General features: G+C 66.6%; 114 protein-coding genes and 3 tRNA genes (2 of these 117 cut by a window edge). 84 read left to right on the top strand and 33 right to left on the bottom strand.

Annotation, left to right across the window (positions count from 1 at the left end):
- The 13 genes from ACW178_RS11790 to ACW178_RS11730 all read left to right on the top strand — a co-directional run.
- Positions 1 to 1,205, top strand: partial view of a beta-helix domain-containing protein gene (locus ACW178_RS11790; protein WP_492024591.1) — the 3' portion only. Its footprint begins 313 nt before the window's first position; the window shows 1,205 of its 1,518 coding nt (coding positions 314-1,518); its start codon lies off the left edge, out of view; it ends in the stop codon at positions 1,203 to 1,205.
- Between the two features lie 78 nt (positions 1,206 to 1,283).
- Positions 1,284 to 3,950, top strand: coding sequence for a TonB-dependent receptor domain-containing protein (locus ACW178_RS11785; protein WP_287105445.1), 2,667 nt, complete (start codon positions 1,284 to 1,286; stop codon positions 3,948 to 3,950).
- A 189-nt stretch (positions 3,951 to 4,139) separates the two neighbouring features.
- Positions 4,140 to 4,991, top strand: coding sequence for a type II secretion system protein N (locus ACW178_RS11780; protein WP_492024590.1), 852 nt, complete (start codon positions 4,140 to 4,142; stop codon positions 4,989 to 4,991).
- Positions 4,988 to 7,141 (top strand): type II secretion system secretin GspD, encoded by a 2,154-nt coding sequence (gene gspD, locus ACW178_RS11775; RefSeq protein ID WP_054766048.1) that lies wholly within the window; start codon positions 4,988 to 4,990, stop codon positions 7,139 to 7,141. Before ACW178_RS11780 ends, gspD begins: the two co-directional genes overlap by 4 nt.
- A gap of 4 nt (positions 7,142 to 7,145) precedes the next feature.
- Entirely contained in the window at positions 7,146 to 8,642 is a 1,497-nt protein-coding gene (gspE, locus tag ACW178_RS11770; protein ID WP_492024589.1) for a type II secretion system ATPase GspE, read from the top strand.
- The gene (gene gspF, locus ACW178_RS11765; RefSeq protein WP_287106337.1) at positions 8,642 to 9,859 is read left to right on the top strand and encodes a type II secretion system inner membrane protein GspF; all 1,218 of its coding nucleotides are present in this window, start codon (positions 8,642 to 8,644) and stop codon (positions 9,857 to 9,859) included. Before gspE ends, gspF begins: the two co-directional genes overlap by 1 nt.
- 13 nt (positions 9,860 to 9,872) lie before the next feature.
- Positions 9,873 to 10,322, top strand: a complete 450-nt coding sequence (gene gspG, locus ACW178_RS11760) for a type II secretion system major pseudopilin GspG (RefSeq protein ID WP_287106339.1) — start codon at positions 9,873 to 9,875, stop codon at positions 10,320 to 10,322.
- Between the two features lie 76 nt (positions 10,323 to 10,398).
- On the top strand, positions 10,399 to 10,791 hold the full coding sequence (locus ACW178_RS11755; protein ID WP_233455792.1) for a GspH/FimT family pseudopilin: 393 nt from the start codon (positions 10,399 to 10,401) through the stop codon (positions 10,789 to 10,791).
- On the top strand, positions 10,784 to 11,164 hold the full coding sequence (gene gspI / locus ACW178_RS11750; RefSeq protein WP_183217090.1) for a type II secretion system minor pseudopilin GspI: 381 nt from the start codon (positions 10,784 to 10,786) through the stop codon (positions 11,162 to 11,164). The genes ACW178_RS11755 and gspI overlap by 8 nt, the downstream gene beginning before the upstream one ends.
- Entirely contained in the window at positions 11,161 to 11,769 is a 609-nt protein-coding gene (gene gspJ / locus ACW178_RS11745) for a type II secretion system minor pseudopilin GspJ (RefSeq protein WP_492024588.1), read from the top strand. The genes gspI and gspJ overlap by 4 nt, the downstream gene beginning before the upstream one ends.
- Positions 11,770 to 11,795: 26 nt before the next feature.
- Positions 11,796 to 12,752: a type II secretion system minor pseudopilin GspK gene (gspK, locus tag ACW178_RS11740; protein WP_263596074.1), complete on the top strand. Its 957-nt coding sequence runs from the start codon at positions 11,796 to 11,798 to the stop codon at positions 12,750 to 12,752.
- The gene (gene gspL / locus ACW178_RS11735) at positions 12,749 to 13,858 is read left to right on the top strand and encodes a type II secretion system protein GspL (RefSeq protein ID WP_287106344.1); all 1,110 of its coding nucleotides are present in this window, start codon (positions 12,749 to 12,751) and stop codon (positions 13,856 to 13,858) included. The genes gspK and gspL overlap by 4 nt, the downstream gene beginning before the upstream one ends.
- Positions 13,855 to 14,328 (top strand): type II secretion system protein M, encoded by a 474-nt coding sequence (locus ACW178_RS11730; RefSeq protein WP_182714991.1) that lies wholly within the window; start codon positions 13,855 to 13,857, stop codon positions 14,326 to 14,328. The genes gspL and ACW178_RS11730 overlap by 4 nt, the downstream gene beginning before the upstream one ends.
- 26 nt (positions 14,329 to 14,354) lie before the next feature.
- On the opposite strand, the gene ACW178_RS11725 is transcribed toward ACW178_RS11730, so the two are convergent.
- A complete protein-coding gene (locus tag ACW178_RS11725) occupies positions 14,355 to 15,353 on the bottom strand; it encodes an SMP-30/gluconolactonase/LRE family protein (protein WP_287106346.1) in 999 nt (332 codons plus the stop codon).
- 282 nt (positions 15,354 to 15,635) lie between these two features.
- On the opposite strand from ACW178_RS11725, the gene ACW178_RS11720 reads away from it, so the two are divergent.
- On the top strand, positions 15,636 to 16,946 hold the full coding sequence (locus ACW178_RS11720) for a tyrosine-type recombinase/integrase (RefSeq protein ID WP_492024587.1): 1,311 nt from the start codon (positions 15,636 to 15,638) through the stop codon (positions 16,944 to 16,946).
- Here ACW178_RS11720 and ACW178_RS11715 read toward each other — a convergent pair.
- The 3 genes from ACW178_RS11715 to ACW178_RS11705 all read right to left on the bottom strand — a co-directional run bounded on the left by ACW178_RS11715 (position 16,879) and on the right by ACW178_RS11705 (position 19,033).
- Positions 16,879 to 18,044 (bottom strand): IS3 family transposase gene (locus ACW178_RS11715; protein ID WP_191559183.1). Its coding sequence is split into 2 segments (ribosomal slippage): positions 16,879 to 17,786 and positions 17,786 to 18,044, totalling 1,167 coding nucleotides; the frame shifts between segments, so codons are not numbered across the junction. The two genes, ACW178_RS11720 and ACW178_RS11715, sit on opposite strands and share 68 nt — an antisense overlap.
- 404 nt (positions 18,045 to 18,448) lie before the next feature.
- A tRNA-Thr gene (locus ACW178_RS11710) sits at positions 18,449 to 18,524 on the bottom strand.
- A gap of 71 nt (positions 18,525 to 18,595) precedes the next feature.
- Entirely contained in the window at positions 18,596 to 19,033 is a 438-nt protein-coding gene (locus tag ACW178_RS11705; RefSeq protein WP_228184339.1) for an HIT family protein, read from the bottom strand.
- Between the two features lie 110 nt (positions 19,034 to 19,143).
- Here ACW178_RS11705 and ACW178_RS11700 point away from each other — a divergent pair, with 110 nt between their 5' ends.
- Entirely contained in the window at positions 19,144 to 19,500 is a 357-nt protein-coding gene (locus tag ACW178_RS11700) for a phage holin family protein (RefSeq protein WP_183217244.1), read from the top strand.
- Positions 19,501 to 19,521: 21 nt separating this feature from the next.
- Here the strand turns inward: ACW178_RS11700 and ACW178_RS11695 are convergent, their stop codons facing one another.
- Complete coding sequence (locus ACW178_RS11695; RefSeq protein ID WP_287104631.1) at positions 19,522 to 20,610, bottom strand: ABC transporter ATP-binding protein; 1,089 nt, start codon at positions 20,608 to 20,610, stop codon at positions 19,522 to 19,524.
- A 177-nt stretch (positions 20,611 to 20,787) separates the two neighbouring features.
- Here ACW178_RS11695 and ACW178_RS11690 point away from each other — a divergent pair, with 177 nt between their 5' ends.
- Positions 20,788 to 23,409, top strand: coding sequence for a TonB-dependent receptor domain-containing protein (locus ACW178_RS11690; RefSeq protein WP_492024586.1), 2,622 nt, complete (start codon positions 20,788 to 20,790; stop codon positions 23,407 to 23,409).
- 65 nt (positions 23,410 to 23,474) lie between these two features.
- Positions 23,475 to 23,822: an ArsC family reductase gene (locus ACW178_RS11685; RefSeq protein ID WP_287104627.1), complete on the top strand. Its 348-nt coding sequence runs from the start codon at positions 23,475 to 23,477 to the stop codon at positions 23,820 to 23,822.
- Here the strand turns inward: ACW178_RS11685 and ACW178_RS11680 are convergent.
- A complete protein-coding gene (locus ACW178_RS11680) occupies positions 23,815 to 24,636 on the bottom strand; it encodes an endonuclease/exonuclease/phosphatase family protein (protein WP_287104625.1) in 822 nt (273 codons plus the stop codon). The two genes, ACW178_RS11685 and ACW178_RS11680, sit on opposite strands and share 8 nt — an antisense overlap.
- Before the next feature lie 13 nt (positions 24,637 to 24,649).
- Entirely contained in the window at positions 24,650 to 24,889 is a 240-nt protein-coding gene (locus ACW178_RS11675; RefSeq protein ID WP_054766033.1) for a DUF2188 domain-containing protein, read from the bottom strand.
- Between the two features lie 185 nt (positions 24,890 to 25,074).
- Between ACW178_RS11675 and ACW178_RS11670 the strand changes: the two genes are divergently transcribed.
- The 9 genes from ACW178_RS11670 (at position 25,075) to ACW178_RS11630 (ending at position 32,543) form a co-directional block, all read left to right on the top strand.
- On the top strand, positions 25,075 to 25,470 hold the full coding sequence (locus ACW178_RS11670; RefSeq protein ID WP_054766032.1) for a DUF6249 domain-containing protein: 396 nt from the start codon (positions 25,075 to 25,077) through the stop codon (positions 25,468 to 25,470).
- Positions 25,471 to 25,491: 21 nt separating this feature from the next.
- Positions 25,492 to 26,046: an RNA polymerase sigma factor gene (locus ACW178_RS11665; RefSeq protein ID WP_152950553.1), complete on the top strand. Its 555-nt coding sequence runs from the start codon at positions 25,492 to 25,494 to the stop codon at positions 26,044 to 26,046.
- The gene (locus ACW178_RS11660; RefSeq protein WP_054766030.1) at positions 26,036 to 26,437 is read left to right on the top strand and encodes a hypothetical protein; all 402 of its coding nucleotides are present in this window, start codon (positions 26,036 to 26,038) and stop codon (positions 26,435 to 26,437) included. Before ACW178_RS11665 ends, ACW178_RS11660 begins: the two co-directional genes overlap by 11 nt.
- 57 nt (positions 26,438 to 26,494) lie before the next feature.
- Positions 26,495 to 27,331 carry a 3-methyl-2-oxobutanoate hydroxymethyltransferase gene (panB, locus tag ACW178_RS11655; protein ID WP_287104621.1) on the top strand — a complete coding sequence of 279 codons (837 nt, stop codon included), beginning with the start codon at positions 26,495 to 26,497 and terminating at the stop codon, positions 27,329 to 27,331.
- 79 nt (positions 27,332 to 27,410) lie between these two features.
- Complete coding sequence (locus tag ACW178_RS11650; protein WP_287104620.1) at positions 27,411 to 28,145, top strand: tetratricopeptide repeat protein; 735 nt, start codon at positions 27,411 to 27,413, stop codon at positions 28,143 to 28,145.
- Between the two features lie 23 nt (positions 28,146 to 28,168).
- Positions 28,169 to 29,548: a PQQ-binding-like beta-propeller repeat protein gene (locus ACW178_RS11645; RefSeq protein ID WP_444571949.1), complete on the top strand. Its 1,380-nt coding sequence runs from the start codon at positions 28,169 to 28,171 to the stop codon at positions 29,546 to 29,548.
- A gap of 31 nt (positions 29,549 to 29,579) precedes the next feature.
- Positions 29,580 to 31,199, top strand: a complete 1,620-nt coding sequence (gene der / locus ACW178_RS11640; protein ID WP_054766026.1) for a ribosome biogenesis GTPase Der — start codon at positions 29,580 to 29,582, stop codon at positions 31,197 to 31,199.
- A gap of 4 nt (positions 31,200 to 31,203) precedes the next feature.
- Complete coding sequence (locus ACW178_RS11635) at positions 31,204 to 31,695, top strand: NUDIX hydrolase (RefSeq protein WP_191558463.1); 492 nt, start codon at positions 31,204 to 31,206, stop codon at positions 31,693 to 31,695.
- A 221-nt stretch (positions 31,696 to 31,916) separates the two neighbouring features.
- On the top strand, positions 31,917 to 32,543 hold the full coding sequence (locus ACW178_RS11630) for a methyltransferase family protein (protein WP_183217118.1): 627 nt from the start codon (positions 31,917 to 31,919) through the stop codon (positions 32,541 to 32,543).
- A 35-nt stretch (positions 32,544 to 32,578) separates the two neighbouring features.
- On the opposite strand, the gene ACW178_RS11625 is transcribed toward ACW178_RS11630, so the two are convergent.
- The 11 genes from ACW178_RS11625 to rpsF form a co-directional block, all read right to left on the bottom strand.
- Positions 32,579 to 33,331: an SDR family NAD(P)-dependent oxidoreductase gene (locus ACW178_RS11625; RefSeq protein ID WP_191558462.1), complete on the bottom strand. Its 753-nt coding sequence runs from the start codon at positions 33,329 to 33,331 to the stop codon at positions 32,579 to 32,581.
- Positions 33,332 to 33,419: 88 nt separating this feature from the next.
- Positions 33,420 to 33,734, bottom strand: coding sequence for a hypothetical protein (locus ACW178_RS11620; RefSeq protein ID WP_191558461.1), 315 nt, complete (start codon positions 33,732 to 33,734; stop codon positions 33,420 to 33,422).
- Positions 33,735 to 33,744: 10 nt separating this feature from the next.
- Positions 33,745 to 35,250 carry an amidophosphoribosyltransferase gene (gene purF / locus ACW178_RS11615; protein WP_191558460.1) on the bottom strand — a complete coding sequence of 502 codons (1,506 nt, stop codon included), beginning with the start codon at positions 35,248 to 35,250 and terminating at the stop codon, positions 33,745 to 33,747.
- A 27-nt stretch (positions 35,251 to 35,277) separates the two neighbouring features.
- On the bottom strand, positions 35,278 to 35,874 hold the full coding sequence (locus tag ACW178_RS11610) for a CvpA family protein (protein ID WP_054766020.1): 597 nt from the start codon (positions 35,872 to 35,874) through the stop codon (positions 35,278 to 35,280).
- Positions 35,875 to 35,902: 28 nt separating this feature from the next.
- A complete protein-coding gene (gene radA, locus ACW178_RS11605) occupies positions 35,903 to 37,282 on the bottom strand; it encodes a DNA repair protein RadA (protein WP_182715072.1) in 1,380 nt (459 codons plus the stop codon).
- 93 nt (positions 37,283 to 37,375) lie between these two features.
- Positions 37,376 to 38,407: an alanine racemase gene (alr, locus tag ACW178_RS11600; protein ID WP_287104953.1), complete on the bottom strand. Its 1,032-nt coding sequence runs from the start codon at positions 38,405 to 38,407 to the stop codon at positions 37,376 to 37,378.
- Positions 38,408 to 38,446: 39 nt separating this feature from the next.
- Positions 38,447 to 39,937 (bottom strand): replicative DNA helicase, encoded by a 1,491-nt coding sequence (locus ACW178_RS11595; protein WP_054766017.1) that lies wholly within the window; start codon positions 39,935 to 39,937, stop codon positions 38,447 to 38,449.
- Between the two features lie 202 nt (positions 39,938 to 40,139).
- Entirely contained in the window at positions 40,140 to 42,590 is a 2,451-nt protein-coding gene (locus tag ACW178_RS11590) for a TonB-dependent receptor plug domain-containing protein (protein WP_191554098.1), read from the bottom strand.
- A 594-nt stretch (positions 42,591 to 43,184) separates the two neighbouring features.
- The gene (gene rplI, locus ACW178_RS11585; RefSeq protein ID WP_054766015.1) at positions 43,185 to 43,769 is read right to left on the bottom strand and encodes a 50S ribosomal protein L9; all 585 of its coding nucleotides are present in this window, start codon (positions 43,767 to 43,769) and stop codon (positions 43,185 to 43,187) included.
- Position 43,770: 1 nt separating this feature from the next.
- Positions 43,771 to 44,049: a 30S ribosomal protein S18 gene (gene rpsR / locus ACW178_RS11580; protein WP_054766014.1), complete on the bottom strand. Its 279-nt coding sequence runs from the start codon at positions 44,047 to 44,049 to the stop codon at positions 43,771 to 43,773.
- Between the two features lie 12 nt (positions 44,050 to 44,061).
- The gene (rpsF, locus tag ACW178_RS11575) at positions 44,062 to 44,451 is read right to left on the bottom strand and encodes a 30S ribosomal protein S6 (protein WP_054766976.1); all 390 of its coding nucleotides are present in this window, start codon (positions 44,449 to 44,451) and stop codon (positions 44,062 to 44,064) included.
- 285 nt (positions 44,452 to 44,736) lie between these two features.
- Here rpsF and ACW178_RS11570 point away from each other — a divergent pair, with 285 nt between their 5' ends.
- The 3 genes from ACW178_RS11570 (at position 44,737) to ACW178_RS11560 (ending at position 48,756) form a co-directional block, all read left to right on the top strand.
- On the top strand, positions 44,737 to 46,329 hold the full coding sequence (locus tag ACW178_RS11570) for a carboxyl transferase domain-containing protein (RefSeq protein WP_287105696.1): 1,593 nt from the start codon (positions 44,737 to 44,739) through the stop codon (positions 46,327 to 46,329).
- A 49-nt stretch (positions 46,330 to 46,378) separates the two neighbouring features.
- Positions 46,379 to 47,278 (top strand): enoyl-CoA hydratase-related protein, encoded by a 900-nt coding sequence (locus tag ACW178_RS11565; RefSeq protein WP_492024585.1) that lies wholly within the window; start codon positions 46,379 to 46,381, stop codon positions 47,276 to 47,278.
- A 74-nt stretch (positions 47,279 to 47,352) separates the two neighbouring features.
- Positions 47,353 to 48,756: a Do family serine endopeptidase gene (locus ACW178_RS11560; RefSeq protein ID WP_492024584.1), complete on the top strand. Its 1,404-nt coding sequence runs from the start codon at positions 47,353 to 47,355 to the stop codon at positions 48,754 to 48,756.
- A gap of 501 nt (positions 48,757 to 49,257) precedes the next feature.
- On the opposite strand, the gene ACW178_RS11555 is transcribed toward ACW178_RS11560, so the two are convergent.
- Entirely contained in the window at positions 49,258 to 49,680 is a 423-nt protein-coding gene (locus ACW178_RS11555; RefSeq protein ID WP_287105237.1) for a VOC family protein, read from the bottom strand.
- 70 nt (positions 49,681 to 49,750) lie between these two features.
- Here ACW178_RS11555 and ACW178_RS11550 point away from each other — a divergent pair, with 70 nt between their 5' ends.
- From ACW178_RS11550 to ACW178_RS11540, 3 genes are all read left to right on the top strand, one after another.
- Positions 49,751 to 51,079, top strand: a complete 1,329-nt coding sequence (locus ACW178_RS11550; RefSeq protein WP_287105236.1) for a replication-associated recombination protein A — start codon at positions 49,751 to 49,753, stop codon at positions 51,077 to 51,079.
- 16 nt (positions 51,080 to 51,095) lie between these two features.
- The gene (locus tag ACW178_RS11545; RefSeq protein ID WP_287105235.1) at positions 51,096 to 51,821 is read left to right on the top strand and encodes an RluA family pseudouridine synthase; all 726 of its coding nucleotides are present in this window, start codon (positions 51,096 to 51,098) and stop codon (positions 51,819 to 51,821) included.
- 76 nt (positions 51,822 to 51,897) lie between these two features.
- Entirely contained in the window at positions 51,898 to 52,386 is a 489-nt protein-coding gene (locus tag ACW178_RS11540) for a CC0125/CC1285 family lipoprotein (protein WP_054766006.1), read from the top strand.
- A gap of 13 nt (positions 52,387 to 52,399) precedes the next feature.
- On the opposite strand, the gene ACW178_RS11535 is transcribed toward ACW178_RS11540, so the two are convergent.
- The gene (locus tag ACW178_RS11535) at positions 52,400 to 53,593 is read right to left on the bottom strand and encodes a hypothetical protein (protein WP_287105233.1); all 1,194 of its coding nucleotides are present in this window, start codon (positions 53,591 to 53,593) and stop codon (positions 52,400 to 52,402) included.
- Between the two features lie 139 nt (positions 53,594 to 53,732).
- Here ACW178_RS11535 and crcB point away from each other — a divergent pair, with 139 nt between their 5' ends.
- The 5 genes from crcB (at position 53,733) to ACW178_RS11510 (ending at position 56,744) form a co-directional block, all read left to right on the top strand.
- Positions 53,733 to 54,128, top strand: a complete 396-nt coding sequence (gene crcB, locus ACW178_RS11530) for a fluoride efflux transporter CrcB (RefSeq protein ID WP_287105231.1) — start codon at positions 53,733 to 53,735, stop codon at positions 54,126 to 54,128.
- A complete protein-coding gene (locus ACW178_RS11525; RefSeq protein WP_054766003.1) occupies positions 54,125 to 55,147 on the top strand; it encodes an RluA family pseudouridine synthase in 1,023 nt (340 codons plus the stop codon). Before crcB ends, ACW178_RS11525 begins: the two co-directional genes overlap by 4 nt.
- The gene (locus ACW178_RS11520) at positions 55,144 to 55,908 is read left to right on the top strand and encodes an ATP12 family chaperone protein (RefSeq protein WP_287105230.1); all 765 of its coding nucleotides are present in this window, start codon (positions 55,144 to 55,146) and stop codon (positions 55,906 to 55,908) included. The genes ACW178_RS11525 and ACW178_RS11520 overlap by 4 nt, the downstream gene beginning before the upstream one ends.
- An 81-nt stretch (positions 55,909 to 55,989) precedes the next feature.
- The gene (locus tag ACW178_RS11515) at positions 55,990 to 56,439 is read left to right on the top strand and encodes a hypothetical protein (protein WP_287105229.1); all 450 of its coding nucleotides are present in this window, start codon (positions 55,990 to 55,992) and stop codon (positions 56,437 to 56,439) included.
- A complete protein-coding gene (locus ACW178_RS11510) occupies positions 56,436 to 56,744 on the top strand; it encodes a transcriptional regulator (RefSeq protein WP_054766000.1) in 309 nt (102 codons plus the stop codon). The genes ACW178_RS11515 and ACW178_RS11510 overlap by 4 nt, the downstream gene beginning before the upstream one ends.
- On the opposite strand, the gene ACW178_RS11505 is transcribed toward ACW178_RS11510, so the two are convergent.
- Complete coding sequence (locus ACW178_RS11505; RefSeq protein ID WP_191558456.1) at positions 56,730 to 57,500, bottom strand: pseudouridine synthase; 771 nt, start codon at positions 57,498 to 57,500, stop codon at positions 56,730 to 56,732. The genes ACW178_RS11510 and ACW178_RS11505 overlap by 15 nt on opposite strands.
- Before the next feature lie 421 nt (positions 57,501 to 57,921).
- Between ACW178_RS11505 and ACW178_RS11500 the strand changes: the two genes are divergently transcribed.
- Positions 57,922 to 58,323: a hypothetical protein gene (locus ACW178_RS11500; RefSeq protein ID WP_007445689.1), complete on the top strand. Its 402-nt coding sequence runs from the start codon at positions 57,922 to 57,924 to the stop codon at positions 58,321 to 58,323.
- Here the strand turns inward: ACW178_RS11500 and ACW178_RS11495 are convergent, their stop codons facing one another.
- Positions 58,324 to 58,977, bottom strand: coding sequence for a DUF938 domain-containing protein (locus ACW178_RS11495; protein WP_287105228.1), 654 nt, complete (start codon positions 58,975 to 58,977; stop codon positions 58,324 to 58,326).
- A gap of 132 nt (positions 58,978 to 59,109) precedes the next feature.
- Here ACW178_RS11495 and ACW178_RS11490 point away from each other — a divergent pair, with 132 nt between their 5' ends.
- The 5 genes from ACW178_RS11490 to nusG all read left to right on the top strand — a co-directional run bounded on the left by ACW178_RS11490 (position 59,110) and on the right by nusG (position 61,805).
- Positions 59,110 to 59,244: a hypothetical protein gene (locus tag ACW178_RS11490; protein WP_255478917.1), complete on the top strand. Its 135-nt coding sequence runs from the start codon at positions 59,110 to 59,112 to the stop codon at positions 59,242 to 59,244.
- 95 nt (positions 59,245 to 59,339) lie between these two features.
- On the top strand, positions 59,340 to 60,674 hold the full coding sequence (locus ACW178_RS11485) for a hemolysin family protein (protein WP_191554085.1): 1,335 nt from the start codon (positions 59,340 to 59,342) through the stop codon (positions 60,672 to 60,674).
- 96 nt (positions 60,675 to 60,770) lie between these two features.
- Positions 60,771 to 60,846: transfer RNA gene (locus ACW178_RS11480), tRNA-Trp, on the top strand.
- 70 nt (positions 60,847 to 60,916) lie between these two features.
- Positions 60,917 to 61,216 (top strand): preprotein translocase subunit SecE, encoded by a 300-nt coding sequence (gene secE, locus ACW178_RS11475; RefSeq protein WP_152950536.1) that lies wholly within the window; start codon positions 60,917 to 60,919, stop codon positions 61,214 to 61,216.
- Positions 61,217 to 61,229: 13 nt separating this feature from the next.
- Positions 61,230 to 61,805 carry a transcription termination/antitermination protein NusG gene (nusG, locus tag ACW178_RS11470; protein ID WP_054765997.1) on the top strand — a complete coding sequence of 192 codons (576 nt, stop codon included), beginning with the start codon at positions 61,230 to 61,232 and terminating at the stop codon, positions 61,803 to 61,805.
- Between the two features lie 76 nt (positions 61,806 to 61,881).
- On the opposite strand, the gene ACW178_RS11465 is transcribed toward nusG, so the two are convergent.
- Positions 61,882 to 62,751 carry an AbiTii domain-containing protein gene (locus ACW178_RS11465; RefSeq protein ID WP_191554084.1) on the bottom strand — a complete coding sequence of 290 codons (870 nt, stop codon included), beginning with the start codon at positions 62,749 to 62,751 and terminating at the stop codon, positions 61,882 to 61,884.
- Positions 62,752 to 63,027: a hypothetical protein gene (locus ACW178_RS11460; protein WP_191554083.1), complete on the bottom strand. Its 276-nt coding sequence runs from the start codon at positions 63,025 to 63,027 to the stop codon at positions 62,752 to 62,754. It abuts the gene before it with no gap.
- Positions 63,028 to 63,225: 198 nt separating this feature from the next.
- On the opposite strand from ACW178_RS11460, the gene rplK reads away from it, so the two are divergent.
- From rplK to ACW178_RS11445, 3 genes are all read left to right on the top strand, one after another.
- Positions 63,226 to 63,657 carry a 50S ribosomal protein L11 gene (rplK, locus tag ACW178_RS11455; RefSeq protein WP_054765996.1) on the top strand — a complete coding sequence of 144 codons (432 nt, stop codon included), beginning with the start codon at positions 63,226 to 63,228 and terminating at the stop codon, positions 63,655 to 63,657.
- 4 nt (positions 63,658 to 63,661) lie between these two features.
- The gene (gene rplA / locus ACW178_RS11450; protein ID WP_054765995.1) at positions 63,662 to 64,351 is read left to right on the top strand and encodes a 50S ribosomal protein L1; all 690 of its coding nucleotides are present in this window, start codon (positions 63,662 to 63,664) and stop codon (positions 64,349 to 64,351) included.
- Between the two features lie 117 nt (positions 64,352 to 64,468).
- A complete protein-coding gene (locus ACW178_RS11445) occupies positions 64,469 to 64,996 on the top strand; it encodes a DUF2059 domain-containing protein (protein WP_191554082.1) in 528 nt (175 codons plus the stop codon).
- Between the two features lie 78 nt (positions 64,997 to 65,074).
- Here the strand turns inward: ACW178_RS11445 and ACW178_RS11440 are convergent, their stop codons facing one another.
- Entirely contained in the window at positions 65,075 to 65,683 is a 609-nt protein-coding gene (locus ACW178_RS11440; RefSeq protein WP_182714528.1) for an NAD(P)-dependent oxidoreductase, read from the bottom strand.
- Between the two features lie 52 nt (positions 65,684 to 65,735).
- Here ACW178_RS11440 and ACW178_RS11435 point away from each other — a divergent pair, with 52 nt between their 5' ends.
- The 5 genes from ACW178_RS11435 (at position 65,736) to rplL (ending at position 69,212) form a co-directional block, all read left to right on the top strand.
- Positions 65,736 to 66,146 (top strand): winged helix-turn-helix transcriptional regulator, encoded by a 411-nt coding sequence (locus ACW178_RS11435; RefSeq protein ID WP_191559022.1) that lies wholly within the window; start codon positions 65,736 to 65,738, stop codon positions 66,144 to 66,146.
- An 89-nt stretch (positions 66,147 to 66,235) separates the two neighbouring features.
- Positions 66,236 to 67,321, top strand: coding sequence for an AI-2E family transporter (locus ACW178_RS11430; RefSeq protein WP_287104261.1), 1,086 nt, complete (start codon positions 66,236 to 66,238; stop codon positions 67,319 to 67,321).
- A 161-nt stretch (positions 67,322 to 67,482) separates the two neighbouring features.
- Positions 67,483 to 67,944: an NUDIX hydrolase gene (locus tag ACW178_RS11425; RefSeq protein WP_054765991.1), complete on the top strand. Its 462-nt coding sequence runs from the start codon at positions 67,483 to 67,485 to the stop codon at positions 67,942 to 67,944.
- Positions 67,945 to 68,247: 303 nt separating this feature from the next.
- Positions 68,248 to 68,763, top strand: a complete 516-nt coding sequence (rplJ, locus tag ACW178_RS11420; RefSeq protein ID WP_492024583.1) for a 50S ribosomal protein L10 — start codon at positions 68,248 to 68,250, stop codon at positions 68,761 to 68,763.
- A 62-nt stretch (positions 68,764 to 68,825) separates the two neighbouring features.
- Entirely contained in the window at positions 68,826 to 69,212 is a 387-nt protein-coding gene (rplL, locus tag ACW178_RS11415) for a 50S ribosomal protein L7/L12 (RefSeq protein ID WP_152950534.1), read from the top strand.
- A 104-nt stretch (positions 69,213 to 69,316) separates the two neighbouring features.
- Here rplL and ACW178_RS11410 read toward each other — a convergent pair whose 3' ends face one another.
- On the bottom strand, positions 69,317 to 70,231 hold the full coding sequence (locus ACW178_RS11410; protein ID WP_492024582.1) for a CE1 family esterase: 915 nt from the start codon (positions 70,229 to 70,231) through the stop codon (positions 69,317 to 69,319).
- A 124-nt stretch (positions 70,232 to 70,355) separates the two neighbouring features.
- Between ACW178_RS11410 and ACW178_RS11405 the strand changes: the two genes are divergently transcribed.
- Positions 70,356 to 71,036, top strand: coding sequence for a type 1 glutamine amidotransferase domain-containing protein (locus ACW178_RS11405; protein ID WP_287104320.1), 681 nt, complete (start codon positions 70,356 to 70,358; stop codon positions 71,034 to 71,036).
- Between the two features lie 21 nt (positions 71,037 to 71,057).
- Here ACW178_RS11405 and ACW178_RS11400 read toward each other — a convergent pair whose 3' ends face one another.
- Positions 71,058 to 71,900, bottom strand: coding sequence for an alpha/beta fold hydrolase (locus tag ACW178_RS11400; protein ID WP_287104322.1), 843 nt, complete (start codon positions 71,898 to 71,900; stop codon positions 71,058 to 71,060).
- 371 nt (positions 71,901 to 72,271) lie between these two features.
- On the opposite strand from ACW178_RS11400, the gene rpoB reads away from it, so the two are divergent.
- Both rpoB and rpoC read left to right on the top strand, forming a co-directional pair.
- Positions 72,272 to 76,387 (top strand): DNA-directed RNA polymerase subunit beta, encoded by a 4,116-nt coding sequence (gene rpoB, locus ACW178_RS11395; RefSeq protein ID WP_287104323.1) that lies wholly within the window; start codon positions 72,272 to 72,274, stop codon positions 76,385 to 76,387.
- Between the two features lie 149 nt (positions 76,388 to 76,536).
- On the top strand, positions 76,537 to 80,733 hold the full coding sequence (gene rpoC, locus ACW178_RS11390; RefSeq protein WP_182714532.1) for a DNA-directed RNA polymerase subunit beta': 4,197 nt from the start codon (positions 76,537 to 76,539) through the stop codon (positions 80,731 to 80,733).
- A gap of 69 nt (positions 80,734 to 80,802) precedes the next feature.
- Here rpoC and ACW178_RS11385 read toward each other — a convergent pair whose 3' ends face one another.
- The gene (locus tag ACW178_RS11385; RefSeq protein ID WP_492024581.1) at positions 80,803 to 81,627 is read right to left on the bottom strand and encodes a hypothetical protein; all 825 of its coding nucleotides are present in this window, start codon (positions 81,625 to 81,627) and stop codon (positions 80,803 to 80,805) included.
- Positions 81,624 to 81,869 carry a hypothetical protein gene (locus tag ACW178_RS11380; protein WP_492024580.1) on the bottom strand — a complete coding sequence of 82 codons (246 nt, stop codon included), beginning with the start codon at positions 81,867 to 81,869 and terminating at the stop codon, positions 81,624 to 81,626. The genes ACW178_RS11385 and ACW178_RS11380 overlap by 4 nt, the downstream gene beginning before the upstream one ends.
- Positions 81,870 to 82,789: 920 nt before the next feature.
- On the opposite strand from ACW178_RS11380, the gene rpsL reads away from it, so the two are divergent.
- From rpsL to ACW178_RS11285, 19 genes are all read left to right on the top strand, one after another.
- On the top strand, positions 82,790 to 83,164 hold the full coding sequence (rpsL, locus tag ACW178_RS11375; RefSeq protein ID WP_008260482.1) for a 30S ribosomal protein S12: 375 nt from the start codon (positions 82,790 to 82,792) through the stop codon (positions 83,162 to 83,164).
- Positions 83,165 to 83,245: 81 nt separating this feature from the next.
- A complete protein-coding gene (gene rpsG, locus ACW178_RS11370; protein WP_054765982.1) occupies positions 83,246 to 83,719 on the top strand; it encodes a 30S ribosomal protein S7 in 474 nt (157 codons plus the stop codon).
- A gap of 149 nt (positions 83,720 to 83,868) precedes the next feature.
- Positions 83,869 to 85,947 carry an elongation factor G gene (fusA, locus tag ACW178_RS11365; RefSeq protein ID WP_152950525.1) on the top strand — a complete coding sequence of 693 codons (2,079 nt, stop codon included), beginning with the start codon at positions 83,869 to 83,871 and terminating at the stop codon, positions 85,945 to 85,947.
- A 106-nt stretch (positions 85,948 to 86,053) separates the two neighbouring features.
- Positions 86,054 to 87,244 carry an elongation factor Tu gene (gene tuf, locus ACW178_RS11360; RefSeq protein ID WP_183214793.1) on the top strand — a complete coding sequence of 397 codons (1,191 nt, stop codon included), beginning with the start codon at positions 86,054 to 86,056 and terminating at the stop codon, positions 87,242 to 87,244.
- 243 nt (positions 87,245 to 87,487) lie between these two features.
- A protein-coding gene (locus tag ACW178_RS11355; RefSeq protein ID WP_191559183.1) for an IS3 family transposase occupies positions 87,488 to 88,653 on the top strand; the annotation gives its coding sequence in 2 pieces (ribosomal slippage) (positions 87,488 to 87,746 and positions 87,746 to 88,653; 1,167 coding nt in all).
- Between the two features lie 55 nt (positions 88,654 to 88,708).
- Positions 88,709 to 88,894 carry a DinB family protein gene (locus ACW178_RS11350; RefSeq protein WP_492024579.1) on the top strand — a complete coding sequence of 62 codons (186 nt, stop codon included), beginning with the start codon at positions 88,709 to 88,711 and terminating at the stop codon, positions 88,892 to 88,894.
- A gap of 162 nt (positions 88,895 to 89,056) precedes the next feature.
- A complete protein-coding gene (gene hemA, locus ACW178_RS11345; RefSeq protein ID WP_492024578.1) occupies positions 89,057 to 90,283 on the top strand; it encodes a 5-aminolevulinate synthase in 1,227 nt (408 codons plus the stop codon).
- The gene (locus ACW178_RS11340; RefSeq protein WP_287104076.1) at positions 90,280 to 90,483 is read left to right on the top strand and encodes a DUF6898 family protein; all 204 of its coding nucleotides are present in this window, start codon (positions 90,280 to 90,282) and stop codon (positions 90,481 to 90,483) included. The genes hemA and ACW178_RS11340 overlap by 4 nt, the downstream gene beginning before the upstream one ends.
- A 32-nt stretch (positions 90,484 to 90,515) precedes the next feature.
- Complete coding sequence (locus ACW178_RS11335; RefSeq protein WP_054765976.1) at positions 90,516 to 91,079, top strand: GNAT family N-acetyltransferase; 564 nt, start codon at positions 90,516 to 90,518, stop codon at positions 91,077 to 91,079.
- A 33-nt stretch (positions 91,080 to 91,112) separates the two neighbouring features.
- Positions 91,113 to 92,396, top strand: coding sequence for a serine hydroxymethyltransferase (glyA, locus tag ACW178_RS11330; RefSeq protein WP_191554074.1), 1,284 nt, complete (start codon positions 91,113 to 91,115; stop codon positions 92,394 to 92,396).
- Positions 92,397 to 92,404: 8 nt separating this feature from the next.
- The gene (gene nrdR / locus ACW178_RS11325; RefSeq protein ID WP_191558567.1) at positions 92,405 to 92,875 is read left to right on the top strand and encodes a transcriptional regulator NrdR; all 471 of its coding nucleotides are present in this window, start codon (positions 92,405 to 92,407) and stop codon (positions 92,873 to 92,875) included.
- Entirely contained in the window at positions 92,875 to 93,495 is a 621-nt protein-coding gene (locus ACW178_RS11320) for a RibD family protein (protein ID WP_191558566.1), read from the top strand. Before nrdR ends, ACW178_RS11320 begins: the two co-directional genes overlap by 1 nt.
- A gap of 120 nt (positions 93,496 to 93,615) precedes the next feature.
- Positions 93,616 to 94,206, top strand: a complete 591-nt coding sequence (locus ACW178_RS11315) for a riboflavin synthase (protein ID WP_054765972.1) — start codon at positions 93,616 to 93,618, stop codon at positions 94,204 to 94,206.
- Positions 94,206 to 95,354: a 3,4-dihydroxy-2-butanone-4-phosphate synthase gene (gene ribB / locus ACW178_RS11310; RefSeq protein ID WP_224762204.1), complete on the top strand. Its 1,149-nt coding sequence runs from the start codon at positions 94,206 to 94,208 to the stop codon at positions 95,352 to 95,354. Before ACW178_RS11315 ends, ribB begins: the two co-directional genes overlap by 1 nt.
- Positions 95,351 to 95,812: a 6,7-dimethyl-8-ribityllumazine synthase gene (gene ribH, locus ACW178_RS11305; RefSeq protein ID WP_191558565.1), complete on the top strand. Its 462-nt coding sequence runs from the start codon at positions 95,351 to 95,353 to the stop codon at positions 95,810 to 95,812. The genes ribB and ribH overlap by 4 nt, the downstream gene beginning before the upstream one ends.
- Positions 95,809 to 96,333 (top strand): transcription antitermination factor NusB, encoded by a 525-nt coding sequence (gene nusB / locus ACW178_RS11300; protein WP_054765970.1) that lies wholly within the window; start codon positions 95,809 to 95,811, stop codon positions 96,331 to 96,333. Before ribH ends, nusB begins: the two co-directional genes overlap by 4 nt.
- Positions 96,333 to 97,322 carry a thiamine-phosphate kinase gene (gene thiL, locus ACW178_RS11295; protein WP_191554072.1) on the top strand — a complete coding sequence of 330 codons (990 nt, stop codon included), beginning with the start codon at positions 96,333 to 96,335 and terminating at the stop codon, positions 97,320 to 97,322. Before nusB ends, thiL begins: the two co-directional genes overlap by 1 nt.
- Positions 97,323 to 97,367: 45 nt before the next feature.
- On the top strand, positions 97,368 to 97,799 hold the full coding sequence (locus ACW178_RS11290) for a hypothetical protein (RefSeq protein WP_054765968.1): 432 nt from the start codon (positions 97,368 to 97,370) through the stop codon (positions 97,797 to 97,799).
- A 177-nt stretch (positions 97,800 to 97,976) separates the two neighbouring features.
- On the top strand, positions 97,977 to 100,124 hold the full coding sequence (locus tag ACW178_RS11285; RefSeq protein WP_287106154.1) for a sodium-translocating pyrophosphatase: 2,148 nt from the start codon (positions 97,977 to 97,979) through the stop codon (positions 100,122 to 100,124).
- A gap of 61 nt (positions 100,125 to 100,185) precedes the next feature.
- Here ACW178_RS11285 and ACW178_RS11280 read toward each other — a convergent pair whose 3' ends face one another.
- Complete coding sequence (locus tag ACW178_RS11280; protein WP_054765966.1) at positions 100,186 to 100,665, bottom strand: outer membrane protein assembly factor BamE; 480 nt, start codon at positions 100,663 to 100,665, stop codon at positions 100,186 to 100,188.
- A gap of 91 nt (positions 100,666 to 100,756) precedes the next feature.
- On the opposite strand from ACW178_RS11280, the gene ACW178_RS11275 reads away from it, so the two are divergent.
- The 8 genes from ACW178_RS11275 (at position 100,757) to nhaA (ending at position 106,379) form a co-directional block, all read left to right on the top strand.
- A complete protein-coding gene (locus ACW178_RS11275) occupies positions 100,757 to 101,281 on the top strand; it encodes a ubiquinol-cytochrome C chaperone family protein (protein WP_287106156.1) in 525 nt (174 codons plus the stop codon).
- A gap of 4 nt (positions 101,282 to 101,285) precedes the next feature.
- On the top strand, positions 101,286 to 101,804 hold the full coding sequence (locus ACW178_RS11270; RefSeq protein ID WP_082382706.1) for a YceD family protein: 519 nt from the start codon (positions 101,286 to 101,288) through the stop codon (positions 101,802 to 101,804).
- Between the two features lie 138 nt (positions 101,805 to 101,942).
- Positions 101,943 to 102,986 (top strand): phosphate acyltransferase PlsX, encoded by a 1,044-nt coding sequence (gene plsX, locus ACW178_RS11265; protein ID WP_492025056.1) that lies wholly within the window; start codon positions 101,943 to 101,945, stop codon positions 102,984 to 102,986.
- Positions 102,983 to 103,960, top strand: a complete 978-nt coding sequence (locus tag ACW178_RS11260) for a beta-ketoacyl-ACP synthase III (protein WP_287106159.1) — start codon at positions 102,983 to 102,985, stop codon at positions 103,958 to 103,960. The genes plsX and ACW178_RS11260 overlap by 4 nt, the downstream gene beginning before the upstream one ends.
- 77 nt (positions 103,961 to 104,037) lie before the next feature.
- On the top strand, positions 104,038 to 104,343 hold the full coding sequence (locus ACW178_RS11255) for an integration host factor subunit alpha (RefSeq protein ID WP_054766969.1): 306 nt from the start codon (positions 104,038 to 104,040) through the stop codon (positions 104,341 to 104,343).
- A 5-nt stretch (positions 104,344 to 104,348) separates the two neighbouring features.
- On the top strand, positions 104,349 to 104,768 hold the full coding sequence (locus ACW178_RS11250) for a MerR family transcriptional regulator (protein WP_054765961.1): 420 nt from the start codon (positions 104,349 to 104,351) through the stop codon (positions 104,766 to 104,768).
- Between the two features lie 59 nt (positions 104,769 to 104,827).
- Positions 104,828 to 104,904: transfer RNA gene (locus tag ACW178_RS11245), tRNA-Pro, on the top strand.
- A 242-nt stretch (positions 104,905 to 105,146) separates the two neighbouring features.
- Complete coding sequence (nhaA, locus tag ACW178_RS11240) at positions 105,147 to 106,379, top strand: Na+/H+ antiporter NhaA (protein ID WP_492024577.1); 1,233 nt, start codon at positions 105,147 to 105,149, stop codon at positions 106,377 to 106,379.
- Between the two features lie 35 nt (positions 106,380 to 106,414).
- On the opposite strand, the gene ACW178_RS11235 is transcribed toward nhaA, so the two are convergent.
- On the bottom strand, positions 106,415 to 106,609 hold the full coding sequence (locus ACW178_RS11235) for a DUF2842 domain-containing protein (protein ID WP_054765959.1): 195 nt from the start codon (positions 106,607 to 106,609) through the stop codon (positions 106,415 to 106,417).
- Positions 106,609 to 106,863, bottom strand: coding sequence for a transglycosylase (locus ACW178_RS11230; protein WP_224764328.1), 255 nt, complete (start codon positions 106,861 to 106,863; stop codon positions 106,609 to 106,611). The genes ACW178_RS11235 and ACW178_RS11230 overlap by 1 nt, the downstream gene beginning before the upstream one ends.
- Before the next feature lie 146 nt (positions 106,864 to 107,009).
- Here ACW178_RS11230 and ACW178_RS11225 point away from each other — a divergent pair, with 146 nt between their 5' ends.
- A complete protein-coding gene (locus ACW178_RS11225) occupies positions 107,010 to 108,110 on the top strand; it encodes a COX15/CtaA family protein (protein ID WP_287106164.1) in 1,101 nt (366 codons plus the stop codon).
- Here the strand turns inward: ACW178_RS11225 and ACW178_RS11220 are convergent.
- Positions 108,079 to 109,479 (bottom strand): alkaline phosphatase PhoX, encoded by a 1,401-nt coding sequence (locus ACW178_RS11220; protein ID WP_287106165.1) that lies wholly within the window; start codon positions 109,477 to 109,479, stop codon positions 108,079 to 108,081. The genes ACW178_RS11225 and ACW178_RS11220 overlap by 32 nt on opposite strands.
- A 257-nt stretch (positions 109,480 to 109,736) precedes the next feature.
- On the opposite strand from ACW178_RS11220, the gene rplM reads away from it, so the two are divergent.
- Together rplM and rpsI are read left to right on the top strand one after the other, a co-directional pair.
- Positions 109,737 to 110,213, top strand: coding sequence for a 50S ribosomal protein L13 (gene rplM, locus ACW178_RS11215; RefSeq protein ID WP_054765955.1), 477 nt, complete (start codon positions 109,737 to 109,739; stop codon positions 110,211 to 110,213).
- A gap of 2 nt (positions 110,214 to 110,215) precedes the next feature.
- On the top strand, positions 110,216 to 110,399 hold the beginning of the coding sequence (gene rpsI, locus ACW178_RS11210; protein ID WP_054765954.1) for a 30S ribosomal protein S9. Its footprint extends 308 nt past the window's final position; the window shows 184 of its 492 coding nt (coding positions 1-184); it begins with the start codon at positions 110,216 to 110,218; its stop codon lies off the right edge, out of view.

The following is a 110,399-nucleotide window of genomic DNA, read 5'->3' as shown; positions in this document are numbered from 1 at the left end:
GCGGCATCGATCCCGCCTCGACCACGGGCACGCAGGGCATCCTGACCATCGAACCGGGCGTCAAGATCTTCGCCTCCAGCGGCGGTGACTACCTGCTGGTCAACCGCGGCTCACAAATCTACGCCGAGGGCACCTCCACCAAGCCGATCATCTTCACCAGCCGCCAGGACGTCGAGGGCACGGCCACGGCGACCTCGCAAGGTCAGTGGGGCGGCATCGTCCTCGCCGGTCGCGCACCCCAGGCCAACTGCCAGCTGACCGCGCCGGTCACCTGCACCGGCCAGGTCGAGGGCACCAACGCCTTCTACGGCGGCAATACGGCGACCGACAACTCGGGCCGTCTGCGTTATGTGCAGATCAAATATTCCGGCTTTGAAATCTCGACCGGCAACGAGCTGCAGGCCCTGACCCTGGCCGGCGTCGGCTCCGGCACGGTTCTGGAGTACATCCAGTCCTACAACAGCTCCGACGACGGCATCGAGATCTTCGGCGGCAACGCCAATCTGAAGCACATCGTCATCAACGGCGCTGACGACGACGGTCTGGACACCGACACCGGCTGGCGCGGCGGCGCCCAGTTCGGCATCGTGACCCAGCGGGCCCCGAACTCCACCAGCCGCTCCGCCGGTTTCGAGTTCTCGTCGGCTCCGTCCTCGACGCCTTATGCTTCGCGCTATCTGTCGCAGCCGAAGATCGCCAACTGGACCCTGGTCGGCCGTAACGCCCCGACCGACGCCCACACGGTCATGCACTTCGACACCGGCACCAACCCGACCCTGATCAACATCGTCGCCACCTCGACGACGGGCTCGGTCGCCGGCTGCTTCGACATCGCGGACGCCGACACCCAGACGAGCTTCGACGGGGGCACGACGCCTTCGCTGCGCTCCATCTACATGTCCTGCTCGATCTCCTACCGTCCGGCCAACGTCGCCCGTTCGACGGCGGTGTTCACCAACGCCCGCAACACCAATGTGACGGCGGCGGGAACGTCGACCCTGACGGCCCCGGCTTCCGGCACGACCATCGCCAACCAGAACCTGGCCTTCATCAACGGCGCCAATGAGAACGCCGTGACGGCGATCGATCCGAAGACGGTCTACAGCTTCTTCGACAGCGTGAACTACATCGGCGCTGTGCGGAACGCCCAGGACACCTGGTGGCAGGGTTGGACCTGCGGCCTGACGGCCGGCTCTCCCTGCTGATCCCGACGGCGCCGGCGGCGGCCTTTGAAAGGTCGCCGCCGGTTCTTCGCGTTTCCTGACCCCTTCAAGGCGCAGACCATGAACAGACTTTCTCTGACCCTGAGCGGGGTCCTTCTCGCCACCAGCGCGCTGATTGCGCCCGGCCTGGCGTTCGCCCAAGCCGCACCTGAAACCGCCCCGACGGCCCAGAATCCGGCCCAGACCTCGGCGGAACAAGTCGATCAAGAGCCCGCCGAAGTCGGCGAGATCGTCGTCCTGGGGCGCTATATCCCCGAGCCAAACCGCGAAAGCTCTGAAGTCGCCGCCTTCCTGACCTCGGAAGACCTGGAGCGCACCGGCGACAGCAACGCCGCCGCCGCCCTGACCCGCGTCACCGGCCTGTCGATCGTCGAGGGCCGGTTCATCTACGTCCGCGGCCTGGGCGAGCGCTATTCGTCGGCCCTGCTGAACGGTTCGCCACTGCCCAGCCCCGAGCCTCTGCAACGGGTCGTGCCCCTGGACCTGTTTCCCTCCAGCATCCTGGACGGCGTGACGGTTCAGAAGACCTATTCGCCCAACTTTCCCGGCGAATTCGGCGGCGGCGTGATCGATCTGCACACGATCGACGCCCCGAACGAACCCTTCTTCAACATGAAGCTGTCGCTGGGCGGCAACACGGAATCGACGGGCAAGGAAAGCCTGATCTACTACGGGTCGCGCACCGACTTCACCGGCTTCGACGACGACACCCGCGACGTGCCTGGCGCCATCCGCATCGCCTTCGACCAGGGCAAGCAGATCAACACCGCCAACTTCTCGGCCGCCCAGCTTCAGGCCATGGGGCAGTCGTTGGAGAACGCCCCGCTTCGGCTGTTGCAACGCGAGAAGACCCCGATCGACGGCGGCGTCGAGCTGGCCGGCGGGTTCTCGCAGGACACCGGCCTGGGGACGCTGGGCCTTATCGCGGTCGCCGGCTACGACAACAGCTGGCGCGCCCGTCGCGGCGTTCAGCAAGAGGGCCAGTTCCAGGGCGACGCCCTGGAGGTCTCCTCTTCCTATGACGTCGAATCGAACCAGAACGACATCCGGTTGAACATGCTCGGCGGCCTGTCGCTGAAGACGGTCGATCATGAGCTGAAGTGGACCAACCTGTACGTCCGCAACACCACCAAGGAAACCCGTTCGGCCGCCGGCCCGGACTTCGACGCGGGCGGAAGCGTCATCCGCAACGACTATACGGAATGGTTCGTGCGCCAGCTGTTCACGAGCCAGCTGGCTGGCGAACACCAGTTCATGGACGGCGCTTTGGAGATCGACTGGCGGGCCGCCTACGCCAAGACGTCGCGGGACGCGCCCTATGAGTCCCGCTTCCAATACGGCGTGGACGCCGCCGGCGACTACATCCACAACGTTCAGGGCAATCTGATCTCGTTCAGCGAACTGGACGACGACATCGTCTCGGGCGGCGTGGATGTGGCTTACACCCTGCCGTTGTCCTCGATCCGCGAGGCGATCATCAGCGCCGGCGTGGCCTCGTTCGACAACAATCGCGAAGCCACCCGTCACGATCTGCAGTTCGAAGCCGTCAACGGCCTGACCGACAGCCAGCGTCACGCGCGGGTCGATTATCTGTTCTCGGACTACAACATCAATCCGAACACGCTGCAGCTGCGCGAAATCGCCGGCAGCAACGGCGCCAGCGCCTATGACGCCGAGCTTCAGGTCAATGCGGCCTATGCGATGATCGATGCGGAAATCATCCCGCTGGTCCGCACGACGGTCGGCGTCCGTTTCGAGGACGGGCAGCAGAGCGTCACCCCGCGCGACGTTTTCGGCGGCGCCTCGACCTATAAGGCCACCGAAATCGAGGAGCAGTATTGGCTGCCCTCCTTCACGGCCACGTGGAACTTCGCTGAGGATCAGCAACTGCGGTTCGGCGCGTCCAAGACGATCGGTCGCCCGCAGTTCCGCGAACTGGCCCCCCAGGCCTATACCGATCCGGAAAGCGACCGCATCTTCATCGGCAACCCCTACCTGGTGGACACCGAACTGCTGAACCTGGACGCGCGATACGAATGGTACTTCGCCCGCCAGCAGTTCATCACCGCCGGCGTCTTCTACAAGGACATGGACAAGCCGGTTGAATCCGTCATCGTCGATGTCGGCAACCAGCGCCAGCAGTCCTTCCTGAACGCGCCCAAGGCGACCATCATGGGCGCCGAGGTCGAGGTGAAGAAGTATTTCGAGTTCCCCGACCAGCCCATGCCCTTCATCGCCAACAAGCGTTGGCTGGTCCAGGCCAACTACACCTACTCCGACTCTGAGGTGAAGGTGAGCTCGGGCGATACGGTGCTGACCCTGGGCGGCGCCGGTACGCCGGAACAGGCTTCCTTCTTCATTCAGGACGGCAGCCGTCTGCAAGGCCAGTCGGATCACGTCGCCAACCTGCAACTGGGTTGGGAAGACGATACGGCACGGTCGCAGGCGACGATCATCGTCAACTATGTCAGCGATCGCATCACCGCCCGCGGCGCCGGCATCGGTTCGAGCCGCGAACCGGACTTCATCCAGGAGCCGGGCGTCCTCCTCGACTTCGTGTATCGCAAGGACTTCACCGTCATGGACCGCGACATGGGCTTCGCCCTGGAACTGCGGAACCTGCTGGGAACCGACTTCGACGAGTACCAGGAGCGGGGCGCCAAGATCCGGGTCAACAACTATGACCTGGGTCAGAGCGCCTCGGTGAGCCTGACCGCGCGCTTCTGATCCGTCAGAACCGCAAGCCATCGACGGCCGGGAGGCGAACGCCTCCCGGCCGTTTCGATCTAAATGTCCGTACACAGTGGAACTGTCACGAGAAGTTATCCGCGTCTTCACACTTCGGTGAGGCCCGCATACGGACGATTGTTCTACACGCCATTCGCGGCCGTCGGGGGCCGGCACGGGCTTGGCGTCGTGATTGCTGACATCCGCAACCTCAGCCTCTCCGCCGCCCTGGACAGGGGGCGTCGTCTGCCGCTGCGCCGCCTCGTGGAACTCCTTCTGATCGCCCTGCTGCTGGTGCAGGCCGGCCGTCTGATCTGGCTGTTCGCCGCGCCCAGGCCCCAGGCTGAGGCGCCGGCCGCCGCCGCTGCGGCTAGGCCTGTCGACGTCAGCATACTGTCGCGGTTTGACGCCTTCTTCCGCACCGGAGGGCAGGGGGGCCTGGCCGGCGCCTCGGGCGCGGAGGCCAGTCAGATGCGTCTGTTCGGCGTCCGCGCGGGCGGCGTGGGCGGCGGCTCGGCCATCATAGGCCTGGCTGACGGGCGTCAGATTTCCGTCGGCGTCGGAGAGGAGGTCGAGCCCGGACTGGTGTTGCAGTCTGTCGCTCCCGACTTTGTGACCCTGGCGCGGGGCCAGTCCCTGACCCGGTTGGAGTTTACGGATGCGCCTGCCGGGGCCGCGTCGCCCCCGCCGCCGCCCTCGACCCCCCAGATCGTGACCCCGCCCGCCGCTTCCCCCGCCTCGAACGCGGCCGCAGCCGCAGTCGTCAATCCCCAACGCCTGATCGCTCAGGCCGCTTTGCGCCCAAGGCTGCAGGGGCTGGGCGTCAAAGGCCTGACCGTCTCGTCCGCCGGAGACGGGTCGGAGCTTCGCAGCGCGGGTCTTCAGGCGGGCGACGTCATTCTGTCGGTCAACGGCGTGGCCCTGAACAGCCCTCAAGCGGTCGGCGCCCTGAGAAGTCAGCTGGCCGACGCTTCCTCTGCCGAAATCCAGTATGAGCGCGGGGGGCAGACCCGCACCACCACCATAAGGACGCGACCATGACCGTCTCTCTGCGCCACCGGCTGATGCGCTCCGGCGTCGGGGCGCTGGCCCTGGTTCTGGCTTTTCAGGCGCCGGTCGCGGCCTCGCCGGTCCTGGCCCAGGAGGCGCGCCAGACCCTGAACGTCCAGGGCGCCGACATTCGCGCCTTCATCCAGGACGTGGCCCGCACCACCGGCCGCACCTTCATCGTCGACCCGGCCGTGACCGGTACGGTGACGGTGACCAGCGAGCGTCCGCTGGGTCGGGCCCAACTGTTTGAAGTCTTTTTGTCCACGCTGCGGGCCAACGGCCTGGTGGTGACGCCGACCCAGTCAGGCGCCTATCGGATTAGTCCCGCCCAGGGCGCGGCCCAGGGACCGTCCACCGTCGGGGCCGAGCGGTTCTCGACCGAGGTCTTCCAACTGCGCAACATCGACGCGGCCTCGGCTGCGGAGACTATTCGGCCCCTGGTCGGGGCTCAGGGCCAGGTTCTGGCCAATCCGGGCGCCAACAGCGTGGTGGTGGCCGATTTCTCGGACAATCTGGCGCGCATCCGCTCGCTGATCGGCCGGATCGACGTGGATCGGTCCAGCTATGAGGTGGTCGCCCTGGAGAACGCCTCCGCGCGCGAGATCGCCGGGGTGCTGCAACAGGTGATGGCCGCGCCCGGGGGCGGGCAGGGCATGGTGACGGTCACGCCGGTCGAAAGCTCCAACTCCATCGTCCTGCGCGGCGACGGCCAGGCCCTGGCGCGGGTGCGCGGCCTGATCCATGACCTGGACGGCCGGTCGAGGGCGAACCAGGATGTGAACGTCGTTTTCCTGGAACACGCCAACGCCGAGCAGCTTCTGCCGGTGTTGCAACAGGTGGTGGGCCAGCCCGTGACGGCCTCCAACAGCACGAGCCAGGGCTTGCGCACCGCCGCGACCGGATCGACGACCAGCGCCTCCAGCGGCCTGTCGCGCGCCGCCGCCAGCTTGGGGAGCGGAGACGCCGAGGGCGGCGCCATCGGCTCGTCCTCCGTCACCGCCACCGGCCAGCGCGCCACCATCGCCCGCTTCCCCGGCGCCAACGCCCTGGTGATCTCCGGGCCGGCCGACATGCAGCGCACCTTGGCCGACGTCATCCGTCGCCTGGACGTGCGCCGCCAGCAGGTGCTGATCGAGGCCATTGTGGTCGAGCTGAGCGACAACGCCGTGCGCGAACTGGGCGTCCAGTGGCTGTACGGCGGGGAGAACGGCGTCGGCCTGACCAACTATACTGACAACGCCACCCCGTTGGTGAAAATGGCCGGCGGCGCCTATGCGGGGCAGCTGGACGAGGACGATCCTCTGCGCGAACAGCTGCAGACCCTGGCCCTGAACAGTCTGGTGGGCGCCAACGGCTTCGTCGGCGGCGGCGGGTTCGAGGTCGGAGACGGCCTGTTCGGCTTCATCATCAATGCGGCCAAGACCGACAAGGGCTCCAACCTGCTCCAGACCCCGTCCATCATGACGCTGGACAACGAAGAGGCCACCTTCCTGGTCGGACAGGAGGTGCCGATCACCACGGGCCAGACCCTGCTGGACGGAAACTCCAACCCCTTCACCACCACCGACCGCAAGGACATCGGGGTGCGGTTGACAGTCAAACCTCAGATCAACGCCGGGGGCTCCATCACCCTGACGCTGCGTCAGGAGGTGTCGGCCATCAATGGCGGCCTGACCAGCAGCACGACGGATTTGGTGTTCGACAAGCGCGAGCTGCAGACGACCCTTGTCGTCGATGACGGCGACATTGCGGTGGCCGGGGGGCTGCTGGACCAGAACGACATCATTCAGGCGGACAAGATCCCCGGTCTGGGCGACCTGCCGGGAGTCGGGGCCCTGTTCCGCTCGAACAGCCGTCAGCGCGGCCGAACCAATCTGATGGTGTTCCTGCGCCCCACCATCATCCGCACCCGCGAAGAGGCCCAAGGGTTGGCTGCCGACCGTTGGGGCTATATCCGCGACCAGCAGCAGGCGGTTCAGCCGGATCGCGAGCCCAGCCTGGACGCTCTGGTGCGGGACTATATGCGGACCCAGGCTCCGGCCGCCCCGGCGACGGGCGAGCCGATGGTGATCGCGCCCACCGGCGTGACCGCGCCTGTGGCCCCGGTCGAGGCCGCGCCCCTGCCGTCGGCGGGATATTGACGCCATGATCACCTTGGTCGGCCCAAGCCTGCCCTACGGCTTCGCCAAACGGCACGGCGTCCTGCTGCTGGACGCCGGCGATGTGGCGCGGGTGGGTCTGCGCGAGGGCGCCGACCCCAAGGGACTGATCGAGGCGCGGCGGGTGCTGGGTCGGCCGCTGGCGGTTGAGCCCCTGAGCCAGGCCGCCTTCGACCGGCAGCTGTCCGAGATCTATGCGGGCGATCATCTGGCGGCGGCGGACGGCGAGGATCTGGACATGCCTGCCGGTCTGGACAGTCTGATCGACGACATCCCGGCGGCCGCCGACCTCCTGGACACGGCCGACGACGCCCCGGTCATCCGGCTGATCAACGGAATCATCGCCGAGGCGGTGCGGACCGGCGCCTCGGACATCCATCTGGAGACCTATGAGAGCGCGCTTCTGGTGCGGATGCGGATCGACGGTTTGCTGCGCGAGGCCCTGAGCCTGAATCCGCGCATCGCGCCGCTTCTGGTCTCGCGGATCAAGGTCATGGCGCGGCTGGACATCGCCGAGAAGCGGGTGCCCCAGGACGGCCGCATTCCGTTGGCCCTGGGCGGCAAGACGCTGGACGTGCGGGTCTCGACCCTGCCGTCGCGCGGCGGCGAACGGGTGGTGATGCGGATTCTGGACAAGGATCAGGCGGGCCTGACCCTGGACCGCCTGGGCATGGCGCCCGACGCCCTGGCCGCCTTCCGCGCGGCCCTGGCCGAGCCGAACGGAATCATCCTGGTCACCGGGCCGACCGGTTCGGGCAAGACCACCAGCCTGTATGCGGGCCTGGCCCTGTTGAACGACCAGACGCGCAACATACTGACAGTCGAAGACCCGGTCGAATACGCCATCGACGGTGTCGGCCAGACCCAAGTCAACACCAAGGTCGGCATGACCTTCGCTGCGGGCCTGCGGGCCATTCTGCGCCAGGACCCGGACGTGGTCATGGTGGGCGAAATCCGCGACGTCGAAACCGCCGCCATCGCTGTCCAGGCCGCCCTGACCGGCCATCTGGTCCTGTCCACCGTCCACACCAACGACGCGGCGGGGGCGGTGACGCGTCTGCGCGACATGGGGGTGGAGCCCTTCCTCCTGGCCTCGACCCTGCGGCTGATCGTGGCCCAGCGGCTGGTGCGCCGTCTGTGCGAACACTGTCGCATCCCCGAGGTCGCCGACAAGAAGACCGCCAAGCTGATCGGCGCCAAGGCCGGGGTCACGGTTTGGCGCCCGCAGGGGTGCAGCCACTGCGGCGGCTCCGGCTATATCGGTCGGATCGGCCTTTATGAGGTGATGAAGGTCGGCAACCGCCTGCGTCGCCTGATCGCCGCTGAGGCGGACGAGGACGCTCTGGTCGCCGCCGCCTTCGATGGGGCGGGAACCCTGGGGCATCGGGCGCGGGCCCTGGTGCTTGAGGGTGTCACCTCGGTCGAGGAGGCGGTGCGCGTGGCTCGCCAGGAAACGGCGGCCGACCCGGCGGAGGCGGCCTGATGGCGGGCTTCGACTATGTCGCCGTCGATGCGGTCGGCCGAACCGTGTCCGGCGCCCTGACTGCGGCGGACGAGACGGCGGCGAGGGGACAGTTGAGCCGTCGCGGCCTGATGGCGTTGGAACTCACGCCGGCTCGTGTCGGGTCGCGGGGCGAACGGCCCCTACAGGGCGGCGCCGGCGTCCGTCTGGGGGCGAAGACCTTGGCCCTGACGACCCGGCAGCTGGCGACGCTGATTTCCGTCTCTCCGGTCGAGGAGGCGCTTCGGACGTTGGCCCTCCAGGCGGATCGGCCGGCCGTGCGTCGCGTGCTGGAAGGCGTTCATGCCGGGGTGATGGAGGGGCGGCGGTTGTCCGACGCCATGTCGGTGCAGGGCCGCGCCTTTCCGCCGCTCTACCGGGCCATGGTCTCGGCCGGCGAACAGTCCGGCGCACTGCAACCCATTCTGGAACGGCTGGCTGACGGGCTGGAACGCGACCAGCAGGTGCGGGGCAAGGTGATCACGGCGATCGTCTATCCCGCCGTCTTGGCGGTGGTAGCGTTGGGCGTCATCGCGGTGCTGATGACCTTTGTCGTGCCCAAGGTGGTCGATCAGTTCGAAAGCATGAACCAGACCCTGCCGCTGTTGACCCGGATGGTGATCGGCCTGTCGACGCTGATGCGGCACTGGGGCTGGCTGCTGATCCTGATCCTGGCGGCCCTGATCGGCGGGGGCGTGGCCGCGCGGCGCCATCCTGCAACCCGTCTGCGCATGGATGAGGCGATGTTGAGATTGCCCGTCATCGGCCGGCTGACGCGCGACCTGCACGGCGCGCGCATGGCGCGGACCTTGTCGACCATGATTCAGGCCGGCCTGCCCGTGCTGGAGGGGCTGACGATCACTGCTCGCACGGTGTCGAACCGGGCCCTGAGACGCGCGACGGAGACCATGGCCGAGGCCGTGCGCGAGGGCGGGGGCCTGTCGGCCGCCATGCGCCGCGCCGGCGTCTTTCCGCCGCTGCTGGTCTATATGACCGCTTCGGGCGAGAGCAGTGGCCGGCTGGAGCCCATGCTGGAGCGCGCCGCCGACTATCTGGAGCGAGAGTTCGCCACCTTCACCGCCGTGATGCTGAGCCTGCTGGAGCCGGCCATCATCGTCGTCATGGGCGGGGTGGTGGCCCTGATCGTCCTGTCGATCCTGCTGCCCATTCTTCAGATCAACACCCTGGCGATGGGGTGAGGAGCGTTTAGTGATGACTTCAGAAAATCAGAACAAGAGACGGAAACGTCAAGGTTTCACCCTGGTCGAGCTGATGGTGGTCATCGTCATCATCGGCCTGTTGGCGACGGTCGTGGCCATCAATGTCCTGCCCAGCCAGGACCGGGCCATGGTGGCCAAGGCCAAGGCGGACATCGCGGTTCTGGAACAGGCGATCGAAACCTATCGGCTCGACAATCTGAACTTCCCCACCGATCAGCAGGGGCTGCAGGCCCTGGTGTCGGCGCCGGTCGGCCTGGCCCAGCCGGAACGCTATCGCCAGGGCGGCTATGTGCGTCGTCTGCCCGAAGATCCTTGGGGCAATCCCTACCGCTACCGCCGCCAGAGCACGCACGGCCAGCCGTTCGACGTCTTCTCCCTGGGGGCGGACGGGAAGGAAGGGGGCGAGGGCAATGATGCGGACCTCGGCAACTGGCAGGGCTGACCGCGCTCAAGCAGCGCGCCGCCGTGCGGCGAGCGGTAGCGCCAAAAGAAAAGCCGGTTTCACCCTGGTCGAGCTGATGGTCACGATCGCGGTGATCGGGCTGGCGGCTGGGGCGGTGGTGCTCTCCATGCCCGATCCTCGACCGGCCGTCGGGGTGGAGGCCGAGCAGTTCGCCGCTCGGCTGGCGCGCGCCCGAGAGGAGGCCATCATGACCAACCGTCCGGTGGCGGTCGAGGCGGACGCATCCGGCTATCGGTTCGCGCAGTTCGACGGGACGGCCTGGACGCCGCTGAACGGCGTCTTCACGCCTCGAACCTGGGCGGAGGGCGTCGCGGCGCCCGCCGGCCCTGTTCGCATCGTCTTCGATCCCACGGGAATCGCCGATCCGGCGCAGGTTCGGCTGAGCCGTGACGAACAGGTCCGCACCATCTCGATCGACGGCGCGGGCGAGGTGTCGATCAATGGTTGAGGCCGTCCGATCGTCAGCGGCGGGCCGCGCCGGCTTCACCCTGATCGAGATGCTGGTGGCGTTGGCGGTCTTCGCTCTTGCGGCGATGGCCCTGTTGAATCTGTCGGGAGAGGCGACACGCTCGGCGGTCCGGCTGGAAGCCCGGACCCTGGGCGGGGTCGTCGCTGAAAACGTGGCGGCAGAGGCCATGCTGGCGTCCAGCCTGCCGACCGGTGAAACCTCAGGCCAGGTCGAGCTGGCGGGCCGCGTCTGGCGCTGGCGGCGGGTGGTGACGGGAACCGAGGTTCCCGGCCTGGGCCGGATCGACGTTCGCGTCTTCACCGACGAAGGCCAGGTCGCCGACCGGGTCCTGTTCCGCGCGGCTGCGGCATGAGGCGCGTGCGCCACAGGCTTGGGAGGCAGGGCGGCTTCACCCTGGTGGAGGTGCTGGTCGCCCTGGCGATCTTCGCCCTCCTGGCCGGGGCGGGCGCCCTGGTGCTGAGCCAGACGATCGACACCCGGTTCGCTCTGCGCGCCGAGACCGACCGGATCGGCGATCTTCAGCGCATGCGCGCCCTGTTGAAGGCCGACCTGGCCCAGGCTGCGCCGCGCCGCGTTCGCGCCCCGACCGGGCGGCCTCTGCCGCGCGCCCTGATGGGGCAGGAGCAGCCCGGCGATCCGATCCTGAGTCTGGTTCGGAACGGCTGGTCCAATCCCGGCCAGGCCCCGCGGGCGTCGTTGCAGCGGGTCGAATATCGGGTGGTGGAGGGGCGTCTGGAGCGGCGGGTCTTCCCCTATCTGGACGGCGCGCGCCCGGGACCGCCTCAAGTCCTCTGTCGCGGGGTCAAGGACGCCGCCGTGACCTTTATTCAGGACGGGTCGGAAGCCCAGGCCTTCATCACCTCCAGCGACCGACCGCTGCCCGATGCGGTTCGTATCGTCATGACCCTGGATGGGGTGGGACGGCTGGAGCAGCTTTTTCTGGTCGCATCGGCATGAGGCGGGGGCGGACGTCGCGCGAAGGGATGGCCCTGCTGACCGTCCTGCTGCTGGTGGCCGTCATGGCCGCCGTGGCGGTCGTCCTTCTGGACGACGTGCGCTTTTCCGTGCGCCGCACCACCAACGCCGACGTCCAGGCCCAGGCCCAGTGGTACGCCGCCGGGGCCGAGAGCCTGGCCCGTCGCCAGATCGCCGACCTGATCAAGGCCGATCCGCTGCGCACCCCTCTGGAGCCGCGCTGGAACGGCCGGGTGCTGAACTTCCCGATCGAAGAGGGGGCGATCCGCGCCGTCGTCACCGACGGTCAGGCCTGTTTCAACCTGAACTCGCTGGTCTATGGCCAGAGGGAAGATCTGTTCGCCCGGCCCGAGGGCGCGGCCCAGTTCATCGCCCTAGGGGCCGCCCTGGGGGTGTCGCGCGCCCGGATGGCCGCCGCCGCCGCCGCCCTGACCGACTGGATGGACGCCGATGCGGAGGCCGCGCCGGGCGGGGCCGAGGACGCGCGTTACGCCGGCCTCGCCACGCCCTACCGGACCGGCGGAATCATGCTGGCCGACGTCAGCGAGATGCGGGCGGTCGCCCACATCGACGCCGGTCTCTATGATCGGCTTCGACCCTATGTCTGCGCCCTGCCGACGGCCCAACCGGCCAAGTTGAACGTCAACACCTTGACGCCGGATCAGGCGCCGCTTCTGACCATGCTGACCGGGGGCGCGGTCGGGGTTCAGGGCGCGCGGGCCGCCATCGCCGCCCGACCGCGCCAGGGCTGGGCCTCTACGGACGCCTTCTGGGGGCAGCCGGCCCTGCAAACCTATTCGCCGGATGATCAGACCCGTGAGCAGGTGACGCTGGTCACGCGCTATTTCGATCTGACGGTCGACGTCGACTATGCGGGCGGTCGCGCCGTCCGAACCGCCTTGATCCACGCCGCGCCCGACGGCGCGGTGCGCACCGTCATTCGCCGCTGGACCCCTGAAGAATGAGCCAGACCCGTATCGTCATCATCCCGCCGGCCGCCTCCATGCCCGCGCCCTTCCTGACCTTCGACGAAGGCGGGCGGGTGTTGCAGCGCGGGTCGCTGTTGCTCGAAGACCCCCAGACGACGCCCGATGTCCGCACCGTCGCCGTGGCGCCGGGCGCTGATGTTCTGGTGCGCTGGCTGGATCTGCCGGTCGGCGGCGCGGCTCAGGTGCGGGCCGCTGCGCGCTGGGCCTTGAAGGACGAACTGGCCGGCGATCCCGAAAGAACGGTCGTGGCCGTGGCGCCGGCGGCGCGCGGCGAAGAGACCGCCCCACGACTGGTCGCCGCCGTCAGCGCGGGTCTATTGGAAGCCTGGATCGACTATCTGGCCGCCCTTGGGGTTCGGCCGGTCGCGGTCACGCCCGACTGTCTTCTTGCGCCGCCGCCGTCGGGCGATGAACTGGTCGCCGCCGCCTTCGGCGGGGATACGGCCCTGCGGGGTGAAGGCTTTGCGGCCACAGTGCAGTCCGATCTGGTGGCCCTGATCGCCGGCGATCGCCGCCTGGTGCGGATCGAGGACGCCGAGACCCTGGAGCGCTGGCTGGCCGCCGCCGCCGTCGCGCCGGCCGTCGATCTGCTGTCGGGCCAGGAACGCAAGCGCGAACCGGGCCGGGGCGACTGGCGTCTGGCGGCGACCTTGGCGGCGGCCCTGCTGGTCTCGCCCCTGATCCTGACCGCAGCGGGCGGCTTGCGCGATCAGGCCGCAGCGCGGGACGCCGAACGCCGGACCCTGGCCCTGATCGAGGCCCGGCTGCCGGAGGCGGCCGGCGCCCCCGATCCCGTTCAGGAGGCGCGTCGGCTGATCGACGTCGCGCCGCCGCCGGGCGGGCTGGCGGCGGTTTCGGCGGCCTTGTTCGCGGCGGTCGAACAGGTGGATGGGGCCGAACTGGACAGTCTCAGCGCCGGGCCCGGCAAGGGGGTGCGGGCGACGCTCAGCTATCCCGCCTTTTCGGATCTGGACGCGATCCGTGCGGCCCTGACCGCCTCTGGGCTGTCGATGACGGACCAGTCCACGGTCGAGGACGGCGGTCGGGTAGTCAGCGAAGTGATCATTGGAGGGATGCAATGAACGGCCTGATCGCTCAAGCCGCCGCCTGGTGGGACGGCCGCACCTTGCGCGAGCGGCGCATGCTGACCGTGATGGGCGTGGCGATCGCCGCCGTCCTGGCCTGGTTGCTGATCGTTCGGCCGCTGGCGAGTTGGCGCGATGAGGCCGCGCGGACGCGCGCGACGGCCGAGGCCGAACTGACGGCCATCGAGCGCGGGACGGGGAGCCTGGCCGTCGGCGAGGCGAAGGCAGGAGAGGTCGACGTCTCCGCCGCCGTCGCCGAGGTCGAGGCGGCGACCGGATTGACGCCCCAGATGGGGATGTCGGCCGAGGGGGGGCTGGGGTTCAGCCTGACCAATGTGTCGACCACCGCCGCCTTCGGCTGGCTGGCGGCCCTGCATGACCGGAAGGTCGAGGCGACGACCCTGAATGTGGTCGAGAACGCCGACGCCACGATCAGCCTGGAAGGGACGCTGACCGCCGCGCGGTGAACCCGCCGCGCCGTGAACCCGCCTCGTCAGCCGCGCGTCAGGGTCTCAAGCCGCAGCAGTCGGTCGCCGGCGGTGATGAACAGGGTGCGGCCGTCTTCTCCGAAGGTGCAGTTGGCCGCCGCGCCCGCCGTGTCGATCAGACCCAGGCTGCGGCCGTCCGGCGTCAGCACATGGACGCCGCCCGGACCGGTGGCGAACAGGCGTCCGTCCCGATCGACCGCCATCCCGTCCGGCAGGCCCGGCGCCGAAGGCCCCGCCAGGGCGGCGAAATCCTTGAACACCCGGCCGCCCCTGATCCCGCCCGCGCCGTCCAGCTCATAGGCCATCAGGACCGGTCGCGCCGGATCGGAGACCGAGACATAGAGGGTGCGCTGATCCGGGGACAGGGCGACGCCGTTGGGGAAGGTCAGATCATCGACCAGACGATGCACGTCGCCATCGGGATCGAGCCGGTAAACGCCGTTCTCCGCCATCTCCTTCAGCGGCGAACGGTCCATGTCCTTGAGACCATAGGGCGGGTCGGTGAAGAAGATCGCACCGTTCGACGCCTGGACCAGATCATTGGGGGAGTTGAACCGCGCGCCGCGGTAATGGGTCGCCAGCAAGGTCTTGACCTGGGTCGCCAAATCCACGCGGGCGATCGCCCGATTGCCGTGATCCGCCATCAAAATCGTCCCCGCCGGGCCGACGATCAGGCCGTTCGACCCCGGCTCGCGGAAGACCGACGGATCGGGCCCGTCATAGCCGGACGGCGCCATGAAGACCGAGAGACCTTCCATCCGCGACCAACGATGGATGCGGTTCTCCGGCACGTCGCTGAAGAGCAGATAGTCCCCGTCGGCAATCCAGACCGGGCCTTCGGACCAGGTGAAGCCCGACGCCAGACGCTCGAGCCGCGCATCCGGAGCGACCACCCCGTCTAAGGCTGGGTCCATACGGCGGACACCGCCCGCTGTCACGGCGAGGGAGGAGCAGCCCGCAGCGGCGAGACCGCCGACGAGCACCAGACGACGAGAAGCAGGCAAGACGCACTCCTGAAAAGAGCGGACACTGTAGCGATCCTCAGGTCCAAGGCCATCCGTCTTCAAAGAAGGGGAATGGTGCCGGTTGCAGGAATCGAACCCGCGACATCCAGTTTACAAATTTCCCACATGAAGTCTTTTCAGGACTTTGCAGTGCTGTTCAATCTAGCCGATAAGTCCAATCATGGCAAGGGCTTAGTTGTCTCTACGCGCTTCATTTGTTAGCATGAAGTTTCACTGATTTGTGCCCCCGGCGTGCCCCCAAATGAGCGGGATACTCATGCCATGCCGAGGCTGGTTTTAACGGATAAGGCGGTGGCTTCGGCGAGGGCCGAAGTCGGCCAGCGTCTGGAACTCTGGGATCTTCGGACCCCCGGACTCTGCCTCAGGATTTCCGGCCAGGGCGCCCGAACGTGGATATATCGATACAGAACGCCCGACGGCCGTCAGCCGCGGTACACCATCGGCAAGATGCCCTCGATCAGTCTGAAGGACGCCCGAGATCGGGCCATTGAGCTCGACAGGGATGTTGCGCTCGGCGGCGATCCTGCAACGGTGAGGCGTGCAGCTCGTGTTGAAGTCCACGATGCCATCCGGACGTTCGACGACCTTGCAGAAGCCTATTTCGCGGCGTGCGTCTCCGGGGAATGGAAACCGAAGGGCAAGCGCAAGAAGTCCCACGTGATCGCGGGTGAGAAGGATCGCCTTCGCCTTCATGTTCAGCCGGTTTTGGGAAAGCTTCCCTACGGCTCGGTGACACGCCCCGACGTCAAGGCACTCCTTCGAGGGATGATCGCCAAGGGGATCGGAGTGCAGACCAATCTCACACAGGCCATCATTCGTCAGATCTATAACTTCGCGATCAGCGACGACCTCGTCCTCGTCAATCCTGCGACGGGCTTCGCGCCGTTCGCCGATAGCGTCCCGAGATCGCGTATCTGGTCGGACGAGGAGCTGACGGCGCTCTGGCGCGCGCTCGACGACCCGACGGGTCTCATGGACGAGGAAGGTCGGCCCATCCATGTCAGCGAAGCCATGCGGATCGCGATCAAGCTTCTGACGATGCTCGGACAACGCCGCGCCGAGGTCGTTGGAATGGAGAGGCGTGAGCTCGACTTCGCCGCGAAGACCTGGCTGATCGATTCAAAGCGGATGAAAGGCAGCAGGGCCCACATGGTCCCATTGCCGGAGGCGGCTATTCCACTCATCCGTCGGGCGATCGAACTGGCGGATATCGACCGCAAGGAAGCATCCGCCTACGTATTTCCCACGGACCGGAAGGCCGACCGCGCCGTTCATCCCGAGAGCGTCACCCACGCCCTGACACGGCTCAAGGTCGGGCTTGGGATCAAGGGGCCGACGGTCCACGATCTTCGCCGGACGATGAGCACCAATATGACGAGCGAACGCTGCGGCGTGACGCCTTTCATTCGCTCGAAGGTTCTGGGGCACCTCGATGCCGGAGGAGGGGCGCAGGTGTCCTCGATCCACTACGACTTTGAGGCGCCCCCCTCTGGTCCCTCGATCATTATGAGAGTCCAGGGGGTTGATAGCCGATCTGCTTCGCCGACGGGAGCGGCCGTGCGGCGGAGCTGATCAAGTTGCGCAGCCGAACGGCCGCGGGGTTCAGGCGCACCGCCTCCGGGGTCAGTCCCCCGTGCGCCGAGTGCGGCCTGACGTGGTTGTAGTCGATGCGCCAGCGCTCGATGACGGCGCGGGCCTCGGCCAGGGTGGCGAAGACCTCCTCGTTCAGACACTCGTCGCGGAGCCTGCCGTTGAAGCTTTCGACGAAGCCATTCTGCTGCGGCTTGCCCGGCGCGATGTAATGCCAGGCCACGCCGGTGCGGTTGGTCCATTCCAGGATGGCCCGGCTGGTCATCTCGGTCCCGTTGTCGCTGACGATCATGGCCGGACGCCCGCGTCGGGCGATCAGCCGGTCCAACTCGCGCGCCATGCGTGAGCCGCCGATCGAGGTGTCGACCACCAGAGCCAGGGCCTCGCGCGTGAAGTCGTCCACGATGCACAGGATGCGGAAGCGTCGGCCCCACGACAGACTGTCGGCCACGAAGTCCAGCGACCAGCGCTGGTTTGGGCCGTCCGGCAGGGCCATGGGCGCACGGGTTCCGGTGGCCCGCTTGCGGCCCCGTCGCCGTCGCACCGCCAAGCCTTCCTCCCGATAGAGCCGGAACAGCCGCTTCTTGTTCATGCTGAGGCCCTCCCGTTGCAACAGAATGCCCAAGCGCCGGTAGCCGAACCGGCGGCGCTCAGCCGCCAGGCTGCGCAGGCGCTCGCGCACCTCCACATCGCCCTGTTCAGGCTCGCGACGCACCGTCTTCGGATCGATCTGAACCAGCCCGCAGGCGCGCTTCTGGGAGAAGCCGCGCTCCGCCATCAGACGAAGCACGGCCGCTCTGCGCGCTGCAGGCCCGATCAGTTTTTTCCCAGAAGATCCTTCAGCGCCGACACGTCCAGCATCGACTCCGCCAGCAGCTTCTTCAGCCGCCGGTTCTCGTCTTCCAGCGCCTTCAGCTTCGTGGCGTCCGACACGCTCATGCCGCTGTACTTCGCCTTCCACCGATAGAAGGTCTGCTCGCTGATCCCGTGCCTTCGGCATACCTCCGCCGTCGGGCTTCCGGCCTCCTGCTCGCGCAGCACGCCTATGATCTGCGCTTCGTTGAACCTGCTCTTCTTCACGTCCGTCTCCTTGATGAAACGGACTCTCACTCAAAACGAGGGATCAGGAAGGGGGCGCCTCAGTCCGGATATCGAAGTCCTGGGTTTGTGGTGGTTCGTGTCGCTCGTATGGCTCGCCGGCCGGGGCCACTCGCTTTCGCCAACGCCAAGCCCGGATGTCACTGCTAGGGTATTGCGCTAGGTAGAGGTGTCCGCGGGAGTCGTAGGCAAAGCAAAAACCGCATCGCTACAGAGCGTCGAAAGCCAGTTGTCCCGGCTACGGGCTAGGCTGTCGCCCCCCATTTGAATCACATGAACTGCTGTGAACAGCGTTGGAGTGATTGATAGTCAATAATGTTTTGTGCCCCCGGTGTGCCCCCGGAACTGTCTTCTGCAAATTTTGCAGCGCTAAGTCATTGAAAAGATGGTGCCGGTTGCAGGAATCGAACCCGCGACATCCAGTTTACAAAACTGGCGCTCTACCAACTGAGCTAAACCGGCCGCGTCCGTATGACGGAACTGCGCGCCTTATGCGGACGGATCGCGCCGGACGCAAGACGCCTCGCGCGGCATCAGTCCAGGGCGGCGGCGATCCTGTCCGCGAGAGGCTGAAGCGTCGCCGCATCGGCCATGGGGGCGTGACCGTGGCCCTTCATCGGTCGGTCCGCCCAGCGCGGGATGATGTGGAAATGCAGATGGAAGACTGTTTGGCCGCCGGCGTCGCCGTTGAACTGCATGATCGACAGGCCGTCTGGCGACAGCGCCTTTTCCACCGCGCGCGCCGTGCGTTGAAGCGCCGCCGTCATATGGGCCAAGACGTCGGGCTCGACCTCTAGCAGGTTCCGCGCCTGGGATTGTTTGGCGATGATCAGGACGTGGCCCTCCGACTGAGGAAAGACGTCCATGAAGGCCAGAACATGGTCGTCCTCCCAGACCTTCACCGAGGGCAGTTCGCCGCGAAGGATTTTGGCGAAGACATTGTCTGGATCATAGGCGCCGTGAAGGCTCATCTGCAGTCTCCGTGTCGGGTCGTTCCAGGAATCTAGCAGGCGCGACGGATCGAGGGGAGCCTTTTGCCGCGATCGCGCGTTATGGTGACGCTTCCAGCCCTGAGGACATCATGATCCGCTTCATCATTCAGGCCGTCGTCACCATGATCGGCCTTTGGCTGTCGGCCCAGGTGGTGCCCGGCGTCGCCTTCACCAACAACGGCTCTCTGATTGCGGCCGCCCTGATTCTGGGCCTGGTCAATGCGGTGGTGCGGCCTTTCATGGTGATCATCACCTTCCCCATCACCGTCGTGACCCTGGGCCTGTTTCTGCTGGTGGTGAACGCCGCCATGATCGGCCTGACCGCCATGTTCCTGGGCGGTTTCACCGTGAACGGCCTGTGGGCGGGGATCGGCGCCGCCATCGTGACGGGCGTGGTCAGCTGGATCGCCGGCGCCTTCATCGGCGACGAGGAAAAGCGCGGCTGAAGCCGCGCGGTCCAGCCTCAGTCACAGGCGGAGGAAGGCGCAACCCTCTGCGTCGAACAGATGGACGTCTGCGGGCGCCGCCGACAGGCTGACGGTTTCGCCGACCGTCAGACGGCGCTCGCCGGGCGTCTGGACCGTCAGGGTCTCGTCAGAGGCGGGATGTATCAGATGGGCCATGGTGACTGCGCCCAGGGTTTCGACGAACAGGACCTGGGCCGACAGGCTGTCGCGACCGCCGTTCAGGACGATATGTTCGGGCCGTATTCCCAGGGTGACGGCGGCGCCCGGCTGGGCGGTCGAGGCGTCCACCGCCGCCCGCACCCTTTCGCCTCCAGCCGTCTTGACGACTGCGCCTTCTTTCGAAGCCTCGACGATCTCGGCCTTCAGAAGGTTCATCTTCGGGCTGCCGATGAATCCGGCGACGAACAGACTGGCCGGATGCTGATAAAGCGCCATCGGCGCCCCGACCTGTTCGATCCGTCCCCCGTTCAAGACCACGATGCGGTCCGCCAGGGTCATGGCCTCGACCTGATCATGGGTGACGTAGATCATGGTCGTCTTAAGCTCGCCGTGCAGCCGCGCGAACTCGTAGCGCATCCGCACCCGCAGTGCGGCGTCCAGGTTGGAAAGGGGCTCGTCGAACAGAAACACCTGGGGCTCGCGCACAATGGCGCGGCCGATGGCGACGCGCTGCCGCTGGCCGCCGGACATGGCCTTGGGTTTGCGGTCCAGATAGTCGGTGATGCTCAGGGCCTCGGCCGCCGCGCGCACGCGCCGATCAATCTCGCCCTTGTCGGTCTTGGCCAGTTTCAGTCCGAAGGCCATGTTTTCATAGGCCGTCATGTGCGGATAAAGGGCGTAGGACTGAAAGACCATGGCCACGCCGCGATCCGAGGGCGACAGGTCGTTGACGCGGCGGCCGCCGATCCAGACGTCTCCCGTCGTCGCCTCTTCCAGCCCGGCGATGGTCCGAAGCAGGGTGGATTTGCCGCATCCGGACGGGCCGACGAAGACGACGAATTCGCCGTCCGCGATCTCCAGATCGACGCCCTTCAGCACCTCTACGGCGCCGAACGCCTTCTTCACGTCAATCAGACGGACGTCCGCCATGCTTCTTCCCTAGGTCGCTGCGTTTTGGCCCACCGTAACCGGTTACATGGCGGGATCAATGGGCGAGGTTTGGTTCGGCTGTCGTAGTGGCGCAAATCTGCAAAACTGCAAAATCGAGTCTTCACAAGCCGCGCGGTGTCGGTAAAACCCCCGGCTGGGACCACGGGGAAGACCGATATGACGAAGCGCAGACTCTGGATGGCGACCGCCGCCGCCGCCGGCTGGGCCGTCGCCGCCGCGGGCGCGGCCCAGGCGCAGCAGCCCGCTCAGGTGCAAGAGGTCGTGGTGACGGGATCGCGTCTGGCCGGGGGAGATCGGGTTGCGTCGGTGGAAACCGTGAACCGCACGGTGATCGCCGCCGCCGGAGTAGGCGATGCGGGTCAGCTCACCCGGCTCGTGACGGCCAATTCGGGTTCTGAGGCGCAGGTCGATCAGCTGAATCAGCCGCAAAGCTCGGGCACGGCGCAGTTCAATCTGCGAAACCTCGGCCTGGGTTCGACCCTGGTCCTGGTGGACGGCCAGCGTTGGACCTCCAGCGCCGTGGTCGCCACCGACGGTTCGGCCTTCGTGGACATCAACGCCCTCGTTCCCCTGATCGCCCTGGAGCGGATCGAGGTGGTCAAGGACGGCGCCTCGGCCGTCTATGGATCGGATGCGGTCGCCGGGGTCGTCAACTTCATCACCCGCACCGCGGTCGATCATCCGGAGTTGAGCGCCCGTTACGCCTCAGCCGACGGATCGGACGAAACCCTGGTCCAGGGGCTGGGCGGCTGGACGCTGCTGGGCGGCGATCTGACGGTCGCGGCGTCCCGCTTCCACCGTTCGGCCCTGAGCACGGATGAAAGGGATTTCGCCCAGGCGCAGACCTATGGCCGGGCCCCTTGGACCGCCGTGACCAGCTACGGCCAGCCCGGCTCCTATTACCGGCCCAGCCGCCGCGCCTATTCGCCCGATCCGAGCTGCGGCGACCCCGCCTTCCAATCCGCCTATCTTAACTCAGCGTCCGACGCCTTCTGCCGGCTGGACTATTCGGACTTCTTCGACCTGGCGCCGGAAGAGACGCGGACCCAGGTTTTCGCCGATTATCGACGCCCTGTGGGGGACATGCGCCTGTCCTTGCAGGCGGCGGGCTCGGCCAGTTCGACCACGGCGCGCCAGACGCCGTCCCTGCCCATTCTGGCGCGGTCCCTGAGCGTCCCGGCGTCCCATCCCGACAATCCGTTCGGAGAAGACGTCCTGTTTCGCGGTCGGCTTCTCGGCGCCGAGGCAGGGGCGTCGAAGGCTCAGTTCGACTATCGCACCTGGCGGGTCGCCGCAGGGCTGGACGGCGATTTCTCCGGCGGCTGGCGCTGGAGTCTGGCCGCCACGGCCAGCCGCCAGCACGTCGCCTATGACAAGCCGGACGTGATCGGCAGCGCCCTGCAGAACGCCTTGAACGGCCTGGGCGGTCCGGGGTGCGACCCGGCGACCGGGACGCCCGGCGTCGGCGCCTGCCGATATTTCAACCCGTTCGGAAGCGCCTATCTGGGGACCGGCGCGCCCAATAGCGCCGCCCTGATCGACAGTCTGATCGGCTCTGCGGGTCTGCGCGGCGCCGCCAGCCTGACGACCGCCGACGCCTCGACCTCGGGTCAGGCCCTGGGCTGGGACGGCGGCTCTCTCGATCTCGCCCTGGGGCTCCAGTATCGCCGCAGCGCTTTCCGCCACGACTGGAACGACCTCGTCAACCGCGGCGACCTGCTGACGGCCGGCTATTCGCCGGACTTCGACGGCGACCAGCAGGCTTTGGCCGCCTATGCCGAGGCGCGTCTGCATCTGGGAGACCGGATCGAGGCCCAACTGGCCGGCCGCTATGAAGCCTATGACGGGGAAGGCCGGTTCAATCCCAAGGCGGCCGTTCGCTGGGAGGTGGTGGACGCCCTCGCCCTGAGGGCGTCCTGGGGCCAGGGCTATCGGGCGCCCTCGGTCTACGCCCAGTCCGGCGCTCAGGCGGCGCAGCCTTCGGTGCTGGATCGCGGCGCCTTCGTCTTCGTCAACACCCTGACTTCCGGCGATCCGGAGCTGAAGCCTGAGAAGTCGGAAAGCCTGACCTTTGGCGCGCAGTGGCGTCCGCTGGACGGGCTGGAGCTGTCCCTCGACGCCTGGCGGTTCGACTATAGAGATCAGGTGGTCAAGGAATCGGCCCAGGCTGTGATCAACCAGGCGGCGGCCGATGATTTGGCGGGACGGACGGGTACGGACGCCCAGTCGCGTCTGACCCGGTCCGCGAGCGGGGCCCTGACCTTCGTTCAGCTCTATTTCATCAACGCCTCGTCGATCGAAACCGAGGGGGTGGATCTGTCGGCCCGCTACGGCCGCGATCTTTGGGGCGGACGGGCGTCGGCGGCGGCGGACTGGACCTATGTCGATCGCTACGACATCCGCCTGAATGCGAGCGCCGACGCCGTGTCCGGCGTGGGGTCCACCAATCTGACCAACATCGGTCGATCCTTGCCGCGCAATCGGGGAGAGTTGGTTCTGGACTGGCGCGACGGAAGGCAGGCTTTGACCGGCCTTGTTCATTATACGGCGGGCTACGCCAACGACCGCAGCGGGATCACCGACGCCTCGATCGCCAGCCAAACGACCATCGACCTGCTTTACACCCGCTCCGTCGGGACCGACATCGACCTGACGTTGGGCGCGGTCAATATCGCCGACAAGGCCCCGCCTCTGGCCCAGTTCGCCTTCGGATACGACCCCGTCGTGGCCGACCCACGTGGTCGGGTGATCAGTCTGGGCTTTACCAAGCGCTTCTGACTGCTTCCGACCCATCTGGCGCGGCCTTCTTTCCTCGGCTAAGGCGCGGGGTGAAGGAACTCGCCATGACCCCGACGCTTTACGGCATACCCAACTGCGACACTGTCAGAAAGGCGCGCGTCTGGCTGGAACAGCATGGCGTCGATTATGTTTTCCACGACTATAAGAAGGCGGGGATCGATCCCGTGCGCCTGGGCGGCTGGGTCGATGAACACGGCTGGGAGGCGGTGCTGAACCGCGCCGGCACGACCTTCAAGAAGCTGCCAGATTCCGACAAGGCGGGCCTGAACCGAGACAAGGCCGTCGCCCTGATGATCGCCCAGCCGTCGATGATCAAACGGCCCATCCTGGACCTGGGGGATCGGCGGCTGGTCGGGTTCAAGCCAGAGCTTTACGCCCAGGCCTTCAGTTGAAGGCGACGGTCGCGGCGACCCCGAAATGGTCTGACGGATATTCTCCGCCGGTGGGCTGAACCCCGAACAGATGGGCGGCGGCGGGGGTGAAGAAGGTCCGCTCCACGAAGATGTGGTCGATGACCCGGTTCGGGTGCCCCTTGGCCGGATTGAGGGTCGTCTCGGCCGCGCCGGCGGGCAGGGCGCTGGTGAAACGCGGGCCGGTCAGAGCCGCCAATCCCGGATCGTCCTGGGCGGCGTTGAAATCACCCATGACGATCAGCGGCGTCCCGTCCTGAGGCAGCCAGGACAGCAGATGACCGATCTGGCGGGCGCGCACGGCTCCGGCGTCCTGCTGCCAAGCCAGGTGGGTCACGACGACGTCGACGGGCCGGCCGCCGACGGACAGGCGCAGACGCAGGGCCGTGCGATAATCGTCCAGGGGCTCCAGCCGCACCGAATCGCGCGCCAGTACGGGCAGGCGAGTCAGAAGCGCGCTGCCGTAGCGGCGCCGCGCGCCTTCGGGATCGGTGGAGACGAAGGCGACCTGATAGCCGCCCAGTTCGCGCGCCAGGGTTTCGGCCTGATTTTCCAGCCCCTTGTCCGCGTCCTCCAGCACCTCCTGCAAGGCGATGACATCGGCGTTCTGAGCCCGGAGAGCCGCGATCAGAAGCGGCCGCCGCGCGGGCCAGTTCCCCATGTCGTGCCAGATGTTGAAGGTCGCCAAGGTCAAGGACGCGGTCGGCTCTGGAGCGGAGGACCGTCCGCCCAAGCCGCCGTCGGACGCGCAGGCGGCGAGCGGCGCGGCGGCGAGGAGGACGCGGCGTGAGATCAAGACCGTCTTCGCCTCAATCTTCGACATCGGTGACCGGCCGGTCGTGGCCGTCCGCCGTTTCAGTCACCCAGCGACCGTCGGCCGTTTCATATTCGATGGCGGCGTTCTCGTCCGGAACCTTCTGTTCCCGCGAGGCCTGGACGGCCGCGGCCTTGGCCGCCTCATGCGTGGGATAGGTTTCGGAATAGGTGTCGCCGACCCTATAGGCCCAGCCCCCGTCGTGTTCGACGATCCGGTAGACGACATGGGCCATGGGGCGCTCCTTAGAATGACAATGAAGACGACCCTAGCGGCCTCGGCCGGATGCGTCAGCCGCCTTCATGAGACAGCTTACCGATATTTCATCTGGGTTTCCGCATCCGTTTGCGCGGGCTGACGCCTCTTGTGATCAGAAGGCCGCCGCATCAGGCTGTCACAACGGATCAAAGAGAGTCTGTCATGGAACTGACACCCATCTTCATCGTCTTCATCGTCTTCGGCTCCATCGTCGCCGTGATCGTGGGCCCCTCCTATCTGAAAAGCCGCGAGCGCACCGAGATGCAGCTGACCGTCCGCCATGCTGTGGACAAGGGCCAGACGCTGCCGCCCGAACTGATCGACGCCATGACCAAGGACGTGCAGAAAAGCCTGCCGTCGCGGACCAAGGACATTCGCAAGGGCGTTCTGAGCCTGGCGGCCGGAGCAGGCTTGGCCGGTTTCGCGCTGATAATCGGTTCGGCGCACCGCGACTTTGGCTCAAACGGCCAAGAAGTCTTGCTCGGTCTGTCCTGCATCCCCGCCGCGATCGGGATCGCCTTCATCATCCTGGGCTTCTTCAACCCGAACAAGGCCTGACGTCGACCGGAGGGGGACGTCATGAGCAAGTCCTTACGCGATCTGCACGACGTGGAGCTGGCCGCCCAGGCGGCGGCCGGCGGACGGCGGGAATATGGCGAACTGGTCCGGCGGCACGGTTCGGCGGTTCGGGGGCTGCTGCGCCGCATGGGCGCGGCGCCGTCCCTGGCCGACGACGTCGCCCAGGACGCCTTTCTGCAAGGTTTTCAGCGCTGTTCGGAATTTCGGGGGCAGGGGACCTTTGCGGGCTGGATCAAGAAGATCGCCGCCCGCCTCTATCTGAAGCGCGTCGCCCGCGAAGCCCGCTATGTAGCCGAGGCTGAGGCCGATGAGGCGGCGCCGGCTCAGGATCAGGCCGGCTCCATGGATCTGGACGAGGCGCTGAGGACCCTCAGCGAAACGGAAAGGGTCTGCGTGTCCCTGTGCCACGGCGCGGGGATGTCTCACCCGGAGATTGCGGCAGCCATGAATTTGCCACTCGGCACGGTGAAGTCACATGTCAAACGTGGTCTGGATAAACTCCGCGCGCGGTTGCAGCCCGTGGCGGCGGACGGGAGGTCGCTCCATGTCGGCTGACGAATTCGATCCGATGATCGAGCGCCTGTTTTCGCGCACTCCGACCCTGGCGGATGAGGCGCTGTTCGTGGCCACCCTGCAGGCCCGGCTGGAGAAGCGGTCGCGCTGGCGCGGTCTGGCTCTGACGGCGGCCGGCTTGGTCGGCGGCGTCCTGGCCGTGCGGGAGGGCGTGAACTTCAACTTCAGCGGCGACCCCGACACGACCCTGACGCAGGGGGTGCGGACCGCCGCAGCCGCGGCCCAGGGCGCGGCCCAGACCGGCTTGGACAGCCTGGGACTTGGGTCGATCGACCTGATGGGCGGCTCAGGCATGCTGGCCTTCTGGATCGCGGCGGGCGCGGTGGCGGCCCTGCTGGCGGCGGGAGCTGTGAAGCTGTCGCAGGACGTCTGAGGGTGACTTGCGTCTTCGGCGCGCCTATCTGACGCCCCTCAGGTCAGGAGGCGCCCAATGTCCGTTCATGTTCAAGAAACCGTCAAACGGATTTCGGTCCCCGATATCGCGGGACGAAAGGGCGGCGAGCCGATCGTCTGCCTGACCGCCTATGACGCTCCGATGGCGGGGCTGCTCGACCCCCATTGCGACGTTCTTCTGGTCGGCGACAGCGTGGGGATGGCGGTGCACGGCCTGCCCAACACCGTCGGCGTCACCCTTGACATGATGATCCTGCACGGTCAGGCGGTGGTGCGTGGATCGCGCCGGGCCCTGGTGGTGGTCGACATGCCCTTCGGCTCCTATGAGGGGGGCAAGGAAGCGGCTTACGACAACTGCGTGCGGGTGATGAAGGAAACCGGCGCCCAGGCGGTCAAGCTGGAGACCAGCGTCGAACTGGCCGAAATCGTAGCCTTTCTGGTGAGGCGGGGCATTCCGGTCATGGGGCATGTCGGCCTGCGCCCTCAGGCGGTGCTGGCCGAGGGCGGTTTCCGAGCCAAGGGCCGTACAGACGTCGAGCGGGATCGGGTCCTGGAGGAAGCCAGGGCCACGGCCGAGGCCGGCGCCTTCTGCATCGTCATCGAGGGCGTCGCCGAATCGCTGGCGCGCGAGATCACCGAGGCCCTGGACGTTCCCACCATCGGCATCGGCGCCTCGGCCGCCTGCGACGGCCAGGTGCTGGTGGTCAACGACATGCTGGGCCTGTTCGACTGGGCGCCGAAGTTCGTGCGGAAATACGCCGATCTGCGCACCGAGATCGACCGCGCGGCCGCCGCTTTCGCCAATGATGTGAAAACCCGCCGTTTTCCTGCCGAAGTCGAGACCTACTTCTCGAAAAAGCCGGCTTCGCCGTAACGGACGACGTTGCGGGCGAGGGGCCGACCTTCTAGGGTCCGCGCCGGTTTGCTTTTTGCGATTTTGGGGCGACGTTTCCGTGGTTGATGTCTTCGAACAGGTCGAGGAGGAGCTTCGCTCCGACCGGTACAAGCGCCTGGCCCGCACCTGGCTGCCCGTCGTGGGCGCCGTTCTGGTGGTCGCCCTGGTCGCCGCCCTTGGCTGGTGGGGCTGGGACAGCCTGAACTCGAGCAAGGCCGCCAAGGCTGCCGAGGCCTATGATCGCGGCATGGAGGCCCTGCGGGCCGACAAGCCGGTCGATGCGCGCGCCGCCTTCGAGGAAGCCGCCAAGGAAGGCAACGGCGCCTATAAGGTTCTGGCCCTGCAACAACAGGCGGGCCTGGCGGTCAGCGCCAACAAGATTCCTGATGCGGTTCGCCTGTTTGACGAAGCGGCCAAGGTGTCGGGCGATCCGATCCTTTCTGACCCGCCCTCTCTCAAGGCCGCCTTTCTGGTGATGGACACGGCGCCCCTGGCCGACCTGGAGGCCCGCCTGTCGCCCCTGGCCGAGGACGACCGTCCGCTGCACGCCTTCGCCCAGGAAGCACTGGCCCTGGCGCGCCTGCAACACGGCAAGACCAAGGAGGCGCGTGAAGCCTTCGTTCTGCTGCAACTGGGCCAGGACGTGCCCGACGACGTGCGCCAGCGCGCCAATATCGCCGTCGCCACGATCGACGCGGGCACGGCCGGCGCCCTCAAGGCCATCGTCGATGCGGCCAAGACGGCGCCTTCGCCGGCCGCTTCCGCTCCGTCCACCGCCCCCGCCCAACAGTGACGACCCCTGACAGGACGCCCCCGATGAACCGAGTTCTGAAAGTCGCGCTGATCTGCGGCGTCGCCGCCACCATGGCCTCCTGCGGCGCCGTCAGTCGCAACCTGCCCTTCGGTTTGGGCAAGAAGGGCGATCCTAAAGCGACGGCGTCCGAAGGTCAGCGCATCTCTGTGCTGGAGTTCGAACAGCAGCTGGCGCCCTCGGCGGCCTTGTCCGGTCGGACCTATTTCCTGCCGGGTCCGCAGGCCGCGACGGCCTGGACCCAGCCGGGCGGGACGGCGGAAAACCTGGTCGAACACGTCATCGCCGCGCCGGACTTCAAGATCGCTTGGAAGCGCGACATCGGCCGCGGGTCGGCCCGCGTCGGCAACGTCATGGCGCCTGTCGTCGCGGCCGACGGCAAAATCTTCGTGCTGGACGGCGAATCGACCGTCTCGGCCGTTTCCGCCGACACGGGCGCGGTTCTGTGGAAGACCGACGTGAAGAACGGCGAGCGCGACCGCAACGGCGGCTTCGGCGGTGGCGTCGCCGTGGCCGGCGGCAAGGTCTTCGTTTCCTCCGGCTATCGCTCCATGACGGCGCTGGACGCCAATACCGGGACCGTCGCCTGGACTCAGCCGGTGGACGCCCCCATTCACGGGGCGCCGACGGTGGTCGGTTCGCACGTCTTCGTCGTGGACGTGGACAGCCAGCTGTTCGCCTTCGACGTCGACACCGGCGCCCAGGACTGGACCTATCGCGGCATCGCCGAGCCGGCCCGTGTGATGCGCGCCTCCAGCCCGGCCGTGACCGGAAACACCGTCATCGCCCCCTTCGCCTCGGGTCAGCTGGTGGCGCTGAGCGCCCTGAACGGCCAGTCCCTGTGGGAACAGACCCTGTCGCGCACCAGCCGCACCAGCGCCCTGTCCGAGGTCCGTGACGTGGCCGGTCGCCCCGTGATCAGCCGCGGCATGGTCTTTGGCGTCAGCCATTCGGGCGTGCTGTCGGCCCTGGACCTGCGCTCGGGCCAACCCAAATGGCAACTGCCGGTCACGGGCGTGAACGCGCCCCTGCCGGTCGGGGACGTGGTCTTCGTCGTGTCCAAGTCCGGCGAGCTGATCACCGCCAACCGCGACACCGGCCAGATCTACTGGACTCGCGAGCTGAATGAAGGCCGCGCCCGCAAGGTCGGCGGCTTCCTCCGCTTCGGCCGTCGCACCATTACGCCGCAGTGGTCCGGCCCGCTGCTGGCCTCGAACCGTCTGGTGATGGTCAACTCCTACGGCGAAGCGGTCGCCTTCGATCCGAAGACGGGCGTCGCTCAGACGACGTTGAAGCTGGGCGCGCCCGCCTATATCGCGCCTGCGGCCTATAACGGCGCCCTTTATGTGCTGACCGACACCGGTCAACTGATCTGTATCCGCTGATTTTCAGCCAGAATTACGTTAGAAGGCCGACATGGCTCTGAAGGTCGCCATCGTCGGCCGCCCCAATGTGGGCAAATCGACACTGTTCAATCGTCTCGTCGGCAAACGCCTCGCGCTGGTCGATGACCGGCCCGGCGTGACCCGCGACCGGCGCTATGCCGACGGCAACATCGGCGACATGGACCTGACGCTGATCGACACGGCCGGCTATGAGGACGTCACCGACGAAAGCCTCGAGGCGCGGATGCGCGAACAGACCGAGGCGGCTATCGACGACGCCGAACTGATCCTGTTCATGATGGACGCCCGCGAAGGCGTGACTTCGCTGGACCGGATCTTCGCCGAACGCCTGCGCAAGGTGCACAAGCCGATCATCCTGCTGGCCAACAAGTCCGAGAGCCGGGAGAGCGGCGGCGGCGTGGGCGAGGCGCACGCCCTGGGATTTGGCGAGCCCGTCGCTATCTCCGCAGAGCACGGCGAGGGCATGGCCGACCTCTACGCCGCCCTCCGCGCCGGTTCGGAGGACATCTTCGTCGAGGAGATCGACGAGCCGGACAAGCCGATCCGCATCGCCGTGATCGGCCGGCCCAATGCGGGCAAGTCCACCCTGATCAACCGTCTAATCGGCGACGACCGGCTGCTGACGGGGCCGGAAGCCGGGATCACCCGCGACTCCATCTCGGTGGACTGGACGTTCGAGGGTAAGAACATCCGCCTGATCGACACGGCCGGGATGCGGCGCAAGGCCCGTGTTCAGGAGAAGCTGGAGAAGCTGTCGGTCGCCGACACCATCCGCGCCATCACCTTCGCCGAGGTGGTGATCTTGGTCATGGACAAGGACGACGCCTTCGACACCCAGGATCTGCAACTGGCCGATCTGGTCGAGCGCGAAGGCCGCGCCCTCGTCTATGTCGCGTCGAAATGGGACCTGGAAGACGAACCCCAGTCGCGGCTGGCCAAGCTGAAGACCCTGGCGGAAGACAAACTGCCTCAGTTGAAGGGTTCGCCCTTTGTGGCCCTGTCTTCCCACTCGGGGCGGGGCGTCGATCGGCTGATGCCGGCGGTGCTTCAGGCCTATGACACCTGGTCGGTCAAGGTGAAGACCAAGGATCTGAACACCTGGCTGTCCATGGCGACCCAGCGGCACCCGCCGCCCGCCGTGGACGGCAAGCGGATCAAGCCGAAATACATCGCCCAGACCAAGGCCCGTCCGCCCACCTTCGTGCTGATGGCCAATCGGGCCGAGGCCATGCCGGATCACTACAAGCGCTATCTGGTCAATTCGATCCGGGAGAGCTTCGACCTGCCGGGTACGCCGATCCGCCTGAACGTCAAGTCCAGCGGCGCCAATCCCTATGCCGAGGGCGGCGCCAAGTCCGGCCCGGAACGCTACAAGGGCGACGCCAAGACCGCGCCGCGCCGCGTCAAGAAGGCCGAGAAGGAAGAGGCCTTGTCCAAGCTGCCGGGCAAGGCGCTGGAGCAGAAGAAGACCCGCAAGGCCCAGCCCAAGGTGCTGGGCGGCCTGAAGGCCAGCGCGTCCAAGAAGGCCGGATCGTCTGTTGCGATCCAGAAGGGCGCGCGCGGCGGGGCCCGTCAGGTGTCGCGCTCAGGCCGCATCCGCACCGGCCAGAAGGGCGGCGCCAAGAAGTGACCTCATGAGCGAGGTCGCGTCCGTCCTTCCCGACCGGCCGACCTCGCGCTGGCTGATCCTGGACGGGCAGGGGCGGGTGCTGCTGTTCCACTTCGTCTTTTCCGAAGGGCCGCTGGCTGGAACGGCCTTCTGGGCGACGCCCGGCGGCGGGTGCGAGCCCGGCGAAACCTATGAGGACGCCGCACGTCGCGAACTGTTCGAGGAGACGGGCCTGATCGTCGCCGATCCGGGGCCCCAGGTCGCTCGCGTCCGCGTCAGCTTCCGCCTGCCCGACGGCCGCATGGCCGATGTCGATCAGCGCTTCTTCCTGCTCCGCAGCGACGGCTTCAACCTGTCCTCCGCCGGCTGGACCGAGGTGGAGCGGCGCGTCCTGGCCGAGCACCGCTGGTGGAGCCTCGACCAGATCCGCGCCTCGACAGAGACCATCTGGCCCCAGGAACTGGCGGACATTCTGGAGCGGCTGACGCCGATGGCGAGGGGTGTCGATCAAGGCTAGGGTCTCGGTCCGCCTCGTTCGCCATGCCCGCCCTGATCGTCGCCGTCCTGCTGAGCCAGCCTGTGGATCAGACAGGCTGGGCGCGGAGCAAGCACGGAAGTTGCGGCTGTCCGAAGTTCCCTCCGATGGCGTCCTTTTTCGATAGGGATATTCGTTTGCAATCATAGTGCTTGCAGCAAGGCCCACTGCGGCGCTTGATCCCTCGAGGATAGGAGAACACCATGACGACATCCCCGATCTTCGATCTTCAAGCGGTGCAAAAGGTGCGTAAGGGCGCCGTGCTCGTCGCCCTGCTGGGTTTGGTGGGCCTGACGATGGTGTCCCAGTCCGCCACGGGTCTGGACAGTCCGCTTCACGAAGGCGTCGAGGCCGTGGGTCTGGCCGCCATCGTCTTCGCCATCGTCGGCCGGGCCTGGTGTTCCCTCTATATCGGAGGGCGCAAGAAGGCCGAGATCGTCTCGCGCGGCCCCTATTCGATCAGCCGCAATCCCCTCTATATCTTCAGCTTCTTCGGCGCCTTCGGCATCGGCGCCCAGAGCGGCAGCCTGACGCTGGCGGTGCTGTTCACCCTCGCGTCCGTGGCCGTTTTCTATCTGACCGTTCGCCGCGAAGAGGCCTGGCTGGGCGCGACCTTCGGCGCCGCCTATGCCGATTACAAGGCGCGGACGCCTCGCTTCCTGCCTGACTTCACCCGCTGGCATGACGAGCCAGAGCTGTCGGTGCGGCCGAGCTTCTTTCTGACCACCATTAGAGACGGGCTGGTCTTCCTTCTCGCCATACCGCTGTTTGAGGCCGTGGACCTGGCCCAGGCCCAGGGATGGCTGGCTGCTGTGGTGCGCCTGCCCTGATTGGCGGGGGCACAGACCCCTGGCTTCACTGGCCGTCAGACCAAGGCTTCCGTCGTCGGCCCGGCCCTCCAGTCGCGGAAGCGGATCGTCGGCGGCGGCGTCAGGTCGCCCCGCGCCAGGTCAACGACCAGGGGGCCGATTTCCGACGGATGGGGCAAGGTCTGCGGGTCTTCTCCGGGGAAGGCCTGGGCGCGCATGGCGGTGCGCATCCGACCGGGATCGACGATGCTGACGCGGATCGGGGTGCTCTCCACCTCGTCCGCCCAGGCCTTCATTAAAGCCTCGGCGCCCGCCTTGGTGGCGGCGTACATGCCCCAGAAAGCCCGAGGCGTGGTCGCGACGCTGGTCGTGAAATGGATGGCCCGCCCGGCGTCCGAGGCGCGCAGCAGCGGCTCCAGCGAGCGGATCAGCCGGTAGACGGCCGTGAAGTTGACCTTTTCGACCTTGGCGAACTCGCGCGGGTCGGCGTGGGCCACCGGCGTCAGGCCCGACGGCCCCATGGTCGCCGCCGCCTGGACCCAGATGTCCAGTTTCTTGAACCGTTCGAAGATCGCTCCGCCCAGCCGGTCGATCCCGCCCCCGTCGACCAGGTCGAACGGGACGAGGGTCGCGTGTTTGCCCGTCGCGGCGAAGACGGCGTCGTCCAGTTCCTCAAGCCCGCCTTGTGTCCGGGCTGTGGCGACCACATGGGCGCCGGCCTTGGCCAGGGCCAGGGCGCTCTCGTAGCCGATCCCGCGCGAGGCCCCGACGACGAGGGCGATACGGTCTTTGAGGGGCAGGTCTGACATCCGCCATGATTAGCGTGCGTTTGCGGCGGCCGCCAAGCGGGATCGAGCGTGCGGCGATCACAGGCTGAAGCTGACGCCCTGATGTGACTCAGTTTCCGCCGAACGCCGCTTTAGCGAGGCCGTATGACGCCGTAGCGGCGACCAAGATCATCACCGACCCGACGCCCTGCCAAACCATCGACGGCACGCGAAAGCGGCGCTTGCCGAAGAGCAGCTGCCCGGCGCCCAAGCCCGTCGTCAACCCAGCGAGGGTGGAAGGCGAGAGGGCGGACTGGTTTGCCGCCAGGATCAGGTTGAAGACGAAGAACATCCCGACAATCGCCAGAAGGCGGCCGCCAAGCCTGATCAGGAAGAGCCTCCCCTCCTGCAGCTGGCTGTTTTGAACTGGGTTGTGCGTCATCAACCCGTGATCATCATGCGCTGACCAGCAGCGAAAGTTGTCGCGCCGAAAACTCCCGGCCGCCTTCCTCGATCTCCCGGTCCAGCAGGCGGGTGGGATAGTCGCCGGTGAAATAGTGGTCGGTGAACTGGGGCGCGTCATTGTTGCGGCCGGGCTCGCCCATCGCCTGATACAGGCCGTCGATGGACAGGAAGCCGAGGGAATCGACCTCCAGCATTTCGCGCATCTCCTCCAGCGTCTTGTTCGCCGCCAGAAGTTGCGCCCGTTCGGGCATGTCGATGCCGTAGAAGTCGGGGAAAAGGATCTGCGGGGATGCCGAACGCAGATGGACCTCCTTGGCGCCGGCCGCCCGGACGGCGCGGACCAGTTTGACCGAGGTGGTGCCGCGCACGATCGAATCGTCGATCAGCACGACCCGCTTGCCGGCCAGGGCCGCCTTGTTGGGGCTGTGCTTCATCCGCACGCCCTTCTGCCGGGCGCCCTGGCTGGGCTGGATGAAGGTGCGGCCCAGATAGTGGCTGCGGATGATGCCCATCTCATAGGGGATGCCGCTCTCCTGGGCATAGCCCAGGGCGGCGGGCACGCCGGAGTCCGGCACGGGCACCACGATGTCGGCGTCCACGCCCCATTCGCGCGCCAGGCCGCGTCCCATTTCCTTGCGGACTTCATAGACCGAACGGCCGTTCACGACCGAGTCGGGTCGCGAGAAATAGACGTATTCGAACAGGCAGGGTCGGGCGGCGCGCGCCGGAAAGGGCTTGATCGACTCCAAGCCGTTCTCATCGATCACCACGACCTCGCCGTGTTCGATGTCGCGCACGAAGGCGGCGCCCATCATATCCAGGGCGCAGGTCTCGGAGGCCAGGACCCAGGCCTCGCCCATCTGGCCCAGAACCAGGGGGCGGATGCCCAGCGGGTCGCGGGCGCCGATCATCTTGTGGCGGGTCTGGGCCACCAGGGCGTAGCCGCCCTCGATCCGCGCCAGAGCGTCGATGAAGCGGTCGACGATCTTGGCCTTACGGCTGCGGGCGATCAGGTGAAGGATGACTTCGGAGTCCGAGGTCGATTGAAAGATGGCGCCTTCGCTGACCAGCTGGCTGTGCAGGAATTTGAAGTTGGTCAGGTTGCCGTTGTGGGCGATGGCGATGCCGCCCTGGTCCAGGTCGGCGAACATCGGCTGGATGTTGCGCAGGAAGCTGCCGCCGGCGGTGGAGTAACGGGTGTGGCCGACAGCCGCGCGACCGGGCATGCGCGTCATCAGGTCGGCGCCGCCGAAGGCCTCGCCCACCAGCCCCTGATGGCGTTCGGTGTAAAAGCGTTCGTCCTTGATGCTGGCGATGCCGCAGGCTTCCTGACCGCGATGCTGAAGCGCATGCAGGCCCAGGGCGACGACAGCGGAGCCCTCGTCCTCGTCCGCGCCCCAGACGCCGCAGACGCCGCACTCCAGACGGAGCTGATCATCCTCCGGCTCGCGCCAGTGCTCGCGGTGAACGACGGGATCGGCGATGTGGTGGCGCATCGAGGGGCTCCGATGACCGGGGGAAACTTACGGGGCGGCTTCGCGCGGCGAGTTAGTCTCGGATTGCGTCCGAGGCAAGGCTTCGTCGTTCGAAAACCCTTTGCGCACGGATGAATCCACCACAGGCGTGATCGCATCGGCGCCGCGCCCGATGCCGGGCAGGACGATCTGAATGGCGCGGGCGCCGACGGCGCTGACCTTATAGAGCGCCGCCTGGGTCAGCCATTTCGGTGTCCGTTCGCCCGGCATGGCGGCCACGATGACCAGATGGACGGCGCCCAACAGGACCAAGGCCCGCCCTGCGCCGACGAACACGCCGATGAACCGGTCGATTCCTCCCAACTGCGGATGGGCCTGGGCCTGTTTGGACAGGAAGGAGCCGAAGATGCGGATGCCGAAATAGACGACCATGAAGGTCACGATCGCCGCCAGGATCGTCCCGGCCCAGTCGGGATTGACCAGGGCCCGCCCCAGCATGGCCGTCCAGGGCAGGGTCACCAGGGCGATCAGCGCCGCCAGCAGGGCGCTGAGCAGGGTGATGATCTCGCGCACCCCGCCGCGCACCCAGCCGGCGGCGGCGGAGAACAGGATCACCACTATGGCGAAGACGTCGTAACCGGTCACTCAGAGGTCCAGAAACTGTTGCGCCCGTCTAATAGCGGTTTTGCGAGATTCGTTCGACCACATCCGTCAACCGCGTCGCCGACGTCACCTTGACCCCGTTTGTCTTCCCCGCGCTCTGGGGGAGGGGCGGGCACAGCAGATGGTCGAAGCCCAGCTTCTGAGCCTCGCGCAGCCGCGCCTCGGCTCGGCCCACGCTGCGGACCTCGCCCGACAGGCCGATCTCGCCGAAGACGACGCAGCCTTGGGGCAGGGGCATGTCCAGGGCCGAACTGATCAGGGCCGCCGCTGCGGCCAGGTCCGCCGCCGGCTCGTTGATCCGCAGCCCCCCGGCCACGTTCAGATAGACGTCCTTGTCCCCGAAGCCCAGGCCGCACCGGGCCTCCAGCACCGCCAGCAACATGGCCAGCCGACCGGAGTCCCAACCGACCACAGCCCGCCGCGGCGTGCCATAGGCGGACGGCGCCACCAGGGCCTGGATCTCGACCAGAACGGGCCGCGAGCCTTCGATCCCGGCGAAGACGGCGGCGCCGGGCGCCCGGTCCTTGCCCTCGCCCAGGAAGAGGGCCGATGGATTGGCGACTTCGCGCAGGCCGCTGTCGCCCATTTCGAACACCCCGATTTCGTCGGTGGCGCCGAACCGGTTCTTGCCGGCGCGCAGGATGCGGAACGGATAGCCGCGCTCGCCCTCGAAGGTCATGACGGCGTCGACCAGGTGTTCGACCACGCGCGGCCCGGCCACCTGGCCGTCCTTGGTGACGTGGCCGACCAGAACAACGGCGATCCCTTGCGTCTTGGCCAGTCGGACCATTTCGCCGGCGCAGGCCCGGACCTGGGTGATGGAGCCCGGTCCGCTCTCATGGACGTCGGACCACAGGGTCTGGATCGAATCGACGATGACGATGTCGAACTGTTCGCGCTTCAGCGTGCCCAGGATGTCGCGCAGCGCCGTCGCCGCCGCCAGATTGACCGGCGCCTGCTCCAGACCCATCCGCTTGGCCCGCGCTCGGATCTGCTCGACGGCCTCTTCGCCCGAGATATAGGCGATACGCCCGCCGCGAAGCGCCGCCTTGGCCGCCACCTCGAGCAGCAGGGTGGACTTGCCCACGCCCGGATCGCCGCTCAGCAGGATGGCCGAACCCGGCACCACCCCGCCGCCGCAGACCCTGTCGAACTCGGCCACGCCCGTCGTGATGCGGGGCGGTTCGGGGGTGTCGGATTGAAGGGTTTCAAACTGCAGGCCGCGTCCGCGCGCCGAAGCGGCCGCCGAAGGCTTGATCGCGCCCGGCGGCGCGGAACGGCTCTCTTCGGTCAGGGTGTTCCACTGCCCGCACGATGAACACTGACCCGACCACTTGCCGTGGACCGAGCCGCAGGATTGACAGACGTAGAGGGCGGAATCGCGAGCCATGGACTTCCTTAGCAGAGACAGCCGACGTCGGGTGACGGGCCGAGCTTCGGGCCTTCATCGGCCTCTTCTACGTCAGTCGCGGTCGCATTCGCCTCAATAGGCGCGAGGCACCCGGTCGCCGATTGCAGTCAATAGTTCATAGCTGATGGTTCCGGCCGCGGCCGCCGCCTCATCCAGATGACGGTTCGCGCCGAAAAGCTCGACCCGATCGCCGACCGCGACGTCCAGGCCGGTGACGTCCAGGGTACAGACGTCCATCGACACCCGGCCCAGCAGAGGGCGGATCTCGCCCGACACCCAGGCGGCGCCGCCTTGTCCATAGGCCCGCATGACGCCGTCGGCATAGCCCGCAGCCACCACGGCCGCTCGCACGGGACGGTCGGCGACGAAGCCTCTGGAATAGCCGATGCTTTCCTCCGCCCTGACGTCTCGGACCTGCAAGACCTCGGCGGTCAGGGTGGCGACGGCGGCGATCCTGTCGTCCGGCCGACCCTGCGGCCCGCCGCCATAGAGACAGACGCCGGGGCGCACGGCGTCGAAGCTGTAGTCCCGCCCCAGAAAGCAACCGCCCGAATTGGCCAGCGATCGCGTGATGCCCGGATATCGCGCGGCCGCCGCCGTGAAGGCGTCGCGCTGGCGCCGGTTCATCGGCTGGTCCGGTTCGTCGGCGCAGGCCAGGTGACTCATGACAAGGTGGAGGCCCTCGAACGGCTCCGGCGCGTCTTCGGGGCGGAACCCCAGCCGGTTCAGGCCGGTGTCGATCTGGATGCCGCAGGCGCCGCCGCCGACCTGGCTCCAAGCCTGCATCTGTCGGGGCTGGTTCAGCACTGGACGCAGGTCCGCCGCCTTCAGCACGCCGGCCGCCCCGTCGTGGCAGCCGTCCAGCACATAGATGACCGGCGCATCGCCCAGCGCCGCCCGCAAGGCCAGGCCTTCATCGGCGCGGGCGACGAAGAAGGTCCGCGCCCCCTCGGTCATCAGCCGGGTCGCACAGGCCTCGGCGCCCAGCCCATAGGCGTCGGCCTTGACCACCGGATGAACCGGCGCGCCGGTCACGGCTTCCAGCGTGTGGAAGTTGCGGGCCAGGGCGTTCAGATCGACGGACAGCAGGGCGGGGGAGGGCATGGCGGCCTTATGGCGCAAGTCGGCGGTTAGGGAAGAGCCCTATTCGTAGCTGACTTCCTCATAGCCGTGCGCCAGGTTGCCGAAGCGGACCGTGTCGGCGTCGAAGGCCAGTTTGACGATGCCGATCGGGCCGTGGCGCTGCTTGCCGATGACGACCTCGGCCTGGCCTTGCAGCCGGTCCATGTCCTGCTGCCATTGCAGGTGTTCCTCAGTGCCTTCGCGCGGCTCGGCCCGGCCCAGATAGTAGCTCTCGCGATAGACGAACATCACGCAGTCGGCGTCCTGTTCGATCGAGCCGGACTCCCGCAGGTCCGACAGCTGGGGCCGCTTGTCGTCGCGCTGTTCGACCTGACGCGACAGCTGCGAGAGGGCGATGATCGGCACGTTCAGCTCCTTGGCCAGGGCCTTCAGGCCGCCGGTGATCTCGGACACTTCCTGAACGCGGTTTTTTTGACCGCCGCCTTCGCCGGTGGTCACCAGCTGCAGATAGTCGACGATGATCAGGTCCAGCCCGTGCTCCATCCGCTTCAGCCGCCGTGCCCGGGCGGCCAGCTTGGAGATGGAGATGCCGCCGGTGGCGTCGATGTAGAGAGGCGCCTCGCCGATCTCGACCGCCGCATCGCGCAGCTTGCCGAAATCCGAGGCGTCGATCTCGCCCTTGCGCAGCTTGTCGGATGAGACGCCGGACGCATCGGCTAGGATCCGCATGGCCAGCTGTTCGGCGCTCATTTCCAGCGAATAGAAGGCGACCACCCCGCCGTTGACCGTCTTGCGGCCCTCCGGCGTCGGCTCCCATTGATAGGCGCGGGCCACGTTGAAGGCCATGTTGGTCGCCAGAGCCGTCTTACCCATCGACGGGCGTCCGGCGAGGATCAGCAGGTCGGACGGGTGCAGCCCGCCCAGTTTCCGGTCCAGATCGTGCAGGCCGGTGGCCAGACCGGCCAGCTTGCCCTCGCGCTGATAGGCTTCCGCCGCCATCTGAACGGCGCCGGACAAGGCGTGGGAGAAGCTGACGAAACCGGACGAGGGCTTGCCCGTCTCGGCCAGCGAATAAAGGGTCTGTTCGGCCTGTTCGATCTGTTCGTCAGCGGGGACGTCCGGATTGGGCGCCTCCTTGATGATCTCGCCGCCGATGCGGATCAGGTCGCGGCGCAGGGCCGTGTCATAGACGACGCGGGCGTAGTCCGGGGCGTTGGCCGCCGGCGGAGCCCGGTCCACCAGATCGGCGAAATAGCGCAGGCCGCCGAACTCCTGAAAGGCGGGGTCCTGTTTGAACCGCTCCATCAGGATGGTCGGCTCGGCCAGCATGCCCTGACGGATGTGATCCTCGATGGCGTCGAACAGCCGCTGGTGGAAGGGCTCGTAGAAGTGGGAGCCGCGCAGACGGTCGCTGAGACGCTCGAACACCCCGTTGTCGAACATCAAGGCGCCGAGCAGAGCCTGTTCGGCCTCCAGGTTATGAGGCATGGAGGCGACGCCGTTGGAGTCCAACGGCGAGGACGAGAAGGGCAGGGGGGCGAAGGCGTTCATTGTCTTAACGCTCTATCCCTCACACGCGCCTGCGTCAGTCGCGGACGCCGCCGCGACGGTGGACAGATCGTCCGCCCTGTGGGTGAACGGGAATTGTTCAGGCGGAACCCAGGCGGCGGCCGACGTCCCGCCGCCCATGGTCCGTGCGCGAAACAAAAAGGGACGCTCCGAAGAGCGTCCCTGATCTCAGGGTGGGGCCGGCTCACCAGTTCAAGGCGATACGGCCGTACACGAACCGGCCGTTGAAGCCGTAGGGCGAGAAGTTGGAGAAGGGGAAGGCGCCCGATGTGTTGTTGGCGCGCTGAGCTTGGCGGGGATATTCGTCCAGCACATTGTCCGCTCCGACCGCCAAGGTCAGACGATCATTGAGGGCGTAGCGCGCCTCCACATCGACGACCACGCCGACGCCAAGCTCCAGATCGGTCGCCTCGGTCGCGCCAGGAGCCAGGACGTCGCCATAGCCGGTCACGCGGAAGGTGCCGCCGAGCCGGGCGCGGGTCCAATCCGTCTGGAAGACTGTCTTCCACGGCGGCGTGCCCTCTTCGAACCGCAGTGTCGCCTGGCGCGCGAACAGCGAGACCGGGGTCGGCAGGATGCCCGAGCGGGTCTGGGGCGTCTTGGTCACGTCGAAATCATTGACGTTCGCCGCCAGGGTGAAGTCGAGCGAGCCGACGTCGGCCAGAACCCGGTAGCGCGCAACCACGTCCAGGCCGGTCGTCTCGGTGTCCACGCCATTGATGAAGAAGCGGGCCGCTGTGGCGCCATAAGGCTGAAGCAGATCGAAGATGGCGCGGGCGTTGGTTCCAGGCGCCGCAGTGGCGCTGCCGGTCAACGTCTCTGACAGGATGATCCGATCCTCGATGTCGATGCGATAGGCGTCGGCCGTCAGTTCAAAGGGACCGCGACGGTAGACCAAGCCCAGCGAATAGTTGGTCGATGTCTCGGCCTTCAGAGGCGTGCCGCCAAGCGCGACGCCGACCGGGCTGACCGAGGGGAAAGTGCCGGTCTCATAGGGAACGTTGTTTATGTAGAGGATCGCCGTCTGGGTGAAATACTGCTGTTGCAGGCTCGGCGCCCGGAAGCCGGTCGATAAGGCGCCGCGAACAGCGAAGGACGGGGTGAAGTCGTACCGCGCCGCCAGCTTGCCCGAAACATTGTCGCCGAAGTCCGAGTAGTTTTCGTACCGCACAGCCGCCGAGGCGGTGAAGCGTTCGAACAGCTCGCCTTCCAGATCGACATAGGCGCCGATGTTGTTGCGGTCTTCGTCGACCTCATTGGCGGGGGTGAAGCCGGTGAAACCGCGCGAGCCCCAGCTGAGATCCACGCCGCCGACGTTCAGGAAGGTCCCGCGCTGATAGGAGTTGGGTTCGCCCGCGCCGATCTGATAGGACTCCCGCCGGGCCTCCAGGCCAAAGGCGACGTTCAAGGGGGCGTAAAGGCCGACGTCATAGGCGCGGCTGGCGTCAATACCCAGCACCAGCTGATCATAGGCCAGGGAACCGGCGTAGAACTTGGTCGGGGAGGTCGGTCCCAAAGAGGGGTTCAGCGTGTTTTCAACGCTGAAGTCGATCTCGTTCTTGCCGTAGCCCAGGTTGATGTCGATGTCGAAGCCCCCCGCCTGGCCCTTCAGCCCGGCGGCGGTGGTCCAGTCGGTCGTGTCGGTCAGAATGTAGGGCAGGTAGCCGTCAGGATAGACGCGGCCAGAGGCGTAGGCCGGATTCTGGGCGTTGTCGGTCGGCGTGCGATAGAAGGCGGCGGCCGAGGCGTCGCGGGTCTGATAGCCGACCCAGCCATAGGCTTCCCAGCCCGCAGCCAGGGGCTTGCCGGCGTTCAGATAGACGGCGAGATCCTCAGACTCAGGATCGCCCTGGGCGCCGCGCACCTGAGACGGGCTGAAGCGGGGGTCCAGGTCGCTTCGGTTGGTGCGTTCCCGGTCCCGATATTCTACTGAAGCCGTCAGGAAGCCGTCCGAGCCGAGACCGAACCCCTGCCAACCGGCGACGGTCAGGGCCTCGCCGTCCTTCAAATCCTGGCCGCCGCCGTAGAAGCCGGTGTAGTCGGTGCGATAGCCGCCGTAGGTGACGCTGGCGCCGCCGCCGCTGGAAGCTTTGCGCAGGCGCAGGTTCAACACGCCGGCGATGGCGTCAGAGCCGTATTGCGCTGCGGCGCCGTCGCGCAACACCTCGATACGCTCGATCGCGGTGGAGGGAATGGCGTTCAGATCGACAGCGGCCGACCCGCGACCGACCGAGCCGTTGGTGTTCACCAGGGCGGTGGCGTGACGGCGCACGCCGTTCACCAGCACCAGGGTCTGGTCTGGCCCTTGTCCGCGCAAGGTTGCGGGACGGATCGAGTCAGTGCCGTCGGTGGCCGAGGGGCGGGGGAAGTTCAGGGCGGGGACGGTGGCGGCTAGCTGGGTGGCCAGCTCGGTCGAGCCGCGCTGTTGCAGGGTTTCGGCCGTAACGACGTCGACGGGCGCGACAGAGTCGAGGCGCGAGCGATTCTGGACGCGGGTGCCGGTGACGACGATGTCGTCAACCGCGTCGGCCTGAGATTGTTGCTGCGCAAGGGCCGGCGCGGCGGTCAGCAAGGCGAAGGCCGATGAGGTGATCAGCAGGGTGGAGGCGGCAGGTCGGAAAGCGGAGCGGCGCATGGAGAGATCCTGTTTTGGAGAAGGCGCACGGGCGGCGCGGCGTCGCCGTCTTGAGCGGCGTTCTTTAAGAGAGACGCTATCGGCGACATCGCTCCCTGGGTTGCAGCCAGGCTGCACGCTCGGAAAACGGATGCATCTTAGATCCCCCTAATCGGCCGATGGCAGCGTTCAGCCGTTGTGGCGATATCAGGGCGCTCCCGTGTCGGGTCAACCATCGGCCGAGGCCATGTTTGCTGCGCTGGAGGCTTAGAAAATCTATAAAGTTACGTCTGCGCGAGCCGAAGGTCGGGCAAGGTGTGGGACTTCGCAGCATGACGATCTCCCGGGGCTGAAACCGATAAACCCGCCTTCAAGTCGGCGCAAAATACTTGCTCTGGGAAGGCGAAAAACGACGGGTGGAAATCGTGTTGGTCGTTCGCGTGCGACGTCAAGGTCGTTTCATGCGCAACTACCCCTCAGGCGCTCGCTTGCCTTCAATGTGTTGTAAACTTGTCATGAATTCGCGCCGCAGCGGGGCGCGCAGCAGAAAGGGCGCGTCCCTTACGGAACGCGCCCTTGAAGTTCGACCGGTCCGGTCCGAAGGCCAGGAGGCGATCAGGCTTCGTCGCCGAAACCTTCCTGCTGACCGGCGCCGCCTTCGATCAGCTCCTGGGCCGATTGCTCGGCGGCCTGGCGCTCATCATCGAACTGGCTGCGGATCACGTCCTCGCCCTTGGCTTGGCGCTCGGCCTCGTCCATGGAACGGGCGATGTTGATCTTGACCGTAGCGCGGACCTCGGCGTGCAGGCGGACCGGCACTTCGTGGACGCCCAGGGTCTTGATCGCCGTGTTCAGGACGACCTGCGAACGTTCGACCTTGCCGCCTTCGGCCTGGATGGCCTCGGCGACGTCGCGACCGGCGACCGAACCGTACAGTTGGCCGGTTTCACCGGCCTGACGGATCATGATGTAGGTCTGGCCGTCGATCTTGTCGGCGATCTTCTGAGCCTCGGCCTTGTTCTTCTCGTTGCGCTGCTCGATGGCGGCGCGGTCGAGTTCGAAGGCCTTCAGATTGGCGGCGGTGGCCCGGCGGGCCTTGTCGCGCGGCAGAAGGAAGTTGCGGGCGAAGCCGTCCTTGACAGTGACGACGTCGCCGATGGCGCCGAGGTTCTCGACGCGTTCCAGCAGAACGACCTTCATCTTACTTCACCACATACGGCAGGAGGGCCAGATAGCGGGCGCGCTTGATGGCCTTGGCCAGTTCGCGCTGCTTCTTCTGGGAGACGGCGGTGATGCGCGAAGGCACGATCTTGCCGCGTTCGGAGACGTAGCGCTGCAGCAGCTTGACGTCCTTGTAGTCGATCTTCGGCGCATTGGCGCCCGAGAACGGGCAGACCTTGCGGCGACGATAGAAGGGGCGGCGGCCGGCGGAGCCGGAGCCGGCCGGGGCGCCCGGGGTGGGGGCAGTCGTGTCGGTCATGATCCGGTTTCCTTATTCGGCGTCTGCGGCGTCGGCGTCGTCACGCGGGGTGCGCTCGCGTTCACGCTCGCGTTCGCGCTCGCGGCGGGCCAGAAGCGGCGACAGTTCCAGGTCCAGTTCCTCGACGCGGACGGTCAGCCAGCGCAGCACGTCTTCGTTGATCGACAGCTGACGCTCGACCTCGGCCATGGCGGCGGGAGGGGCGTCGACGGCCAGCAGCGAATAGTGAGCCTTGCGGTTCTTCTTCACGCGGTAGGTCAGGTTGCGCAGACCCCAGTACTCGATCTTGGCGACGGAGCCGCCGCCTTGCACGATCAGGTCCTTGATGGTGTCGTTCAGCGCTTCGGCCTGTTGCGCCGAGATGTCCTGGCGCGTCATGACCGTGTGCTCGTAAAGAGCCATGCGGTAGTCTCCCTTGTAGGCGTCGGCGCGGAAACGACCGGGTAAGTCGATCTCCACGATGGCTCCTGGCGCGGCGGCGGGACCGGTTGTCCAACCCTTTGGCGTTCCGCGTCAGGACCGAAGCCCTGGAAAGCGGGGGCGTATAGGGGAAAAGGCGGGAACTGGCAAGGACGGCGGGGCGTCGGGGTGAAAAGTGCTGGTGAGCAGGAGGTGAGCCTTCAGCGCGCGCCTCAGCGCACTTCTCACTCACTAGCGCTTTTCGCCAACCGCCCCTAAACCAACCCCATGCCGAAGCTGACGTCAGCGGTCGATCCGCAAAGCCCCAAGTACAAGTCCCTGCACGCGCATAACAGCGCCCTGGTCGACGAACTTCGCGACCATGTGGCCAAGGCCGCGCGCGGCGGCTCCGACAAGGCGCGCGAGCGCCACGTCGCCCGCGGCAAGTTGCTGCCGCGGGATCGGGTCGAGCGGTTGTTGGATCCCGGTTCGCCTTTCCTCGAGATCGGGCAGCTGGCCGCCCACGGCATGTATGACGGCGAAGCGCCGGGCGCCGGCGTCATCGCCGGGATCGGGCGGGTCTCAGGGCGCGAGGTCATGATCGTCGCCAACGACCCGACGGTGAAGGGCGGCGCCTACTTCCCCATGACGGTGAAGAAACACCTGCGCGCCCAGGAGATCGCCGAGCAGAACCGACTGCCGTGCGTCTATCTGGTCGACTCCGGCGGGGCCAACCTGCCGCACCAGGCCGAGGTGTTTCCCGACCGCGACCATTTCGGCCGCATCTTCTTCAACCAGGCGCGGATGAGCGCCAAGGGCGTCGCCCAGATCGCCTGCGTCATGGGCCTGTCCACCGCCGGCGGCGCCTATGTGCCGGCCATGTCGGACGAGACCGTGATCGTGCGGAACCAGGGCGCCATCTTCCTGGCCGGCCCGCCGCTGGTGAAGGCCGCCACCGGCGAGGTCATCTCGGCCGAGGAACTGGGCGGGGCCGAAACGCACGGCCGCCGCTCGGGCGTGGTCGATCATGTCGCCGAGAACGACGAACACGCGCTGGAGATCGTGCGGTCGATCGTCGCCAATCTGAACACGACCAAGGCCGTGGAGCTGGATGTGCGCGAACCCCGCGCGCCGGCCTTCGATCCGGCCGAACTGTATGGGCTGATCCCGGAGGACGTCCGCGCGCCCTATGACGTGCGCGAGGTGATCGCCCGTCTGGTCGACGGGTCGGAGTTCGACGAGTTCAAGGCCCTTTACGGCTCCACCCTGGTGTGCGGCTTCGCCCGCATCTGGGGCTATCCGGTCGCCATCCTGGCCAACAACGGCGTCATCTTCTCCGAGAGCGCCCAGAAGGGCGCCCACTTCATCGAACTGGCCTGCAAGCGCAAGATTCCGCTGCTGTTCCTGCAAAACATCTCGGGCTTCATGGTCGGCGGCAAGTATGAGGCGGGCGGCATCGCCAAGGACGGCGCCAAGCTGGTGACGGCCGTCGCCTCGGCCGAGGTTCCGAAGTTCACCGTCCTGATCGGCGGCAGCTTCGGGGCCGGAAACTACGGTATGTGCGGCCGCGCCTATTCGCCGCGCTTCCTCTTCACCTGGCCCAACAGCCGGATCGGCGTCATGGGCGGCGAACAGGCGGCCAGCGTCCTGGCCACCGTCCATCGCGACGCCGAGACCTGGTCGCCCGAGGAGGCCGAAGCCTTCAAGGCGCCGATCCGCCAGAAGTACGAGGACGAAGGCAATCCCTATTACGCCACCGCCCGCCTGTGGGACGATGGCGTCATTGATCCTGCGCAAACCCGGGATGTGCTCGGTCTGGCTATATCGGCGAGCCTGAACGCCCCGATCCCGGAGACGACCTTCGGCCTGTTTAGGATGTAACCTATTCCTCCGCCCCTCGTTTGAGGCGGACCCTCAGATGGAGACGACCATGGCCGATCAACCGAACGACGCCGACATCAACGCCCTGGACGTCACCGACGCGGAGGCGGCGGAGATCAACAGCATCGCCCATCCCCTGGTCGCGGACCCCGCGCCGGATGCGAACGATGATCTGGTCCGGATCGACGCCACCACCGACGGCGTGGTCTTCGTCACCCTCAACCGGCCGGAAAAGAAGAACGCCTTTGACGCCGCCACCATCGCCGCCCTGCATGAGGCGTTCGAGACCCTGCACGGCGCCGACCATGTGCGCGCGGTCTTCATTCGCGGGGCGGGCGGAACCTTCAGCGCCGGGGCCGATCTGAACTGGATGCGTGACGCGGCGGACTGGTCCGAGGCCGACAATCGCGACGACGCCCTGGGGCTGGCGCGGATGCTGAAGGCCCTCCACGACGTCCCCGCCCTGACCTGCGCCGTCGTCGAGGGCGCGGCCATGGGCGGCGGGGCCGGGATCGTCGCCGCCTGCGACATGGCCGTGGCGGTGGAGGGGGCGCGTTTCGCCTTTTCCGAGGTCAAGCTGGGCCTGATCCCGGCCACCATCGCCCCCTATGTCATTGAGGCCGTCGGGGCCCGCCGCGCCCGCCAACTCTTCCTGACCGCCAACAGTTTCGACGCCGACTACGCCGCCCATGCGGGACTGATCGACCTGGTCCTGCCCCAGGGGTCGGTCGATGAGTTCATCACCATGTTGACCGACAGCCTGGGCGGCAATGCGCCCGGCGCCATGGGCGAGGCCAAGCGGCTGGTCAACGACATCGCCGGCCACAGGATCGATCACGGCCTGATGGACGATACAGCCAGACGGATCGCCCAGGCGCGCGTCTCGGCCGAGGGGCAGGAGGGGGTTCGCGCCTTTCTGGACAAGCGCAAGCCGAGCTGGACGGTCTGACCGCCATCGCCTTGATGCCGCCAGAAAAGCCATGCGGTATAGCCCGGCTTGAAGCCTCCATTCCTTGGATGACGATGAAGACCCGACCGATCGTGCTCGTCGCCGCCCTGGCCCTTTCAGCCTGCGGCAATCCCACCTCGACCAAGGCGCAGGAGGGCGAGTTCGCCCAGCCCACGCGCACCGCCCCCAGCGATGCGGCGGGGATGAAGTCCAGCTTCGCCCCTGTGGTGCGCTCGGCCGCTCCGGCTGTGGTCAATATTTCGGCGCGCAGCGTGCAGCGGGTTCAGGTCGATCCCTTCTTCCAGTTTTTCGGCGGCGGCATCCCCCAGGCGCGGGTGGCCGAATCCGTGGGGTCGGGGGTCATCGTCCGGTCGGACGGGATCGTGGTGACCAACAACCACGTCATCGACGGCGCCCAGCAGATCAAGGTGGTGCTGAACGATCGGCGCGAGTTTCCCGCCACCGTCATCCTGGCTGACGAGCGCAGCGACATCGCCGTGCTGCGGCTGGAGAACGTCAGCGACCGCCTGCCGGTCCTGGCCATCGACGATCAGGAAGAACAGCAGGTCGGCGATCTGGTCCTGGCCATCGGCAATCCGTTCGGCGTGGGCCAGACCGTGACCAACGGCATCATCTCGGCCCTGAACCGGACCGAGACGGGCATTTCCGACTCAGGCTCCTTCATCCAGACCGATGCGGCCATCAACCCGGGCAATTCGGGCGGGGCGCTGGTGGACATGGACGGCGACCTGATCGGCATCAACACCGCCATCTTCTCGCGCTCGGGCTCGTCGGCCGGGGTCGGGTTCGCCGTGCCGGCCGCCATGGTCAAGCGGGTGGTCGACAGCGCCCTGGGCGGCGCCAAGACGGTGGTCCGGCCCTGGCTGGGCGTGAAGGGCGACACCGTCACCGGCGACATCGCCGGCAGCCTGGGCCTTTCCCGCCCGCAGGGGCTGGTGGTCACCGACGTCTATCCGAACAGCCCCGCCGCCCGTGCGGGAGTGCGTCAGGGCGACGTGATCACGGCGATCGACGGCCAGGAGATCAATGACCAGGGCGGGCTGAACTACCGCATCGGCTCCCGCGCGCCCAATGATCAGGTGCAGGTGGCCATCCTGCGCGACGGACGGGCCCAGACGCTGACGGCGCGGGTGCAAACCCTGCCGGGCGAGGCTGATCCCGACAAGGGCGTGATGATCCAGACCGGACCTTTCGCCGGCGCCGAGGTCGTGGCGCTGAACCCGGCCCTGGCCGACCGCCTGGGCGGCGACCCTTTCGCTTCGGGCGTCATCGTCACGGGCGTATCCGGCCGGGGCTACGCCGCGCGTGCGGGCTTCCGCCAGAACGACCTGATCGTCAGCATCAACGGTCGCCCCATCGCCACGGCGCGCGACGTCGAAGCCGCCGGGGCCGGTCGCGGCCCGTGGGAGGTGGTCATCAATCGCGGCGGTCGGCAAATCCGAGGCGTTCTGCGCTAGGCCGCTCCGCCATTGGACACGAAAAAAGGTGTCCGATGTGTCCGATCTGTCCGACGGCCTTTGTTTTTGCGGGGGGGAATTTCCCCGACGCCGATTGGGCTGTTCGAGGATGGGGCCAGGAGCGGGCTGAGGCCTGGGCCCGGCCGGCAGCGGCGCGCCGAATACTGAGACGTCCGGCCGATCAGACCCGAAAAGAAGGTGTCCGATGTGTCCGATCTGTCCGACGGGTTTTGTTTTCTAATGAGAAATGGCCGGACGCCGATCGGACTGTCCGCCGGCCGCCGCGCTCTGCTCCTTCTGTGATGTCAAAGACCGGGCGTCATTATAGGATCCTCGGGAGGGGCGCCGGGTAGTTCGGCGGGCGAAGCCGCAAGCCGTTGAAACACGAAGCGGGTTTTCGCGACATTGGACGAGAAACCAAGGGATGGCCGGCAGGCGGAGGGTTGGGGATCAAGCGGGGCGAGGTCTCCCGCCGACCGGACCGGGGAGAGCCTGATCGTCTCAGCCCTTCGTCGGCCCGCCGATCGACCAGGTATGGCCGAAGGGATCGCGCAGGACGCCGTAGCGGTCGCCCCAGAACTGGTCCGCCATGTCCATGACCGGCTCGGCGCCGCCGACGGTCATGGCGCGGGTCCACCAGGCGTCGGGATCGGCGACCTGAAGGTGGAGGGTCACGCCGACGGGGCGGACATCCTGGCTGCCCGTATATTCCGGGAACTCGTCGTTCAGCATCAGGCTGGCGCCGTTGATCCTCAGATGGGCGTGGATCAGCCGTTCGCCGTCGTCGGCCAGGCGGCGATCCAGCACCTCTGCGCCGAAGGCGATGGTGTAGAAGTCCACGGCGGCCGAGGCCCCGCGCGACGGAATCGTCAGGTGCGGCGTCAGGCCTGAAGTCGGGCCTTGGTTCGGATGGACGTCGGTCATGGGAACTCGCTATGGCGCTGACCCATACTAACGGGTGAAAACCGCTTTAGGCACGACTACATAGGTCGCAATGAGCGATCTTTTCGAAGCCTCCGGCATATTGCCCCCCGACGCCCCCCTGGCGGACCGTCTGCGGCCCCGCACCCTGGACGAGGTGGTGGGCCAGGATCATCTGTTGGGGCAGGGCGGGCCGATCCGTCGGATGATCGAGGCGGGGCGGCTGGGTTCGATGATCCTGTGGGGGCCGCCCGGCACCGGCAAGACCACCATCGCCCGGCTGCTGGCCCAGGCGGCGGGCTATGAATACCAGTCGATCAGCGCCGTTTTTTCCGGCGTCGCCGACCTGAAGAAGGCGTTCGAGGCGGCGCGGATGCGCCGGGCGGCGGGGCAGAGCACCCTGTTGTTCGTCGACGAGATCCACCGGTTCAACCGCGCCCAGCAGGACGGATTCCTGCCCTTCGTCGAGGCCGGGATCGTCACCCTGGTCGGGGCCACGACCGAGAACCCCAGTTTCGAACTGAACGGGGCGCTGCTGTCGCGGTCCCAGGTCTATGTGCTCAAGCGGCTGGACGATGCGGCCCTGGATCAGCTGCTGGCGCGCGCCGAGGCCCATATGGAGCGGCTCCTGCCGCTGTCGCCGGAAGCGCGTCAGGCCATGCTGGCCCTGGCCGACGGCGACGGCCGCTATCTGCTGACCATGTCCGAGGTGCTGTTCGACCTGCCCAAGGGCGAAACCCTGGACGTCCAGGGCCTGGCGGGGGTGCTGCAACGCCGTGCGCCCGCCTATGACAAGTCGCGGGAAGAACACTACAACCTCATATCCGCCCTGCATAAATCGGTGCGGGGATCAGACCCGGACGCCGCCCTCTATTGGCTGGCGCGGATGCTGAACGGGGGCGAGGACCCGCTGTATCTGGCGCGGCGGATCGTGCGGATGGCGGTCGAGGACATCGGCGAGGCGGACCCCCTGTCGATCCTGGTCGCCAATGCGGCCAAGGATGCGTATGACTTCCTGGGCAGTCCCGAGGGCGAACTGGCCCTGGCCCAGGCCGTGGTCCATCTGGCCACCGCGCCCAAGTCGGTCGGGGTGTACGAAGCCTTCAAGGCGGCCAAGAAGGCGGCCTATGAGACGGGCTCGCTGACGCCCCCGGCCCACATACGCAACGCCCCCACCAAGCTGATGAAACAGCTCGGCTACGGCAAGGGCTACCAGTACGACCCCGACACCCCGGAGGGCTTTTCAGGCGCGAACTTCTTCCCCGACGAAATGGAGCGCCGCACCTTCTACAAGCCCAAGGGCGAGGGGCATGAGGAGAAGGTCAAGGCGCGGCTGGAACGCTGGGCCGAGATGCGGGCGCGGATGGCGAAAGAGGGGGCGGTGGACGGGGCGGGGGACTGACCTCTAGAAGCCCCCGATGACCACCCGCACCCCCGTCGCCCTGTCCGAGGATGAGATCGCCGCCGTCCGGTCGTGGGTGATCCACGAGGACGCCCATCTCATCGCCTTTTCCAAGCCGTCGGGCCTGTCCAGCCAGGGCGGGCGGATCAAGGCCCATACGCTGGACGATCTGCTGTGGGCCTTCGCCCGGTCCAACGGCAAACGGCCGGAACTTGTGCACCGTCTGGACCGCGACACCTCGGGCGTGATCCTGGCGGCCAAGACCAAGCCGGCGGCGGGCTTCCTCGGCAAGGCCCTGCAGATGCGGCGGTTCCGCAAAACCTATCTGGCCCTGCTGTCCGCCGCGCCGGAGCCGAAATCCGGCTCCGTCGACGCCCCGTTGCGGCGCGAGGAGATCGGGCGCGAGTCCTATATGCGGGTCGTCGCCTTCGACGCGCCCGGCGCGCAAGGGGCGCAGAGCCGCTATCGGACCCTGGCCGCCAACGACCAGGGCGCTGTGGTCGAGCTGGAGCCGCTGACGGGGCGGATGCACCAGTTGCGGGTCCATATGGCCCATCTGAGCCGCCCGCTGATCGGCGACGTCCGCTATGGCGGCGCTCTGACGACAGAGGTCGGGCCCGCGCCCCGCCTGATGCTGCACGCCGCCAAGCTGAGCTTTCCTCATCCCGAAGGCGGGACCACGACGGTCGAGGCGCCGCCGCCCGCGGACTTTGCGGGTTTGCGCGCGGCGCTTGGCCTGTAGTGGGGCCTCTAGTCTGGGCCTCTGGACGGAACGCTCCGGCTCAAACAACGCTATCTCAGCCAAAGGAGACCCCGCCATGAAGCGCCTCGCCGTTCTCAGCCTCGCCGCCTCGACCTTGGCGCTTGCGGCCTGCGCCAGTCTGGCGCCCTACGGCGCCCAGCGCGGGCCGGGCGGTCAGGGCTATTCCGACCAGAGGATCGAATCGAACCGCTATCGGGTGACCTACAACGGCGTGGGCGCCCCCGGCGCCGTAGCCGACTTCGCCCTGTTGCGGGCCGCCGACCTGACGACCGAACAGGGCTATGACTGGTTCGAGGTGACCCAGAGCTGGACCGACGGTCGTCCCGGCGGCGCGGGCGGCGTGCGTCCCAGCGTCTCGATCGGCGGCGGCTCCAGCCGGTACGGCGGCTATTCCGCCTCTGGCGTCGGCGTCGGCCTGGGCCTGAATTTCAGCGGCCCCAGCCCGACCTCGACCTCGCTGGAGATCGTCATGGGACGGGGGCAGAAGCCCGACCGCCCGAACGCCTATGACGCCCGCTCGGTGCAGGCCTCCATCCCGCGCTGATCAGCGTCCCCGATCAGCGCCCCCTGGTGAGGGCGCGATATTCGACCAGCCGTTCCTTGTCGCGCCGCACCTGATCGCCGACGGTGTTGTCCACGTCCAGCGAGGCGTAACGGACCCAGCCGTCAGCGCCCAGCTTGTCCTGAATGGCGTTTGCCGGGGTTTGCCAGCGGAAGTAGGACAGCCACGACACGCCGAACGCCAGAACGACGGCGACCAGTTGAAGGACGCGGAACCCGACCTCGTTCGCCTGGGGCGCCGGGAAGAGGGCGAAGGCGATCAGCCAGATCAGCAGAACCGCCGGGGTGGTGATCCGCCCGAACCAGCGCATCCAGTAGCGTTCGCGCCGCACACGCCACAGCTCCATCTGGATGAACTTCTCCAGATACTCCATCCGCGCCCCGATCCACATGACCAGCCGCGTCAGATAGAGGGCGCGCTGGCCCCAGGCCTTGCCGTCCATCTGATAGGTGGTCTCGGCCTGGTCCGACAGGGCGCGGGCGTTGGTGAACAGGTTCTGCAGCTCCCGCGTCCGCTGCACGATCTCGCGCGACAGCTCATAGGAGTCGTTCTCCAGCCGGAACCGGTACTGGATGAACAGTATGGTCGAGACGCCAAAGAAGATGCCGCAGGTGAGCAGCATGGCGAGAAGGCCCAGCCCCAGACCGGCCGGCTGCCCGCCCGCCCATCCGGCGAACAAGGTCGGCCCCATCTCGGCCACGACGGCGAAGGCGATCAGGGCCAGGGCCTGGGTCAGCCGCTTGACCCCCACATGGACGCACAGGGCGCGGAAGATGCGCCGCCCATAGGCGTGAACCCGGCCGCGGATGTCGCGGTCCGCCGGAAACCGCTCCTCGATCTGGCGTGAGAACAGGACGTGGAAGCGGTCGGGCTTCTTCTCGTTTTCCCAGAAGGGAAAGATGTCGAGGGGCTGGTTGAAATAGAGGTCGATGTTGCCGGAGATGCGCGCGATCGCCGCGTCGTCCAGGGTGAAATAGTCGCTTTCCTGGATCGGGCGCAGAACCCCTTCGTCCGATATGGCGGGGGTGTCGCTGGGGGTCGGCGTCGGCGGCGCGGCGCGCGGGGCCTCCGCCGGGGCTTCGGCCAGATCGTGCGGCTGCTCGGCCGCCGGCGCTTCGGGTTCGACGACGGGCGGCGGCGGGGTCATCGTCGGCGTGATCGCCGGGCTCTGGCTGTCTTCCTGCGACATGAAACATCCCCGACCTGAACTAGGCTGTTTCGGATATCGCCGTTAACCACGTCCGAGGGCAAGTGAAGTTTCGGTCAGACGGGCGGCGAGGGCAGGGAGACTTCGCTTTCGGCGGCGGCGGCGTATATAGGCCCGGATCATGACACGGTTTCTTCTCGTCGCCGCCGGCGGCGCCCTGGGGTCCATGGCGCGCTTCGGCCTGGGTCTCCTCGCCGCGCGGCTGGCGCCCAATACGGCCTGGCCGATGGGCACCTTCACGGCCAATCTCCTGGGCGGCCTGGCCATGGGCCTGCTGGTCGGCTGGCTGGCCTTCAAGGGCGGAGCGCATCAGGAGACGATCCGCCTGTTCGCCGCCGTCGGCGTGCTGGGCGGTTTCACCACCTTCTCCTCCTATTCGCTGGAGGCGGTGATGATGATTGAACGCCGAGATTACGCCCTGGCCGCCGCCTATGTGGTCGGTTCGGTGGTGCTGGCCGTCGTCGCTCTCTTTATCGGCCTGATGGTCGCCCGCCGCGCTTTCGGAGCCGCCCTTTGACCGACCAACCGCCCGCCGACGCGCCCAAGCGCGAAGTCCTGACCCTTTATGTGGCGGAAGACGAGGACGGCATCCGGCTGGACCGCTGGTTCCGCAGGCGTTGGCCCCACCTGTCCAACATCCAGGTCCAGAAGATGGCCCGCAGCGGCCAGATTCGCGTCGACGGCGCCCGGATCAAGCCCGAGGGCCGTCTGACCGCCGGCGCCGCCGTGCGCGTGCCGCCGATTCCCGACGACACCTCGCGCCAGGCCGGCGACCCCCACACCCTGACCGAACGCGACATCGCCTTCGCCAAGTCTCTGGTCCTCTATGAGGACGACATGGTCATCGCCCTGAACAAGCCGCACGGCCTGGCCGTCCAGGGCGGCACCAAGACCAGCCGTCACGTGGACCGTCTGCTGGGCGCCTGGGGCGAGGGGATGGAGCGGCCGCGCCTGGTCCACCGCCTGGACCGCGACACCTCCGGCGTCCTCCTGCTGGGCAAGGGGCCTGAGGCGGCCAAACGTCTGGCCGGGGCCTTCGCCCGCCGTCAGGCCAAGAAGACCTATTGGGCCATCGTCATCGGCAATCCCAAACCCTATTCGGGCCAGATCGACATGCCGCTGAAGAAGACCGGCATCAACGACTTCGAGATGATGCGCCCGGCCGATCGCAAGGATCCCAAGGCGGAACCGGCCGAGACGGCCTTCAGCACCATTTCCCGCGCCTCCGACCGCGCCGCCTGGATGGCCCTGCGCCCCTTCACCGGCCGCACCCACCAGCTGCGCGCCCATATGGCGGGCATAGGCCATCCGATCCTGGGGGACCCCAAGTACGGCGACGACAAGTCCCGCGAACTGTCCGGTCCGCTGAAGCTTCAGCTCCACGCCCGCAGCATCGAACTGGACCACCCGCGCGGCGGCCTGCTGAAGGTCACCGCGCCGCTCAGCCCCGAAATGAAGGCCGGCTTCGCCCATTTCGGCTTCTCCGAGGACGAGGCCGAAGACGATCCCTTCCTGGGTGTTAAGAGGATCCGATGAGCCATATTCCCCCGCTCGATCCGATCACGGCCGCTCGAAAGGGTTTCCGCGAGGCCCAGGAGACGGTGCGCCGCTTCTGGAGCGATGTGACCGTCGGGCGCCATTCCGACGGCGGCTGGGCCGTGCTGCTGGACGGGCGTACGCCCAAGACCCCCGCCAAGGCGCCCCTGGTGCTGCCGACTGAGGCCACCGCCCGGCTCGTCGCCGACGAGTGGGCCGCACAGGGCGAGGTGGTCGAGCCCTCGACCATGCCCGCCACCCGTCTGGCCTCGACCGCCATCGACCGGATCGGCCAGGCGCGCGAGGCGGTGGCGGACGAGATCGCCGCCTACGCCGGCTCCGACGTGGTCTGCTATCTGGCTGAACACCCCACCCCCTTGGTCGAGCGTCAGACGCGCGAATGGGGGCCGTGGCGCGATTGGGCGGCGCGCGAGATGGGAGTGGTCCTGGCGCCCGTCTCCGGCATCGTTCACCAGCCCCAGTCGCCCGAGGCCGTCGCCCGGGTGAAGGCCCACGCCCTGTCGCTGGACGACTTCCGCCTGACCGGCCTGGCCACCGCCGTGCCCCTGTTCGGTTCGGCGGTCCTGGCCCTGGCGCTGGAGCAGGGCGCGCTGGAGGGCGGCGCCGCCTTCGACCTGTCGCGGATCGACGAGCAGTTTCAGGAGGAGCAGTGGGGCGTTGATGCAGAGGCTGCGGAACGCACCGAGGCGCGCCGCGCCGAGGCTGAACTGTTGCAGCGTTGGTTCTCGGCGCTGAGCTAACTTTCCAATGCGGAAAGTTTTGAGTTGACGATGTGGAAAGTCATTGTCATTTTCCAGTTTGGAAAGTGAGGAGAGATCGCCATGTCCGATGAAGCTGAGAACTACGAGGCGCAACTGGCGCAGATTCGAGCGTCGAAGCACTTCGTGCGCGACCGGGTCGCGGCGGGCTCCTGGCGCTACGACATCGTCTATTCCTCCATCGCCGCCGTGATCGTGGCGGGACAGGTTGCGCCGGTGCCCTTCAACGTGCTGGCGTCCGGTGGCGGCGCCCTGGCGTTTGGGCTCCTGTGGCGCGGCTGGGCCGACAAGACCGGCGTCAGCGTGACCGGTCTCTCGCCGAAACGGGCGCGTTGGGTGGCCCTGGCGCTCGGCGCTCTCTTCGCCGTGCTGATGCTGGCCGCCTTCTATGTGGGCCGCTGGGGGGAGCCGCTCTGGGCCTTGCCGCTCGGGGTGATCGCCTTCGTCGCCGCGCTCGGCTGCTCGCGCCTGTGGCTGCGCGTCTACCGAGCCGAAACGGAGGCGGGGGAGTGAGCGCGCCCGTCTTCGACGCCCTGATACACGCGCCGGGCCGCCTGCAGATCTGCGCCATGCTGTCGGCCGCCGACGAGGTGGAGTTCGGCGTGGTGCGTGACGGCGTCGGCGTGTCGGACTCGGTCATGTCCAAACACGTCAAACAGCTTGAGGAAGCCGGCTATGTGAAGCTGCGCAAGGCGGCCTTCGCCGGGCGCCAGCGCACCTGGCTGGTGCTGACGCCGACGGGACGCAAGGCCTTCGCCGGCCATGTGGCGGAGTTGACCCGTCTGGCGGGGCTGGCCGGGGTGTCAGTTCCCGGCTGACTGTCGGATCAGGGCGTCGCGCTCTTCAGGCGTCAGGTGACGCCATCGGCCCTCGGGCAGGTCTCCCAGCAACAGCGGCCCCACGCGGATGCGGTACAGGTCCGTGACCTCCAGCCCGACCAGTTCGCACATTCGGCGGATCTGGCGGTATTTGCCCTCTGTCAGGATGAAGCGCAGCCGCTGGGGTTCGATCTGGGTGACGCGGGCGGGCTTCAGCGGCTTGCCGTTCAGCTCCAGTCCGTGGCGCAGCTTGCCCAGCTTGGCCTCGGTGATCTGGCCGTCGACGACCACCAGATATTCCTTGTCCAGTTCGGACTGCGGCCCGATCACCGCCTTGGCCACCACCCCGTCCGACGACAGCAGCAGCAGACCGCGCGAATCCTCGTCCAGCCGGCCGATCGGGGGCAGGGAGGCGTCGCGCGCCGGAATCTCGCCCTCGCCGACGCGGTTGGGGGCCTTCAACAGGCGCACGGCCGGTATCTTGCCTGGATCGGGCTGGCCCGAGACATAGCCGACCGGCTTGTGCAGCAGGATGGTCATGCCTGACGCCAGGGCCGACTGGGCCGTGTCGTTCAGGGTCAGGGTCTGGCCCGGCTCGATCTTGCGGCCCGCGTCTCGCACCACCTCTCCGTCGATGGTCACCAGTCCGTCTGCGATCAGGCTCTCGGCCTCCCGGCGCGAACAGACGCCGGTCTGGCCCAGCCACTTGTTGATCCGGACCGGCGCGTCGCCGTCATAGGTGCGGGAAAAAGCCATTACGGTCCGTCGTCAAAGGATGCGGCTGTCTAGAGCATGACCGCTTCGGACGGAACCGCGAAGCCGTTCCTCCTCACCGCATCAGGCTCCAGGCGGGGCGGTCGTATGAGAAAATCGCGGGGGTCGTGAATGACCATGATCAGGACGTTCCGAGCCGGCGAAGGTTGATATTGCCGACGATCCGACTATATCAGACCTCATTCCACAAACGATGCAGATTGCGGGGCGGCCACGGCCGATCCCGATCATTTTCGTTTCTCTGGAAATTTTCCAGAAGCGTCTTCGGATTCGGCGACGCGATCTGATGACATATTGAAATTGAAAAGGAGACGTCTTGTACGCACAACGTAAATCTTCCTCCGGTCCTCGTCGTTCGAGCTATAATCGTCCCGTGCCCACCCGTCTTCGGATGGGGTTGGTGATGCGCCGGGACATGGACTTCGGTGAAATGGGCGATGTCGAGGGCGCACTGCGGGCTGAAGGCGTGGGACTGGCGCCCATTTCGACCGGCGACGCCAGTTTGGTTGCGGGCGGGGTGACGGTCTTGGCGACCGCAACCGCATCCGACATCGCCGAGGGGCGTTTGAAGGGTTTGATCGTGCCGGGCGGCGCGCAGGACGCGACGGGCCTGGCGGCCGTTCGGGCTCTGATCGATCTGGCGCGGGCAAACCAACTGCCCGTGATCGCCTTCGCCGACGGCGTGGATGTGGCGGCCGATCGTTTCGGCGTGGCCGCACAGGCGCCCGGCGCCCTGTTCAACGGCGAACAGGTCCAGCTGGTGAACGCCCGTCCGGATCTGGCGGCCGTGGTCGCCGCCCTCTGATCAGGCGCGCCTGAACAGCAGCATCAGATTGTTCGACGGCATCTGGACCCGGCGCGTCGCGACCAGCTCCTGCGACCGGGCCAGATCCTCCACGTCCTCGCGCGCCCTCAAGCCCCAGCTCGGGTTTCGCGCCTTCAGACTCTCGTCGAAGGCGGCGTTCGACGGGGACAGGGGGAGGTCGGCCTCGCGATAGGGGCCGTAAAGCGCCAAGAGACCGCCGGGGCCGCGCAGCATCCGTCCCGCCAGAACCATCAGCCCCTCGGTCGCCGACCAGGGGCTGATGTGCGCCATGTTCGCGCAATAGACCGCATCCCAAGCCGTTTCGGGACCCGCCGTCGGGGGCCATGTCGCCGGGTCGGCGGCGTCCAGCGGAAGGGGCTTCCGCAGATTCGACGGTCCATCCCGCCGCCAGGCGTCGATGCTGTCGCGCGCCTCACGGCTCGGATCACTGGGCGTCCAGGTCACGCCGGGAAGGGCGCAGGCGAAGATCAGGGCGTGCTCGCCCGATCCGGCGGCGACCTCCAGCACGCGGCCTTTCTTGGGCATATGGGCCTTCAGCACGCCGAGAATCGGCGCGGCGTTGCGACGCGCCGCCGGAGAGGACAGGGCGCCGGGCGGAAGGGCGGCGCCGTCTGTGGCGACGAGGGAATCCATGGTCTGCATCTCGATCCTGTAGACGCCGCTCGGGCTGTGGCGTCTCTTTTTCGCTTCCGGCGGGTGTCGGCTTGAACCAAATCTTAATCCATCGTTTATGACGGTTGTCAGTATTAAGCGATTGGTAACCTTATGCGACGCGCGCTTCGCACCGGACTGTTCATCGGCACGCTTTTGGGCATGAGCGCCTGCGCCGGCGCCCATGACGCCGGTCGCGCCTCGACGTCCGGCGCCTATGGGGCGATAGAGGTCGGCCGGACCGGCTGAAGATCAAGGAAAACGTGGCGTCGCGCGCCAACCTGTCATAGTATAGGCGCGCGGACGCCGAATGTCGCGCCGCGTCGGTCCCCAAAAACCCCTAGATGTTACTCATCGCTATTGCCGTCGTTCTGCTCCTTGTGGTGCTCAACGGCCTGTTCGCCATGACCGAGTTGGCCGTGGTCTCCTCGCGAAAATCCCGCCTCCAAAGCCGGGCTGAAAAAGGCGATCGCGGGGCGCGCAAGGCGCTGAAACTGTCAGAGGAGCCGACGCAGTTCCTGTCGGCGGTCCAGGTGGGCATCACCCTGATCGGCATTCTGGCCGGCGCCTATGGTCAGGCCACCATCGCCGCCGAACTGGACCATATTCTGGAAGTCAGCTTCCCGGCCCTGTCGGCCTACACGGAAATCGTGTCCACGGCCCTGGTCGTGGTCTGCATCACCTATGTTTCGCTGATCGTCGGCGAACTGGTGCCCAAGCGGTTGGCCCTCATCTTCCCTGAAACCATTGCGGCGAAGATGGCCGCGCCCATCTCCACCCTGGCCGTCGCTCTGAAACCTTTTGTTCTGCTGCTGACGGCCTCGACCTCGGGCATTCTGAAGATTCTGGGCGTCAAGGATCGTGACGGTTCGGACGTCACCCAGGAAGAGGTGGCGACGATCCTGGCCGAAGGCACCTCCGCTGGCCTGATCGAGCCCGAAGAACAGGTGATGATCGAGGAAATCCTGCGCCTGGGCGACCGGCCCGTGCGGGTGGCCATGACGCCGCGCCACGAAGTCTTCTGGATCGCCCTGGACGATCCCGAGGCGGTGTTGCGCGAAGAGATCCGCACCTGCCCCTATTCCCGGATCGTGGTGGCGCGTGAGAGCGACGTCGATAATCCCCTTGGGGTGGTGCACAAGAAGGATCTGCTGGACGCCCTGCTGACCGACGGCACGTTCGACATCGAACCCCTGGTGGCCGAACCGGCCTTTATTCCCCAATCGACCTCGGTCCTGAAGGCCCTGGAGATCCTGAAGGGGTCCCGGGTCCATATGGCCTTCATCGTCGATGAGTTCGGCGCCTTCGAAGGCGTCGTCACCGCCACCGACATTCTGGAAATGATCGCGGGCGACTTCAACGAGGGCCACGATGAAGACGACGCCTGGATTCATCAGCGCCCAGACGGCAGCTGGCTGGTGGACGGACAGACCGATCTCGACGATCTCGCCGACACCCTGGGCGAGGACTTCGGCGAGCACGAGGGTTTCCACACCGTCGCGGGCCTGATTCTGCATCAGATTTCGCGCGTCCCGGACGAGGGCGAGATTCTGCAGGTCGGCCGATTCGAGGTCGAGGTGGTCGATATGGACGACCGGCGCATCGACAAGCTGATCTTCAAGGAACTGGTGAAGGCTGAGGCCGAGCGGGAAGCCATCGCCGCCCATCTGGAAGACTGAAGCGGAACTGCGACATCGCCCTTGAAATGACGGGCGGCGTGGGGCATACGCCCCCCTCTGGCGAACGCGCGAGCCGGACGGTTCGCGCGATTGTCTAGGAGTTTAGCTCAGCTGGTAGAGCACCGGTCTCCAAAACCGGGGGTCGTGGGTTCGAGTCCCCCAACTCCTGCCAATCCCCCCTGTCGCTTCCGGATGGGACTACCCATCTGGGGCGACAGGAACAATTGTGTGAAGAGCAACTGATGGCCAAGGCCAAATCACCCGGCAAGCGGCCCCAGGCCGGCTCCAAGCCCCAGGCCGTCGCGGCCGGCGCCACCGTCGTCGTCGACCCGATCGAGCCCAAGAAGCCCCGCACCAGCCCGGCGCAGTTCTTCAGCCAGGTTCGCGCCGAGGCCCGCAAGATCGTCTGGCCGACCCGCAAGGAGACCTGGATCACCTCGGTGATGGTCTTCATCATGGTGGTGATCGCTTCGATCTTCTTCTGGGTCGTGGACACCGTCCTCGGTTTCGCCTTCCGCTACATCATCGCTCTCGGATCCTGAGAAAGACGCGCCCATGACCGATGCAGCGCCCGCAAAGCCCGCCAACCCGCGCCACAAATGGTATATCGTCAACGCCTACTCGAACTTCGAGAAGAAGGTGGCGGAGCAACTGCGTGAGCAGGCCAAGCAACAGGGGCTGGAAGACGCCTTCTCCGAAATCCTGGTGCCGACCGAGGACGTCGTCGAGATCCGTCGCGGCCGCAAGGTGAACTCGGAACGCAAGTTCTTCCCCGGCTATGTGCTGGTGAAGATGGAAATGACCGACCAGGCCTATCACCTGGTCAAGAACACGCCGAAGGTCACCGGCTTCCTGGGCGCCGCCGGCGGCACCAAGCCCCTGCCGGTCTCGGAACGTGAGGTTCAGAACATCATCGGCCAGGTGGAAGAGGGCGTCGAACGTCCCAAGCCCACCATCCGCTTCGACATCGGCGAGAAGGTCAAGGTCATCGACGGCCCGTTCGCCAGCTTCGACGGCTCGGTTGAGAGCGTGGACGAAGAACAGGCCCGCCTTCGCGTCGCCGTCTCCATCTTCGGCCGCGCCACGCCGGTCGAGCTGGAATACGGCCAGGTGGAGAAGGTCGCGGGCTGAGGCTCAGGCCGCTCTAGAAATTCGAAGCTGCGCCTGGAAATGGGCGCGGCTTTTTCTTGCTCGAAGCCCCCCGGTCTCAACCGGCGCCGACAAGAGCCGCGCCGAGAGCGGGAATGAAGGGCGCAATGACTGTCATGTGATTAGCGGCTGCAGCTATGAGTTTCTGATAGCCGGCCGCGAACGAAGCCTTGCCCTTGGCGTCTTTCATCTCTTGCACCGCTGCTAAAAGAGTCTCGCGCTCCTGAGCGTTCTCGACCCTCGATGTAATCGCCTCACCAAGCTGCGTGAGCGTGTCGCCGATCACATTGGTGGAGTTGTCGGTGCTCCCGAGGTTGGCTCGGGCATTGTCGCCCGACACATCGCCGGCGAGGAAGTTGCCCTGCATGGTCCCGATGCTGATGGTCACGGTCTCGGCCTTTGCTTTCTCAACCGGCGAGAAGCTGATGTCATCGCCCATGATGCCAGCCTTCTCTAGTTCGAGAGCCCAGTCCAGAACCTTGGTTCGGACCTTATCAAGGATGTCGACAAATACGCCTCTCGGAAGCCAGACGGAGACTTTGTCTGGCGGGTATGGCTGACCCTCCCACAGCTTCTTCACCATGTCGCTTGAGATCGGGATGTGAAACTCGTCCCCGTCACCGGCTAGAAGCGCCTCCAAAGCACTCACAGACTCGCCGACGCGCTTCTGAGAGATGACGTCCATGACACGGTTGGCACCGTTGACGGGCAGCCAGCCATGATAGGGGTTCCACCACCGGACATCGCCTCGGCGAACTCGATAGTCTGGGGCCGGGCCATCAAAGCCATTGAGCTCCGCATCAACCCATTCGGTCATGTCGCTCAACCTAAGCTTGACTGCCACCAGTTTCACTTTCCGCAGCAGCGCAGGGATGGACGTGTTGGGGTCCAACGCTTCCCGCTGCAACTCTTCAACTAGACTTGGCACCTAGTCCTCCCTGTCACCGTCAATCACACTGAAGACGGGCGGCGACGACGCACTATCCATGTCGTTGAACCAGCGCTCCAAGGCGTCGGCCCGGCCTCTCAAAAGGTCTTCTGCGATGCTATCGTATCTCCTATCCGCGCGCATTGAAGCAATAAACTCTTCGCCGTCCAGTATTCCAGTCATGCCCATCGCCTTGAACATTGGCGTCATCCTTTGAGTCTGGTCGAAAATGATGCCTTGAAGGCTGTCGATCAGGCTGTCCGGCTCGATATTCACGCTGCTGCGCTGCCTCCCCATTGCTGCGCAATAGGGAGGAGTGGGTATGGTTTGCCTTTCCAGTCTCGCTCTGTTACACGCGCGCCTTCGCTCGGCGGGCCTCGGCTCGTGGAACGTCAAATCCGTGGGAGGCCGCCATGCCGCACCACGGCTCACCGGCTCGTCGTTCGTTCGTCGGGTCATTCATAGGAGAGACCAATGGCCAAGAAGATTCTCGGCTATATCAAGCTGCAAGTGCCGGCCGGTTCGGCCACGCCTTCGCCCCCGATCGGCCCGGCTCTGGGTCAGCGCGGCGTGAACATCATGGGCTTCTGCAAGGAGTTCAACGCGCGCACCGAGAAGGAAGCCAAGGGCACCCCGCTTCCGACCGTCATCACCGTCTATCAGGACAAGTCGTTCACCTTCGTCACCAAGACGCCGCCGGCGACCTGGTACCTGAAACAGGCCACCGGCCTGAAGTCGGGCTCCAAGCTGGTCGGTCGTGAAGTGGCCGGCAAGATCACCGTGGCCCAGCTGCGCGAGATCGCCGAGAAGAAGATGAAGGATCTGAACGCCAACGACCTGGACGCGGCGACCAAGATCATCGAAGGCTCCGCCCGCGCGATGGGCCTCGAAGTGGTGGAGGGCTAAGCACATGGCCAAGCAAACCAAGGCCCAGAAGGCCCGCACCGGCGTCACCCAAGACCTGCTGCCTTTCTCCGACGCCATCAAGCTGGCCAAGGAAAACGCCAAGGCCAAGTTCGACGAGTCCCTGGAAATCGCCGTCAACCTGGGCGTCGATCCGCGTCACGCCGACCAGCAGGTCCGCGGCGTGGTCAACCTGCCGTCCGGCACCGGTCGTGACGTTCGCGTCGCCGTCTTCGCCAAGGACGCCAAGGCCGCTGAAGCCGTCGCGGCCGGCGCCGAGCACGTCGGCGCCGAAGACCTGTACGAGAAGATCGCCGGCGGCTTCATGGAGTTCGACCGCGTGATCGCCTCGCCGGACATGATGGCCCTGGTCGGCCGTCTGGGTAAGGTGCTGGGCCCGCGCGGCCTGATGCCGAACCCCAAGGTCGGCACCGTGACCCCGAACGTCGCCCAGGCCGTCAAGGACGCCAAGGGCGGCGCGGTCGAGTTCCGCGTCGAGAAGGCGGGCATCGTCCACGCCGGCGTCGGCAAGGTCTCCTTCACCCAGGAAGCTCTGGAGGCCAACGTCAAGGCCATCGTGGACGCCCTGGTCCGCGCCAAGCCGTCGGGCGCCAAGGGCACCTATGTGAAGCGCATCAGCCTGTCGTCGACGATGGGCCCGGGCTTCAAGGTCGATCCGGCCTCGCTGGGCGCCTAAGCCGTCTGCGTCGAAAGACGATCGGTATCGAAGAGCGGCGGGGAGCGATCCCCGCCGCTTTTTTCTTGTCTCGAACCGGACGGCCCGGCAGGGTGGGCGTCTAACCGGGGGTTTAGGATGAGACACGTTTTCGGCGGGCTGATGTTGGCCCTGACACTGTTTTGCGCGCCGGCCGCCCTGGCCGGGACGCGCGACGACAGCGCGGCGCGGCTGGCGCTCGCAAACAAATTCGTCTCCTTGATGCAAGGAGAGGAACTGGGCGCCGCCCTGGGTCAGATGACGTCGATGATGATGCCCGCCGAGCTCGAAGGCATGTCCGAAGATGAGGCCGCCAAGTTCCGTGCGGTCATGGGGGAGGTGACGGCGCGCATGATGCCGCGCATGTTCGAGGCCATGGCGCCGATCTACGCCGACATCTTCACGCTGGATGAGCTCCAGGCCCTGGTGGACTTCTATCAGAGCGACGTCGGCCGCTCCATGGTGACCAAGAGCTATCAAGCCGCGCCGCGTTTGGCGGAGGCGGTCCAGGCGATCATGCCGGAAATCATGGCCGAGATGGGCAATGTGCTCTGCGACGAGTTCGAATGCACAGCCGAACAGCGCCGTGAAATGAAGGCGGCGATGTCCCAGGCCGTTGGGCGGTGACTTTCGGGCGACGATCACGGGGACTGTTTCATCTGTGACCTGGAAGACGGCGGCGGATCAAGACCCGCCGCCCAGCCCTCAATAGGCCGCCGTGAAACGCGATCGCGAATGGTTGTGCTGCTCCAACTCATCCACCATGGCGATGGCGTAGTCGGCGAAGCTGATGCGGCTCTGTCCGTCGGCGTCGACGATCAACTGATCGGTTCCCGTGCGGAAGACGCCCAGGCGCGGTCCTTCCTCGATGAAGGCCGCAGGGGAGAAGAAGGTCCAGTCGGTTTCGGTCTCGCCCCGCAGATCCTCCAGGAAGGCGACGCCGGGCAGGGCGTAGGGTTTGAATTCTTCCGGAAAATCGGGAGTGTCGATCAGGCGAAGACCGGGCGCGACCTCCAGGCTGCCCGCGCCGCCGGTGACCAGAAGGCGCGGCACGCCCGCAGTCTTCAGCGCCTGCAGCAGGGTCTCGGCCTTGATGTCGTGGTGCAGGGCGCTGATTACGGCGTCGCATCCCTTGATGAGGTTCGCCAAGGCCGCAGCGTCCGAGGCGTCGCCCCCAAGCGCCGTCACGCCGGGCGCTACGGGAATGGCTTCCGGCTTGCGGGCGATCGCCACGACTGAATGGCCGCGAGAGGCCAGCTCCTTGGTGATTTCCGATCCGGCGCGACCGCTGGCGCCCAAGACTGCGATCTTCATGAAAGTCTCCATAGGTTTCCAATGGAGACCAGGTGCGTTATGGAAATCGGCTATGCAAGACGGCACCTTTCTCTCACCTGGTCACCCACTGGAAACCCGACTGCGCGGCGACGTCTTTTGCGCCGCCTGTCCGACGCGCCAGCTCCTGGATCGGATCGCCGACAAATGGAGCACCCTGATCCTGATCGTCCTGGGCGACGGGCCGATGCGTTTCAATGCGCTGAGGCATAGGATCGACGGCGTGTCCCAAAAGATGTTGAGCCAGACCCTGAAGGCTCTGGAGCGCGACGGGCTGGTCTCCCGATCGGTCGCGCCGACCGTGCCCGTGTCCGTCACCTACGCCATGACGCCCCTGGGCCGATCGCTTCTGGCGGCTCTGCAGTCGATGATAGACTGGGCGGAGACCCATATGGACGCGGTGGAGGCGGCCCAGGCCGCCTATGACGGACGCGATCATCCCTGAGTCCCACGAACCTGGTCGAACTCTTTTCGTCATCGCTTCGAACGGCGCCGCTCCGGCGGCGTTGTAGGCAGGCGAAACAAGGGAAGCGAATGTTCGGTTTGGGAAGAGCGGCGCAGGGCGCGCCGGCGGATGAGGGCGGACGCGATCCATGGAAGGGAAGGCTGGCCTTCGGCGCCGTGGTGCTGGTGGGCGTCTATTTCGCCGGCCAACTGATTGTCACGCTACACACCCTATGGTTGTTGGTTTTCGGTGCAATTCTGGCCGCGGTCGTTCTGAGGGCCCTAGCCGACCCTATCGTCCGGTGGTTCAACCTGCCCGATCCCGCTGCGGTTCTGCTGTCCCTGTTGATCGTCATTTCGATCCTGGCGGGGGTTCTGACCCTCTTCGGCGCCCAGATCGCCGAACAGATCGCGGCCCTTGTGGCGGTGCTGCCTCAGGGCTGGGATCGGGTGCAGTCCTGGATCCAGGCCCAGCCCTACGCCGCCCAACTGCTGGACCAGCTGAAGAGTCTGGGCGGACAGACGGGGCAGGCGCTGCAAGTGGCGCAGAAGTTCGCAATGGGCTTCGCCTCCGGGGCCACCACCTTGGTTCTGGTGATGGTGGCCGGGGTTTTCCTGGCCATCGAGCCCGCCAAATCGCGCGAGGGCCTTCTGTCCCTGGCTCCCAAGACTCACCGGCCTCGCCTGCGCGAGGTGCTGAACAGCTGCGGCCGCGCCTTGAAGGGCTGGTTGAAGGCGCAGCTGTTCTCCATGGTGCTGGTCGGGGTCTTGACGGGTACGGGACTGGCGCTGATCGGCGTGCCCTCGGCGGTGGGTCTGGGGCTGCTGACGGGCGTGGCGCAGTTCGTGCCGATCGTCGGCCCCATCGTCTCCACCATCCCGGCGGTCCTGGTGGGCGCGACCCAGGGCTGGGAGACCGCCTTGATGACCCTGGGGCTTTACGTCGCCGTTTCCCAGCTGGAGAGCAACTTCATCACCCCCATGGTGCAGAAGAACGTCGCCAATCTGCCGGTGGTCCTGGGCATCTTCGCCGTCGTGGGCATAGGAACGCTTTTCGGGCCGCTGGGGGTCCTGTTCGCAACCCCCCTGGCCCTGGTTCTGCACACCGTCATCACCATGATTTACCGACAGGACATTCTGGGCGACGAGGAGGCGACGGCGCCTGGCCAAACCTGATTCCTTATCGGGCTTACCAGTGTCTTGACGCCGCTTGCCGGATGACGTTTGGGAAGATGTGGTCGATCGACCGTCTTGGTACGGATGGTCGGGCGAGCCGGGGACGAGGCAAGGGGTCTCGGCCGGTCTTTCGGCCTTCTGCGGTGGAAGGGATCTGACGTATGGCCAGCGGAGCCAAGCGCACGGCGCGCTCGGAAATGCGTCAGGTGGCGGCCCTGCCCTGGCGGGTGGAGGAGGGCGAGCGCCGAATCCTCATGATCACGTCGCGCCAGACCGGACGCTGGGTCATACCCAAGGGCGGCCGTATGGCCGGCAAGACCGACGCCCAGGCGGCGGTGCAGGAGGCTCTGGAGGAGGCGGGCGTCAAGGGGGCGGTCGAAGACGCGCCCATCGGCGTCTTTCGCTACGCCAAGACCCTGAAGGACGGTGGGCAGCGCAAATGCGTGGTCTCCGTCTATCCGCTGCAGGTGCTGATCCAGCTCGGAGCCTGGCCTGAGGACCATCAGCGCCAGCGGCGATGGATGACGCCGCAAGCCGCGGCGGCGGCGGTCAACGAACCGGATCTGGCCGCCTTGATCCTCGAATTCGCCGCAACCCTGCCGACGGACGAACAGCCGGCTTGATTTCGCCGGGCCGCGCCTGTATGAGCGCGCCTTCCCGTCACAGGTTCACGCCTTTGACGGTCCTGTCCGAGAACTTCGGGGCGTGGGGGTCACCCAGGCCGTAACTGTCAGAGAGCCCTCTGGCGCCGTGGGGAGATGGGGACGCGACCTTGCCGATGTCAGCCCGCATTCCGGGACGGACGCCGTCAGACGCATCCTTCGGACAATAAGACCGGCCTGAACGCTTCGCAGCGATGCGCGGCGCCTCGGCCAATCCGCCGTCGGGAATAAGCCCGGCGGCGAATACCAAGACTGGAGACCGCAATGGACCGCGCACAAAAGGCCGAGTCGATCGAGACGCTCAAGGGCGTGTTCGCCGACGCCGGCTCCGTGGTCGTGACCCACAACCTGGGTCTGACCGTTGCGGAAATGGAAGATCTGCGCGGCCGTCTTCGCAAAGAAGGCGGCGCGTTCAAGGTGGTCAAGAACCGCCTGGCGCTGAAGGCGCTCGAAGCCGAAGAAGGCAGCGGCTACCACGGCCTGTTCAAGGGCCCCGTGGGCATCGCCTATGCTGAGAACCCGGGCACGGCCGCCAAGGTCGCCACCGAGTTCGCCAAGACCAATGATCGCTTCAAGATCATCGGCGGCTTCATGGGCGAAACCGTCGTCGATCAGAAGGGTGTCGAGGCTCTCTCGAAACTCCCGACGCTCGACGAAGTCCGCGCTCAGCTCATCGGCCTGCTCAATGCGCCCGCGACCAAGGTCGCCGGCGTGCTGCAAGCGCCCGCCGGTCAGCTGGCTCGCGTGTTCAACGCCTACGCCACCAAGGAAGCCGCGTAAGCGGCGGACCCTTTCATCTCTGCATCATTCTCTGAAACCAATCCTCCGAAGGAAAACTGACAATGGCCGACCTCGCCAAGATCGTCGAAGACCTGTCCGCGCTTACCGTTCTGGAAGCCGCTGAACTCTCCAAGCTGCTGGAAGAAAAGTGGGGCGTTTCCGCCGCCGCTCCGGTCGCCATGGCCATGCCGGCCGGCGGCGGCGCCGCTGCTCCGGCTGAAGCCGCTGAAGAGCAAACCGAGTTCACCGTCGTCCTGGTCGACGGCGGCGACAAGAAGATCAACGTCATCAAGGAAGTCCGCGGCGTCCGTTCGGACCTGGGTCTGAAGGAAGCCAAGGACCTGGTCGAAGGCGCTCCGCAGAACGTCGTCGAGAACGTCTCCAAGCAACAAGCCGACGAGATCGCCAAGAAGCTGACGGAAGCCGGCGCCAAGGTCCAGATCAAGTAATCTGGGCTTCAGCATCGCTGAAATTGGAAGGCCTCGAGGGAAACCTCGGGGCCTTCTCTTTGCGAAGCGCGTCCCGCGCTTGAGGCGGGCGTCGCGTGCCGCCCCTAGCGCCGAACGGGGCGCGCGTGCGCGGCGAAGAAGCTCCACATGGCGTCATTATCGGCGACCCAGCTGTGGCCGCCGCCGGCCGTGATGCGGCCGATGACGTCGGCGCCGCCGCGGCAAGCCGTATAGCCTTCCTCATAGACGGCGGGGGACACCCAGACGGTCTGACGAAGGGCGGCGCATCCGTTCAACTGAGCCCACCGCTGCTCCGCCGCATGCATGGTATAGCTCCAGTACGGCGCGCCGCCGCCTTGGACCGGATTGGTCGCGTCGGCGTCTCCGGCGAAAGCCATCACCGGCAGCGGGCGCGACGGGCGGCAGGTGGCCGGATCGGGCTGCTCCGGCGCGTCCTTGCGCGGATTGCCGGCGCGCAGACCGACCACGGGCGCAATGGCGGCGAACCGATCCGCCGCAACGCAACCCAACCACGACGTCATCCGTCCGCCGCCCGACAGGCCGGCGGCGTAGACTCGCGTCGGGTCCACGCAGCCCTCAGACGCCAGCTGATCGATGGTCGCCGTGAGAAAGGCGACGTCGTCGGCGTCCTCAGGACCGGGAATCTTGCCGGCGATGGTCGGCACGCCCGGCACGTTCCAGACGAAGCCCCGCTCCACCGGGATGCCCGCGTCCGGCGCCACGACGATGAAGCCGTGCCGATCTGCGGTCTCGGCCATCCGAGACGAGGCGAGGATCTCGGCCCCCGTGCCGCCGCTGCCGTGCAGAACGAACACCAGGGGCGCTGGGCGGGCCGGGTCGAAACCGCGTGGCACATGGACCTGGACCTTTCGCGCTTTCGGTCCAAGAGCGATGCTGCGCGACGCGCCGGGCTGATCGAGGCCGCAATCGGCGCGGGCCTGAGCGCCAAACGCCAGCAGGCCGACGCCGACCGTCGCAATGCCGATCCAATGTTTCATTCTGGTAGACTCCGTGCGTGTTCTCAGGGTCGGGGATTGCCGCAGGCCACTAGGCCCGGCAAGCGGGGCCTTGGCGGGATCGGTTCGGTCTCCCATCTGTTACGCCTGAAAAGGAGCCCCGAACATGAAGATCCTGATGGTGCTGACGTCGCACGACGAACTCGGCGACACCGGCAAGAAGACCGGTTTCTGGCTCGAGGAGTTCGCCGCCCCATATTACGCCCTCAAAGATGCTGGCGCCGAAATCGTCCTGGCCTCGCCCAAGGGCGGACAGCCGCCGCTAGACCCCAAGAGCGACGATCCTGACGCGCAGACAGATGATACGCGCCGCTTCAAGGCGGACGAGGCGGCCCAACGCCAGCTCGCCTCGACGGTCGAGCTATCGACGGTCAAGGCCGAGGACTTCGACGCCGTCTTCTATCCCGGCGGTCACGGCCCCTTGTGGGACCTGGCCGGCGATCCCGACTCCATCGCTCTGATCGAAGCCTTCGCCAAGGCTGACAAACCGACCGGCTTCGTCTGTCATGCGCCTGGCGTGCTGAAAGCCGTGCGCGGCCCCGACGGCGAGGCGCTGGTCAACGGTCGTAAGGTGACCGGCTTCACCAACACTGAGGAAGAGGCGGTGGGCTTGACCAGCGTCGTGCCTTTCCTTGTGGAAAATGTGCTCAGCGCAAACGGCGGCGAGTATTCGCGCGGTCCGGACTGGGGCTCGCACGTCGTCGTCGACGGCAAACTGGTCACGGGTCAAAATCCGGCCTCGTCGCAAGCGGCGGCCGAGGCCCTGTTGCAACTGCTGAAGGCCTGAGCCGCCTCCGCTTGATCGTCGTCAGAGGCCGTTCAGAGCGGCCGCCAGTCGGGCCTTGAAGTCCGGCTGGTCGGCGACGTCGCCGTGGCCGGCTCGAGGGAAGACCAGGCGCTCCACCTGATTGCCCTGCGCTTGAAGTTCGCGGGCCAGGCGGCGGCTGAGGGCGGGGGGCAGGGTGTCGTCTCGACCGGCCTCCAGAACCACCACCCTGCCTTGATAGGCTCGCAGCGTCGCCGGCACGTCGATGCTGTTGAGGTTCGGCGCGACGTTTACGCGGACGAAGGGACGGGCCCAACCGACCATCGTCTCGACGGCCGCCCGCGTGCTCGGCGTCGTGGTCTCCAGAACCAGCGCGTCGGCGCCCATGTGCTGCGCCGCTTGGGCGCAGACGGGGCCGCCGAGAGAATGACCCCAGGCGATCAGCTTGCGGCCCTCGGCGTCGGCCTGGGCGCGGGCCGCGTCCGCCACGACCACCCCGGCGGCGACGAAATTCGCATAGTCCGCTTCTCCGGCCGTCTCGCCGTAGCCGGGATAGTCGAACAGGATCGCGTCGCCGAACGGCGCGAGCTTGGCGGCGGTCTTACCGGCGCCGGCGCTGCGTCTGAACAGGTTGCCGCCGCAGAACAGGATCAGCGGCGCTGCGGCCCGGCCGGTTCGCACCCGCGTCGCGCCGATCCTCCCGGCCGCGTAGCTGAGACCCAAGGACTCGGTCGGGAAGGCCATGGGGTCGTCCGGCGGCAGGGTGATCTTCTCCGCCGCCAACCGGGCGTCCGGATAGAAGAAGGCGCCTTCGGGCACATCCATTGAAAGGCAGCCGCCCAAAAGCAGTCCAGCCAAGGCGGAAGGTATGAGGCGTTTGGCCATGTCGGATGCTCCCCTTCAGGCATCCTGAAAGGGTTGGCGCGCTTGTCAATCTAAGTGTTTGCCGTCCGGGCGCGCGCGCATGCGAAAATGTAGGACCAGGGTCTTTATTTCGCCGTGGAAGCGAGTATATCTCCGCTTTCCGCAACACTCCTAAAGAGTCTGCGCGCAAGCGCCGAGGCCCGGTCCGTCGCCCTCCGACCGGAGCGAAGGCGCGGCTCCTTCCCCAGGGAGCCGGTACAATTCAGGCGTCCTGGTCCGGCAGCGGGCCGAGGGTGGACGCCGAAAACCTGGCTGCGGACGCGGAAACGCGCACCGTGGCTGCTGCATTTCGCGCGCGACTTCCCCGGGTCGCGCGCCATGGGAAACACTGAATGACTGACGTCGCCCACGATCTCGCCATCAACGGTCAGATCGCTTCCGCCACTTCGTTCACCGGCAAGAAGCGCATCCGCAAATCCTTCGGACGTATTCCCGAAGCGGTGCAGATGCCGAACCTGATCGAGGTCCAGCGCGCCTCCTACGAACAGTTCCTGCAACGCGAGGTCCGTCCGGGCCAGCGCAAGGAGCAGGGCATCGAGGCGGTCTTCAAGTCGGTGTTCCCGATCAAGGACTTCAACGAACGCGCCATCCTGGAATACGTCTCCTACGAGTTCGAAGATCCGAAGTACGACGTCGAGGAGTGCATTCAGCGCGACATGACCTATGCCGCGCCGCTGAAGGTCAAGCTGCGCCTGATCGTCTTTGAGACCGACGAGGAAACGGGAGCCCGTTCGGTCAAGGACATCAAGGAGCAGGACGTCTACATGGGCGACATCCCGCTCATGACGGACAAGGGCACCTTCATCGTCAACGGCACCGAGCGCGTGATCGTCTCGCAGATGCACCGTTCGCCGGGCGTCTTCTTCGACCACGACAAGGGCAAGACGCACAGCTCGGGCAAGCTGCTGTTCGCCGCGCGCGTCATCCCCTACCGCGGCTCCTGGCTGGACTTCGAGTTCGACGCCAAGGACGTGGTCTATGTCCGCATCGACCGCCGCCGCAAGCTGCCGGCCACGACCTTCCTGATGGGTCTGGGCATGGACGGCGAAGAGATCCTGAAGACCTTCTACGAGACCGTGCCTTACGAGAAGCGCGGCGAGGGCTGGGTCACCCCGTACAAGGCCGAGCGCTGGCGCGGCGTGAAGCCGGAGTTCGACCTGATCGACGCCGACACCGGCGAAGTGGTCGCCCAGGCCGGCCAGAAGATCAGCGCCCGCGCCGCCAAGAAGCTGGGTGAAACGGTCAAGTCGCTGTCGCTGGCGGCCGACGCCCTGGTGACCAAGTATCTGGCGAACGACGCCGTCAACTTCGAGACCGGCGAAATCTTCGCCGAGGCCGGGGACGAGCTGGACGCCGCCACCATCGCGGTGCTGGAAGAGAACGGCTTCACCACCATCGAGGTGCTCGACATCGACCACGTCACGGTCGGCGCCTATATGCGCAACACCCTGCGCATCGACAAGAACGACAACCGCGAGGACGCCCTGTTCGACGTCTATCGCGTGATGCGTCCGGGCGAGCCGCCCACCCCGGAAGCCGCCGAAGCCATGTTCAACTCGCTGTTCTTCGACAGCGAGCGCTACGACCTGTCGGCCGTGGGCCGGGTCAAGATGAACATGCGTCTGGAGACCCCCGAGGTGTCCGACGAGATCCGCGTCCTGCGCAAGGAGGACGTGCTGAAGGTGTTGCAGATCCTGGTCGGGCTGAAGGACGGCCGCGGCGAGATCGACGACATCGACAACCTGGGCAACCGCCGGGTCCGTTCGGTCGGCGAACTGCTGGAGAATCAGTACCGCGTCGGCCTGCTGCGGATGGAGCGCGCCATCAAGGAGCGCATGTCCTCGGTCGATATCGACACGGTCATGCCGCACGACCTGATCAACGCCAAGCCGGCCGCCGCGGCGGTTCGCGAATTCTTCGGCTCGTCGCAGCTGTCGCAGTTCATGGACCAGACGAACCCGCTGTCGGAAATCACCCACAAGCGTCGCCTGTCGGCGCTTGGCCCGGGCGGTCTGACGCGTGAGCGCGCGGGCTTCGAAGTCCGCGACGTCCACCCGACCCACTATGGCCGCATCTGCCCGATCGAAACGCCGGAAGGCCCGAACATCGGCCTGATCAACTCCCTGGCCACCCACGCCCGCGTCAACAAGTACGGCTTCATCGAGAGCCCGTACCGCCGCGTGAAGGACGGCAAGGCCCAGGGCGAGGTGGTCTACATCTCCGCCATGGAGGAGTCGAAGTACACGATCGCCCAGGCGAACATCGAACTGAAGGACGGGGTGATCGTCGAGGACCTGGTCCCCGGCCGGATCAACGGTGAATCCCAGCTCCTGAACAAGGACGCCGTGGACATGATGGACGTGTCGCCGAAACAGGTCGTTTCGGTCGCCGCCGCCCTGATCCCCTTCCTCGAAAACGACGACGCCAACCGCGCACTGATGGGCGCGAACATGCAGCGTCAGGCCGTGCCTCTGGTGCAGTCCGACGCGCCCCTGGTCGGCACCGGCATGGAAGCGGTCGTGGCCGTGGACTCCGGCGCCGTGGTGGTGGCCCGTCGTGACGGCGTCGTCGAACAGATCGACGGCACCCGGATCGTCGTGCGCGCCACCGGCGAGGTGGACGCCGCCCGCTCGGGCGTCGACATCTATCGCCTGTCGAAGTTCCAGCGCTCGAACCAGTCGACCTGCATCAACCAGCGCCCGATCGTGCGCGTGGGCGATGCGGTGAAGGCCGGCGACGTCATCGCCGACGGTCCGTCGACGGACCTGGGCGAACTGGCCCTGGGCCGCAACGCCCTGGTCGCCTTCATGCCCTGGAACGGCTACAACTTCGAAGACTCCATCCTGATCTCCGAGCGCATCGTGCGCGACGACGTCTTCACCTCCATCCACCTCGAGGAGTTCGAGGTGATGGCGCGGGATACGAAGCTCGGGCCGGAGGAAATCACCCGCGACATCCCCAACGTCGGCGAGGAAGCCCTGCGCAACCTCGACGAGGCGGGCATCGTGGCCATCGGCGCCGAGGTCCAGCCGGGCGACATCCTGGTCGGCAAGGTGACGCCGAAGGGTGAGTCGCCCATGACCCCGGAAGAGAAGCTGCTGCGCGCCATCTTCGGCGAGAAGGCTTCGGACGTGCGCGACACCTCCCTGCGCCTGCCGCCCGGCGTCGCCGGCACGATCGTCGACGTCCGCGTCTTCAACCGTCACGGCGTGGACAAGGACGAACGCGCCCTGGCCATCGAACGCGCCGAGATCGAACGCCTGGGCAAGGATCGCGACGACGAGCTCAAGATACTGGAGCGCAACGTCTACGGCCGTCTGAAGCCGCTGCTGCTGGGCAAGACCGCCGTGTCGGGTCCGAAGGGCATCGGTCGCGGCGATCTGACCGAAGAGAAGCTGGCCGAGGTCAGCCGCGGCCTGTGGTGGCAGATCGCCCTGGACGACGAAAAGGCCATGGGCGAGCTGGAGGCGATGAAGCGCCAGTTCGAGGACGCGCGTAAGCAACTGGACCGTCGTTTCGAAGACAAGGTCGAGAAGCTGCAACGCGGCGACGAACTGCCCCCCGGCGTGATGAAGATGGTCAAGGTCTTCGTGGCCGTGAAGCGAAAGCTTCAGCCCGGCGACAAGATGGCCGGCCGTCACGGCAACAAGGGCGTCATCTCCAAGATCCTGCCGATCGAGGACATGCCGCACCTGGAGGACGGCACCCACGTGGACGTGGTTCTGAACCCGCTGGGCGTGCCGTCGCGCATGAACATCGGCCAGATCTTCGAGACCCACCTGGGTTGGGCCGCCGCCGGCCTGGGCAAGCAGATCTCCGGTCTGCTGGAAGCCTGGCAAGCGGGTGGTCAGAAGCAGGCGCTGATTGATCGTCTGACCGAAATCTACGGCCCGGAAACCCCGCTGCCGGAAGACGAGGAAGAGCTGATCGAACTGGCGAAGAACCTGTCCAAGGGCGTGCCCTTCGCGACTCCGGTCTTCGACGGCGCGCACATCGGCGACATCGAGCGTCTGCTGGAAGAGGCCGGCCTGCACAAGTCGGCCCAGTCGATCCTGTACGACGGTCAGACCGGCGAGCAGTTCAAGCGTCCGGTCACGGTCGGCTACATCTATATGCTGAAGCTGCACCACCTGGTCGACGACAAGATCCACGCCCGCTCGATCGGCCCGTACTCGCTGGTCACCCAGCAGCCGCTGGGCGGCAAGGCGCAGTTCGGCGGTCAGCGCTTCGGGGAAATGGAGGTCTGGGCTCTGGAAGCCTACGGCGCCGCCTACACCCTGCAGGAGATGCTGACGGTGAAGTCCGACGACGTGGCCGGCCGGACCAAGGTCTACGAGGCCATCGTCCGCGGCGACGACAGCTTCGAGGCCGGCATTCCCGAGAGCTTCAACGTGCTCATCAAGGAAATGCGTTCGCTGGGTCTGAACGTGGAGCTGGAGAACAGCTGAGGCGCGTAGCGCCTCAGAGTGGCGAGTAATGAGTGGCGAGTGGCGAGTGAAGAAATTCAGCGTCGCCCTTGCCCTTCTTCCTCGCCACTCACCACTCGCCACTCGCCACTAAGTTTTTCGCGGTCTCCGACCGCAGCAAGGAACCCAAGATGAACCAGGAAGTCCTGAACATCTTCAACCCGGTCCCGGTCACCCCGACCTTCGACCAGATCAAGATCGCCCTGGCCTCGCCGGAGAAGATCCGCTCGTGGTCGTTCGGCGAGATCAAGAAGCCGGAAACCATCAACTACCGCACGTTCAAGCCCGAGCGTGACGGCCTGTTCTGCGCCCGTATCTTTGGCCCGACCAAGGACTACGAATGCCTGTGCGGCAAGTACAAGCGCATGAAGTACAAGGGCATCATCTGCGAGAAGTGCGGCGTCGAGGTCACCCTGGCCCGCGTTCGCCGCGAGCGGATGGGCCACATCGACCTGGCCGCGCCGGTCGCCCACATCTGGTTCCTGAAGTCGCTGCCCAGCCGCATCTCGCTGATGCTGGACATGGCGCTGAAGGACGTCGAGCGCGTCCTGTATTTCGAGAACTACATCGTCACCGAGCCGGGCCTGACCCCGCTGAAGCAGAACCAACTGCTGACGGAAGACGAGTTCTATCGCTACCAGGAAGAATACGGCGACGACGGCTTCACCGCCGAGATCGGCGCGGAGGCCGTCCGCAACCTGCTGATGGGCATCGACCTGAACGCCGAGGCCGAGAAGCACCGCGCCGAACTGGCCGACAATCCGTCGGAAATGAAGGCCAAGAAGGCGTCCAAGCGCCTGAAGCTGATCGAAGCCTTCCTGGAATCGGGCAACAAGCCCGAGTGGATGATCCTCACCATCGTGCCGGTCATCCCGCCGGAACTGCGCCCTCTGGTGCCGCTGGACGGCGGTCGTTTCGCGACCTCCGACCTGAACGACCTGTATCGCCGGGTCATCAACCGGAACAACCGTCTGAAGCGCCTGATGGAGCTGCGGGCGCCGGACATCATCATCCGTAACGAAAAGCGGATGCTGCAGGAGTCCGTCGACGCCCTGTTCGACAACGGCCGTCGCGGCCGCGTGATCACGGGCGCCAACAAGCGGCCCCTCAAGTCGCTGGCCGACATGCTGAAGGGCAAGCAGGGCCGCTTCCGTCAGAACCTGCTGGGCAAGCGCGTCGACTATTCGGGCCGTTCGGTGATCACCGTGGGTCCGGAACTGAAGCTGCACGAGTGCGGTCTGCCCAAGAAGATGGCGCTGGAGCTGTTCAAGCCCTTCATCTACGCGCGTCTGGACGCCAAGGGCCTGTCGGGCACCGTCAAACAGTCCAAGCGCATGGTGGAGCGCGAACAGCCGGCCGTCTGGGACATTCTGGACGAGGTGATCCGCGAGCACCCGGTGCTGCTGAACCGGGCCCCGACCCTGCACCGCCTGGGCATCCAGGCGTTCGAGCCCAAGCTGATCGAGGGCAAGGCCATCCGCCTGCACCCCCTGGTCTGCACCGCCTTCAACGCCGACTTCGACGGCGACCAGATGGCCGTTCACGTCCCGCTGAGCCTTGAGGCCCAGTTGGAAGCGCGCGTCCTGATGATGTCGACCAACAACATCCTGTCGCCCGCCAACGGCAAGCCGATTATCGTGCCGTCGCAGGACATCGTCCTGGGCCTGTACTATCTGTCGCTGGTCAAGGACGGCGAGCCCGGTGAAGGCAAGCTGTTCGCCAACATCGGCGAGATCGACGCGGCGCTCGACGCCAAGGTCGTGACCCTGCACAGCCGCATCAAGGCGCGCTGGACCGAGCTGGACGCCGAGGGCAAGGAGGTGACCAAGGTCATCGACACCACGCCGGGCCGGATGAAGCTGGCCGCCCTGCTGCCGCGCAACCCGAACGTCGGCTATCGCCTGCTCGAGAAGAACCTGACCAAGAAGGAGATCGGGAACCTGATCGACGTGGTCTATCGCCACTGCGGTCAGAAGGCGACGGTCATCTTCGCCGACCAGATGATGGGCCTGGGCTTCCGCGAGGCCGCCAAGGCGGGCATCTCGTTCGGCAAGGACGACATCGTCATTCCGGCGAAGAAGGCCGAGCTGGTCGCCGAAACCCGCACCCAGGTCGAGGAGTACGAACAACAGTACGCCGACGGCCTGATCACGCGCGGCGAGAAGTACAACAAGGTCGTCGACGCCTGGGCCAAGGCCACGGACCGGATCGCCGACGCCATGATGGGCGAGATCGCGCAGCCGCGCGTGCTGATCGAGGGCGAAAACCCCGACATCAACTCGGTCTATATGATGGCCAACTCCGGCGCCCGTGGTTCGCAGGCCCAGATGAAGCAACTGGGCGGCATGCGCGGCCTGATGGCCAAGCCTTCCGGCGAGATCATCGAGACGCCGATCACCTCGAACTTCAAGGAGGGCCTGACCGTCCTTGAATACTTCAACTCGACCCACGGCGCCCGTAAGGGTCTGGCCGACACCGCGCTGAAAACCGCCAACTCGGGTTATCTGACCCGTCGTCTGGTGGACGTGGCGCAGGACTCGATCGTCACCGAGCAGGACTGCGGCTCGACCCGGGGCATCACCCTGCGTGCGGTGATGGAGGGCGGCGACGTCCTGGTCTCGCTGGGACAGCGCGTCCTGGGCCGTTATGCGGCCGAGGACATCAAGGAGCCGGGCACGGACACGGTCCTGTTCCCCGCCGACACCTATCTGGTCGAGGAAGTCGTCGAGGCCATCGAGGCCGCCGGTGTCCAGTCGGTGAAGGTGCGTTCGGCCCTGACCTGCGAAGCCGAGGCCGGCATCTGCGCCCACTGCTACGGCCGTGACCTGGCGCGCGGCACCAACGTCAATATCGGCGAAGCGGTCGGCGTTATCGCCGCCCAGTCGATCGGCGAGCCGGGCACCCAGCTGACCATGCGGACTTTCCACATCGGCGGCACGGCCCAGGTGGCGGAAACCTCCTTCATGGAGGCGACCAACGCCGGTACGGCCAAGGTCACCGGCCCGACCGTCGTTGCGGCCCACGGCGACCTGGTGGCCATGAGCCGCAACGTCATCGTGACCGTGGTCGTGGACGGCAAGGACCGCGAGACGCACAAGGCCCCTTACGGCGCCCGCATCCGCGTCAAGGACGGCGATCCGGTCAAGAAGGGCCAACGCCTGGCCGAGTGGGACCCCTACACCACCCCGATCCTGACGGAAGTCGGCGGCGTGGTGCGCTTCGAGGACCTGGTCGAGGGCCTGTCGGTCAAGGAAGAGACCGACGAAGCCACCGGCATCGCCCAGCGCGTCGTCAGCGACTGGCGCGCCAGCCCGCGCGGTTCGGACCTGCGTCCGGCCATGGGCATCACCCTGGGCGACGCCTACGCCAAGCTGTCGTCGGGCTCCGACGCCCGCTATCTGCTGCCCGTCGGCGCGGTTCTGTCCGTGGCGAACGGCGACGAGGTCAAGCCGGGCGAGATCATCGCCCGCGTTCCGACCGAAGGCGCCAAGACCCGCGATATCACCGGCGGTCTGCCGCGCGTCGCCGAACTGTTCGAAGCCCGTCGTCCGAAGGACTGCGCCGTCATCGCCGAGATGGACGGTCGCGTGGAGTTCGGTCGCGACTACAAGAACAAGCGCCGCATCAAGATCACGCCGGAGCCCAACGCCGACGGCGTCCAGGGCGAACCCGTCGAGTTCCTGATCCCGAAGGGCAAGCACATCTCCGTCCACGACGGCGATCTGATCCAGAAGGGCGACTACATCATCGACGGCAACCCGGACCCGCACGATCTGCTGCGCATCCAGGGCGTCGAGGCTCTGGCCGAGTACCTGGTGAACGAAGTGCAGGAGGTCTATCGACTGCAGGGCGTGCCGATCAACGACAAGCACATCGAAGTCATCGTGCGTCAGATGCTGCAGAAGGTCGAGGTGATCGACGCCGGTGAAACCACCCTGATCCGCGGCGACACCGTCGAGGTGGCCGAGGCGGCTCTGGAGAACGCCAAGGTCGAGAAGCGCGGCGGTCGTCCGGCCATCACCCAGCCGGTTCTGCTGGGCATCACCAAGGCGTCGCTGCAGACCCGCAGCTTCATCTCGGCGGCCTCTTTCCAGGAGACTACGCGCGTCCTCACCGAGGCTTCGGTCCACGGCAAGAAGGACATGCTGGAAGGCCTGAAGGAGAACGTCATCGTCGGCCGCCTGATCCCGGCGGGCACGGGCGCCTATCTGCGCTCGCTGCAGAAGATCGCCAACGAGCGCGACGCCGAACTGACCCAGGCCCGCGAAGACGCGATCGAGCCCCTGCCGGCCGATCTGCAACTGGAGCTGGAGAGCAGCGAAGGCTGATCTCCGGGTTCGGATTTGATGAACTGAAGAGGGCGGCGCCGGCGACGGGGCCGCCCCTTCTTTTATGCGTCAGTCCTTCCAGCGCTCCCTAGGGGCCGAGGCGCCGGGGGTGACAGGGGCGCCGGCGGCGCGGTGGCCGTCGCGGCCTGTCTGTACGTTCTGGCGGGAATCCGGCGCCAGGGACGGGTCCAGGTGGGCGCCCGCACAGCCCGTGCCGAAGTTCGAGCCGACACAGTCCGCCGGACCGACGACTCCGACCCCGCCGGACAGGGGACGGCGCGTCGCCTCCCACTCCGCCAGACGGCGCGCCCCCTCGCGGGCGAAGCGGGCGTCGCGCTCGGGGTTGCCCGAGCCGGTGATGGGCGCCGCGTTCTCGGCCCTTCGGGCGAACTCATTGCGGCAATGCTGACGTTCCATCTCGTTCAGCAGATCGGGCGAGGCGCAGCCGGGCAGGCCCTGGCGCAGGGTGCGGGCCATGGCCCCGCTGCGGTTTGAAGGATCGACCCGCCAGACGTCGGCCGGCGGCGGCGCGCCCGGCGGCGTCGGGGCGGCGAGGCGGGGACGCAGGGGAGCAGGGCGGGGAACGGCCTGGGCCTCCGCAGCGGGAGGTCGAACCGACGGGGAAGACGAGGCTGTCGGAGCCGCTGCGGGCTCGACGTCCGGCGCGGCCCTGGCGGGGGCGCGAGGGCGTTCGTCGGGCAGCAGGGGGCGGGGCTCAATGTCCAGATAGATCGGCGGCGGCTCGGCGGCGAAGTCTTCCCCGTCGATCCCCAGCGCCGTGACGGACAGGGCGGCGATCAGGGCGATGTTGATGGCGGCGGCCAACGCGGCCAGACCCGCCTTGCGCCAGTCGGGACGCTGGAACGGTGGACGAGGCTGGGCGGACACGCTCATTGGCGGCGCTTTCTGAGGTTGGGCAGGACGCCGTCGCGTGTGGAGAATAGCTCAACGCTGATGTTGACCCCTTCGCAACCGGCCACGGGATTGGGACTTTCGCAAGGCGGGTCGCCCCGCGACGGCTCAGCGCGCTTCGCCTCCCACGCCGCCAGGCGTCTGGCGCCCTGGCGCGCGAAGACCGCGTCCCGTTCGGCGTCGCTCGAGCCGGCGATGGAACGGACCTCCTGGCCCAGGCGCATCCACCGGTCCTCGCATCGACGACGTCCTTCGACGGACAGACGATGCGGCGCGTCGCAGGACGCGAAACTATCGCTGGGACGCCCGACGCCGGTCGTGACGCGCCAGCCTTCATCGATGGGCGCGTCGGCCGCGACGGAAACCCCAGCCTCCTTCGTCTGGTTGGAGGTCGTGGGCGAAACGGCGGCTGGACGTTCAACAGGAGAGGGCGCACGGCCGAGCCTGCGAGACGTCCGAACGGACCGATCCCTCGGCAAGGAGGCGCGTGGCTCGATATCGAGATACAAAACCGGTTCGACAGCCCGTGAGCGCGGCGTCCGCTCTCGCCGGTGCTCCATCGACAGCAGGGCTATGACCAGGACGTTGACGCTGAGAGCGGCGGCGGTCGCGCCCGCCCAGCCGATCCTGCCCGTCGCCCCCATCTCCGTCCCCCGACCGTTCAAAGCAAAGCTCGACCGCAAGGGTGGCTGGATTCAGGCGCTGGTTTGACTTGTTCGCGTCATGGCTGTGTGGTGGGGTTTCTGGGGGGAGGCGGTCCCCCGTCCCCAATGCGGGCGACGGGTATGACCGCCGGACCCTGTCAGGGCTGTCTCCCTGTTTCGAGCGGACCTAGGGAGGCGCAGACCGCAACGGAATGCGCGCTTGAGCCCCCGCCGCCTTGACCTTTCCCCCCATCGCGCGTAGAAGCCGCCCACTTTCGAGGCGTGGCCGGTTCGCCGGTCGCTGAGATCGTGACAATCGAACGGACGGGCTGTGCCCGCCGGAACGCCCAAAGCGTGCGTTCCGGCTTTTCTGTTTGGGTCGTCGCGCACTCAGTCTCGATGACACCCGGGCGGGGGAATGGTCCCTCGTTCACAGAAGAAGGCGCGGGGCGCCTCGGTCGAAAGACACACGCCCCCCATAGAAGTCGAGACCTGTCTCAATGCCTACGATCAACCAGCTGATCCGCAAGCCGCGCAAGCCCAAGCCCACCCGCAACAAGGTGCCGGCTCTGGAGGGTTCGCCCCAGCGTCGCGGCGTCTGCACCCGCGTCTACACCACGACCCCGAAGAAGCCGAACTCGGCTCTGCGTAAGGTCGCCAAGGTCCGTCTGGCCAAGAACGGCTATGAAGCCGTGTGCTACATCCCCGGCGAAGGCCACAACCTGCAGGAACACTCTGTTGTTCTGATCCGCGGCGGCCGCGTGAAGGACTTGCCCGGCGTTCGCTACCACATCCTGCGCGGCGTGCTCGACACGCAAGGCGTCAAGGACCGCAAGCAGCGCCGTTCGCACTACGGCGCCAAGCGTCCGAAGTAAGCCGTTCGCTTCCGGGCCGTCGCGCCCGGAGGCCTTTTCGAGATCTTCCCGGCGCCGGCCGGGCCCCAAGAGGAATAACCCATGTCGCGTCGTCACCGCGCCCAGAAACGTGAAGTCCTGCCGGATCCCAAGTTCGGCGACCTGGTCGTCACCAAGTTCATGAACTACGTCATGTACGAAGGTAAGAAGGCCGTCGCCGAGAACATCGTCTACGGCGCCTTCGATATCCTGGCCGAGAAGAAGAAGGACCAGACCGCGGTCGAGACCTTCCACTCCGCCCTGGACAACGTCGCCCCGGCGGTCGAAGTCCGCTCGCGTCGCGTCGGCGGCGCCACCTATCAGGTGCCGGTCGAGGTTCGTCCCGACCGTCGTCGCGCCCTGGCCATCCGCTGGCTGGTCAACGCCGCCCGCAAGCGCGGCGAGAACACCATGACCGAGAAGCTGGCCGCCGAGCTGCTGGACGCCTCGAACAACCGCGGCACCGCGGTCAAGAAGCGCGAAGACACCCACAAGATGGCCGAGGCGAACCGCGCCTTCAGCCATTACCGCTGGTAAATGTCTTAAAACCGTCTCCCTTTCGAAGGTATGGGGCGGTTCCTATCTAAGACTATCCGGCGCGGGCGGTTTCAGCTAAATCGCCCGCGCCGTCATATCCGACATTTCGAAGGGCGCATCTGCGTCCGAAGCCCTCAAGGGACGCTCTAATGCCCCGCACGCATAAAATCGAAGACTACCGCAACTTCGGCATCATGGCCCACATCGACGCGGGCAAGACGACGACGACCGAGCGGATCCTGTACTACACGGGCAAGTCGCATAAGATCGGCGAAGTCCACGACGGCGCCGCCACCATGGACTGGATGGACCAGGAGCAGGAGCGCGGCATCACCATCACGTCGGCCGCGACGACCGCGTTCTGGAAAGAAAAGCGCCTCAACATCATCGACACCCCCGGCCACGTGGACTTCACCATCGAGGTCGAGCGTTCGCTGCGCGTCCTCGACGGCGCCGTGACCGTTCTGGACGGCAACGCCGGCGTCGAACCGCAGACCGAAACCGTCTGGCGCCAGGCCGACAAGTACCGCGTGCCGCGCATCGTCTTCGTCAACAAGATGGACAAGATCGGCGCCGACTTCGACAAGTCGGTCGAGTCGATTCGCGACCGTCTGGGCGCCAAGGCCGTGCCGATCCAGTTCCCGATCGGCGCCGAGTCGGCTCTGAAGGGCCTGGTGGACCTGGTCCGCATGAAGGCGGTTGTCTGGGACAATGACGGGCTGGGCGCGTCGTACGAAGATCAAGAGATCCCCGCCGACCTGATGGACAAGGCCGTCGAGGCCCGTCAGTACCTGATCGACAACGCCGTCGAATTGGACGATGAGGCCATGGAAGCCTACCTCGAAGGCAACGAGCCTTCGGAAGAGACCATCAAGAAGTGCATCCGTAAGGCCGTTCTGACCGGCGCCTTCTACCCGATCCTCTGCGGCTCGGCCTTCAAGAACAAGGGCGTGCAGACCCTGCTGGACGCCGTCGTCGACTATCTGCCGTCGCCGGTGGACATCCCCCCGACCAAGGGCATCGACTACAAGACCGAGGCCGAGGTCGAGCGCAAGGCGTCCGACGACGAGCCCCTGTCGGTTCTGGCGTTCAAGATCATGGACGATCCCTTCGTCGGCTCGCTGACCTTCTGCCGCCTGTATTCCGGCAAGATGGAAACCGGCATGGGCCTCTTGAACTCGACCCGCGACAAGAAGGAACGCGTCGGCCGCATGCTGCTGATGCACTCCAACAACCGCGAGGACATCAAGGAAGCCTACGCCGGCGACATCGTCGCCCTGGCCGGCCTGAAGGACACCCGCACCGGCGACACCCTGTGCGACCCGATCAAGTCGCCGGTCATCCTGGAGCGGATGGAATTCCCGGCCCCGGTGATCGAGATCGCCGTCGAGCCCAAGTCCAAGGCCGACCAGGAGAAGCTGGGCGTCGCCCTGGCCAAGCTGGCCTCGGAAGACCCGTCCTTCACCGTCTCGACCGACCACGAGTCGGGCCAGACGATCCTGAAGGGCATGGGCGAGCTGCACCTTGACATCAAGATCGACATCCTGAAGCGCACCTATAAGGTCGAGGCCAATATCGGCGCGCCGCAGGTGGCCTATCGCGAGTCCATCAGCCGCAAGGCCGAGATCGACTACACCCACAAGAAGCAGACCGGCGGTACGGGCCAGTTCGCCCGCGTCAAACTGGTGTTCGAGCCGGGCGAGCCGGGTACGGACTTCGTCTTCGAATCCGCCATCGTCGGCGGCGCGGTGCCCAAGGAATATATCCCGGGCGTCGAAAAGGGCCTGAAGTCCGCCAAGGACAACGGCCTGCTGGCCGGCTTCCCGGTCATCGACGTCAAGGCCACCCTGGTGGACGGCGCCTTCCACGACGTCGACTCCTCGGTCCTGGCGTTCGAAATCGCCGCTCGCGCCGCCTTCAAGGAGCTGCGCGAGAAGGGCGGACCCAAGCTGCTGGAGCCGATCATGGCCGTTGAGGTCGTGACCCCGGAAGAGTATCTGGGTTCGGTCATCGGCGACCTGAACGGCCGTCGCGGCATGATCCAGGGTCAGGACATGCGCGGCAACGCCACTGTCGTGAACGCCTTCGTGCCGCTGGCCAACATGTTCGGCTATGTGAACACGCTGCGCGGCATGTCGCAGGGGCGCGCCCAGTTCACCATGCAGTACGACCACTATGAGCCGGTGCCGCAGCACGTCGCCGACGAAGTGATCAAGAAGTACGCCTAAGCTTTTCCTTTCGGAAAAGCGCACCTAAAAGCGCCCGGTCCCAAACCGGGCGCCCTTAACCCCCAGACTGCAGGAACCCCCGGTTCGGGGACCTAGGAGCTAGAGAATGGCCAAGGAAAAGTTCGAACGCACGAAGCCGCACTGCAACATCGGCACGATCGGTCACGTTGACCACGGCAAGACGACGCTGACGGCGGCGATCACGATGACGCTGGCGAAGGCCGGCGGCGCCAAGGCGATGAACTACGCCGACATCGACGCCGCGCCGGAAGAGAAGGCGCGCGGCATCACGATCAACACGGCGCACGTGGAATATGAGACGGCGAACCGTCACTATGCGCACGTCGACTGCCCCGGCCACGCCGACTATGTGAAGAACATGATCACCGGCGCGGCGCAGATGGACGGCGCGATCCTGGTGGTTTCGGCCGCGGACGGCCCGATGCCGCAGACGCGCGAGCACATCCTGCTGGCCCGTCAGGTCGGCGTGCCGGCCCTGGTGGTCTTCATGAACAAGGTCGATCTGGTCGACGACGAAGAGCTGCTGGAGCTGGTCGAGATGGAGGTGCGCGAGCTCTTGAGCTCGTACCAGTTCCCGGGCGACGAGATCCCGATCACCAAGGGTTCGGCCAAGGCCGCGACCGACGGCGTGAACCCGGAGATCGGCGAGCAGCGCATCCTGGCCCTGATGGAAACCGTCGACAGCTACATCCCGCAGCCGGAACGTCCGGTGGACCTGCCGTTCCTGATGCCGGTGGAAGACGTCTTCTCGATCTCGGGCCGCGGCACCGTGGTGACCGGCCGCGTCGAAAAGGGCGTGATCAAGGTCGGTGAAGAAGTCGAGATCGTCGGCATCCGTCCGGTCCAGAAGACGACCTGCACGGGCGTCGAAATGTTCCGCAAGCTGCTGGACCAGGGTCAGGCGGGCGACAACGTCGGCGTTCTGCTGCGCGGCACCAAGCGTGAAGACGTCGAGCGCGGTCAGGTTCTGTGCAAGCCGGGTTCGATCACCCCGCACACCAAGTTCGTGGCCGAGGCCTACATCCTGACCAAGGAAGAGGGCGGCCGTCACACCCCGTTCTTCACCAACTATCGTCCGCAGTTCTACTTCCGCACGACCGACGTGACCGGCATCGTGAAGCTGAAGGAAGGCGTCGAAATGATCATGCCCGGCGACAACGCCGAGCTGAACGTCGAACTGATCACCCCGATCGCCATGGACCAGGGCCTGCGCTTCGCCATCCGTGAAGGCGGCCGCACCGTCGGCGCCGGCGTCGTGGCCAAGATCGTCGAGTAAGCCTCTAGGTGCGCTAACGCGCGCGACGCGGTCGTTCGCTTCTTGAGCCCTTCGACCTCAAGTGGCGAGCCTCCGCGAGGCGAGCGTAGGCTACAAAAAGAACGGCCCCCGGAGAAATCCGGGGGCCGTTTAGCTTTGGGCGACTGTCTTACGCGCGGCGGATCCCACGCCGCCTTGAGGTTGAGGCGCCCCCTTCCTGATCCCTCGTTTTGAGTGAGAGTCCGTTTCATCAAGGAGACGGACGTGAAGAAGAGCAGGTTCAACGAAGCGCAGATCATAGGCGTGCTGCGCGAGCAGGAGGCCGGAAGCCCGACGGCGGAGGTATGCCGAAGGCACGGGATCAGCGAGCAGACCTTCTATCGGTGGAAGGCGAAGTACAGCGGCATGAGCGTGTCGGACGCCACGAAGCTGAAGGCGCTGGAAGACGAGAACCGGCGGCTGAAGAAGCTGCTGGCGGAGTCGATGCTGGACGTGTCGGCGCTGAAGGATCTTCTGGGAAAAAACTGATCGGGCCTGCAGCGCGCAGAGCGGCCGTGCTTCGTCTGATGGCGGAGCGCGGCTTCTCCCAGAAGCGCGCCTGCGGGCTGGTTCAGATCGATCCGAAGACGGTGCGTCGCGAGCCTGAACAGGGCGATGTGGAGGTGCGCGAGCGCCTGCGCAGCCTGGCGGCTGAGCGCCGCCGGTTCGGCTACCGGCGCTTGGGCATTCTGTTGCAACGGGAGGGCCTCAGCATGAACAAGAAGCGGCTGTTCCGGCTCTATCGGGAGGAAGGCTTGGCGGTGCGACGGCGACGGGGCCGCAAGCGGGCCACCGGAACCCGTGCGCCCATGGCCCTGCCGGACGGCCCAAACCAGCGCTGGTCGCTGGACTTCGTGGCCGACAGTCTGTCGTGGGGCCGACGCTTCCGCATCCTGTGCATCGTGGACGACTTCACGCGCGAGGCCCTGGCTCTGGTGGTCGACACCTCGATCGGCGGCTCACGCATGGCGCGCGAGTTGGACCGGCTGATCGCCCGACGCGGGCGTCCGGCCATGATCGTCAGCGACAACGGGACCGAGATGACCAGCCGGGCCATCCTGGAATGGACCAACCGCACCGGCGTGGCCTGGCATTACATCGCGCCGGGCAAGCCGCAGCAGAATGGCTTCGTCGAAAGCTTCAACGGCAGGCTCCGCGACGAGTGTCTGAACGAGGAGGTCTTCGCCACCCTGGCCGAGGCCCGCGCCGTCATCGAGCGCTGGCGCATCGACTACAACCACGTCAGGCCGCACTCGGCGCACGGGGGACTGACCCCGGAGGCGGTGCGCCTGAACCCCGCGGCCGTTCGGCTGCGCAACTTGATCAGCTCCGCCGCACGGCCGCTCCCGTCGGCGAAGCAGATCGGCTATCAACCCCCTGGACTCTCATAATGATCGAGGGACCAGAGGGGGGCGCCTCACCTTCACTGACGGCGACCGCGGCTCGATGACGCGTGAGGAGATGCTGGTTCATGTCTCGCTGCACGCCGGCTATCACAGAGGCGAGATCGGCCGCCTTCTCACTCAAGCATCCGTCACGCCGCCCTGGGACACGCTTGCGGTGTATCTTCACCAGAACGAGCCCGCGCGGCGAGACAAGGGATTCAGTCAAGACGGGTCCGGCGCAGGCTGATCCTGGGCAGCATACCGAGCTGGAGACGAGCTGACGCCTTCGTTCTGAGAAGCGTTATCAATTAAGGGCTTGGGCGATTTGTCCATACGGAAGACATGGACAAGCCAGGCCGTCGGGCGCAAATAAACCGTCAGACACGCCATAAGCGAAAGAACGACTATCGTGTTCGACTATAAGGCCGCCTTTGAACGCTCGGTGGAGCAGGTGCGCAGCGAAGGCCGGTATCGTGTCTTCGCCGATCTGAAGCGGGTGAGCGGCGCCTTTCCCCAGGCGGTGCGCCGTCGGGAAGACGGGTCCGAACAGGACGTCGTGATCTGGTGCTCCAACGACTATCTGGGCATGGGCCAGCATCCGGACGTGCTGAAGGCCATGCAGGACGAGATCGCGGCGACCGGCGCGGGCGCCGGCGGCACGCGCAACATCTCGGGCACCACTCGCTCGGCTGTGGATCTGGAGACCGAACTGGCCCACTGGCATCAGAAGGAGGCGGCCCTGCTGTTCACCTCCGGCTACGTCGGCAATGAGGCGACCCTGTCGACCCTGCAGAAGATCCTGCCGGGCCTGATCATCTTCTCCGACGCCCTGAACCACGCCTCGATGATCGCCGGCATCCGTCACGGCGGGGGCGAGCGGCATGTGTTCCGCCACAACGATCTGGAGCATCTGGAGCAGCTCCTGGCCTCAGCCCCGGCCGAGGCGCCCAAGCTGATCGCCTTCGAAAGCGTCTATTCGATGGACGGCGACATCGCCGACCTGGCCGGCACCATCGCCCTGGCCCGGAAATACGGCGCCATGACCTATCTGGACGAGGTCCACGCCGTGGGCCTGTACGGCGCGACCGGCGCCGGCGTCGCAGAGCGGGACGGGGTCCTGGACCAGATCGACATCATCGAATGCACCCTGGGCAAGGCCGTGGGCGTCATGGGCGGCTATATCGCCGCCGACGCCGTGATCGTGGACGCCGTGCGCAGCTGGGCCTCGGGCTTCATCTTCACCACCAGCCTGCCGCCGGCCCTGACGGCGGGGGCCCTGGCCTCGGTGCGCCATCTGAAGGCCCATCCCGAACTGCGCGAACGCCATCAGGAACGCGCGGCGACCCTGAAGGCCCGTTTCGCCGCCGTCGGCATTCCGGTGATGGAGTCCGAGAGCCACATCGTCCCGGTTCATGTCGGTGATCCGGTCCACTGCAAGATGATCTCGGACATGCTGCTGGAAGACTTCGGCGTCTATGTTCAGCCGATCAACTATCCGACCGTGCCCAAGGGCACCGAGCGGCTGCGCTTCACGCCCTCGCCCAACCATACGGACGCGATGATGGATCATCTGGTCCAGGCGATGGACAAGCTCTTCTCCCACTGCAACGTGGCGCGCCGGCCCGTCGCCGCATGACGACCGGCGACGACCTCGGCGAGATCATCGTCGAGTTCGTCCGCAACGGTCCCTATGTCAAATGCTCGGCCATCCACGTCGCGACCGGCCGCGAGGTCAGCGCCATGGGACCTGTGAATGAGCCCAAGGCCGTCGAGCGGGTGGCGATCGCCAAGCTGAGGCGAGCGCTGGAGGCCGGCCGGGCGGAGAGGGGGCGATAGCGCCGCCGTTCTCGTGGCCCTATAGCGGCGGCATGCGCCCGACGCCCACCCTTCATACGCCCCGCTTCCTGATGCGGCCGTTGGTCCGCGAGGACGCGGCGGCGCTGTTTCCAACCCTCTCGCGCGACGACCAGTGTCTGTATATGTCGCGACCCGCCTTCCGTAGCGAGGCCGATCTGGCCGATTGGCTGGTCGATCCGACCTGGCCGGGCCGAAGCTGGACGGCGGTGGACCGCGAAACCGGCGCGGTCGCTGGACGCTACGTCGCCTTTCCAGGACGCGACGAGGGCGTTCTGGAGGTCGGCTATGTCACCGTCGTCGACCGCCAGGGGCAGGGCGTGGCGCGGGAGTGCATGACGGCCCTGGTGTCCCATCTCTTCACCGATCCGTCGTGCCGTCGGATCTATGCGGAGATCGATGCGGACAACCGGCCGTCCGCCGGCTTGGCCGAGCGCCTGGGCTTTTCCTTGGAAGGACGGTTGCGGGAGCATGAAACCACGCACAAGGGCCTGTGCGACATGCTGGTCTACGGCCTGCTGCGGCGTGAATGGGCGGCTGGGACACAAGATATTGTGGTTCGCTCCGCTGGGGACTAGATAGGCGGCCTTCTCAGATGCGGGGATTCCGACGTGACCGCCTTCACCCATGACGCCTATTTCACCAAGACCCTGGCCGACGCCGATCCGGACGTCTTCAAGGGCATTCAAGGGGAGTTGGGCCGGCAGAAGGAGCAGATCGAGCTGATCGCGTCCGAGAACATCGTCTCCCAGGCGGTGCTGGACGCCCAAGGCTCGGTTCTGACGAACAAATACGCCGAGGGGTATCCGGGGCGCCGCTACTACGGCGGCTGCGAATATGTGGACGTGACCGAGGATCTGGCGCGCGAACGGGCGAAAAAGCTGTTCGGCGCGGCCTTCGCCAACGTCCAACCCCACTCGGGCGCCCAGGCCAACCAGGCGGTCTTCTTTACGCTCTTGCAGCCCGGCGACACCTTTTTGGGCATGGACCTGGCCTGCGGCGGGCACCTGACCCACGGGTCGCCGGCGAACCAGTCGGGCAAGTGGTTCCGCCCGGTGACCTACAAGGTCACCGAAGACACCCATCTGATCGACTATGACCATGTGGCCGAAATGGCCGAGCGCGAGAAGCCCAAGCTGATCCTGGCCGGCGCCTCCGCCTACAGCCGCCACATCGACTTCAAGCGGTTCCGCGAGATCGCCGACAGCGTCGGCGCCTATCTGATGGTGGACATGGCCCACTACGCCGGCCTGGTGGCCGGGGGCGCCTATCCCGATCCGATCCCGCACGCCCACGTCGTGACCACGACGACGCACAAGACCCTGCGCGGGCCGCGCGGCGGCATGATCCTGTCCAACGACGTCGAACTGGGCAAGAAGATCAATTCGGCCGTCTTCCCCGGCCTGCAGGGCGGGCCGCTGGAGCATGTGATCGCGGCCAAGGCCGTGGCCTTCGGCGAGGCGCTGCAGCCCGAGTTCAAGCTGTACGCCCAGCAGGTGGTCAAGAACGCCCAGGCCCTGGCCGGCGTCCTGGTCGAGCGTGGCCTGGCCATCGTCTCGGGCGGCACCGACAGCCATCTGATGCTGGTCGATCTGCGGCCCAAGGGCGTGACCGGCAAGGCGACCGAGCATGAGCTTGAGAAGGCGCTGATGACCTGCAACAAGAACGGCGTGCCGTTCGACACGGCCCCCTTCACCGTCACCTCGGGCGTTCGCCTGGGCACGCCCGCCGGCACGACGCGGGGCTTCGGCGAGGACGAGTTCAAGCAGATCGGCCACTGGATCGCCGACGTCGTCTCCTCGATGAACGGCGGGGACGAGGCTGATCCGGCCGTGGTCGCGGGCGTGGCGGCCCAGGTGCGCGAACTGACGAACCGCTTCCCCATCTACGGATGATCTGACCGATGAAGTGCCCCTTCTGCGGTCATCAGGACACCCAGGTTAAGGACAGCCGGCCGTCGGACGACGGCTCGGCGATCCGACGGCGGCGGTCCTGTCCGAACTGCAACGGGCGCTTCACCACCTTCGAGCGGGTCCAGCTGCGCGAACTGGTGATTCTGAAACGCAACGGTCGGCGCACCCCGTTCGACCGGGACAAGCTGGAGCGGTCGCTGGGCGTGGCCCTGCGCAAACGCCCGGTCCAGGCCGAACAGGTCGAACAGATGGTCAATCGGATCGTCCGCCAGCTTGAAAGCCTGGGCGAGACCGAAATCGCTTCCAGCGTCGTCGGCGACTTCATTATGAAGGCGCTGAAGGGCGTGGATGAGGTGGCCTATGTCCGCTACGCCTCGGTCTATAAGGACTTTCGGCACACGGGCGACTTCGCCAAATTCCTGGGCGATGAAGGCTTTGAAGAGCCGTCCGGCAAGAGCTGATGCGCGTCACCCTGAAGCTGGCCACCTCGCTGGACGGCCGCATCGCCACGGCCTCGGGCGAAAGCCGCTGGATCACCGGCGAGGCGGCCCGGCTGGAAGGGCACAGGCTGCGGGCCGCCCATGACGCCATTCTGGTGGGGGTCGAGACCGTGCTCCACGACGACCCCGAACTGACGACCCGTCTGCCGGGCCGCAGCGTCGATCAGCCGCTGCGGGTGGTGTTGGACAGCCGGCTCAGAACCCCGGCGACGGCCAAACTGGCGGGGCCGAACAGTCTGATCCTGACCGCCGTCGCGCCCCGCCCGGTCGGAGGCGCGGAGGTGCGGCAGGTCGAGACACAGGACGGACGCCCCGCCGTGCCGGCCGTGCTCAAGGCGCTGAAGGCGGTCGGCGTCGCCTCGGTCCTGATCGAGGGCGGAGGCCAGGTGGCCGCCGCCTTTCTGCGCGCGGGGGCGGTGGATCGTCTGGAATGGTTCCGGGCGCCGATCCTGTTGGGCGGGGAGGGGCGGCCGTGCGTAGCCTCCCTGGCCCTTGCAAAGCTGGCCGAGGCCCCCAACTTCCGACGCCTGGATGTCCGGCCCGTCGGGAACGACCTGTGGGAAAGCTACGTCCGCATCTGACGGCGATCGGACAGATCGGACACTTTGGACACTGTTTTTCGGTGTCCGGATCGGACTGTTTCAGACGATCTGGACACATTAGATTGTATTTTTCGGGTCCGAAGGGGGACCGGTCGTCTCATGTTCACAGGCATCGTCACCGACATCGGCCGCGTCCGCGACGTTCGCGAGACCGCGCGCGACCGCCGCTATGAGATTGAGACCGCCTGGGACGTGGCCTCCATCGACCTGGGCGCCTCAATCAGCCATGCGGGCTGCTGCCTGACCGTGACGGAGAAGGGCCCAGACTGGTTCGCCGTCGAGGTGTCGAACGAGACCCTGTCCAAGACGACGCTGGGCGGCTGGAAGGCCGGCGACGGCGTCAATCTGGAACGGGCTGCGCGCCTGGGCGACGAGATGGGGGGGCACGTCGTCTCGGGTCACGTCGACGGCCTGGGCCGGGTCGTCTCCATCACGCCCGAAGGGGGCTCGCACCGGATCGAGGTCGAGGCCCCGGCGCCGCTGCACCGCTATATCGCCGCCAAGGGGTCGATCACGGTGGATGGGGTGTCGCTGACGGTCAACGCCGTGCAAGACCGGGTCTTTTCGTTGAATATCATTCCGCATACGTGGGAAGTGACGACCCTGGGCCGCCTGAAGGTCGGCGATCCGGTCAATCTCGAGATCGACATGCTGGCGCGCTACCTGGCGCGGTGGCAGGAGACGGCCTGATGCCGAAGGAACGCCAGATGCTGGCCGCGAACATGAACGACAGCCCGATCAGTCCCATCGAGGACATATTGGAGGACGCCCGCAACGGCCGTCCCTACATCCTGGTGGACGCCGAGGATCGCGAGAACGAGGGGGACATCATCATCCCCGCCCAGTTCGCCACCCCGGATCAGATCAACTTCATGATCAAACAGGCCCGCGGTCTGGTCTGCCTGGCCCTGACGGCCGAGCGGGCGCAGCAGCTGCGGCTGCCGCCGATGGCCGCCGACAATCGCGAGAGCATGAAGACCGCCTTCACCGTCTCGATCGAGGCCAAGGAAGGCGTGACGACGGGTATTTCGGCGGCCGACCGGTCGCGGACCATCCAGGTGGCGACCGACGCCTCGAAGGGCATGGACGACATCGTCTCGCCCGGCCACATCTTTCCCCTGGTGGCGCGTGACGGCGGGGTGCTGGTCCGCGCCGGCCATACCGAGGCTTCCGTCGACATCAGCCGCATGGCCGGCCTGACCCCGGCGGCGGTGATCTGCGAGATCATCAAGGACGACGGCGAGATGGCGCGGATGCCGGATCTGGTCGCCTTCGCCCAGCTGCACGGGCTGAAGATCGGCACCATCGCCGACCTGATCGCCTATCGCCGCCGCACCGAGCGGTTCGTCGAACGGATCATGGATACGCCGTTCGAGAGTGTTCACGGCGGGCCGTTCCGCTTGATGCTCTATAAGAATACGATCGAGGGGGCGGAACACGTCGCCCTGGTCCATGGTCGGATCGACCCGTCCAAACCGACCCTGGTGCGGATGCACCAGGTGGACTTCGCCTGCGATCTGCTGGGCCATGTCGAGGCGCGCCAGGACTATGTGCCCAAGGCCCTGAAGCAGATCACCGAGCATGACGGTCCGGGCGTCGTCGTCTTCCTGCGCGACCCGGCCCTGAACTCGCTGGCGGAACGTCTGGCGGGGGTGGACAAGCCGGCCGCGGTGGATCGGTCGCTGCGGGCCTATGGCGTGGGGGCGCAGATCCTGCTGGACCTGGGCGTCAAGGATATGATCGTGATGAGTTCGACGAGACCTGAACCGACGGCGCTGGAAGGCTATGGCCTGCGCATCGTCGGCTGGCGCGACATGGATGGAGAAGACAAGGCGTGACCGACGCACCCCGTATTCTGATCGTCGAGGCGCGCTTCTACGACGAACTGGCCGACGCTCTGCTGGAGGGCGCCAAGGAGACGCTGAAGGCGTACGGCGCCGCGTTCGACGTCGTCACCGTGCCGGGCGCCCTGGAGATCCCGGCGGTCATCGCCATGGCCGAGGAGGCCGGTCGCTTCCCGACCGCGCCGCGTTATGACGGCTATGTGGCCCTGGGCTGCGTGATCCGCGGCGAGACCTATCATTTCGAGATCGTCTCGGACCAGTCGGCGGCCGGGCTGATGGCGCTGGGCGTCAAGGGGCTGATCGTCGGCAACGGCATTCTGACGACCGAGGACGAGCATCAGGCCTGGGCCCGGGCGCGGCTTTCCGAAGGGGATAAGGGCGGCGGAGCGGCCAAAGCCTGTCTGGACCTCATTGCATTGAAGAAGCGGTTGCGGCTAGGCCTCGGCGCATGACTGAACCGAACAGCGTCAAGGCCGTCCTCGAACAACTGGCCGAGGCCGAGAAACAGCGGGCCGAGCCCCATCTGAGCTCCAAACAGCGCCGGGCGCGCACCGTGTCGCGCCTCGCCGCCGTCCAGGCCCTGTACCAGATGGAGCTGGCGGGCGAGGGGGTGGAGACGGTGATCACCGAATTCTCCAACTTCCGCTTTGACGCCGACATCGAGGGCGAGGCCCTGGCCGAGGCGGATGAAGCCTATTTCGCCGACATCGTGCGCGGTGTGATCGAAAGCCAGCGCGAGATCGACGCGGCGATCAAGGCCCGGCTGGCGTCCAACTGGCGGTTGGAGCGGATCGACGCCACCCTGCGCGCCCTGCTGCGCTCGGGCGCCTGGGAACTGATCAAACATCCGGAGACGCCGCGCGAAGTGGTGATCGACGAATATGTCGAACTGGCCAAGGCCTTCTTCGACGACTCCGAGGCCCGGTTCGTCAACGCTGCTCTGGACGGCGTCGCCAGAGACGTCCGCCGCTGATGCCCGCGCTCGACGTCGCGGGCGAGTTCGAGACGATCGAGACGCTGCTGCGGCCCCTGGCCCATCCGGAGTGGGGCAGGGGGCTGGTCGATGATGTGGCGGTCCTGCCGTCCCGGCCCGGCTATGATCTGGTCCTGACCAAGGACGCCATCGTCGAAGGCGTCCATTTCCTGCCCGACGACCCCCTGGATACGGTGGCCAGAAAGCTGCTGCGTGTGAACCTGTCGGACTTGGCGGCCAAGGGGGCTGAAGCCTTCGGCTATCTGATGGCCTGCGCCTGGTCCGAACGTTGCGGCTGGCCGGAACGCGAAGCCTTCGCCTCAGGCCTGGCTCAGGATCAGGCGCGCTTCGGCGTCTTTCTGATGGGCGGGGACACGGTGAGGACACCGGGCCCAGCCGCCTTCTCCCTGACCGCCCTGGGCTGGGTGCCGGCCGGGGGGGCGGTGTCGCGCGCCGGAGCCGAGGCGGGGGATATGGTTTTCGTGACCGGCACGATCGGCGACGGCCTCCTGGGGCTTCAGGCGGCGCGGGGTCAGTTGACGCTCGATCCCGAGCGGCTGGCCTTTCTGATCGACCATTATCGCCAGCCGACGCCTCAGCAGGATTTCGCCGAGGTGATCGCCGCCCACGCCACTGCGGCGGCCGACGTCTCCGACGGGCTGATCGCCGATCTGAAGCATATCGCCGGCGCCAGCGGCGTCGCGATCGACCTGAAGCTGGACAGCCTGCCCCTGTCGGCGGCCGCCAGGGCCTGGTTCGAGGCCCGCGTCGATCCTCAGGCGGCGCTGGAGGATCTGGCGACCGGGGGCGACGACTACCAGATCGTCTTCACCGCCCCCGCCCGGCTGGTGGAGACGCTGCGCCGAGAGGCCGACCGGCGGCGGGTTCGCCTGACCCTGCTGGGCGAGGTGCGGGTCGGCGCCGGGGTCACGGTCTCCTACGGCGGCCGGCCCCTGACGCCGGGGCGCGCCGGCTGGACCCATGGCTAGGACTTTCGCAAGGGAATCCTAACCCACCGCCGTTAGGCTGGTCGCATGGATCGCAGAAGCTTCATCGCCGCCGGAACCGTCGCCCTCGCCGGGACCGCCGCCGGTTCCGCCGCCGCCTCCTCCGAGAAGGCGGCCGAAGGGCCCCCGACCTTCGGCATAGCGGGGGTGGGCCTGCCCGTCATCGCTGACGGTCGGCTGCGGAACTATGTCTTCGTCTCGCTCCGCCTGATGCTCGGCGCGGGCAAGACCGCCGATCAGATGCGGCTGAAGGAGGCCTTCTTCCGCGACGCCCTGGTGAAGGCCGCGCACCGGACCCCCTTCACCGTTCCCGGCGACTGGACGCGCCTGGACGAGCGTCGCATGTCGGCCGCCCTGGTCGCTGCCGCCAACACCATCTCCGGACGGGGCTCGGTGACCGGCGTCGAGATCATCGCCCAGAGCCCACGCCGTCGCTCCGGCATGCCGACCGCTCACTAGCGGTCAACGATCACGGTTGCGTCAACTTGACGCCCGTGACACGCTCCCTCTGCAAAATCCCAAGGGGCGCAATGACGCGCTCGCCGCGTGCGGGGGGACCGGAAGGCGGACAGAGGCCCTAAGGCCCGCCCGCCGCGCCAGGCCTGCGCGCCTGTTTGCAAGGGCATGGAAACGCCAATGACGACCTATCTTACGCTGGTCTTCGCGGCCGGTGTTCTGGCGGTGCTTTACGGCGCCGTTCAGACCGCCGCCCTGATGAAGGCGAGCACTGGCAACGACAAGATGCGAGAGATCGCCGCCGCCATTCAGGAAGGCGCCTCGGCCTATCTGAAGCGGCAATATCTGACCATCGGCCTGGTGGGGATTGTGATCCTGATCGCCGCCTATCTGCTGATCGGCCCCTATGCGGCCGTGGGCTTTCTGATCGGGGCGGTCCTGTCGGGCGCGGCCGGTTACGCCGGGATGCTGATCTCGGTGCGGGCCAATGTTCGCACGGCCCAGGCGGCCTCCGAAAGCCTGTCCAAGGGGCTGAACCTGGCCTTCCGGTCGGGCGCGATCACCGGCATGTTCGTGGCGGGCGGCGCCCTGATCGGGGTGTCGGGCTACTATATCGTCCTGACCCACCACCTCGGTTTGAACCCGGTCGGCCGCGAGGTCATCGACGGCCTGGTGGCCCTGGGCTTCGGCGCCTCGCTGATCTCGATCTTCGCGCGACTGGGCGGGGGCATCTTCACCAAGGGCGCCGACGTGGGCGGCGACATGGTGGGCAAGGTCGAGGCCGGGATTCCCGAGGACGATCCCCGCAACGCCGCCACCATCGCCGACAACGTAGGCGACAATGTCGGCGACTGCGCCGGCATGGCGGCGGACCTGTTCGAAACCTATGCGGTGACGACCGTGGCGACCATGGTGCTGGCGGCCATCTTCTTCCGCGGCCAGCCCTATGTGGACATGCTGATGGTGCTGCCGCTGGCGATCTGCGCGGTCTGTATCGTGACCTCGATCATCGGCAGCTTCTTCGTGCGGCTGGGCAAGAGCCAGAACATCATGGGCGCCCTGTATCAGGGGCTGATCGTGACCGGCGTCCTGTCCATCGGCGCGGTCTGGTGGGTCATTGACCAGATGGTGAGCGGGCCGGTGACGACGACCGGCGGTCTGGTCATCCAGCCCATGGCCCTGTTCTGGTCCGGCATGGTCGGGCTGGCGGTGACCGCAGCGATCGTGGTGATCACGGAATACTACACCGGCTCGGGCTTCCGGCCGGTGCGGTCGGTGGCCAACGCCTCGGTGTCGGGTCATGGGACCAACGTCATCCAAGGGCTGGCGGTGTCGCTGGAGGCCACGGCGCTGCCGGCCCTGACCATCATCGTCGGCATTGTGGCCAGCTTCCAGTTGGCGGGCCTGTTCGGCATCGCCATCGCCACCACCACCATGCTGGGCGTGGCGGGGATGATCGTGGCCCTGGACGCCTTTGGGCCGGTGACGGACAACGCCGGGGGGATCGCCGAAATGGCGGGCCTGCCCAGCGAGGTGCGGCATTCGACCGATGCGCTGGATGCCGTGGGCAACACGACCAAGGCCGTGACCAAGGGCTACGCCATCGGCTCGGCGGGCCTGGGGGCGCTGGTGCTGTTCGCGGCCTATACGTCGGACCTGCAATATTTCTCGGCCAATCCGTCCGACTATCCCTTCTTCGCCGACATGGGGACGGTCGCTTTCGACCTGACCAACCCCTATGTGGTCGTGGGCCTGCTGTTCGGGGGGCTGTTGCCCTTCCTGTTCGGCGGCATGTCGATGATGGCGGTGGGGCGCGCCGCCGAGTCTGTCGTGGCCGAGGTGCGGCGCCAGTTCCGCGAGAACCCCGGCATCATGACCTATCAGGTCAAGCCCGAGTACGGACGGGCGGTCGACATCCTGACCAAGGCGGCGATTCGCGAGATGATCGCGCCGTCGCTGCTGCCGGTCCTGTCGCCCATCGTCCTGTTCGTCGCCGTCATGGCCATCTCGGACAAGGCCAACGCCTTTGCGGCCTTGGGCGCCATGCTGATGGGCGTGATCGTCACCGGCCTGTTCGTGGCCGTGTCGATGACTTCGGGCGGCGGCGCCTGGGACAACGCCAAGAAGGTGATCGAGGAGGGCTTCACCGACAAGAACGGCGTGGTGCACGGCAAGGGATCGGAGGCCCACAAGGCGGCCGTCACGGGCGACACCGTGGGCGACCCCTATAAGGACACCTCGGGGCCGGCGGTGAATCCGATGATCAAGATCACCAATATCGTGGCCCTGCTGCTGCTGGCGGTGCTGGCCAGCGGGACGGTCGGCTGACGTGAAAACGCCCCGGAGAGCGATTCTCCGGGGCGTTTTTCCTTGGGCGATGCGCCGGGGATCAGTCCGGGCGGCGTTGACCGGGAGTGTCGTCCTCGGTGCGCGGCAGCTGGCCGCGGCCGACGTTGCCCAGCAGCTGCTCCAGAACCGTCAGGGCGCGGCCGCGCGTCGGGGTTTCGCGGCTGTTCATCGCGATCTGTTCGCCGTCCGCCAGCCCCAGGGTGCGCACGGCGGCGACCTTGTCGCCGTTCGGCTCGAAGGTGATTTCGGTCACCGTGCGGCTGGAAACGACCGGCAGATTGTAGGTGTATTTCTCAGTGGTCTGGCTGATGTAGTACCAGACCTTGTCCGGTTCGAAGGTCGAGGTGGTCGAGGGCGAGCCCAGCCGCGCCAGCACCGTCTCCTTGGTGTCGGTTCCGGCGACCACGTCCTGGGGCTTGGCGTCAATCACCTGAAAGCCGTTGGAGCCGACCATCGGCGCGCAGGCGGCGGACAGGCCGCCCAGGGAAACGGCGACGAAAAGCGGGACGAAACGAGACATGATCGGGCGCCTGCGAGAGAACAAGATCTTTGACCTAGACGGACCTGCGTCCTAGTTCAACGGCGCGGCGGAAAAGGGGCCGTTTAAAGCCATGCTGAAAAACCTGTTCAAACCCCGCGAAGGCGTCCGCATCGGCGACGCCCTGTACGCCCTGGCGGTGGAGCAGGCGCGCCGGCCGGGACTTTACACGCGACTGGGCGTGGCTGACCGGATCGACGCGCGGTTCGAACTTTATACGCTGCACGTGCTGCTGCTGGTGCTGCGGCTGCGCGATGAGAACACGCCGCCCGGGCGAGACGCGGCCCAGGCTCTGTTCGACGTCTATGTCTCGGCGCTGGACCATGCGTTGCGGGAAGAAGGCGTCGGCGACATTTCGGTGGGCAAGAAGATGCGCAAGCTGGGCGAGGCCCTGTACGGCCGGATGAACGCCTATGAGCCGCCGCTGCGCGACGGCGATGCGGCGGCTCTGACCGAAGCTCTGGCGCGCAATGTCTATGGCGAGACGCGGGCGGAACAGGCGGCTGATCTGGCGCGCTACGCCCTGGCCGCGCGAGCCGCCCTGGCGGCGCAGGAATTCAATGATGTGCTGGTGAAGCCGGCCTGGACGGATGTTTGAGACCATGAGCGCAAGCCTCCCCTACAGCGAGACGGTGCGGGTCAATCAGATCGGCGCGGGGCTGAGCCGACGCCTGGAGCCCGACGCGGAGGCGCGTCAGCGAATTGCGCGCGCCCTGGATCTGCAGGGCCTGGACGCCTTCGCCGTAGAGATCGAGGTCAAGCCGACCCCGTCGAGCAGCGAGTGGACGATGAAGGGGCGCGTCACGGCCCATGCGATCCAGACCTGCGGCCTGACCTTGGAACCCCTGCCGGTCGAGGTGGACCGCCGCTTCTCGATTCAGTTGGCCGAGGCCGAACCGCAGCAGACCGACGAGATCGAAGTCACCCTGGAGGAGGAGGACGCCGACCTGATCGAGGACGGCAAGATCGACCTGGGGCAGTATGCGGTCGAGCAGCTGGTCCTGTCTCTGGACCCCTTTCCGCGCAAGCCGGGGGCGCAGTTCGTGCAACCGGAAGAGCCCGCCGAAATCTCGCCCTTTGCAGCTTTGAAGGCCCTGAAGCCGCAGGACGACCAAGGCTGAGGTTGACGCAGGGGCCGTGCGGTTGCATCCCCCGGCGTCGGCGCTATCGTCCGGCGCCTATATCCAGTGTCGTGCGACAAGACGACGCGGTTAGTCGAGGTCCATTTGCCAGCCCCAGTTACGATCTCGCTTGACGCCATGGGCGGCGATCACGGCCCATCCGTCGTCGTTCCGGGCGTCCAAAGCTTTGTCCGCGCCCATGGCGGGGAGGGAGTCCGCTTCCTGCTGCATGGGGACGAGACCCGGATTCGCGCCGAGTTGGCGCATTGCAGCCTGCCGGCCGACACGGTCGACATCCGTCATACCGACAAGGTGGTGGCCATGGACGAGAAGCCCGCCCAGGCCATGCGCCGGGGCAAGGGCTCCAGCCTGTGGAACGCCGTCGAGGCGGTGAAGACCGGCGAGGCCCGCGGCGTGGTCTCGGCGGGCAACACCGGCGCCCTGATGGCCATCTCCAAACTGATTCTGCGCATGTCGGCGCCGGGCCTGGAGCGGCCGGCCATCGTCGCCAGCTGGCCGACCTTCAAGGGCCATACGGCGGTTCTGGACGTCGGCGCCAACATCGGCAGCGACGCCGAGCAACTGGTCGAGTTCGCCATCATGGGCGAGGCTTTCCAGACGGCGGTGCGCGGCACCGTTCGCCCGACCATCGGCCTGCTGAACGTCGGCTCCGAGGACATGAAGGGCAATGAACAGGTCAAGGAGGCGCACGCCATCCTGCGCGACGGCCCGTTCGACCTGAATTATTACGGCTTCGTCGAAGGCGACGACATCGCCAAGGGCACGGTGGACGTGGTCGTCACCGACGGCTTCACCGGCAATATCGCCCTGAAGACGGCCGAAGGCACGGCCCGCTATATCTCGGCCCTGCTGCGCGAGGCCCTGACCTCGAACCTGCAGGCCAAGCTGGGCGCCGCCATCGCCATGCCGGCCCTGAAGAAGATGCGCGAGAAGATCGACCCCAGCGCCATCAACGGCGGCCCCCTGCTGGGGCTGAACGGGATTGTGGTGAAGAGCCACGGCGGCGCCGACGCCAAGGGCTTCGGAAACGCCATCCGTATCGCTGTGGATCTGGCCCGCAGCGACTATATGACCAAGGTCGGCGCCAATCTGGGCAAGCTGGACGCCGTGTTCGACCATTCCAGCCCGCCCGCCGCCCCCGCCGGAGAACCCCTTCAGTGAGCGTCACCCGCAGCGCCGTGACCGGCGTCGGCTCCTATCTGCCGGAGCAGATCGTCACCAACGCCGACCTGGCCCAGATCGTCGACACCTCCGACGAATGGATCCAGGAGCGCACGGGGATCAAACAGCGCCACAAGGCGCGCGACGACCAGCCGACCAGCGATCTGGCGGTCGAGGCCGCCAGGAAGGCCCTGGCCGACGCCGGCAAGACGGCGGCGGATGTCGATCTGATCATCGTGGCGACGACTACGCCGGACATGACATTCCCGGCCGTGGCCTCCATCGTTCAGCACAAGCTGGGCGCCGGCGTCGGCGTGGCCTTCGACGTTCAGGCGGTCTGTTCCGGCTTCGTCTATGCGTTGAGCGTCGCCGACGGCTTCGTCGCCCGCGGCCTGTCGAAATGCGCCCTGGTGATCGGCGCCGAGGAAATGACGCGGCTGATGGACTGGACCGACCGGACGACCTGTGTGCTGTTCGGCGACGGCGCCGGCGCCGTGGTGCTGGAGCCGCGCGAGGGGCAGGGGACGGCCGCCGACCAGGGGATGCTGGGCTTCGCCCTGCGCGCCGACGGGTCCAAGACGGATTTGCTCTATGTCGACGGCGGGCCGGCGTCGACCGGAACCGTCGGCCATCTGCGGATGGCGGGCAATCAGGTGTTCCGCCATGCGGTGGTCAATATCGCCGAAGGCATCACTGCGGCCTGTGAGGCCGCCGGGATCGAGGTGGCCGACGTCGATTGGTTCGTGCCGCACCAGGCCAATCAGCGGATCATCAAGGGCGTCGGCGACCGATTGGGTCTGGACGAGAACAAGGTGATCTCGACCGTGGCTCTTCACGCCAACACCTCCGCCGCCTCAATTCCCCTGGCGCTGGATGCGGCGATCCGGGACGGGCGGATCAAGAAGGGCGACATGGTGCTGTTGGAAGCCATGGGCGGCGGCCTGACCTGGGGCGCCTGCGCCTTGAGGCTTTAACCGCTGCGCCGGGCATTGATTTTCTGAGAGGTTTGCGCCCCTATGCGCCCAGCAGATCGTTTCCAGACGGGACTATGATGGGCAACCACACCGTAACGCGCGCCGACCTTTGTGAAGCTGTGCATGAAGAGGTCGGTCTGTCCCGCCAGGAGTGTTCGTCCCTGGTCGAACGGACGCTGGAGCTGATCGTGGAGGCCCTGGAAAAGGGCGATACCGTAAAGCTGTCGGGTTTCGGCGTCTTCCAGGTGCGTGAGAAGCGGGCCCGCATGGGCCGCAACCCCAAGACCGGCGAACCGGCGGCGATCAACCCCCGTCGCGTCATCAGCTTCCGCGCCTCTCAGATCATGAAGAGCCGGGTTCACGACGCCGTCGTCGAGGCCTGATTCGCTTGGCCAAGAGCGCCGACGCCTTCCGCACCATTTCTGAGGCGGCCGAGGAGGTCGGAGCCCCGCAGCACGTTCTGCGGTTCTGGGAAACCAAGTTCAGCTTCGTCACGCCGGTGAAGCGCGCCGGTGGACGTCGATTCTACCGGCCCCAGGACATCGCCGTGCTCAAGGCGGTTCGGCGGCTGCTGCACGAGGACGGCCTGACCATCCGCGGGCTGCAACGGCTGCACAAGGAGCAGGGGCTCAAGACGCTGGTCGGCGCGGACATGGCCGGCCTGATAGAGGCGCGCGACGCCGAATCCCCGGCTGAGCCCCTGATTTCAAGGGAGCCGGCCCTGACCGGCGTGACTGAGCGGCTGAATGTCGTGCTGATGGATTTGGAACAGGCCAAGGCCCGACTGGACGCTGTTCTGAGAAGCTAGGTGGAAAACCTGTTTTTGCGTTTGCGGCGCGCGAAACCCGCGTCTATAGGGAGCGCCTTCGGAGCGTGGCGCAGCCTGGTAGCGCACTTGACTGGGGGTCAAGGGGTCGCAGGTTCGAATCCTGTCGCTCCGACCATCGACACAGGTCGATGACGGGTTTAGGGGCCGCCTTCGGGCGGCCCCTTTTCGTTTTGCGGTTACGCGGGTCTTTTTCGGCCGCCTTCGGCTTGAACCCGGTTCTCGGCTCATTATGATGAACGGCAGAGATCAGGTCGCCCCCGCGACCAGGCCGGCGCTTGTGATCTTCAGGCGAATCCGGTCCGACGTCCGTCGATAACCTGGCGTCACGACAGCTTCATTCGATGATCGGAGGCCGCCGTGGCGCGCAAACCTACACTGGACTTCCTCAAGACCGAGGCCGCCTCGGGTTCAGCCCTGGCCCTTGCGGCGGTCGCCGCGCTTCTGGTGGCGAATTCGCCCTGGAGCGCAGACTATTTCGCCTGGCTGAAGAGTTATCATGTGCTCCAGCTCGGGCCGATCCGTCTGGAGGAGACGATCTCCGACTGGATCAAGGAAGGCCTGATGGCGATCTTCTTCCTCGTCGTGGGGTTGGAGATCAAATATGAGATCGTTCGCGGCGAATTGAGCGACCCCAGGAAGCTGGCGACGCCGGTCCTGGCGGCCTTGGGCGGGATGGCCGGGCCTGCGGCGGTCTATCTGTTCCTGTCCATGACGATGGGGGCGCCGCACGCGGGCTGGCCCATTCCCCTGGCGACGGACATCGCCTTCGCCCTGGCGATCTTCGGCTTCGTCGGCAAGGGGCTGCCCTCGTCGCTCCGCGTGTTCCTCTTGACCCTTGCGATCGTCGACGACCTCGGCGCGATCGCCCTGATCGCCTTGCTGTTCAGCGAAGGGGCGAATTGGACGCCGCTGTTCTGGGCCTTGGGTCTGCTGGCGGCCTTTGGCCTGATCGCGCACAGGATTCGCGTGCCGACCCCCTTCTGGGTGCTGGGATTTTCGGCGGTCTGGTATCTGACGGTTCTGTCCGGTCTTTCGACCTCGCTGACGGCTGTGGCCTTTGCGATGATCGTTCCGATCCAGGCGCGTAAGGAAGACCGCCAGAGCCCGCTGAAGGAGGCGATGCACGACCTCCATCCCTGGAACGCCTTCCTGGTCCTGCCGCTGTTCGCCTTCGCCAAGGCCGGCGTCTCTTTCGCCGGCCTGTCGCTGGAACAGGCCTTCGCCCCCTTGGTCGTGGCGATCGCCCTGGGTCTGTTTTTCGGCAAGCAGATCGGCGTCTTCGGCGCCGCCTGGTTGGCCTCGGCCCTGCGGATCGGCGCGCGTCCAACCGACGCCAGCTGGCTCCAGGTCTATGGGATCTCGCTGCTGTGCGGTGTCGGCTTCACCATGAGCCTGTTCATCGGCGTCCTGGCCTTTCCGGGGGCGGTGGATTCCCCCGAGCAGGTCGAGGTCAAGCTGGGTGTGATCGGCGGGTCCATTCTGTCGGCGGTCGGCGCGGCCGTCGTCCTGGGTCTGGCCGGCCGCCGTCCCCGGCGTGATCCGGCGGCGGCAGATCCGCAAATCGAGCCTCTCGCAGGTTCCTCGTCCTGAAGAGAAGGCGAACAGCAGGGCGCGGCTGAGCAGGCTCAGCCGCGCTCCGCCCATCTGAGCAGGGGGATGATCGGCAGTCCCCAAGCCGTGCCTCCGATCCCGAAAAACAGGAAGTCGATCCAAGGCGAGGGCGGCAAAAGGCCGCGCAGGGCGATGAGGCCCCACACCCAGAAGACCAGAAAGGCCAGGACGCCGACGGCGGCGATGAACCGACGCGCCCGCGGCGGCATCAGCGCTTGTTCCTGAACAGGAAGAAGGTCGCCAGACAGACGACCGACCCTGTCAGGGCCCAAGGGACCCAGACCCAGCTGTCCAGGGTGCTGACCGCAAACACCCGCACGGCGAGGAACCAGCCGCAGGCCAGGCCGACGCCCGACACCAGGCTGGCGCCGCCGAAGCCCCGCCGTCCGGTCAGCAGGTCGGCGACCCAAGCCAGAAGCAGGCCGCCCAGAAGGGCGGCGCCGATGTCGGCGTATTGCAACACGCATCTTCTCCCTGTCAGCCCCATCGGGGAGGACGTCATGATCTCAATCCGACTCGATCTTGCGGCCTGGGCGGGGCATACCGCCTCGGTCGCGATTTGGTCACGGTCGAAGGCGACACCATATCCGGGTCAGTGTCGGGCGTCGAATGAACCGTTTCGGAAATCCAGATCGTAACCGCGCCGTGGCCGTGTGGCTGTTCGCCACGGCGGCCCTGGTCTTTCTGATGGTGGTGGTGGGCGGGGTCACGCGCCTGACCGGGTCGGGTCTGTCGATCACCGAATGGAAGCCGATCATGGGGGCCATCCCCCCGTTGAACGACGCCCAGTGGGCCGAGGCGTTCGAGAAGTACAAGCAGATTCCCCAGTATGCCCAGGTCAACGCCGGCATGAGCCTGGCCGAGTTTCAGGGCATCTTCTGGTGGGAATGGGTGCATCGGCTGCTGGGGCGAGTGATCGGCCTGGTGTTCGCCCTGCCGCTTGTGGTGTTTCTGCTGTGCCGCATCGCGCCCGCCCGCTCGATTTTTCGTCAGTGGGCCGTGCCGGATCGGCTGATCTGGCGCTGCGTCCTGCTGCTGGGTCTTGGCGGTCTGCAAGGGCTGATCGGCTGGTGGATGGTCGCAAGCGGTCTGTCCGAGCGGGTCAGTGTCGCGCCCGAACGTCTGGCGACCCACCTGGGTCTGGCCTTGATCCTGTTCGCCACCCTGATCTGGACCGGATTGGAGGCCTGGAACGGTCAGGACCACGGACGCCCTCCGGCCGGCTGGGCGCGCGGCGCGGGTTTCCTGCTGGGTCTGGTGTTCCTGCAATGCCTGCTGGGCGCCCTGGTGGCGGGCGGGCACGCCGGGCTCGTCTATACCGACTGGCCCCTGATGAACGGTTCCGTCCTGCCGCCTGCGGACTGGAGCCTGGGCGCCGTCGCCTTCCTGCACGATCAGGCCCTGACACAGTTCAACCACCGTCTGGTCGCCTATGGTCTGCTGATCGCCGTCAGCATCTACGCCTTTCAGGCCTGGCGCTGGCGGGTGGCCGAGGGCATGGGGCTGGCGGCCTTCGTTTTGGCCGGGGTGGTCTGGGGCCAGGCGGTCCTGGGGATCGCCACCCTGATCCACGCGGTTCCTCTGTGGCTCGGCGTCCTGCACCAGGCCGGGGCCGCCGTCGTCTTGGCGGCGGCGACGGCGAACCTCTGGCTGGTGCTGCGGGCTCAGCCCCGGATCTTCATGTCCGGACCGAGGACCATGGTCCGGTGATCGCCACGGTCAGGCCGGGATACTGAATATTGACGAACAGGGTCCGGCCGTCGGGGGCGAAGACCGCCCCGGCGAACTCAGAGTTCCCCTGAAACACGTTGCGCCCCAGGGTGTAGAGCTTGCCTTCGGGCGTGACCCCCTTCAGGTGGTTTTTGACCTCTGTCGAATAGTTGTCTTCGCAGACGATCAGATGGCCCCAGGGCGCGATGGTGATGTTGTCGCCCATGTTCAGCGTTTTCAGGTCCGTGCTCTCGACGAACAACTGCACGCGCCCGGGCCGCCGGGATTCGCCGCCTCGGCCTTCTTCGGGGGAGGGGACATAGCGCAGAATCTGGCCCCGTTGGATCGGCCCGCCCGAGGTGGCGGTCAGATACAGTTCATTGTCGCCCCACCAGATGCCTTCGGCGCGGGCCACCAGGGCGGCGCCTTCGGCATGGCCGCGCAGCCGCAGATCGCCCTTGGGGCTCTCGACCTCGTGCATGTCGATCCACTCCACCTCGCGCCAGTCGCCGACGGACCAGATCCGGTCCTTGTGGTTCGAGGTGTCGGCCCCCTTGTGCCCGCGCAGGACCATGGCCTGCAGCCGACCGCCCTTGGCCAGTTCGCCCGGGGCATCGGGGAGGAAGCGATAGAAGAGGCCGTCTCCTTGGTCCTCGGTGAGATAGAGGATGCCGGTGCGGGGATCGACGCAGACGGCTTCATGTTCGAAGCGCCCCATGGCCTTCAACGGAACCGGATCGACCAGGCCCTCGGCGCGCGCGGGAACTTCAAAGACGTAGCCGTGGTCCTTGGTCACGTCCGAGTCGGCCGGCAGTTCGCTGGTCTCCTCGCAACTGAGCCAGGAACCCCAGGGCGTCTGGCCGCCGCAGCAGTTGGTGCTGGTGCCGGCCAGGCTGAGGTGTTGGCGCTCGGTGCGGCCGGTCGCCAGGTCGTAAATGACCGTGGTCGTGCCGCCGGGCAGGGGACGGCCGTCCTTATAGGTGTCATAGGCGCGGTTCGCGTCCAGCCGACCGATCCGTTCCTGATTATAGCCGCCGGGGCCCCAGTTGCGGTGGCTGGCCGAAGAGCCCTTCAGTTCGTGATTGCGGACCAGGGCGACGCGGCTGTCGTCCAGGGCGAAACACCCCATGCCGTCGAACTGTCCAGGAACCAGCAGGCCGTCGGCCATGGTCTCTCCGCCCTGGGAGACGATGCGGTAGGAAAAGCCTTCGGGCAGGTCCAGCACCCCGTTGGGGTCGCGCTTGAGCGGGCCGTAGCCGACGACCTCATTGAGATAGGTTTCCTCTTCGGCGGCGTGGACATTGCGAGCCAGGCCGGAAAACGCGAGAGCGGCGCTGGAAGCGATGAGGCTGCGGCGATGAAGGATCATGGGAGGGCTCCAAGGAACGGCCTCCAATGACTCCGAATGATCATGGTTTGATGACGACGACTGTTATTTCATAACAAAAGGACGCCGTAAGTACTGGTATTTTAATACCTTATGAGAAAAGATGTTTATTTACATATGGATGGCGCAATCTGGATGTCCTGGATTGGATTGACGCCGTCGTCGCCCTCCTGTATCAGCGCGCCTTCATTCGGTTCCCTCGGGGCCGAACCCGATTTTCGTCTCCAGGAATCCTCTCAATGCTGAAGAGCACCACGGCTTCGTTGAAGCCGGCCGAGGTCGAGAAGAAGTGGATCCACATCGACGCCGAAGGCGTCGTCGTGGGCCGCCTCGCGACCTTCATCGCCAACCGTCTGCGCGGCAAGCACCGCGGCGACTACACCCCCCACGTCGATTGCGGCGACTATGTCGTCGTCACCAACGTCGACAAGGTGGTGTTCACGGGCAAGAAGAACACTGACAAGATCTACTACCGCCACACCGGCCACCCGGGCGGCGTCAAGTCGACCACGCCTGAGAAGGTGCTGGGCGGCCGCTTCCCCGAGCGCGTCCTGGAGAAGGCCGTCGAGCGGATGCTGCCCAAGGAAAGCCCCCTGGCCCGCAAGCAGATGACGCACCTGCGCCTGTTCGCCGGCAGCCAGCATGACCACGAAGCCCAGCAACCGGAAACGATCGACTTCAAGTCGGCGTCGCCCAAGAACACCCGGAGCGTCTGAGCATGACCGACGTGACCAACGAAACCGCGACCGGCTTCGACGCCCTGAAGGGGCTGACCGCCTCGGCCGAAAACGACGCCCCCGTCTATGTCCAGAAGCTGGACGCCCAGGGCCGCGCCTATTCGACCGGCAAGCGCAAGAACGCCATCGCTCGCGTCTGGGTGAAGCCCGGCACCGGCAAGATCA

The organism is Brevundimonas sp. AVps4 (assembly GCF_058681525.1).
Note: the sequence above shows the minus strand (reverse complement) of the source record. Positions and strands in the feature narration are given on the sequence as shown.

Excerpts from the sequence above, each read along its gene's own strand:
- ACW178_RS11785 (WP_287105445.1), top strand. The coding sequence starts at position 1,284 with ATGAACAGACTTTCTCTGACCCTGAGCGGGGTCCTTCTCGCCACCAGC.
- gspD (WP_054766048.1), top strand. The coding sequence starts at position 4,988 with ATGACCGTCTCTCTGCGCCACCGGCTGATGCGCTCCGGCGTCGGGGCG.
- gspE (WP_492024589.1), top strand. The coding sequence starts at position 7,146 with ATGATCACCTTGGTCGGCCCAAGCCTGCCCTACGGCTTCGCCAAACGG.
- gspF (WP_287106337.1), top strand. The coding sequence starts at position 8,642 with ATGGCGGGCTTCGACTATGTCGCCGTCGATGCGGTCGGCCGAACCGTG.
- gspG (WP_287106339.1), top strand. The coding sequence starts at position 9,873 with ATGACTTCAGAAAATCAGAACAAGAGACGGAAACGTCAAGGTTTCACC.
- ACW178_RS11755 (WP_233455792.1), top strand. The coding sequence starts at position 10,399 with ATGGTCACGATCGCGGTGATCGGGCTGGCGGCTGGGGCGGTGGTGCTC.
- gspI (WP_183217090.1), top strand. The coding sequence starts at position 10,784 with ATGGTTGAGGCCGTCCGATCGTCAGCGGCGGGCCGCGCCGGCTTCACC.
- gspJ (WP_492024588.1), top strand. The coding sequence starts at position 11,161 with ATGAGGCGCGTGCGCCACAGGCTTGGGAGGCAGGGCGGCTTCACCCTG.
- gspK (WP_263596074.1), top strand. The coding sequence starts at position 11,796 with ATGGCCCTGCTGACCGTCCTGCTGCTGGTGGCCGTCATGGCCGCCGTG.
- gspL (WP_287106344.1), top strand. The coding sequence starts at position 12,749 with ATGAGCCAGACCCGTATCGTCATCATCCCGCCGGCCGCCTCCATGCCC.
- ACW178_RS11730 (WP_182714991.1), top strand. The coding sequence starts at position 13,855 with ATGAACGGCCTGATCGCTCAAGCCGCCGCCTGGTGGGACGGCCGCACC.
- ACW178_RS11720 (WP_492024587.1), top strand. The coding sequence starts at position 15,636 with ATGCCGAGGCTGGTTTTAACGGATAAGGCGGTGGCTTCGGCGAGGGCC.
- ACW178_RS11705 (WP_228184339.1), bottom strand. The coding sequence starts at position 19,033 with ATGAGCCTTCACGGCGCCTATGATCCAGACAATGTCTTCGCCAAAATC.
- ACW178_RS11700 (WP_183217244.1), top strand. The coding sequence starts at position 19,144 with ATGATCCGCTTCATCATTCAGGCCGTCGTCACCATGATCGGCCTTTGG.
- ACW178_RS11695 (WP_287104631.1), bottom strand. The coding sequence starts at position 20,610 with ATGGCGGACGTCCGTCTGATTGACGTGAAGAAGGCGTTCGGCGCCGTA.
- ACW178_RS11690 (WP_492024586.1), top strand. The coding sequence starts at position 20,788 with ATGACGAAGCGCAGACTCTGGATGGCGACCGCCGCCGCCGCCGGCTGG.
- ACW178_RS11685 (WP_287104627.1), top strand. The coding sequence starts at position 23,475 with ATGACCCCGACGCTTTACGGCATACCCAACTGCGACACTGTCAGAAAG.
- ACW178_RS11675 (WP_054766033.1), bottom strand. The coding sequence starts at position 24,889 with ATGGCCCATGTCGTCTACCGGATCGTCGAACACGACGGGGGCTGGGCC.
- ACW178_RS11670 (WP_054766032.1), top strand. The coding sequence starts at position 25,075 with ATGGAACTGACACCCATCTTCATCGTCTTCATCGTCTTCGGCTCCATC.
- ACW178_RS11665 (WP_152950553.1), top strand. The coding sequence starts at position 25,492 with ATGAGCAAGTCCTTACGCGATCTGCACGACGTGGAGCTGGCCGCCCAG.
- ACW178_RS11660 (WP_054766030.1), top strand. The coding sequence starts at position 26,036 with ATGTCGGCTGACGAATTCGATCCGATGATCGAGCGCCTGTTTTCGCGC.
- panB (WP_287104621.1), top strand. The coding sequence starts at position 26,495 with ATGTCCGTTCATGTTCAAGAAACCGTCAAACGGATTTCGGTCCCCGAT.
- ACW178_RS11645 (WP_444571949.1), top strand. The coding sequence starts at position 28,169 with ATGAACCGAGTTCTGAAAGTCGCGCTGATCTGCGGCGTCGCCGCCACC.
- der (WP_054766026.1), top strand. The coding sequence starts at position 29,580 with ATGGCTCTGAAGGTCGCCATCGTCGGCCGCCCCAATGTGGGCAAATCG.
- ACW178_RS11635 (WP_191558463.1), top strand. The coding sequence starts at position 31,204 with ATGAGCGAGGTCGCGTCCGTCCTTCCCGACCGGCCGACCTCGCGCTGG.
- ACW178_RS11630 (WP_183217118.1), top strand. The coding sequence starts at position 31,917 with ATGACGACATCCCCGATCTTCGATCTTCAAGCGGTGCAAAAGGTGCGT.
- ACW178_RS11625 (WP_191558462.1), bottom strand. The coding sequence starts at position 33,331 with ATGTCAGACCTGCCCCTCAAAGACCGTATCGCCCTCGTCGTCGGGGCC.
- purF (WP_191558460.1), bottom strand. The coding sequence starts at position 35,250 with ATGCGCCACCACATCGCCGATCCCGTCGTTCACCGCGAGCACTGGCGC.
- radA (WP_182715072.1), bottom strand. The coding sequence starts at position 37,282 with ATGGCTCGCGATTCCGCCCTCTACGTCTGTCAATCCTGCGGCTCGGTC.
- alr (WP_287104953.1), bottom strand. The coding sequence starts at position 38,407 with ATGCCCTCCCCCGCCCTGCTGTCCGTCGATCTGAACGCCCTGGCCCGC.
- ACW178_RS11595 (WP_054766017.1), bottom strand. The coding sequence starts at position 39,937 with ATGAACGCCTTCGCCCCCCTGCCCTTCTCGTCCTCGCCGTTGGACTCC.
- ACW178_RS11590 (WP_191554098.1), bottom strand. The coding sequence starts at position 42,590 with ATGCGCCGCTCCGCTTTCCGACCTGCCGCCTCCACCCTGCTGATCACC.
- rplI (WP_054766015.1), bottom strand. The coding sequence starts at position 43,769 with ATGAAGGTCGTTCTGCTGGAACGCGTCGAGAACCTCGGCGCCATCGGC.
- rpsR (WP_054766014.1), bottom strand. The coding sequence starts at position 44,049 with ATGACCGACACGACTGCCCCCACCCCGGGCGCCCCGGCCGGCTCCGGC.
- rpsF (WP_054766976.1), bottom strand. The coding sequence starts at position 44,451 with ATGGCTCTTTACGAGCACACGGTCATGACGCGCCAGGACATCTCGGCG.
- ACW178_RS11570 (WP_287105696.1), top strand. The coding sequence starts at position 44,737 with ATGCCGAAGCTGACGTCAGCGGTCGATCCGCAAAGCCCCAAGTACAAG.
- ACW178_RS11565 (WP_492024585.1), top strand. The coding sequence starts at position 46,379 with ATGGCCGATCAACCGAACGACGCCGACATCAACGCCCTGGACGTCACC.
- ACW178_RS11560 (WP_492024584.1), top strand. The coding sequence starts at position 47,353 with ATGAAGACCCGACCGATCGTGCTCGTCGCCGCCCTGGCCCTTTCAGCC.
- ACW178_RS11555 (WP_287105237.1), bottom strand. The coding sequence starts at position 49,680 with ATGACCGACGTCCATCCGAACCAAGGCCCGACTTCAGGCCTGACGCCG.
- ACW178_RS11550 (WP_287105236.1), top strand. The coding sequence starts at position 49,751 with ATGAGCGATCTTTTCGAAGCCTCCGGCATATTGCCCCCCGACGCCCCC.
- ACW178_RS11545 (WP_287105235.1), top strand. The coding sequence starts at position 51,096 with ATGACCACCCGCACCCCCGTCGCCCTGTCCGAGGATGAGATCGCCGCC.
- ACW178_RS11540 (WP_054766006.1), top strand. The coding sequence starts at position 51,898 with ATGAAGCGCCTCGCCGTTCTCAGCCTCGCCGCCTCGACCTTGGCGCTT.
- ACW178_RS11535 (WP_287105233.1), bottom strand. The coding sequence starts at position 53,593 with ATGTCGCAGGAAGACAGCCAGAGCCCGGCGATCACGCCGACGATGACC.
- crcB (WP_287105231.1), top strand. The coding sequence starts at position 53,733 with ATGACACGGTTTCTTCTCGTCGCCGCCGGCGGCGCCCTGGGGTCCATG.
- ACW178_RS11520 (WP_287105230.1), top strand. The coding sequence starts at position 55,144 with ATGAGCCATATTCCCCCGCTCGATCCGATCACGGCCGCTCGAAAGGGT.
- ACW178_RS11515 (WP_287105229.1), top strand. The coding sequence starts at position 55,990 with ATGTCCGATGAAGCTGAGAACTACGAGGCGCAACTGGCGCAGATTCGA.
- ACW178_RS11505 (WP_191558456.1), bottom strand. The coding sequence starts at position 57,500 with ATGGCTTTTTCCCGCACCTATGACGGCGACGCGCCGGTCCGGATCAAC.
- ACW178_RS11500 (WP_007445689.1), top strand. The coding sequence starts at position 57,922 with ATGCGCCGGGACATGGACTTCGGTGAAATGGGCGATGTCGAGGGCGCA.
- ACW178_RS11495 (WP_287105228.1), bottom strand. The coding sequence starts at position 58,977 with ATGGATTCCCTCGTCGCCACAGACGGCGCCGCCCTTCCGCCCGGCGCC.
- ACW178_RS11490 (WP_255478917.1), top strand. The coding sequence starts at position 59,110 with ATGCGACGCGCGCTTCGCACCGGACTGTTCATCGGCACGCTTTTGGGC.
- ACW178_RS11485 (WP_191554085.1), top strand. The coding sequence starts at position 59,340 with ATGTTACTCATCGCTATTGCCGTCGTTCTGCTCCTTGTGGTGCTCAAC.
- secE (WP_152950536.1), top strand. The coding sequence starts at position 60,917 with ATGGCCAAGGCCAAATCACCCGGCAAGCGGCCCCAGGCCGGCTCCAAG.
- nusG (WP_054765997.1), top strand. The coding sequence starts at position 61,230 with ATGACCGATGCAGCGCCCGCAAAGCCCGCCAACCCGCGCCACAAATGG.
- rplK (WP_054765996.1), top strand. The coding sequence starts at position 63,226 with ATGGCCAAGAAGATTCTCGGCTATATCAAGCTGCAAGTGCCGGCCGGT.
- rplA (WP_054765995.1), top strand. The coding sequence starts at position 63,662 with ATGGCCAAGCAAACCAAGGCCCAGAAGGCCCGCACCGGCGTCACCCAA.
- ACW178_RS11445 (WP_191554082.1), top strand. The coding sequence starts at position 64,469 with ATGAGACACGTTTTCGGCGGGCTGATGTTGGCCCTGACACTGTTTTGC.
- ACW178_RS11440 (WP_182714528.1), bottom strand. The coding sequence starts at position 65,683 with ATGAAGATCGCAGTCTTGGGCGCCAGCGGTCGCGCCGGATCGGAAATC.
- ACW178_RS11435 (WP_191559022.1), top strand. The coding sequence starts at position 65,736 with ATGCAAGACGGCACCTTTCTCTCACCTGGTCACCCACTGGAAACCCGA.
- ACW178_RS11430 (WP_287104261.1), top strand. The coding sequence starts at position 66,236 with ATGTTCGGTTTGGGAAGAGCGGCGCAGGGCGCGCCGGCGGATGAGGGC.
- ACW178_RS11425 (WP_054765991.1), top strand. The coding sequence starts at position 67,483 with ATGGCCAGCGGAGCCAAGCGCACGGCGCGCTCGGAAATGCGTCAGGTG.
- rplJ (WP_492024583.1), top strand. The coding sequence starts at position 68,248 with ATGGACCGCGCACAAAAGGCCGAGTCGATCGAGACGCTCAAGGGCGTG.
- rplL (WP_152950534.1), top strand. The coding sequence starts at position 68,826 with ATGGCCGACCTCGCCAAGATCGTCGAAGACCTGTCCGCGCTTACCGTT.
- ACW178_RS11410 (WP_492024582.1), bottom strand. The coding sequence starts at position 70,231 with ATGAAACATTGGATCGGCATTGCGACGGTCGGCGTCGGCCTGCTGGCG.
- ACW178_RS11405 (WP_287104320.1), top strand. The coding sequence starts at position 70,356 with ATGAAGATCCTGATGGTGCTGACGTCGCACGACGAACTCGGCGACACC.
- ACW178_RS11400 (WP_287104322.1), bottom strand. The coding sequence starts at position 71,900 with ATGGCCAAACGCCTCATACCTTCCGCCTTGGCTGGACTGCTTTTGGGC.
- rpoB (WP_287104323.1), top strand. The coding sequence starts at position 72,272 with ATGACTGACGTCGCCCACGATCTCGCCATCAACGGTCAGATCGCTTCC.
- rpoC (WP_182714532.1), top strand. The coding sequence starts at position 76,537 with ATGAACCAGGAAGTCCTGAACATCTTCAACCCGGTCCCGGTCACCCCG.
- ACW178_RS11385 (WP_492024581.1), bottom strand. The coding sequence starts at position 81,627 with ATGAGCGTGTCCGCCCAGCCTCGTCCACCGTTCCAGCGTCCCGACTGG.
- ACW178_RS11380 (WP_492024580.1), bottom strand. The coding sequence starts at position 81,869 with ATGCGCCTGGGCCAGGAGGTCCGTTCCATCGCCGGCTCGAGCGACGCC.
- rpsL (WP_008260482.1), top strand. The coding sequence starts at position 82,790 with ATGCCTACGATCAACCAGCTGATCCGCAAGCCGCGCAAGCCCAAGCCC.
- rpsG (WP_054765982.1), top strand. The coding sequence starts at position 83,246 with ATGTCGCGTCGTCACCGCGCCCAGAAACGTGAAGTCCTGCCGGATCCC.
- fusA (WP_152950525.1), top strand. The coding sequence starts at position 83,869 with ATGCCCCGCACGCATAAAATCGAAGACTACCGCAACTTCGGCATCATG.
- tuf (WP_183214793.1), top strand. The coding sequence starts at position 86,054 with ATGGCCAAGGAAAAGTTCGAACGCACGAAGCCGCACTGCAACATCGGC.
- ACW178_RS11350 (WP_492024579.1), top strand. The coding sequence starts at position 88,709 with ATGACGCGTGAGGAGATGCTGGTTCATGTCTCGCTGCACGCCGGCTAT.
- ACW178_RS11340 (WP_287104076.1), top strand. The coding sequence starts at position 90,280 with ATGACGACCGGCGACGACCTCGGCGAGATCATCGTCGAGTTCGTCCGC.
- ACW178_RS11335 (WP_054765976.1), top strand. The coding sequence starts at position 90,516 with ATGCGCCCGACGCCCACCCTTCATACGCCCCGCTTCCTGATGCGGCCG.
- nrdR (WP_191558567.1), top strand. The coding sequence starts at position 92,405 with ATGAAGTGCCCCTTCTGCGGTCATCAGGACACCCAGGTTAAGGACAGC.
- ACW178_RS11320 (WP_191558566.1), top strand. The coding sequence starts at position 92,875 with ATGCGCGTCACCCTGAAGCTGGCCACCTCGCTGGACGGCCGCATCGCC.
- ACW178_RS11315 (WP_054765972.1), top strand. The coding sequence starts at position 93,616 with ATGTTCACAGGCATCGTCACCGACATCGGCCGCGTCCGCGACGTTCGC.
- ribB (WP_224762204.1), top strand. The coding sequence starts at position 94,206 with ATGCCGAAGGAACGCCAGATGCTGGCCGCGAACATGAACGACAGCCCG.
- nusB (WP_054765970.1), top strand. The coding sequence starts at position 95,809 with ATGACTGAACCGAACAGCGTCAAGGCCGTCCTCGAACAACTGGCCGAG.
- thiL (WP_191554072.1), top strand. The coding sequence starts at position 96,333 with ATGCCCGCGCTCGACGTCGCGGGCGAGTTCGAGACGATCGAGACGCTG.
- ACW178_RS11290 (WP_054765968.1), top strand. The coding sequence starts at position 97,368 with ATGGATCGCAGAAGCTTCATCGCCGCCGGAACCGTCGCCCTCGCCGGG.
- ACW178_RS11285 (WP_287106154.1), top strand. The coding sequence starts at position 97,977 with ATGACGACCTATCTTACGCTGGTCTTCGCGGCCGGTGTTCTGGCGGTG.
- ACW178_RS11280 (WP_054765966.1), bottom strand. The coding sequence starts at position 100,665 with ATGTCTCGTTTCGTCCCGCTTTTCGTCGCCGTTTCCCTGGGCGGCCTG.
- ACW178_RS11275 (WP_287106156.1), top strand. The coding sequence starts at position 100,757 with ATGCTGAAAAACCTGTTCAAACCCCGCGAAGGCGTCCGCATCGGCGAC.
- ACW178_RS11270 (WP_082382706.1), top strand. The coding sequence starts at position 101,286 with ATGAGCGCAAGCCTCCCCTACAGCGAGACGGTGCGGGTCAATCAGATC.
- plsX (WP_492025056.1), top strand. The coding sequence starts at position 101,943 with ATGGGCGGCGATCACGGCCCATCCGTCGTCGTTCCGGGCGTCCAAAGC.
- ACW178_RS11255 (WP_054766969.1), top strand. The coding sequence starts at position 104,038 with ATGGGCAACCACACCGTAACGCGCGCCGACCTTTGTGAAGCTGTGCAT.
- ACW178_RS11235 (WP_054765959.1), bottom strand. The coding sequence starts at position 106,609 with ATGCCGCCGCGGGCGCGTCGGTTCATCGCCGCCGTCGGCGTCCTGGCC.
- ACW178_RS11225 (WP_287106164.1), top strand. The coding sequence starts at position 107,010 with ATGAACCGTTTCGGAAATCCAGATCGTAACCGCGCCGTGGCCGTGTGG.
- ACW178_RS11220 (WP_287106165.1), bottom strand. The coding sequence starts at position 109,479 with ATGATCCTTCATCGCCGCAGCCTCATCGCTTCCAGCGCCGCTCTCGCG.
- rplM (WP_054765955.1), top strand. The coding sequence starts at position 109,737 with ATGCTGAAGAGCACCACGGCTTCGTTGAAGCCGGCCGAGGTCGAGAAG.